The 108,928-nt window shown below is 59.5% G+C and carries 106 protein-coding genes and 3 tRNA genes; 49 read left to right on the top strand and 60 right to left on the bottom strand.

The window, feature by feature from the left end; translation table 11 throughout:
- The 3 genes from G5332_RS10285 to G5332_RS10275 all read right to left on the bottom strand — a co-directional run.
- On the bottom strand, positions 1-362 hold a 362-nt coding region (locus tag G5332_RS10285; protein ID WP_270831864.1), incomplete at its 3' end, for a GTP-binding protein.
- 168 nt (positions 363-530) lie between these two features.
- Positions 531-605: transfer RNA gene (locus G5332_RS10280), tRNA-Gly, on the bottom strand.
- A 38-nt stretch (positions 606-643) separates the two neighbouring features.
- Positions 644-728 (bottom strand) — tRNA-Tyr (locus G5332_RS10275).
- A gap of 263 nt (positions 729-991) precedes the next feature.
- Here G5332_RS10275 and coaA point away from each other — a divergent pair.
- A complete protein-coding gene (gene coaA, locus G5332_RS10270; RefSeq protein ID WP_005339877.1) occupies positions 992-1,930 on the top strand; it encodes a type I pantothenate kinase in 939 nt (312 codons plus the stop codon).
- Positions 1,931-2,011: 81 nt separating this feature from the next.
- Here coaA and birA read toward each other — a convergent pair whose 3' ends face one another.
- Positions 2,012-2,977: a bifunctional biotin--[acetyl-CoA-carboxylase] ligase/biotin operon repressor BirA gene (birA, locus tag G5332_RS10265; RefSeq protein ID WP_227341803.1), complete on the bottom strand. Its 966-nt coding sequence runs from the start codon at positions 2,975-2,977 to the stop codon at positions 2,012-2,014.
- Positions 2,974-4,011, bottom strand: coding sequence for a UDP-N-acetylmuramate dehydrogenase (murB, locus tag G5332_RS10260; RefSeq protein ID WP_159164501.1), 1,038 nt, complete (start codon positions 4,009-4,011; stop codon positions 2,974-2,976). The genes birA and murB overlap by 4 nt, the downstream gene beginning before the upstream one ends.
- 127 nt (positions 4,012-4,138) lie before the next feature.
- On the opposite strand from murB, the gene G5332_RS10255 reads away from it, so the two are divergent.
- Together G5332_RS10255 and G5332_RS10250 are read left to right on the top strand one after the other, a co-directional pair.
- The gene (locus G5332_RS10255; RefSeq protein WP_005339863.1) at positions 4,139-4,792 is read left to right on the top strand and encodes a potassium channel family protein; all 654 of its coding nucleotides are present in this window, start codon (positions 4,139-4,141) and stop codon (positions 4,790-4,792) included.
- On the top strand, positions 4,789-6,144 hold the full coding sequence (locus tag G5332_RS10250) for a TrkH family potassium uptake protein (RefSeq protein WP_005356363.1): 1,356 nt from the start codon (positions 4,789-4,791) through the stop codon (positions 6,142-6,144). The genes G5332_RS10255 and G5332_RS10250 overlap by 4 nt, the downstream gene beginning before the upstream one ends.
- Positions 6,145-6,185: 41 nt before the next feature.
- On the opposite strand, the gene G5332_RS10245 is transcribed toward G5332_RS10250, so the two are convergent.
- Complete coding sequence (locus G5332_RS10245) at positions 6,186-7,016, bottom strand: AraC family transcriptional regulator (protein WP_227341802.1); 831 nt, start codon at positions 7,014-7,016, stop codon at positions 6,186-6,188.
- A 101-nt stretch (positions 7,017-7,117) separates the two neighbouring features.
- Between G5332_RS10245 and G5332_RS10240 the strand changes: the two genes are divergently transcribed.
- Positions 7,118-7,651 (top strand): carboxymuconolactone decarboxylase family protein, encoded by a 534-nt coding sequence (locus G5332_RS10240; protein WP_139412137.1) that lies wholly within the window; start codon positions 7,118-7,120, stop codon positions 7,649-7,651.
- 13 nt (positions 7,652-7,664) lie between these two features.
- Positions 7,665-8,105 (top strand): DUF417 family protein, encoded by a 441-nt coding sequence (locus G5332_RS10235; RefSeq protein WP_005357613.1) that lies wholly within the window; start codon positions 7,665-7,667, stop codon positions 8,103-8,105.
- A 40-nt stretch (positions 8,106-8,145) separates the two neighbouring features.
- Here the strand turns inward: G5332_RS10235 and G5332_RS10230 are convergent, their stop codons facing one another.
- The 3 genes from G5332_RS10230 to G5332_RS10220 all read right to left on the bottom strand — a co-directional run bounded on the left by G5332_RS10230 (position 8,146) and on the right by G5332_RS10220 (position 12,689).
- The gene (locus G5332_RS10230; protein WP_421311244.1) at positions 8,146-10,101 is read right to left on the bottom strand and encodes a DNA topoisomerase III; all 1,956 of its coding nucleotides are present in this window, start codon (positions 10,099-10,101) and stop codon (positions 8,146-8,148) included.
- A 67-nt stretch (positions 10,102-10,168) separates the two neighbouring features.
- On the bottom strand, positions 10,169-10,666 hold the full coding sequence (locus tag G5332_RS10225; RefSeq protein WP_227341800.1) for a response regulator: 498 nt from the start codon (positions 10,664-10,666) through the stop codon (positions 10,169-10,171).
- 55 nt (positions 10,667-10,721) lie between these two features.
- Positions 10,722-12,689, bottom strand: a complete 1,968-nt coding sequence (locus G5332_RS10220) for an ATP-binding protein (RefSeq protein ID WP_421231097.1) — start codon at positions 12,687-12,689, stop codon at positions 10,722-10,724.
- Positions 12,690-12,965: 276 nt separating this feature from the next.
- Between G5332_RS10220 and G5332_RS10215 the strand changes: the two genes are divergently transcribed.
- Positions 12,966-14,096, top strand: coding sequence for a NapC/NirT family cytochrome c (locus G5332_RS10215; RefSeq protein WP_421311243.1), 1,131 nt, complete (start codon positions 12,966-12,968; stop codon positions 14,094-14,096).
- A 23-nt stretch (positions 14,097-14,119) separates the two neighbouring features.
- Positions 14,120-16,600, top strand: coding sequence for a trimethylamine-N-oxide reductase TorA (gene torA, locus G5332_RS10210; protein WP_227341798.1), 2,481 nt, complete (start codon positions 14,120-14,122; stop codon positions 16,598-16,600).
- Between the two features lie 85 nt (positions 16,601-16,685).
- Here the strand turns inward: torA and G5332_RS10205 are convergent, their stop codons facing one another.
- Genes G5332_RS10205 through G5332_RS10190 form a run of 4 tightly spaced genes read right to left on the bottom strand, consistent with a single transcriptional unit; the run spans position 16,686 to position 19,551 of the window.
- Positions 16,686-17,147 (bottom strand): hypothetical protein, encoded by a 462-nt coding sequence (locus G5332_RS10205; protein ID WP_216952238.1) that lies wholly within the window; start codon positions 17,145-17,147, stop codon positions 16,686-16,688.
- Positions 17,148-17,188: 41 nt separating this feature from the next.
- Entirely contained in the window at positions 17,189-18,538 is a 1,350-nt protein-coding gene (locus G5332_RS10200; protein WP_216952239.1) for a sensor histidine kinase, read from the bottom strand.
- Entirely contained in the window at positions 18,535-19,191 is a 657-nt protein-coding gene (locus G5332_RS10195; protein WP_005341873.1) for a response regulator transcription factor, read from the bottom strand. The genes G5332_RS10200 and G5332_RS10195 overlap by 4 nt, the downstream gene beginning before the upstream one ends.
- Positions 19,192-19,212: 21 nt before the next feature.
- On the bottom strand, positions 19,213-19,551 hold the full coding sequence (locus G5332_RS10190; protein ID WP_227341797.1) for a PepSY domain-containing protein: 339 nt from the start codon (positions 19,549-19,551) through the stop codon (positions 19,213-19,215).
- A gap of 63 nt (positions 19,552-19,614) precedes the next feature.
- Here G5332_RS10190 and G5332_RS10185 point away from each other — a divergent pair, with 63 nt between their 5' ends.
- A complete protein-coding gene (locus tag G5332_RS10185) occupies positions 19,615-19,863 on the top strand; it encodes a PepSY domain-containing protein (protein ID WP_041202391.1) in 249 nt (82 codons plus the stop codon).
- On the opposite strand, the gene msrQ is transcribed toward G5332_RS10185, so the two are convergent.
- Together msrQ and msrP are read right to left on the bottom strand one after the other, a co-directional pair.
- Complete coding sequence (gene msrQ, locus G5332_RS10180; protein WP_227341796.1) at positions 19,860-20,486, bottom strand: protein-methionine-sulfoxide reductase heme-binding subunit MsrQ; 627 nt, start codon at positions 20,484-20,486, stop codon at positions 19,860-19,862. The two genes, G5332_RS10185 and msrQ, sit on opposite strands and share 4 nt — an antisense overlap.
- A complete protein-coding gene (msrP, locus tag G5332_RS10175; RefSeq protein WP_227341795.1) occupies positions 20,477-21,478 on the bottom strand; it encodes a protein-methionine-sulfoxide reductase catalytic subunit MsrP in 1,002 nt (333 codons plus the stop codon). Before msrP ends, msrQ begins: the two co-directional genes overlap by 10 nt.
- Positions 21,479-21,846: 368 nt before the next feature.
- Between msrP and G5332_RS10170 the strand changes: the two genes are divergently transcribed.
- Positions 21,847-22,329, top strand: a complete 483-nt coding sequence (locus G5332_RS10170) for a DUF1097 domain-containing protein (protein ID WP_201937441.1) — start codon at positions 21,847-21,849, stop codon at positions 22,327-22,329.
- 1 nt (position 22,330) lies between these two features.
- Here the strand turns inward: G5332_RS10170 and G5332_RS10165 are convergent, their stop codons facing one another.
- The 4 genes from G5332_RS10165 to G5332_RS10150 all read right to left on the bottom strand — a co-directional run bounded on the left by G5332_RS10165 (position 22,331) and on the right by G5332_RS10150 (position 25,728).
- Positions 22,331-23,611 carry a sigma 54-interacting transcriptional regulator gene (locus tag G5332_RS10165; RefSeq protein WP_216952241.1) on the bottom strand — a complete coding sequence of 427 codons (1,281 nt, stop codon included), beginning with the start codon at positions 23,609-23,611 and terminating at the stop codon, positions 22,331-22,333.
- A complete protein-coding gene (locus G5332_RS10160) occupies positions 23,608-24,126 on the bottom strand; it encodes a hypothetical protein (RefSeq protein WP_227341794.1) in 519 nt (172 codons plus the stop codon). Before G5332_RS10160 ends, G5332_RS10165 begins: the two co-directional genes overlap by 4 nt.
- Positions 24,123-25,532: a sensor histidine kinase gene (locus G5332_RS10155; protein ID WP_227342967.1), complete on the bottom strand. Its 1,410-nt coding sequence runs from the start codon at positions 25,530-25,532 to the stop codon at positions 24,123-24,125. The genes G5332_RS10160 and G5332_RS10155 overlap by 4 nt, the downstream gene beginning before the upstream one ends.
- A gap of 103 nt (positions 25,533-25,635) precedes the next feature.
- Positions 25,636-25,728, bottom strand: a complete 93-nt coding sequence (locus tag G5332_RS10150; protein ID WP_216952243.1) for a YnhF family membrane protein — start codon at positions 25,726-25,728, stop codon at positions 25,636-25,638.
- Between the two features lie 124 nt (positions 25,729-25,852).
- Between G5332_RS10150 and G5332_RS10145 the strand changes: the two genes are divergently transcribed.
- Positions 25,853-26,428 carry a 2-amino-4-hydroxy-6-hydroxymethyldihydropteridine diphosphokinase gene (locus G5332_RS10145; protein WP_421249590.1) on the top strand — a complete coding sequence of 192 codons (576 nt, stop codon included), beginning with the start codon at positions 25,853-25,855 and terminating at the stop codon, positions 26,426-26,428.
- Here the strand turns inward: G5332_RS10145 and G5332_RS10140 are convergent.
- Positions 26,354-27,058 (bottom strand): SDR family oxidoreductase, encoded by a 705-nt coding sequence (locus tag G5332_RS10140; RefSeq protein ID WP_421172607.1) that lies wholly within the window; start codon positions 27,056-27,058, stop codon positions 26,354-26,356. The two genes, G5332_RS10145 and G5332_RS10140, sit on opposite strands and share 75 nt — an antisense overlap.
- 161 nt (positions 27,059-27,219) lie before the next feature.
- Here G5332_RS10140 and G5332_RS10135 point away from each other — a divergent pair, with 161 nt between their 5' ends.
- On the top strand, positions 27,220-27,624 hold the full coding sequence (locus G5332_RS10135) for a CBS domain-containing protein (protein ID WP_005356342.1): 405 nt from the start codon (positions 27,220-27,222) through the stop codon (positions 27,622-27,624).
- Here G5332_RS10135 and G5332_RS10130 read toward each other — a convergent pair.
- Positions 27,621-28,157 carry a DUF2301 domain-containing membrane protein gene (locus G5332_RS10130; protein ID WP_421172608.1) on the bottom strand — a complete coding sequence of 179 codons (537 nt, stop codon included), beginning with the start codon at positions 28,155-28,157 and terminating at the stop codon, positions 27,621-27,623. The two genes, G5332_RS10135 and G5332_RS10130, sit on opposite strands and share 4 nt — an antisense overlap.
- A gap of 87 nt (positions 28,158-28,244) precedes the next feature.
- On the opposite strand from G5332_RS10130, the gene G5332_RS10125 reads away from it, so the two are divergent.
- Complete coding sequence (locus tag G5332_RS10125; protein ID WP_236288076.1) at positions 28,245-29,009, top strand: substrate-binding periplasmic protein; 765 nt, start codon at positions 28,245-28,247, stop codon at positions 29,007-29,009.
- 63 nt (positions 29,010-29,072) lie between these two features.
- On the opposite strand, the gene asnC is transcribed toward G5332_RS10125, so the two are convergent.
- The gene (gene asnC / locus G5332_RS10120) at positions 29,073-29,534 is read right to left on the bottom strand and encodes a transcriptional regulator AsnC (RefSeq protein WP_263084925.1); all 462 of its coding nucleotides are present in this window, start codon (positions 29,532-29,534) and stop codon (positions 29,073-29,075) included.
- 154 nt (positions 29,535-29,688) lie between these two features.
- On the opposite strand from asnC, the gene asnA reads away from it, so the two are divergent.
- On the top strand, positions 29,689-30,681 hold the full coding sequence (asnA, locus tag G5332_RS10115) for an aspartate--ammonia ligase (protein ID WP_263084926.1): 993 nt from the start codon (positions 29,689-29,691) through the stop codon (positions 30,679-30,681).
- 209 nt (positions 30,682-30,890) lie between these two features.
- Here the strand turns inward: asnA and G5332_RS10110 are convergent, their stop codons facing one another.
- The 4 genes from G5332_RS10110 to rluD form a co-directional block, all read right to left on the bottom strand.
- The gene (locus tag G5332_RS10110) at positions 30,891-31,715 is read right to left on the bottom strand and encodes an MBL fold metallo-hydrolase (protein ID WP_421311242.1); all 825 of its coding nucleotides are present in this window, start codon (positions 31,713-31,715) and stop codon (positions 30,891-30,893) included.
- A gap of 60 nt (positions 31,716-31,775) precedes the next feature.
- Positions 31,776-34,349 carry an ATP-dependent chaperone ClpB gene (gene clpB / locus G5332_RS10105; protein WP_421259381.1) on the bottom strand — a complete coding sequence of 858 codons (2,574 nt, stop codon included), beginning with the start codon at positions 34,347-34,349 and terminating at the stop codon, positions 31,776-31,778.
- A 202-nt stretch (positions 34,350-34,551) separates the two neighbouring features.
- Positions 34,552-35,289: a peptidoglycan editing factor PgeF gene (gene pgeF, locus G5332_RS10100; protein ID WP_421249593.1), complete on the bottom strand. Its 738-nt coding sequence runs from the start codon at positions 35,287-35,289 to the stop codon at positions 34,552-34,554.
- A gap of 213 nt (positions 35,290-35,502) precedes the next feature.
- The gene (gene rluD, locus G5332_RS10095; RefSeq protein WP_227341786.1) at positions 35,503-36,483 is read right to left on the bottom strand and encodes a 23S rRNA pseudouridine(1911/1915/1917) synthase RluD; all 981 of its coding nucleotides are present in this window, start codon (positions 36,481-36,483) and stop codon (positions 35,503-35,505) included.
- Positions 36,484-36,600: 117 nt separating this feature from the next.
- Between rluD and G5332_RS10090 the strand changes: the two genes are divergently transcribed.
- Entirely contained in the window at positions 36,601-37,356 is a 756-nt protein-coding gene (locus G5332_RS10090) for an outer membrane protein assembly factor BamD (protein WP_005339769.1), read from the top strand.
- A gap of 290 nt (positions 37,357-37,646) precedes the next feature.
- On the opposite strand, the gene G5332_RS10085 is transcribed toward G5332_RS10090, so the two are convergent.
- Positions 37,647-39,329, bottom strand: coding sequence for an ArnT family glycosyltransferase (locus G5332_RS10085; protein WP_421231105.1), 1,683 nt, complete (start codon positions 39,327-39,329; stop codon positions 37,647-37,649).
- The gene (locus G5332_RS10080; RefSeq protein WP_227341784.1) at positions 39,316-40,683 is read right to left on the bottom strand and encodes a UDP-glucose dehydrogenase family protein; all 1,368 of its coding nucleotides are present in this window, start codon (positions 40,681-40,683) and stop codon (positions 39,316-39,318) included. Before G5332_RS10080 ends, G5332_RS10085 begins: the two co-directional genes overlap by 14 nt.
- Before the next feature lie 401 nt (positions 40,684-41,084).
- Between G5332_RS10080 and arnB the strand changes: the two genes are divergently transcribed.
- Genes arnB through arnF form a run of 7 tightly spaced genes read left to right on the top strand, consistent with a single transcriptional unit; the run spans position 41,085 to position 48,511 of the window.
- Positions 41,085-42,221: a UDP-4-amino-4-deoxy-L-arabinose aminotransferase gene (gene arnB / locus G5332_RS10075; RefSeq protein WP_227341783.1), complete on the top strand. Its 1,137-nt coding sequence runs from the start codon at positions 41,085-41,087 to the stop codon at positions 42,219-42,221.
- Positions 42,222-42,227: 6 nt separating this feature from the next.
- Positions 42,228-43,208, top strand: a complete 981-nt coding sequence (arnC, locus tag G5332_RS10070; RefSeq protein WP_227341782.1) for an undecaprenyl-phosphate 4-deoxy-4-formamido-L-arabinose transferase — start codon at positions 42,228-42,230, stop codon at positions 43,206-43,208.
- Entirely contained in the window at positions 43,205-45,196 is a 1,992-nt protein-coding gene (arnA, locus tag G5332_RS10065) for a bifunctional UDP-4-amino-4-deoxy-L-arabinose formyltransferase/UDP-glucuronic acid oxidase ArnA (RefSeq protein WP_421172617.1), read from the top strand. The genes arnC and arnA overlap by 4 nt, the downstream gene beginning before the upstream one ends.
- Positions 45,189-46,088, top strand: a complete 900-nt coding sequence (gene arnD, locus G5332_RS10060; protein ID WP_227341780.1) for a 4-deoxy-4-formamido-L-arabinose-phosphoundecaprenol deformylase — start codon at positions 45,189-45,191, stop codon at positions 46,086-46,088. The genes arnA and arnD overlap by 8 nt, the downstream gene beginning before the upstream one ends.
- A gap of 31 nt (positions 46,089-46,119) precedes the next feature.
- On the top strand, positions 46,120-47,763 hold the full coding sequence (gene arnT, locus G5332_RS10055; protein WP_421206351.1) for a lipid IV(A) 4-amino-4-deoxy-L-arabinosyltransferase: 1,644 nt from the start codon (positions 46,120-46,122) through the stop codon (positions 47,761-47,763).
- Positions 47,763-48,107, top strand: coding sequence for an EamA family transporter (locus G5332_RS10050; protein ID WP_421311241.1), 345 nt, complete (start codon positions 47,763-47,765; stop codon positions 48,105-48,107). The genes arnT and G5332_RS10050 overlap by 1 nt, the downstream gene beginning before the upstream one ends.
- Entirely contained in the window at positions 48,104-48,511 is a 408-nt protein-coding gene (gene arnF, locus G5332_RS10045; protein WP_421311240.1) for a 4-amino-4-deoxy-L-arabinose-phosphoundecaprenol flippase subunit ArnF, read from the top strand. Before G5332_RS10050 ends, arnF begins: the two co-directional genes overlap by 4 nt.
- Positions 48,512-48,583: 72 nt before the next feature.
- Here arnF and G5332_RS10040 read toward each other — a convergent pair whose 3' ends face one another.
- The 8 genes from G5332_RS10040 to yqhD form a co-directional block, all read right to left on the bottom strand.
- On the bottom strand, positions 48,584-49,912 hold the full coding sequence (locus G5332_RS10040) for a CoA-disulfide reductase (RefSeq protein WP_421311239.1): 1,329 nt from the start codon (positions 49,910-49,912) through the stop codon (positions 48,584-48,586).
- A 79-nt stretch (positions 49,913-49,991) separates the two neighbouring features.
- Positions 49,992-51,392: an L-cystine transporter gene (locus G5332_RS10035; protein ID WP_042031893.1), complete on the bottom strand. Its 1,401-nt coding sequence runs from the start codon at positions 51,390-51,392 to the stop codon at positions 49,992-49,994.
- 135 nt (positions 51,393-51,527) lie between these two features.
- Positions 51,528-52,829, bottom strand: coding sequence for a serine dehydratase subunit alpha family protein (locus G5332_RS10030; protein ID WP_421311238.1), 1,302 nt, complete (start codon positions 52,827-52,829; stop codon positions 51,528-51,530).
- A gap of 21 nt (positions 52,830-52,850) precedes the next feature.
- A complete protein-coding gene (locus G5332_RS10025) occupies positions 52,851-53,519 on the bottom strand; it encodes a helix-turn-helix transcriptional regulator (RefSeq protein ID WP_421249595.1) in 669 nt (222 codons plus the stop codon).
- Between the two features lie 147 nt (positions 53,520-53,666).
- The gene (locus G5332_RS10020) at positions 53,667-54,446 is read right to left on the bottom strand and encodes a substrate-binding periplasmic protein (protein ID WP_421249596.1); all 780 of its coding nucleotides are present in this window, start codon (positions 54,444-54,446) and stop codon (positions 53,667-53,669) included.
- Positions 54,447-54,544: 98 nt separating this feature from the next.
- On the bottom strand, positions 54,545-56,029 hold the full coding sequence (gene pntB / locus G5332_RS10015; protein ID WP_421249597.1) for a Re/Si-specific NAD(P)(+) transhydrogenase subunit beta: 1,485 nt from the start codon (positions 56,027-56,029) through the stop codon (positions 54,545-54,547).
- 11 nt (positions 56,030-56,040) lie between these two features.
- Complete coding sequence (pntA, locus tag G5332_RS10010) at positions 56,041-57,567, bottom strand: Re/Si-specific NAD(P)(+) transhydrogenase subunit alpha (RefSeq protein WP_421249598.1); 1,527 nt, start codon at positions 57,565-57,567, stop codon at positions 56,041-56,043.
- Positions 57,568-58,074: 507 nt separating this feature from the next.
- The gene (gene yqhD / locus G5332_RS10005; RefSeq protein WP_421311237.1) at positions 58,075-59,238 is read right to left on the bottom strand and encodes an alcohol dehydrogenase; all 1,164 of its coding nucleotides are present in this window, start codon (positions 59,236-59,238) and stop codon (positions 58,075-58,077) included.
- A gap of 157 nt (positions 59,239-59,395) precedes the next feature.
- Between yqhD and G5332_RS10000 the strand changes: the two genes are divergently transcribed.
- The 6 genes from G5332_RS10000 to G5332_RS09975 all read left to right on the top strand — a co-directional run bounded on the left by G5332_RS10000 (position 59,396) and on the right by G5332_RS09975 (position 64,034).
- Positions 59,396-60,298 carry an AraC family transcriptional regulator gene (locus G5332_RS10000; RefSeq protein WP_005339751.1) on the top strand — a complete coding sequence of 301 codons (903 nt, stop codon included), beginning with the start codon at positions 59,396-59,398 and terminating at the stop codon, positions 60,296-60,298.
- Between the two features lie 17 nt (positions 60,299-60,315).
- Positions 60,316-60,828, top strand: a complete 513-nt coding sequence (locus G5332_RS09995; protein WP_421249600.1) for a lipocalin family protein — start codon at positions 60,316-60,318, stop codon at positions 60,826-60,828.
- 464 nt (positions 60,829-61,292) lie between these two features.
- Positions 61,293-61,988, top strand: a complete 696-nt coding sequence (locus G5332_RS09990; RefSeq protein WP_227341773.1) for a DUF969 domain-containing protein — start codon at positions 61,293-61,295, stop codon at positions 61,986-61,988.
- On the top strand, positions 61,988-62,911 hold the full coding sequence (locus G5332_RS09985; RefSeq protein WP_421212409.1) for a DUF979 domain-containing protein: 924 nt from the start codon (positions 61,988-61,990) through the stop codon (positions 62,909-62,911). The genes G5332_RS09990 and G5332_RS09985 overlap by 1 nt, the downstream gene beginning before the upstream one ends.
- Positions 62,912-62,925: 14 nt before the next feature.
- Positions 62,926-63,573, top strand: a complete 648-nt coding sequence (gene pcp, locus G5332_RS09980) for a pyroglutamyl-peptidase I (RefSeq protein WP_421212410.1) — start codon at positions 62,926-62,928, stop codon at positions 63,571-63,573.
- Positions 63,570-64,034 carry a gamma-glutamylcyclotransferase family protein gene (locus tag G5332_RS09975; protein ID WP_421249601.1) on the top strand — a complete coding sequence of 155 codons (465 nt, stop codon included), beginning with the start codon at positions 63,570-63,572 and terminating at the stop codon, positions 64,032-64,034. Before pcp ends, G5332_RS09975 begins: the two co-directional genes overlap by 4 nt.
- 64 nt (positions 64,035-64,098) lie before the next feature.
- Here the strand turns inward: G5332_RS09975 and G5332_RS09970 are convergent, their stop codons facing one another.
- The gene (locus tag G5332_RS09970; protein ID WP_421249602.1) at positions 64,099-65,991 is read right to left on the bottom strand and encodes a methyl-accepting chemotaxis protein; all 1,893 of its coding nucleotides are present in this window, start codon (positions 65,989-65,991) and stop codon (positions 64,099-64,101) included.
- 207 nt (positions 65,992-66,198) lie between these two features.
- The gene (locus G5332_RS09965) at positions 66,199-66,696 is read right to left on the bottom strand and encodes a lactoylglutathione lyase family protein (protein WP_005339743.1); all 498 of its coding nucleotides are present in this window, start codon (positions 66,694-66,696) and stop codon (positions 66,199-66,201) included.
- A gap of 100 nt (positions 66,697-66,796) precedes the next feature.
- On the opposite strand from G5332_RS09965, the gene G5332_RS09960 reads away from it, so the two are divergent.
- Complete coding sequence (locus G5332_RS09960; protein ID WP_421249603.1) at positions 66,797-67,669, top strand: LysR family transcriptional regulator; 873 nt, start codon at positions 66,797-66,799, stop codon at positions 67,667-67,669.
- Between the two features lie 144 nt (positions 67,670-67,813).
- On the opposite strand, the gene G5332_RS09955 is transcribed toward G5332_RS09960, so the two are convergent.
- Positions 67,814-67,890: transfer RNA gene (locus G5332_RS09955), tRNA-Trp, on the bottom strand.
- A 201-nt stretch (positions 67,891-68,091) separates the two neighbouring features.
- Here G5332_RS09955 and G5332_RS09950 point away from each other — a divergent pair.
- The 5 genes from G5332_RS09950 (at position 68,092) to G5332_RS09930 (ending at position 71,001) form a co-directional block, all read left to right on the top strand.
- Positions 68,092-68,634, top strand: coding sequence for a hypothetical protein (locus G5332_RS09950; RefSeq protein WP_421249604.1), 543 nt, complete (start codon positions 68,092-68,094; stop codon positions 68,632-68,634).
- Between the two features lie 99 nt (positions 68,635-68,733).
- Complete coding sequence (locus G5332_RS09945; RefSeq protein ID WP_133249581.1) at positions 68,734-68,928, top strand: hypothetical protein; 195 nt, start codon at positions 68,734-68,736, stop codon at positions 68,926-68,928.
- Positions 68,909-69,829 (top strand): aspartate carbamoyltransferase, encoded by a 921-nt coding sequence (pyrB, locus tag G5332_RS09940; RefSeq protein WP_005339735.1) that lies wholly within the window; start codon positions 68,909-68,911, stop codon positions 69,827-69,829. The genes G5332_RS09945 and pyrB overlap by 20 nt, the downstream gene beginning before the upstream one ends.
- Positions 69,830-69,844: 15 nt before the next feature.
- Positions 69,845-70,309: an aspartate carbamoyltransferase regulatory subunit gene (gene pyrI, locus G5332_RS09935; RefSeq protein WP_005339730.1), complete on the top strand. Its 465-nt coding sequence runs from the start codon at positions 69,845-69,847 to the stop codon at positions 70,307-70,309.
- Between the two features lie 200 nt (positions 70,310-70,509).
- The gene (locus G5332_RS09930) at positions 70,510-71,001 is read left to right on the top strand and encodes an arginine repressor (protein ID WP_005339728.1); all 492 of its coding nucleotides are present in this window, start codon (positions 70,510-70,512) and stop codon (positions 70,999-71,001) included.
- A gap of 131 nt (positions 71,002-71,132) precedes the next feature.
- Here the strand turns inward: G5332_RS09930 and G5332_RS09925 are convergent, their stop codons facing one another.
- The 4 genes from G5332_RS09925 to arcA all read right to left on the bottom strand — a co-directional run bounded on the left by G5332_RS09925 (position 71,133) and on the right by arcA (position 75,956).
- Positions 71,133-72,539 carry a YfcC family protein gene (locus tag G5332_RS09925; RefSeq protein WP_005339725.1) on the bottom strand — a complete coding sequence of 469 codons (1,407 nt, stop codon included), beginning with the start codon at positions 72,537-72,539 and terminating at the stop codon, positions 71,133-71,135.
- A 123-nt stretch (positions 72,540-72,662) separates the two neighbouring features.
- Complete coding sequence (gene argF / locus G5332_RS09920) at positions 72,663-73,667, bottom strand: ornithine carbamoyltransferase (protein ID WP_021231476.1); 1,005 nt, start codon at positions 73,665-73,667, stop codon at positions 72,663-72,665.
- Between the two features lie 79 nt (positions 73,668-73,746).
- Positions 73,747-74,673: a carbamate kinase gene (arcC, locus tag G5332_RS09915; RefSeq protein ID WP_216952270.1), complete on the bottom strand. Its 927-nt coding sequence runs from the start codon at positions 74,671-74,673 to the stop codon at positions 73,747-73,749.
- Positions 74,674-74,735: 62 nt separating this feature from the next.
- Positions 74,736-75,956 carry an arginine deiminase gene (gene arcA / locus G5332_RS09910; protein WP_005339718.1) on the bottom strand — a complete coding sequence of 407 codons (1,221 nt, stop codon included), beginning with the start codon at positions 75,954-75,956 and terminating at the stop codon, positions 74,736-74,738.
- Between the two features lie 747 nt (positions 75,957-76,703).
- On the opposite strand from arcA, the gene G5332_RS09905 reads away from it, so the two are divergent.
- The 3 genes from G5332_RS09905 to G5332_RS09895 all read left to right on the top strand — a co-directional run bounded on the left by G5332_RS09905 (position 76,704) and on the right by G5332_RS09895 (position 77,995).
- Complete coding sequence (locus G5332_RS09905) at positions 76,704-76,880, top strand: hypothetical protein (protein ID WP_421172631.1); 177 nt, start codon at positions 76,704-76,706, stop codon at positions 76,878-76,880.
- A 97-nt stretch (positions 76,881-76,977) separates the two neighbouring features.
- Positions 76,978-77,625 carry an AAA family ATPase gene (locus G5332_RS09900; RefSeq protein WP_216952274.1) on the top strand — a complete coding sequence of 216 codons (648 nt, stop codon included), beginning with the start codon at positions 76,978-76,980 and terminating at the stop codon, positions 77,623-77,625.
- A 1-nt stretch (position 77,626) separates the two neighbouring features.
- A complete protein-coding gene (locus G5332_RS09895; RefSeq protein WP_216952276.1) occupies positions 77,627-77,995 on the top strand; it encodes a CopG family transcriptional regulator in 369 nt (122 codons plus the stop codon).
- A 735-nt stretch (positions 77,996-78,730) separates the two neighbouring features.
- Here the strand turns inward: G5332_RS09895 and hemN are convergent.
- The 4 genes from hemN to G5332_RS09875 form a co-directional block, all read right to left on the bottom strand.
- Positions 78,731-80,104 (bottom strand): oxygen-independent coproporphyrinogen III oxidase, encoded by a 1,374-nt coding sequence (gene hemN, locus G5332_RS09890; RefSeq protein WP_421172632.1) that lies wholly within the window; start codon positions 80,102-80,104, stop codon positions 78,731-78,733.
- Between the two features lie 31 nt (positions 80,105-80,135).
- Positions 80,136-80,576, bottom strand: a complete 441-nt coding sequence (locus G5332_RS09885) for a DUF2489 domain-containing protein (RefSeq protein ID WP_216954465.1) — start codon at positions 80,574-80,576, stop codon at positions 80,136-80,138.
- A gap of 11 nt (positions 80,577-80,587) precedes the next feature.
- Positions 80,588-81,175: a Der GTPase-activating protein YihI gene (gene yihI, locus G5332_RS09880; RefSeq protein ID WP_421206328.1), complete on the bottom strand. Its 588-nt coding sequence runs from the start codon at positions 81,173-81,175 to the stop codon at positions 80,588-80,590.
- Positions 81,176-82,011: 836 nt separating this feature from the next.
- Positions 82,012-82,629: a c-type cytochrome gene (locus G5332_RS09875; RefSeq protein WP_005339710.1), complete on the bottom strand. Its 618-nt coding sequence runs from the start codon at positions 82,627-82,629 to the stop codon at positions 82,012-82,014.
- Positions 82,630-82,771: 142 nt separating this feature from the next.
- On the opposite strand from G5332_RS09875, the gene yihA reads away from it, so the two are divergent.
- Complete coding sequence (gene yihA, locus G5332_RS09870; RefSeq protein WP_216952281.1) at positions 82,772-83,428, top strand: ribosome biogenesis GTP-binding protein YihA/YsxC; 657 nt, start codon at positions 82,772-82,774, stop codon at positions 83,426-83,428.
- A 776-nt stretch (positions 83,429-84,204) separates the two neighbouring features.
- On the opposite strand, the gene G5332_RS09865 is transcribed toward yihA, so the two are convergent.
- The 9 genes from G5332_RS09865 to G5332_RS09825 form a co-directional block, all read right to left on the bottom strand.
- A complete protein-coding gene (locus tag G5332_RS09865; RefSeq protein WP_005357522.1) occupies positions 84,205-84,465 on the bottom strand; it encodes a DUF1488 domain-containing protein in 261 nt (86 codons plus the stop codon).
- Positions 84,462-85,283, bottom strand: coding sequence for a shikimate dehydrogenase (gene aroE / locus G5332_RS09860; protein ID WP_216952282.1), 822 nt, complete (start codon positions 85,281-85,283; stop codon positions 84,462-84,464). The genes G5332_RS09865 and aroE overlap by 4 nt, the downstream gene beginning before the upstream one ends.
- 103 nt (positions 85,284-85,386) lie before the next feature.
- Positions 85,387-86,295: an oxygen-dependent coproporphyrinogen oxidase gene (gene hemF, locus G5332_RS09855; protein ID WP_043823181.1), complete on the bottom strand. Its 909-nt coding sequence runs from the start codon at positions 86,293-86,295 to the stop codon at positions 85,387-85,389.
- Between the two features lie 112 nt (positions 86,296-86,407).
- Positions 86,408-86,968, bottom strand: a complete 561-nt coding sequence (locus tag G5332_RS09850) for an L-threonylcarbamoyladenylate synthase (protein WP_227341766.1) — start codon at positions 86,966-86,968, stop codon at positions 86,408-86,410.
- A gap of 135 nt (positions 86,969-87,103) precedes the next feature.
- Positions 87,104-87,607 (bottom strand): 5-(carboxyamino)imidazole ribonucleotide mutase, encoded by a 504-nt coding sequence (purE, locus tag G5332_RS09845; protein ID WP_005341951.1) that lies wholly within the window; start codon positions 87,605-87,607, stop codon positions 87,104-87,106.
- Between the two features lie 74 nt (positions 87,608-87,681).
- Positions 87,682-88,239 carry a type I DNA topoisomerase gene (locus tag G5332_RS09840; protein WP_042054851.1) on the bottom strand — a complete coding sequence of 186 codons (558 nt, stop codon included), beginning with the start codon at positions 88,237-88,239 and terminating at the stop codon, positions 87,682-87,684.
- Positions 88,240-88,294: 55 nt separating this feature from the next.
- On the bottom strand, positions 88,295-88,768 hold the full coding sequence (locus G5332_RS09835; protein ID WP_227341765.1) for a DUF494 family protein: 474 nt from the start codon (positions 88,766-88,768) through the stop codon (positions 88,295-88,297).
- On the bottom strand, positions 88,761-89,876 hold the full coding sequence (gene dprA, locus G5332_RS09830; protein ID WP_227341764.1) for a DNA-processing protein DprA: 1,116 nt from the start codon (positions 89,874-89,876) through the stop codon (positions 88,761-88,763). Before dprA ends, G5332_RS09835 begins: the two co-directional genes overlap by 8 nt.
- A 1-nt stretch (position 89,877) precedes the next feature.
- The gene (locus G5332_RS09825; RefSeq protein WP_227341763.1) at positions 89,878-90,972 is read right to left on the bottom strand and encodes a LysM peptidoglycan-binding domain-containing protein; all 1,095 of its coding nucleotides are present in this window, start codon (positions 90,970-90,972) and stop codon (positions 89,878-89,880) included.
- A gap of 108 nt (positions 90,973-91,080) precedes the next feature.
- Between G5332_RS09825 and def the strand changes: the two genes are divergently transcribed.
- From def to G5332_RS09800, 5 genes are all read left to right on the top strand, one after another.
- Positions 91,081-91,593: a peptide deformylase gene (gene def / locus G5332_RS09820; protein ID WP_216952294.1), complete on the top strand. Its 513-nt coding sequence runs from the start codon at positions 91,081-91,083 to the stop codon at positions 91,591-91,593.
- Between the two features lie 12 nt (positions 91,594-91,605).
- Positions 91,606-92,550 (top strand): methionyl-tRNA formyltransferase, encoded by a 945-nt coding sequence (gene fmt, locus G5332_RS09815; protein ID WP_421172637.1) that lies wholly within the window; start codon positions 91,606-91,608, stop codon positions 92,548-92,550.
- Between the two features lie 60 nt (positions 92,551-92,610).
- On the top strand, positions 92,611-93,903 hold the full coding sequence (rsmB, locus tag G5332_RS09810; RefSeq protein ID WP_421249606.1) for a 16S rRNA (cytosine(967)-C(5))-methyltransferase RsmB: 1,293 nt from the start codon (positions 92,611-92,613) through the stop codon (positions 93,901-93,903).
- A gap of 87 nt (positions 93,904-93,990) precedes the next feature.
- Entirely contained in the window at positions 93,991-95,367 is a 1,377-nt protein-coding gene (trkA, locus tag G5332_RS09805; protein ID WP_005339689.1) for a Trk system potassium transporter TrkA, read from the top strand.
- Positions 95,368-95,463: 96 nt separating this feature from the next.
- The gene (locus G5332_RS09800; RefSeq protein WP_421172639.1) at positions 95,464-96,906 is read left to right on the top strand and encodes a TrkH family potassium uptake protein; all 1,443 of its coding nucleotides are present in this window, start codon (positions 95,464-95,466) and stop codon (positions 96,904-96,906) included.
- A gap of 239 nt (positions 96,907-97,145) precedes the next feature.
- Here G5332_RS09800 and typA read toward each other — a convergent pair whose 3' ends face one another.
- Positions 97,146-98,957, bottom strand: a complete 1,812-nt coding sequence (gene typA / locus G5332_RS09795) for a translational GTPase TypA (protein ID WP_106844305.1) — start codon at positions 98,955-98,957, stop codon at positions 97,146-97,148.
- A 351-nt stretch (positions 98,958-99,308) separates the two neighbouring features.
- Here typA and glnA point away from each other — a divergent pair, with 351 nt between their 5' ends.
- The 6 genes from glnA to G5332_RS09765 all read left to right on the top strand — a co-directional run bounded on the left by glnA (position 99,309) and on the right by G5332_RS09765 (position 105,945).
- Positions 99,309-100,718, top strand: a complete 1,410-nt coding sequence (glnA, locus tag G5332_RS09790) for a glutamate--ammonia ligase (RefSeq protein WP_005339672.1) — start codon at positions 99,309-99,311, stop codon at positions 100,716-100,718.
- Positions 100,719-100,833: 115 nt separating this feature from the next.
- A complete protein-coding gene (locus tag G5332_RS09785; protein WP_421252044.1) occupies positions 100,834-101,409 on the top strand; it encodes a DUF4124 domain-containing protein in 576 nt (191 codons plus the stop codon).
- Between the two features lie 86 nt (positions 101,410-101,495).
- Entirely contained in the window at positions 101,496-102,551 is a 1,056-nt protein-coding gene (gene glnL, locus G5332_RS09780; RefSeq protein ID WP_005356202.1) for a nitrogen regulation protein NR(II), read from the top strand.
- Positions 102,552-102,560: 9 nt separating this feature from the next.
- Positions 102,561-103,979, top strand: a complete 1,419-nt coding sequence (gene glnG / locus G5332_RS09775) for a nitrogen regulation protein NR(I) (RefSeq protein WP_227341761.1) — start codon at positions 102,561-102,563, stop codon at positions 103,977-103,979.
- A 141-nt stretch (positions 103,980-104,120) separates the two neighbouring features.
- On the top strand, positions 104,121-105,122 hold the full coding sequence (add, locus tag G5332_RS09770; RefSeq protein ID WP_421259366.1) for an adenosine deaminase: 1,002 nt from the start codon (positions 104,121-104,123) through the stop codon (positions 105,120-105,122).
- Between the two features lie 157 nt (positions 105,123-105,279).
- Positions 105,280-105,945, top strand: a complete 666-nt coding sequence (locus G5332_RS09765; protein ID WP_421259365.1) for a class I SAM-dependent methyltransferase — start codon at positions 105,280-105,282, stop codon at positions 105,943-105,945.
- A gap of 95 nt (positions 105,946-106,040) precedes the next feature.
- Here G5332_RS09765 and rmuC read toward each other — a convergent pair whose 3' ends face one another.
- Both rmuC and G5332_RS09755 read right to left on the bottom strand, forming a co-directional pair.
- Complete coding sequence (gene rmuC / locus G5332_RS09760) at positions 106,041-107,381, bottom strand: DNA recombination protein RmuC (RefSeq protein ID WP_236353801.1); 1,341 nt, start codon at positions 107,379-107,381, stop codon at positions 106,041-106,043.
- Positions 107,378-107,593 (bottom strand): hypothetical protein, encoded by a 216-nt coding sequence (locus G5332_RS09755; protein ID WP_160881925.1) that lies wholly within the window; start codon positions 107,591-107,593, stop codon positions 107,378-107,380. Before G5332_RS09755 ends, rmuC begins: the two co-directional genes overlap by 4 nt.
- A gap of 140 nt (positions 107,594-107,733) precedes the next feature.
- Between G5332_RS09755 and G5332_RS09750 the strand changes: the two genes are divergently transcribed.
- Positions 107,734-108,255, top strand: coding sequence for a ferredoxin-type protein NapF (locus G5332_RS09750; protein WP_216952305.1), 522 nt, complete (start codon positions 107,734-107,736; stop codon positions 108,253-108,255).
- A gap of 53 nt (positions 108,256-108,308) precedes the next feature.
- Here G5332_RS09750 and G5332_RS09745 read toward each other — a convergent pair whose 3' ends face one another.
- Positions 108,309-108,761, bottom strand: a complete 453-nt coding sequence (locus tag G5332_RS09745) for an Rrf2 family transcriptional regulator (RefSeq protein ID WP_033114760.1) — start codon at positions 108,759-108,761, stop codon at positions 108,309-108,311.
- Positions 108,762-108,928: the final 167 nt, after the last annotated feature.

Below are 108,928 nucleotides of genomic sequence, written 5' to 3'. Positions count from 1 at the left end.
AGGATGTGCTCACGAGTCTGCGGCATCGGGCCGTCAGTCGCTGCTACTACCAGGATCGCGCCGTCCATCTGGGCAGCACCGGTGATCATGTTTTTAACGTAGTCGGCGTGACCCGGGCAATCTACGTGGGCGTAGTGACGGGTAGCGGTGTCGTATTCTACGTGGGAGGTGTTGATGGTGATACCACGCTCACGCTCTTCCGGTGCCTTGTCGATCTGGTCGAAGGCGAAAGCTTTACCACCGAAGTGCTTGGCCAGCACGTTGGTGATAGCTGCAGTCAGGGTGGTTTTACCGTGGTCAACGTGGCCGATGGTACCCACGTTAACGTGCGGTTTATTACGCTCAAATTTTTCTTTAGACATGATCGTCCCTCTAAACTAACGCTGAGTACGCGGTGGCAAGCTAACCACAGAACAGTTTATATGATGGATTTGAATCTGGTGGGAAAGAGAGAGGTACTGATGGCTGGTTCGCTTGCCGAACTCACCCTAGGGTGCGGCTCTGCTAACGCCTGAGCCATATCAGCATCTTGGAGCGGGCAGCGGGAATCGAACCCGCATCATCAGCTTGGAAGGCTGAGGTAATAGCCATTATACGATGCCCGCATTTCTCTAACCCAAAGAACTCAAACCGCAGAGAAATATGGTGGAGGGAGAAGGATTCGAACCTTCGAAGGCAGAGCCGTCAGATTTACAGTCTGATCCCTTTGGCCGCTCGGGAACCCCTCCAGACGCCAGATTGTCACAACGGTAATTCTGCTTGCACCCGTTGTGTTTATCGCTTTTGCACCGCAAATAGACGACAGACAGTCAAGCGTCGCGCATTTTATTGTAAGGTTTTGGGGGATGCAACCATTGAACCCGGCAAAATATGCTTTATTGCTGGGAAGTTTGCAAAAAAGCGGGGGCAAACAAGCCAATCCTGCTGCGTCCCTTGTCGCTCCCCCACCCTTGGTGTATGGTCGCCGTGCCCAAGAAACAGTGATGACACCATGACGACAGAGCATAACCCCTATCTGCAATTCACCCGCGAACAATGGGCGTTATTGCGCGATTCGGTCCCCCTGACCCTGACCGAACACGATCTGCAGACCCTGCGCGGGATCAACGAGAAGGTGTCATTGCGGGAAGTGGAAGAGATCTATCTGCCTCTCTCCCGCCTGCTCAATCTCTATGTCAAAGCCAAACAGCGTCGCAGCCGGGTGCTGGAGCAGTTTCTCGGCCAGTCCCGCGGCAAGGGCACTTATATTATCAGCATTGCCGGCAGCGTGGCGGGGGGCAAAAGCACCACGGCCCGTATTCTGCAGGCCCTGTTGGAGCGCTGGCCGGAACATCCACGGGTGGAGCTGGTCACCACCGACGGCTTCCTCTATCCCAACAAGGTACTGGAAGAGCGCGGCCTGATGCGCCGCAAGGGGTTCCCGGAATCCTACGACATCCGCCATCTGGTGGAGTTTGTCGCCAACATCCGCGCTGGTCACGAGAAGGTCGAAGCGCCGGTTTACTCCCACCTTATCTACGACATCATTCCCGATGAGAAGAAGGTGGTGGAGCAGCCGGACATCCTGATCCTGGAAGGGCTCAATGTGCTGCAAAGCGGCATGGATTACCCTCAGGAGCCCCATCGGGTCTTCGTGTCGGACTTCGTCGACTTCTCCATCTATGTGGATGCCGATGCCGAACTGCTGCGCACCTGGTATATCGAACGCTTCCTGAAATTCCGCAGCGGCGCCTTCTCGGATCCCGACTCCTACTTCCATAACTACGCCAAGCTGGCGGAGAGTGAGGCGACCCAGATCGCCAGCAACATCTGGCAAGATATCAACTATCTGAATTTGCAAGAAAATATCTTGCCAACGCGTGAGCGAGCCAACCTGATCATGACCAAGGGCCATGAGCACGCCATCGAGCAGATCAAACTGCGCAAATGATGACGGCGGTTGCCGGATAACGAAGAGGGGGCCCGCGGGCCCCCTCTTCTTGTTTGGCATCATGAGCGGCCTTGCTGACCCTCAGTCGCCCCGGCGCAGGGAGAGCTCGCCCCCCAGATAGTATTTGATCCCTTCACCTGTCTCCAGTCGCAGGGCGCCGCGATCGTCGATGCCACGAGCGATGCCGCGGATCTCCTGATCCCCCATCAGCAGGCGCACAGGGCGACCGGCAAAGTGATCGAGCCGGTTCCACTCATCGACAAAGCTTGCCAGCCCCTGCTGCTCAAAGGTGTGCAGCGCCCGCTGCAGATGGACGATCATCCGGGCCGCCAACTGATTGCGATCCACCAGTTCCGGATTGATGTGACGCAGCTCAGCCCAGGCCTGATCAATCTTCTCACCTTCGCGGGCAGGCATCGCCAGATTGAGACCAATGCCGATCACCAGATGACAACTGGCCCCGGCGCTACCGCTCATCTCCACCAGTATTCCCGCCAGCTTGCGGCCCTGATAGTAGAGGTCGTTCGGCCACTTGAGCTCGACGCCTTGATAGCCAAGGGACTCCAGCGCTTCAACCACTGCCACGCCGACCGCCAGACTCAGCCCCATGGCCGCCGCCATGCCTTGTTCGAGTCGCCAGTACATGCTGAGGATCAGCTGGCAACCAAACGGCGAAATCCAGGGTTTGCCACGACGACCGCGCCCGGCTGTCTGACACTCGGCCAGACAGCTCTCGCCAGAGCGCAGCTCATTGACCCGATCCAGCAGGTGTTGATTGGTCGAGCCAATGACCGGAAAACAGTGCACCGGTGCCATCGGGGCCAGTGCCTGCAAGGTAGCCTGATCATAGAGCGCCATCGGCACCGCCAACCGGTAGCCCTTGCCGGTCAGGCTAAAGAGATCCAACCCCAGCTCCTTGAGCGCCGCCATGTGTTTGCTCACCGCCGCCCGGCTGATGCCGAGCTGCTCACCCAGCTGTTCGCCGGAGTGAAACTGGCCGTCGCTAAGCAGGGTGATCAGGGTCTGTCTGATGGGAGTCAACGTCATGAGAGCACCTCGTCGAGCCAGGTTTCACCATGCGCCCCCATAAAGCGCACCTCGTGCTCCAACACCACGCCAAACGTCTGCTCCACGCTGTCGCGGACATGAGCCGCCAGCGCGATCAGCTCCATGGCACTGGCGCCCCCTAGATTGACCAGTACCAGCGCCTGCTCCTGATGGACGGCGGCGCGGCCGATGGCGAAACCTTTCAGACCGCACTGATCGATGAGCCAGCCCGCAGCCAGCTTGGCCTGCCCTTCTCCGGCCGGATAGCAGGGCATCTGCGGGTAGCGCACCTTGAGCGACTCCGCCAGCGCGGCAGGCACCACCGGATTTTTGAAGAAGCTACCGGCATTGCCGAGCACGGCGGGATCCGGCAGTTTGGCCATGCGGGTGGCACAGACGGTATCGAAGATGACCTGCGCCGAAGGCGCGTCACCGAGCGCCGCCAGTGGGCCATAGCCCAGCACCGGTTGCCACCCCTTGGGCAGTTTGAGCCCGACGGCAGTGATCAGGTGGGAATCCTGATACTCGTGTTTGAAGATACTGTCGCGATAACCGAAGCGGCACTCTGCCGCCGCGATCCGTTCTATCTCGCCACTCTGCCAGTTGAACGCCTCGACATAGGCGCAGAAGTCGGCCAGCTCAACGCCATAGGCACCGATATTCTGCACCGGCGCTGCACCGACTGTGCCGGGAATGAGCGCCAGATTCTCCAGCCCGAACCAGCCCTGTTGCAAGGTATGGCGCACCAGCTGATGCCAATCTTCACCGGCCGCAACATGGAGCAACCAGTGATCGCCACCATCTTCAGCGGTAATCCCCTTGAGCCGGTTGAGCACCACCAGACCGAGAAAATCGGTGGTGAAGAGCATGTTGCTGCCGCCGCCCAGATTGAGGCGCGGCAGCTGGTTGAACTGCGGATCGGCACGCAGGGTCGCCAGATCGGCAACCTGCTCCACCTCGGCCAGCCAGAGGCAATACGCATCGAGGGCAAGGGTGTTGAGCTTCAACAAGGAGGCGTTGGCATTCAGTTTCATCGGTCTATCCCGGCTTGGTGCAAGGGCGCAGTCTACCTCAAGTTGCCCCATGACGAAAAACCCGAGCCCTTTTCGGGGGAATAGCAGTGGTTTAGAGTAGGCGACTTCAACTGCTGAGGAATAACTCATGAACAACCAGTTTGCCGTCATCGGCCTGGGCCTGTTTGGCAGCGCGCTGTGCGAAGAGCTGCAACGGCAAGATGCCGAAGTACTGGCCATCGATATCGACGAGAGCAAGACCCGGCAAATCGCCGCCCTCTGCAATCACGTTATCGTGGCCGACGCCACCGATGAGGCCACCGTGGCCGAGCTGGGACTGGCCAATTTCGATATCGTCTTCGTTGCCATCGGTGACAACCTGGAGACCAGCATCCTCACCACCCTCGTCTTGAAAGAGGCGGGCGTGAAGAAGGTGTGGGTCAAGGCGCGCGACAAGTTCCACGCCAAGATCCTGCAGAAAGTGGGCGCCGACAAGGTGATCAACCCGGAGTGGGACATGGGCCGCCGGGTCGCCCAGAGCATGCTGGACAACCGGCTGTTCGACTATCTGGAGCTGGGCCACGACATGGTGCTGACCGAGTTCGTGATTGGCCTACAACAGAACGGCCGGGAACTAGGCGACTTCCATCTGCTGCAACAGAGCGATTTCCAGCTGCTCGCCATCAAGCGTGGTGATGTGCTGCACAACGTGCTGACCGGCAAGATGGAGCTGCAACTGGGCGACATCCTGATCCTGGCGGGCAACAAGCACGCCATCGACCACTGGCTCGAAACCCTATGATCAACTGGCGCAGCAGCTACGCCTTCGCCCTCCATCGGGAGCAGGACTCTCGCTGGAGCGAAGCCCGGCTGATCCTCGGCAGCTTTCTGATCATTCTGCTGATTGGCACCATCTTTCTGGTGCAACCCTCCAGCCACAATGGCGAGGTCACCTTCGTCAACGCCCTGTTTACCGCCACCTCGGCCATCAGCGTGACAGGTCTTGGCGTGGTGGATACCGGCACCGCCTTTACCCTGCAGGGGCAGATTTTCCTGCTGATGCTGATGGAGATCGGCGGTCTGGGCCAGATGACCATGACCCTGCTGCTGATCGCCATCTTCAGCAAACGGGTCGGCCTACGCCAGCAGGTACTGGCCAAGGAGGCGCTGGGACAGGAAGGCTCGGTCAACATCATTCAGCTGGTCAAACGGATCGTGCTGTTCGCCTTTATCGCCCAATTGATCGGTACCGGCATCATGGCGATCCGCTGGGTGCCCGAGATGGGTTGGGTGCACGGCCTCTATGTCAGCTTCTTCCACGCAGTATCGGCCTTCAACAACGCCGGGTTTTCGCTGTTTGCCAACAACCTGATGGACTATAGGGACGACCCCATCATCAGCCTGACCATCGCCGGTCTGCTGATCCTGGGGGGGATCGGCTTTACCGTCATCGTCGATCTGGTGCGCAACCGCCGCTGGCGCAAGCTGAAGCTGCACAGCAAGCTGATGCTGCTGATGACCCCGGCGCTGCTGCTGGCCGGTACCCTGATGTTCTGGCTGCTGGAACACAACAACCCGGGCACCCTCGGCAAGGCCGGTATCGGTGGCCAGCTGCTGGCTGCCTTCTTCCAGTCTGCCAGCGCCCGTACCGCCGGTTTCAATACCATAGATATCGGGCTGATGACCCCGGCGGCGTTGCTGTTCCTGATGATGCTGATGTTTATCGGTGCCGGTGCCACCTCCACCGGTGGCGGTATCAAAGTCACCACCTTCGCGGTCGTGCTGCTGGCGACCAAGGCGTTTCTGACCAAGCGGCCCCATGTCACCGCTTTTGGCCGCACCCTGTCGCCCCAGATCGTGACCCGCTCGCTGGCCATCATCATCGTCAGCACCATGGTGCTGATGCTGGCGATGTTCCTGCTGATGGTGACCGAGGATCTGCCGTTCGACAAAATCATGTTCGAGACCATCTCGGCATTTGCCACCGTCGGCCTCTCCACCGGCATCACCGCCTCCCTGAGCGAGCCGGGCAAGCTGATCCTGGTGCTGGTGATGATCTGCGGCCGTCTCGGCCCCCTGACCCTGGCCTTTATGCTGGCCCGCCCGGTCGAGACCCGCATCCGTTATCCGGAAGAGAACGTCTATACCGGCTGACCAGCCATGAACACGGGGCAGCCACTGGCTGCCCCGTTTTTTTATTCGGCTTGTTGCTGCGCCTTGAGCCAGCGCCCCGGGCTCACCCCCAGCTCCCGCTCGAATGCCCGACCAAAGGCAACACTGCTGCTGTATCCCGCACCCAGCGCCACCTGCACCATGGGCTCCCCCGCCAGCAGTTGCTGGCAGGCGCACGCCATGCGCCAGCGGGTCAGATAACCAAGCGGCGCTTGACCGACCCGCTCCTGAAACCTCGCGGCAAAGCGGGCCCGCGACATGCCGGCCTCCCGCGCCAGCGTGGCCACCGTCCAGGGTTCATCCCCACGCTGATGCATCACCGAGATCGCCTTGGCCAACTGGGGATCGGAAATACCTGCCAGCATCCCCTGCTGACACACCCCTTGCTCGACCAGATGACGCAGCAGCAGGATCAACAGTACCTCCAGCAAGCGGGAGATCAGCGGATCCTGCCCGTAGCGGGGGTGAAACGCCTCGTCAAACAGCTGACTCAGCACCGGCGTCAGGACAGGCAACTCACGTAGCGGCAGCACCAGCGAGCCCGGTAATGCCAGTTGCAACGGCGATGATCCCCCCTTGCCGAATACGACATTGGCGCACACCAAATCACAACCCCCCAGAGTTCTGGGTTCAAGCTTGTGAGGACGTCCCCGAGGGAACAGGATCAGAGTCGGCTCCTCGAGCAGCAAGCTGGCTCCCCCCTCTTCACGCAGCATGACGGCACCGCTGCGCAGCAGATGAAGATGTCCGCCACTCGGGTAATCATCACTGGAGGAGTTCTGGCACAGGTTGCCGGCGAAGAAGATCTTGGCTTCGGGGGAGGCATGAACCAACAGGGCAGAGAGCGGATCCATATTTGAGACTAATAGTATTTATTTGCAGACGATGAGTGATAAACCGTATCACGAATGACGGCACACTGTCTCCCGTACCTTCACTACCACAGGAGAAGATCATGAGCCGTATCCAACCCGTATCCCAACCGCAACCCGCAGCTGCCCAGACCCTGGCCACCCTGCAACGCAATCTGGGTATGGTGCCCAACCTCTACGCTACCCTGGCCCACTCGCCAGCCCTGCTCAATGGCTTCCTGGCCTTTGCCGAGGCGCTTGGCAAGGGGCGTCTCACTGCCCCACAACGGGAGTTGCTGGCACTGGCCATAGGTCAAGCCAACGCCTGCCAATACTGTTTGTCTGCCCACACACTGCTCGCGGGCAAGGCCGGATTCTCGGCCCAGGAGATCCGGGCTGCCCGGCTCGGCCAGGCCTCGGCTCCCCTTGATCACGCCCTGCTGCAACTGGCAACAGCGCTGGTCAGTCAGCGCGGGGTGATCAGTGACGAGCAGCTTGCTAGCGCCCGTGCCGCAGGCGTAGATGACGAGCTGCTGCTGGAGGTGCTCGGCCAGGTGGTGGTCAATACCCTGACCAACTATGGCAACCACCTGGCGGCGACCGAGATCGACTTCCCGCCCGTCACTCTGACCCCTTAAACAAGGAGCCCCCATGCAGCAACATGACAAAGGCTTTCTGGTCGCTCTGGCGGGCGTGGTATTGACCCTGCTCTGGATCGGCGTCTTCAAGTTTACCCCGACAGAGGCAGCCGCCATCAAACCACTGGTAGCCAGCCACCCCTTGATGAGCTGGCTCTATGGCCCCCTGTCGGAACAGAGCGTATCGAACCTGATCGGGGTGGTCGAGATAGTGATCGCCATCGGGCTGGTCGTGGGTCTGTGGCAACCTCGCATCGGTTACTGGTGCAGCATGGGGGCTATCGTCACCTTCCTGGCGACGCTGAGCTTCCTGCTGACTCTGACAGGTGTCTGGAAGATGGTTGACGGCGTGCCAGTCACCGAGTTCTTCCTGTTCAAGGACCTGGTGTTTCTCGGTGTGGTTCTGCACTACCAGCACAGGATCCGTGCCAGCTTGTCCACTCAGGCAGCCTGACAACAATGCCTTTGGCGCCCAGGATGGGCGCCTTTTTTCGTTATGCAGCACTGGTCTGGCGCTTGCTGGTCGTCTTGCGCGGTCGGGGCCCGCCAGTCTTGCGCTTGGTAAAACGCCGCTTGCCGGCCCTCGGTGCCTCCTTGGGCAGGGCGCTGAAGCTGGCGCCGGAGTCCTGCCGCGCCCCCTCGATCAGACCGTTGAGCTGCTCGGTGAGCGGCCCCATAAACTGCTGATAGCTGCCGTGGCGCTCGGCGATCTGGCCGAGGCTCTGCTCCCACAGCGCCGTCATATCCGGCGTGGTGGCCGTCGCAGGCAGCGCCTGTACCAGCGCCCGCCCGGTCGGGGTCGCCTTGATGCTCTTGCCCTGACGCACCAGAAAGCGACGCTTGAACAGCAGGTCGATGATACCCGCCCGGGTCGCTTCTGTGCCGAGGCCATCGGTGTCGCGCAGGGTCTTGCGGATCTCGGGATCCTGCACATAGCGGGCGATGCCGGTCATGGCCGCCAGCAGGGTGGCATCGGTGAACGACTTGGGCGGCTGGGTCATCTTCTCCTGCAGTTCGCCCCGCTCGCAGAACAGTTGTTCGCCCTCCTTCAGCGCGGGTAGCGTGCCCGCCTTCTCTTCGTCGTCATCCTCCTCCACCCCGAGCAGCGCCTTCCAGCCCGCCTTGAGGATTCGCCGCGCCTTGGCCTGAAACAGGCCACCGGCGATGCGCAGCAGCACCTTGCTGTCGTTGTATTCGAACGGGGGATAGAACTGTAGCAGATACTGGCGGGCAATCAGGCCATAGAGCTTCGCCTCGTCGGCCCCCAGTGTGGCGGGGTTGCCCTGCTTCTCGGTGGGGATGATGGCGTGGTGGGCATCCACCTTGCTATCGTTCCACGCCTTACTGCGGATCTTGCCATCAGCCTCGCTCACCGCCTTGGCCAGTGCAGGCGCTGTAGCGGCGATGGCACCGCGCACCTGCTCGGCCCGCTTGAAGTGGTCGGTCGGCAGATAGCGGCTGTCGGAACGCGGATAGGTGATGAGCTTGTGACGCTCGTAGAGGCTCTGGCAGATATCGAGCACCCGCTTGGCATCCATACCGAACCGTTTGGCGGCATCGATCTGCAGGCTGGAGAGGTTGTAGGGCAGCGGCGCCGCCTGCTTGCGGGCATGCTCCTCCACCGATTCGACCTGTGCCGGTTGGCCGTTAATCCGACTCACCACCTTGTCGGCCAGCGCCCGGTTGAGCACCCGCCCCTCCTCATCTTGCCACGGCAGGCAGGCTTCCGATGGCAGCCACTTGGCGGTGAAGCGCTCGTTGCTATCGGTCAGCAGATGGGCCAGCACCTCGTAGAAGGGTTTGGGGACGAAGGCCTCGATCTCGAGATCCCGCCGCACCACCAGCCCCAGCAGCGGGGTCTGCACCCGACCGACCGAGAGCAGCTCGCTACAACCGGCCTTGCGGCCGAGCAGGGTATAGGCGCGGGTCATGTTGATGCCGTAGAGCCAGTCGGCCCGACTGCGGGCCAGCGCCGAGACCGCCAGCGGTACGAATTCCTTGTTGTCCCTCAGCTTCTCGAGAGCGCGGCGCACCGCTGGCGGGTTGAGATCGCTGATGAGGCAACGCTGCACCGGCTTGGTTTTCGGGTAGCCGAGAAAGTCGATCACCTCGTCCACCAGCAACTGCCCTTCCCGGTCCGGGTCACCGGCATTAACCACGCAGTCCGCCTGCTTGATCAGTCGCTTGATGACGGTGAGCTGGGCTTTGGTCTTGGGCTTGGCCACCAGCTGCCACTGGGCGGGGATGATGGGGAGATGCTCCATCCGCCACTGCTTGAAGGCGGCGTCATAGGCATCGGGCTCGGCCTGCTCCAGCAGATGGCCGATACACCAGGTGACCACATCACCCTGGGCGGTTTCGATAAAACCGTCGCCCTTCTTGTGGGGCTTGGGCAGGGCATCGGCAATGGCACGGCCCAGCGTGGGCTTCTCGGCGATAAAGAGTCGCATCGGTGGCTACCTGCAATACTGTATATGCAGACAGTATACAACTGCCACCGCGAAAGCCCAACTGCCCCTACTCGTCGAACGGGTGATCGTGGATGGCGGCAAACAGCCGCGCCTGATTGAGCAGCGGCGCATAGTGGAAGGCATTTTCGCCATCTTCCGCCAGCAGGTAGTCGGTCAGCTGTTCGCGCACCGCCTCTTGCAGGGTCTCCAGCTTCCACGGTTTGGCAAGGTAGTAGTGCAAACCGCCGCGGTTGACCGCATCGACGGTGGCCTCCAGCCCCGCTTGTCCGGTCAGCAGCAATTTGCGGCTGGCCCGGGTGGAGGCTCGCCGGTTCAGCTCCACCAGAAAATCGACTCCCAGGGTTCCCGGCATGATGTGGTCACAGAGGATCAGCGCCAGCTTGTTGCCGTCGTGCTCCCACTCCTCCACCACCGCTCGCGCCTCATCGACGCTCTCGGCGGCTTCCAGTTCGAAGTGGGAGCGGAACGGGGCGAGATCGTGGATCACCGCATCCAGCACCTCCCGCTCATCGTCCACACACAGGATCAGATAGTGTTTGTTCATTGCTCCTCCTTGGCGACATGGTTTGGCACGCCGCGCGATTGATGCTGGCGACGGCTCAGGCCGCATGCTCCTTGTTGTGATGAGGTTCGCCCCCGTAACCGGCCTGCCCCATGCCGTCCAGCGGTAGACAGACCCGCATCCGGGTGTAACGGCCCGGTTCGGAGGCCACCTCGATCCGGCCGTGGTGCTGCTGAACTATCTGCAACGAGACACTCAGACCAATCCCGAGGCCGAAATGGCCCTCCCGCTTGGTGGTGAAGTTGAGATCGAAGATCCGCTGCCACAGCTCGGGCTCGATGCCGCAACCACTATCCTCTATCTCCACCATGACCCACTCGGGATCCAGCAACCCGGTGCGAATGGTGAGTCGCCCCGGGCCGCTCATGGCATCCAGACTGTTGGCGATCAGGTTGGTCCACACCTGCTGCAGGGCGATGGGGTGACAGCGCACCAGCGGCAGCGGCTGGTACTCCTTGCAGAGATCATGATGCTTGAGGCGGTTTTCGAAAATCATCAAGGTATCTTCCAGCCCCTCGTGCAGGTCCACCAGCGAGGGTTCATCCCTGTCCTGCCGGGCATACTGCTTGAGGCTCTTGACCAGATCGCCGATGCGACGGGCGCACACCTCGATATTGCGCAGGAAGCTGCCGGTCTGCTGGAACAGCTCCAGCCGGGAGAGCAGCGCCTCCCGCTCGTCGGCAGTGCGGCTGGCAAACCAGCGTTGCCAGTTCAGCTCGTCATCCAGATTCATCTGCACCGCCAGCCGCGCCTGCTGGCGATCGCCAAAGCGCCCTTCAGCCTGCCGGGTCTTGTCACGGATCTCGCTGGTCGAGACCGGCTGGGAAGAGAGCGCCTGACAGAGGGTCTGGTTGCCCAGCCCCTTGATGGGTGCTGGCAGCTCGAGATTGACCAGATCGGGGATGGCGGCCCGCAGAGTCTCGCTGCCACGAATAATGGCCGCCACCGGGTTGTTCAGCTCGTGGGCAACACCAGCCACCAGCTGGCCTAGCATCGCCATCTTTTCGCTCTCCACCAGCTGGGCGTAGGCGGCATCGAGGGAGTTGAGGGTCTGTTGCAACCGCATCTCGGTACGGATGCTGTTTTGCAGACGGCGGTTGAAGTGGCGCAGCAGCAGGTTGGTAAAGGAGGGGAGCAGTTCGCTGCGCGCCTGCATCACCCGGGAGAATTGCAGCTTGTCGAGCTTGATCACCTCGGCACCGGTCAGGGTCACGCCGGTGGTGAAGGCGGGTTCGCCGGTGACGAAGGACATGCCCCCCACCAGCGAGCCGGTACGGTAGTGCACCACCTCCTGATCGATCCCCTGCTCGTCCCGCTTGCGCAGCACCACCTCCCCCTTGGCGATAAACCAGAGGAAGCTGTTGGGCTCCCCCTCGCGGGTCAGCACATGGCCCGGGCTGTAGTGGCGGCAGACCCGCTCCTCGTCATTGCCCTCGAAAAACTGGTAGAGGCCGTCGATCACCACCCGGGAGAGTTCTTCATCGCTGCAGTGGGTGTAATCCATAAAGCCCTGCCGATAGGCTGCCAACTGGCGATCGACGTGGGCTCGCAGCAGCTTCTGGTTGTCGAGCACGGCGGCATAGCTCAGCAGATCCGCCTCAGGACGCTGCAATACAAAGTGGCTCGCCTGCTCGATCACCGCCCGGCGCAGGCTGCCATCGCGCCAGGGGCGTTGCAGGTAGTAGTCGAGACGACCGAGGTTCACCGCCTCGATGATCGATTTCATCTCGGGCTGGCTGCCCAGCAGGATCTTGCGGCACGCCTCATGACGGCTGCCGAGGCGGATCAGAAAATCGGCCCCTCGCCCATCCCCCAGCTCGCTGTCACACACCACTACGGCGGGTGGCTGCCCCTTGCGATCCAGCTCGTCCAAGGCCAGCTCAGCCGACCCCTGACCGACTACCACCACCAGCGCGAAATGGCCGAGCAGCGGAGCCAACTCCTGTTCGAATTCGGCCAGCAGTTGCACGTTGGCGGCGACACACAGCAGTGAGAAAGGGCTCATCAGCGACACTCCGTTGAGGCTCACTGCTCACTATATCAGCGAATCTTGTGGGGTTTTGCGAGGGGGCTAACAGCTGTCGCGGAAAGTGCACAAATAGATAAAACAGAAAACAACTGAATTTAATTCGATAAATGTGTCAATGGCGAAATAAAAGGCAAAATGTGACAACAATCAAAAATATAAACCATGATGAAGGTCAACGCCTTATCCCTATCATTACTACTACTATTGGACTAGTACTATGTAGGTAATTATTGACCGTAGGAAAACGCCGCCATGATTGGAAAACTGATAAGAAAAACCTGGTTCTGGCTCCTGCTGCTCGGGGCCCTGCTGGGTGTCGCGGCACTGGGTGTCACCGTGACCGTGCTGCACAAGACCAGCTCCACCGAATTCTGCGTCTCCTGCCACTCCATGCAGACTCCGCTCGCCGAGTATCAGGGCAGTGTCCACTTCCAGAACACCAAGGGGATCCGCGCCGAGTGCGCCGACTGCCACATCCCGGGCGACCCCACCTCCTACCTGTGGACCAAGATCCGCGCCGTGAAGGATATCTATCACGAGGCGATCGGCACGCTGGATACCCCGGAAAAGTATGAAGCCCACAAGCTGCGGATGGCCCAATCCGTCTGGGACGAGCTGAAAGCCAACGACTCCGCCACCTGCCGCAGCTGCCACAGCTACGAGGCGATGGACATTCTGGCCCAGCGCCCCAATGCCCGTGCCGAGCACCCGGTCGCCATCAAGGAGGGTCAGACCTGTATCGACTGCCACCGCGGTGTCGCCCACATCATGCCTGACATGAGCGGCCTGGCTGCCGCCGGTGCCAGCAAGCTGGCGCAGGCTGCGGCCCAGACCCCAGCCAACGTCACCACCCGTTACGCCATCGCCACCACCCCGCTGTTCCTTGATGCTGCAGCCAAGACCGACGAAGGTACCCTGATGCCCTCCACCAAGGTGGAAGTGCTGGCCAACGAAAACGGCCGCGCCAAGGTGCAGATCGAAGGCTGGCAACAGGATGGTGTGAGCGAAGTGTTCTACGCCGCACCGGGCAAGCGGATCCTCAGCGTACTGGTCGGCGATGCCGCCAAGAAAGCGCTGGTCACCGGCCAGAGTGAAACCGACAGCGCCACCAACCTCACCTGGCATCAGGTCAAGCTGACCGCCTGGGTCGACCAGAGTCAGCTTATCGGCGATCAGGGTAAGCTGTGGCAATACGCCTCCACCCTGATGTCCAACAACTGTACCGGCTGCCACGGCCTCACCGCGCTGGATCACTTCAATGCCAACCAGTGGATCGGCGTCATCAAGGGGATGGAATCTCGCACCTCCCTGACCCCGGAACAGGCTCGCATGTTGACCCAGTATGTCCAGAAACACGCCAGTGACATGAGCGCGGCCCACTAAGGCTGGCACAGAGGAAAACCGTTATGACTTTTTTCAATGACAAGAAGACCAATCTGTCCCGCCGCAACCTGCTCAAGGGGCTCGGCGCCTGCGCAGCCCTGCCCCTGCTCGGCGGCATTTTTCCCAAGAGTGCGCTGGCGCAAGCCATCAGCACCGCATTGAGTCAGTTCCCGACCCTGGTGCCCGCCCAGAAGGGCATTCTAACCGGCGCCCACTGGGGTGCCTTCGAGGCGATAGTCGAGGATGGCCGCATGGTGCGCGTCCAGCCGGTGGCCGATGATCCGGCGCCGAACGACCTTATCGACATGGCGCCGTTCCAGGTGCACGCCAAGAACCGCATCAAATACCCCATGGTGCGCAAAAGCTGGCTGGAGCATGGCCCGGGCGCCAAACCCGAGCTGCGCGGTGCCGACGAATGGGTACGAGTGAGCTGGGACAAGGCGATCGAACTGGTGGCCGGCGAGATCCAGCGGGTTCAGAGTGACTTCGGCCCGCAGGCGATCCACGCCGGTTCCTACGGCTGGAAGAGTGTCGGCATGTTCCACAACAGCCGCACCCTGCTGCACCGCCTGATGAACCTCTCCGGCGGCTTCACCGGTTATGCCGGTGACTACTCCACCGGCGCGGCTCAGGTGATCATGTCCCACGTGATGGGCTCCATCGAGGTGTACGAACAGCAGACCGCCTGGCCCAACGTGGTGGAGAACGCCGAACTGGTGGTGCTGTGGGGGGTCAATGCTCAGGTCACCCTGAAGAACAGCTGGAACATGCCGGATCATGAAGGTCAGGCCGGCTTCAAGGCGCTGAAAGAGAAAGGCACCCGCGTCATCAGCATCGATCCGGTCTACAACGAGACCGCCAAGCTGGTCGGCGCCGAGTGGATTGCCCCGAACGCCTACACCGATGTGGCCATGATGCTGGGGGTGGCTCACACCCTCTATAGCGAGAAGAAGCACGATCAGGCCTTCCTCGATCGCTACACCGTCGGCTTCGACAAGTTCCTGAACTACCTGCTCGGCAAGGATGACGGTCAGCCGAAGAGCGCCGAGTGGGCGAGCACTGTCTGCGGCGTCGATGCCAAGGTGATCCGCCAGCTGGCCCTCGATATGGCCGCCAAGCGCACCATGATCATGGCCGGTTGGGGTATGCAGCGTCAGCAGCACGGTGAACAGCCGAACTGGATGCTGGTCACTCTGGCCTCCATGTTGGGCCAGATCGGCCTGCCGGGCGGCGGCTACGGCTTCAGCTACCACTACTCCTCCGGTGGCAGCCCCACCGCCAAGGGTGGCATTCTGGCGGGGATCTCCGCCGGCAACGCACCGAAGAACAGCCCGGCCCCGATCCCGGTGGCCCGCATCGCCGACTGCCTCGCCAATCCGAGCAAGACCATCGACTTCAACGGCCGCAAGGTGACCTATCCGGACATCAAGCTGGTCTACGTGGCGGGCGGCAACCCCTTCCACCACCATCAGGACACCAACAACCTGCTGCAGGCGTGGCGCAAGCCGCAGACCGTGATCGTCCACGAGCCCTACTGGACGGCGACTGCCAAGCACGCCGATATCGTGCTGCCGGTCACCACCAGCTACGAGCGCAACGATCTGGAGATGGGTGGCGACTACTCCCAGCGCTATGTGTTCCCGATGCACCAGTGCGTGCCGCCCCAGCACGAGTCCCGCAACGACTTCGATATCTTCAGCGCCATCGCCGCCAAGCTGGGCGTGCAGGAGCAGTACACCGAAGGGAAGGACGAGATGCTGTGGCTCAAGCAGATGTACGACGGCATGGCGGCGCAGGCCCGCGGTGCCCGCGTGGCGCTGCCGCCGTTCAACATGTTCTGGGAGTCCAACAACTACATCCGCTTCCCGATCCCCGAGGCCAACCGCCAGTGGATCCGTCACGCCGATTTTCGCGAGAATCCGCTGCTCAACCCGCTCGGCACCCCGTCCGGCAAGATCGAGATCTTCTCCAACACGGTGGCGGGGATGGGTTACGCCGACTGCGCCGGCCATCCCAAGTGGTATGAGCCCAAGGAGTGGGTGAAGAGCGAGGTGGCGGCGCGCTATCCGCTGTCGCTCAACACCTCCCACCCGACCCAGCGGCTGCACTCCCAGCTCGACAACACTCCGCTGCGGGACAAGTTCGCCATCGCAGACCGCGAAGCGATCATGATCCATCCCGCCGACGCCAAGGTTCGTGGTATCGCCCAGGGGGATCTGGTGCGCGCCTTCAACGAGCGCGGCCAGATCCTGGTGGGCGCCCTGCTCTCCGAAGATGTGCGCCAAGGGGTGGTGCGGATCTGTGAAGGGGCCTGGTACGACCCGGCCAAGCCGGGCGAAGCGGGTAGCATCTGCAAGAACGGCAACGTCAACTGCCTCACCTTTGACGAAGGCTCGTCCAGTCTGGCGCAGGGCAACTGCGGCCACATGGCCCAGCTGCAGATCGAGAAGTACACAGGCCCGGTACTGGCCAACACCGCCCACGCGGTACCGGCCAACGGCTAAGGCGATTGCCACCCAATAAAAACGGCGCCATCAAGGCGCCGTTTCTTTATCTGTCTGCCAAAGAGCACACATAGTCCGGACGGATTTAAAAATCCCCCTCTTCCATATACTCCTGCGCGCACTCCACCAGCTGCGGCCACAGCTCTTCCGGCACCCAGGCGTCCGGGTCATCTTCATCCCCGTCGTACTGGCTCCAGAAATAGCGGCGCAGGCCGGAGGCAAACTCGTCGCTGATCTCGGCCAGCTCCGAGAGCGGCCCCAACCAGGCGATGCGGCGCAGCCCAGAGGCGAGATCGTTGATGGCATCCATCAGGGTGCGATCGTCGAAGCTCTGCTCCACCAGCAGGGTGAAGCGCTCGCGCGCCTGCTCGGTCTGCTCCTCGTCCAGTTCGCCCACATCGGCCAGCAGGTCGACAAAATCTTCCAGCAGATAGGCAATCAGGCCATCCCGATCTTCAAACCACTGGATCTGGGCGCCCTTGACCCCCAGTACAGAGGCATCGAATGAATCGTCAAGATGGCACAGGGCCCACGGATCGTCGGTCATGGTTCTCTTCCTCAGGCTAAAACAAATGCCATATCTTATGCCTAGCTCTCGACCCTTGCCACCTTGGGCAACGAGAGGGAGGCGGCCAGCCCGCCCAGTTCGGCGCGGCCCATAATAAAGCTGCCGCGATAGGCTTCCGCCAGATCGGAGACGATGTTGAGACCGAGACCGGAACCCGGCACCTTCTCGTCGAGCCGCACCCCGCGCAGCACCGCCTTGGCGATCTGATCCTCGCTCATGCCGGGGCCGTCATCCTCGATACGCAGGGTGATCCAGCCCCCCAGCTCGGCGCTGGAGATACGCAGCTCGCTGGCGGACCATTTGAAGGCGTTCTCCAGCAAATTGCCCACCATCTCGTCGAAGTCCTGCTCCTCCACCCCGACCGCCAGATTGGCGGGCACTTGCAGATCCACCGTCTTGCCCGGATAGAGGCGGGAGAAGGCGCGGCAGATATACTCCACCCGCGCCCGCACCGGGGTCGACACCCCGAGGATCTTGGCGGCGCCGGTCACCCGCGCCTTACCGAGGTGATAGTCGATATGGCGCTGGATCTGGTCGAGCTGCTCGCCGATGGCGGCCTGATCCTCCGGCGGCAACTGGGCAACCTGATTGCGCATGATGCTGAGCGGCGTCTTGAGGGCGTGAGCCAGATTGCCGGTGTGGGCACGGGCACGCTGCAGCAGCTCGCCGTAGTGGTGCAGCAGCCGGTTGATATCCTCAACCAGCGGCTGGATCTCCAGCGGATAGCGCAGCCGGAATCCCTCCTGATGACCCTCGTGAACCCGCCCCAGTTCACGGCGCAGCAGATGCAGCGGCCGCAAACCATAGACGATCTGGAACATGAAGCCGAGCACCAGACCGGCGGCGGCAAAGCCGAGACCGAGGAACAGGCTGATGCGAGTTTTCTTCAGGGTCTGGATCAGGGTGCTGCTGTCCTTGGCCATCACCAGGGTAAAGACCCGATCCGAACCGGGCAACAGCACGGTGCGGGTCATGATCAGCAGCGGCTCCTTGTTGGGGCCCTTGCCAAAAAAGAGGTCAGGATCGCCAAAGGCAGACTTGAGGCCACGGCTCACCAGATGGGTGTCCCACAGGGATCGGGAGCGGCCCACCACATTTTCCCCCAGTTCCAACTGCCAGTAGTAGCCGGAGTAAGGTTGGCTGAAACGGGGATCGGCCATCGGTTCGATCACCACAGGCAGACCACTCTTCTCCACCTCCAGCCGGGAGAGCAGATCGTAGAGTTGCAGGCGCAAGCCGTCAGCCTCTGCCTCCTGCCAGTAGTTGCGCATCATGGTCTGCAGGCTGAAGCCGGTGGCGAACAGGAACAGCCCGCACCACACCAGCGCAATGGCAAGCAGCCGCCCCCGCAGGGTTCGGACCAGCCTCATTCGTTGATCCGGTATCCGAGACCACGCACTGTCTCAATCAAGTCGGGATGGGTCTTCTTGCGGATCCGGCCGATGAACACCTCTACTGTGTTGGAGTCACGGTCGAAATCCTGAGCGTAGATGTGATCGATCAGCTCGCTGCGCGACACCACCTTGCCCCGATGCTGCATCAGGTAACCCAGCACCCGGAACTCGTGGGCGGTCAGCTTGATGGGGGTCCCTTCGTACCACACCTGGGAAGCCGCCATATCGAGCCGTACCCCGCCAATCTCCAGAACGGAGCTGGCGTTGCCTGCCGCCCGGCGCACCAGCGCATGCACCCGCGCCACCAGCTCGGCCACCTGGAACGGCTTGGTGAGGTAGTCATCGGCACCGGCATTGAGCCCCTCGATCTTCTCGTGCAGTTGGCCACGGGCGGTCAGTACCAGCACCGGGGTATCGATTCCCTTGCTGCGCCACTCCTTCAACACGCTCAGGCCATCGCGCCCAGGCAAGCCGAGGTCGAGAATGATGGCATCGTAAGGTTCGGTCTCTCCGAGAAAACCGGCCTCGTTGCCATCATGGCAGAGGTCGGTGACAAAGCCGGAGAGGCGCAGCTGTTCAGCCAGCTGGCCAGCCAGAATTTTTTCGTCTTCAACAATCAGAATTCGCATGAACAGGCTTCCACACAGGGGTTATTCATCATCCTCGACCGGGGGCTTTGGCGGCTCGAACAGCCGCTCCAGATGGTGGCCCTTGGCCCACACCAGCTCAAGGTTGTCGGCCCGATAGGCTACCTTGATCACGCTGTTTTCCCGATCGATGACTCGCAGTTCATAGAGCCAGATACCATCCTCTTCCCCCAGATCCACCCGCAACACCCGCACCGGCAATCTGGCCGCCACCTCCATCATTTCATGGAAGGGCCGAACCCGTCCCTCATGGACAGCTTGCTGCAGCTGGGCTTCATCAGGCATGACCGCCTGTGCCAGCACCGGCAGCAATAACCCGAGCAGAGGGAGCGCTCTATTCATGGATGATTCATCTCCAAAAACCTAACATAATGGCGTTTATAGTCTGCCAGCCATGAATCCGGAATGAATATGATCCCGCGCAGTTTCCTGCTTATCCTTTGCCTGTTGAGTGCCACAAGCTGGGCGGCCCAGAGCCGTCTCGACATGGCCGGTCTGGTCAAACTGTTGCTGGCGCAAGGGTATCACGACATTCGGGAAGTGGAGCTGGAAGGGGACAAATTCGAGGTCAAAACCCTCAATCGCCAGGATCAGAAGGTGCATCTCATCGTCGATGCCTACACCGGCGAGATCAAACAACGAGAGGCCGATTAGGCCTCTTTTGCATTCCAGCGTCCCCGCATGGGGCGCAGCAGCTTCTCCCGTCTCGGCCAGAGCAGGGCGCAGGCCAGCAGCAGGTAGATGAGAGGCTCCCCCCAACCGCTCTTGAGCGACCACCAGTAGTGCACCGGCACCAGCAGGGCGATGGCATAGACCCAGTTGTGCAGCTTCTGCCATGCAGCGCCCATGCTGCGCTGCAATGCGGGCAGCGAAGTGATGCTGAGGGCGGCCAGCAGCAGCAGGGCCACCATCCCCACCACTATGTAGCTGCGCTTGACCAGCTCGCCGCCAATCAGCCCCCAGTCAAACTGCAGATCCAGCCCCAGCCACGCCATGAAGTGGAGCAGCGCCCAGGCAAAACACCAGAGCCCGAGGGGGCGGCGCAGCTTGATGAGCTGCCCCTGCCGCCAGCGCTTGGCCAGCGGCGACACCAGCAGGGTGAGCAGCAGCAGGTTGAGCGCCCCCTTGCCGAGGTAGTGGATAAGCTCTGGCACCGGATCGCCCCCCAGCAGACCTGCCGGAATGGCAAACCACAGCCAGAGCAGGAAGCCGAGAGCGCCCAGATGCACCAGTGCCCGCAAGCCGTTGATATGGGCCGGTTTCAATCTCAGTACCATTGGCGCAGATCCATCCCCTGATAGAGCGAGGCGACTTCGTCACCATAGCCGTTGAACATCAGGGTCGGCTGACGCTTGGCGCCAAACACCCCGCCCTCGCCGACAAAGCGCTCGCTGGCCTGACTCCAGCGCGGATGATCCACCTGCGGATTGACGTTGGCGTAGAAGCCATATTCGTTGGGAGCCAGCAGATTCCAGGTGGTCGGCGGCATCTCCTCCACCAGCCGGATCGAGACGATGCTCTTGATGCTCTTGAAGCCGTACTTCCACGGCACTACCAAGCGGATCGGCGCGCCATTCTGGGCGGGCAGGGTCTTGCCGTAGAGCCCCATCGCAAGGAAAGAGAGAGGGTGCATCGCCTCGTCGATACGCAGCCCTTCGACGTAGGGATACTCGATGCCGCCCCCCAACCTGGAGGCCTGCCCCGGCAGCTGTTTCGGATCAAACAGGGTTTCGAAGGCAACAAACTTGGCGCGACTGGTGGGCTCGGCACGGCGGATAATCTCCGCCAGCGAGATGCCGTTCCAGGGCAGTACCATGGACCAGGCTTCGACACAGCGCAGTCGGTAGATCCGCTCCTCCAACTCGCTCTTGTTGATGAGGTCCCACACATCGAGGGTAAAGGGCTTGGCCACCTCCCCCTCCACCTTGAGGGTCCAGGGTTCGGGCTTGAGGTAATGGCCGTTGCGAGCCGGGTCGGACTTGTCGGTGCCGAGCTCATAGAAGTTGTTGTAACTGGTGGCCTTCTCTTCCGGTGTCAGCACCATATTGGCCGGGCGCTCGGCAGGCTTGCTGTTGAGCGGCCTGGTGGCTAACAGGGGAGCATCCTCTTTGCCGCGCAGCAGGTCGAGCACTCCGGCCTGAGTGGGAAACGCCAGGGTGGCCGCGCCCAGACCCAGCCCCTTGAGAATAAGGCGGCGGTCCTGATAAACAGCTTCCGGGGTGACATCCTGTTCGGTGAGGGGGTGGGCGGTACGACGCTTGATCAACATGAAAAACTCCCGGGGCTGAGTGAGGCACTACGGATAAGACCCGCCCCGGCAGATTTTTATTTCACACAAATTTACATCATGTGGTGCAGGGGCAGTGCCTTGGCCATGGTGCCGACCAGAAACAGGACTACGAACACCAGCAGGGGAACGATCACATTTGGCGCCATCAGACTCACTCCATGAGCAGGACAGGGCCTCTAACTATGGCCGACTGTCAGGCCGGTCACCAATGAATTTTTTTCGCGAGCGCAAGCGTATTCCTGAGTTGAAAAGGGTGATGAAGATCACACACAATTCTGCCCCCGCTTGCCGCCCCAATTGCCGGGGGTAGGCTGCCCATTTTGCGAAGCCAACTGAAGAGTCGCCCCATGAGCCCACTGATCGCCATCGCCATCACTACTGGAATTCTCTCCGCCGTCTGGGGCTGGGTTGCCGTCGCGTTCGGCCTTATCTCCTGGGTCGGCTTTCTCGGCTGCACCAGCTATTTCGCGTCAAGCGGCGGCTACAAGGCGCTGCTGCAGACCATCTTCTGCAACACCAGCGGCATGCTGTGGGCACTGCTGCTGATCCATGGCGACAGTCTGTGGGGAGCGGGTGTGGCGGGTTATGTGATGACGGGGGTGGTCGCCACCCTGATGTGCGTACAGGCCAAGCAGCAGTGGCTCGGCTACATTCCCGGCACCTTTGCCGGTTGCTGTGCCACCTTCGGGGCGGCTGGCGAGTGGCGGCTGATCCTGCCCTCCCTCATCATTGGCGCCTTGTTCGGTTACCTGATGAAGGCGAGCGGCCTCTGGCTCTCCCATAAAACTCAAAAAGCCGATGCCGCTCCGGCGGTGGTTGATCCCGCCTGATTTATCCCTTCGATTTGAAGTTTGCTGCTTCGATACCGTGCCGATTCAATAACTTGTAAAAATCGGTGCGGTTTCTACCCGCCAGGTTGGCCGCCAGAGTCACGTTGCCCTCGGTAGTGCGCAGCAAACGGATCAGATATTCCTTCTCGAATTCGGCACGAGCCTCATTGAAGGAAGGGATGCCACCACCGCCGCCGCTCAGGGCGGACTCCACCATGGAGACCCCGATCACCGGGCTGCAACAGAGGCTGGCGAGTTGCTCCACCAGATTGCAGAGCTGACGCACGTTACCGGGCCAGGCAGCTGCGGCCAACATCGCCAGCGCCTCCGGCGAGAAGCCCATCGCGGCGCAGTCGCTGTGGCGGCAGCGATAATCATCCAGCGCCTGTCTGGCCAGCAGCGGAATGTCTTCACTGCGGGCACTGAGAGACGGTAAGGTGATATTGGCGACGTTGAGACGATAGAAGAGATCTTCCCGAAAGCGTCCCTCCTCCATCGCCTTGACCAGATCCTGATGGCTGGAGCTGAGCACACGCACCTCCGGCGTGCCCTGGCCATACTCCTCCATCACCTGCAGCAGCTTGGCCTGCAAGGATTCCGACAGGCTGCCAATTTCGTCGAGAAACAGGGTCGCCCCCTTGGCCTGCTCGAACAGCCCGGACTGACCATCTTCACCAAACAGTTGCAGATCGAGGGAAGCCCAGGGAATGGCGGCGCAGTTGATGGTATGGAGCGGCTTGTCGCGGCGCTGGCTGGCCTGGTGCAGCGCCTGCGCCATCGCCCCCTTGCCGGAGCCTGACGGCCCCATGATCAGTACCGGCACCTCCATGGTGGCGATGCTGTGAGCCTGGATCAGTAACTGTTCCAACTGGGGATTGCGGGTCAGGATCAGTGACTGCCACTCCTGCTGCTGTTTCGGCCGGGTCAGGCTGAGAGCATGCTCTATGGTGGCCAGCAGCTCATCCTTGTCAATGGGCTTGGTCAAAAAGCTGAAGACGCCGGAGCGGGTCGCCTGAATGGCATCCGGGATGGTGCCGTGGGCGGTCATGATGATCACCGGCAGCCCCAGCCACTGGGCCTGGATCCGCTCGAACAGCGCCAGACCGTCCATGCCCCCCATCCGCAGATCGCTCAGCACCAGATCGGCCCGCTGCTGGCGCAGCCGGTCGAGGGCTCCCTCCGCACTGTCGGCAGTATCCACCTCATAACCCTGACTGCGCAGCCGCATGCTCATCAGTTTGAGCAGGCTGACGTCATCATCCACCAGCAAGATCCGGCTCATGGTATTACCTCACGATGCTCGTTGAGCTTGCGCTGGTTGAGCTGGTCATCGATGGCGGTCAGCTGTTCGATCTGGCGACGCAACCGCTGGATCTCCTGACTCTGATCATCGCGTCGGCTGTCGCGAGCCAGCAGCTGTTCGCCGAGGGCAATCCAGCTGCGCAAAAATGCCTGCGCATCGAGACCCAGCTCGGGCAGCATCTGCTTCAGGCGCGCCAGCCCGGCGGTACGATTGGCCACCGATTCGGCCGGGTGGGAATCCACCATCGCCAGACTGACCCGGCTCTCCAGATCATCCGCCCCTTTCAGGCGTTGACGCTCCTGCATCCGCTGCTGGGGGTGACTGGCCAGCAACCAGTCGGAGTATTGCAGACGTACCTGCATCTCCTTGTTGGCAAACTCCATCCGCTTGGCAAAAGCGATATCGGTGGAGTTCTGCTGTTCGTGCTGTGGCAGCAGGGCGCAACCCGCGAGCAACCCCATCATCAGGGCTGGAAATACGCGCTGTATCTTCATAGTTCTCTTTTCAACGTCAACCTGAAGCAGACATCCGCCTGTTCATCTCTTACCAGAACCAACTCACCTCCGAGACTATGGGCAGACTCCCGTGCGATAGAGAGGCCCATACCAGAGCCTTTCAATACACCTTGTCGCACTGTACTGCCTTGTTCGAAGGGTTCAAAAATACGTTGCTGATCGGCAGCGGGGATCTCTGGCCCCTCGTTGGCTACCTCCAGCCAGCTTGTCTGTTCATCCTGCCCTGCCCTGATCCAGATATTGCCCCCGCTGGCGCCGTAACTGACAGCGTTGGAGAAGAGGTTATCGAGGATCAGTCTCAACCGGTAGGGCTCCGCCCACAGGGTAACCGGCCCGGTCGGCAAGTGTACACGGATCTGCTTGGACTCCAATGCCAACCGGTACTCGATGGTGAGTTCTGACAGCATGGGCAGCAGGGGGACAGATTCCAGCTCAAATGCCTCCTGCTGGGTGAGTCGATTGAAGTCGAGCAACCGCTCGATCAGGGTTTGCAAACGGCGACTGCTCTCGTCCAGCATCTGGCAGATCTCCAGCTGATCCGGCGTCAACGGCCCGACCAGCTGCTCGCAGAGCAGATCCGACCCCTCCCGCAGCACCGCTAGCGGGGTCTTGAGCTCGTGGGAAACATGACGCAGAAACTGGTACTTTTGCTGCTCCAGCTCCTTGAGCTTGTCGTAAAGCCAGAGGATCCGCTCCCCCAGCAACACCAGCTCGGCGGGGCCATCTACCGGCCTTGGATCCGGCTCGACCCCCGCCCCCAGGCTCAAGATGCGCGACTCAATCTGTCGTACCGGATGGATGATCAGGTAGGTGAAGATAAAGACCATCAGCAGGCTGAGCGCCGCTACAGCGCCGCTCACCCACCAGAGCTCCCTGGTCAGTCCGGCGATGGTGAGTCGCACCCGATCCATGTGTTCGTCAACCCGGCTGCGGGTGACCATCTCAAGCTGCTTGTTGGCATCGTTAAACAGCTCTAGCTTGTCCCCCGCCACCGCAGCCTGGGCCAGCGCGGCATCCTGCAAGCTGTCGAGCCAAGCCAGCCCCTGATCGAGCCCCCTGTAGAGCTGACCGTCGGAGATAGAGCTGCGATGTTCTGCCAGCAACACCCGATACCCGTCGAGTTGCTGCTGGTAGCTGGTGAGGCTGCGGCGATCACCCAGCACCGCGAAGCGGCGCAAGGTGCGTTCGATATCGATGGCCTGCGCCGTCAGTAGGGTGGCGCGGCGGGTATCCTTGACCGCCCGCTCCATCTCGTCGCTGGTGAGTTGGCTGAGGTGGGCAAGGGAGGTGCTGTTGTGCCAGATCATGCCGCCCAGCGGCATCAATACCAGCACGAATCCCATCAATACCACCTGCAGCAGGGAGCGTGGGCGAACCTTGGTCATCATCTCTTCTCTTGCGTTCTCACCGGTGCGCCAGCATAGCTGCACCGCCCAGAAAAACAAAACCGGCCAACAGGCCGGTTTGGATTATCTGGATTGTGGTGATTCACGCCAACGCGACAGAGGCCAGACAGATAATCATGATCAGCGCCAGCGCACCCGAAGCGGTCAACAGCGCCCATTTCAGCTCCACACTCATGCAAACCTCCTTTCTGCCAATCAGTGCCGGATCACAATAGATAAGACAATGTTAAGCCATAGTTAATCCGATAACCGTGAGCTGCGTATACATTTCAGATGAGCCCAACCCCGGGAAGGTCAGCATGTTCTATCTGTGTAGCATTGGTTCCAATATTGACCCGCATATCCATGTCAGCCGCGCGCTGGCCGAGCTGTTTGAGAACGTCGGTCCCCTTCGGCTGAGTTCGGTGATCCGCACCAAGCCGGTGGGAATGCACTCCTGCCACGACTTTCTCAACTGCCTGCTGGTGGTGGAGAGCCCGCTCGATGCCGCCAGCCTCAAGCAGTACTTTGTCTCCCTTGAGGTAGCTCACGGCCGGGATCGCAGCGATCCACTCTGCAAGGTGCACGATCGGCCGCTCGACATCGATATTCTGGCCAGCAACAGGAGCGGTGACTTTGCCTCGGCAGAGGTCGATTCCTATCTGGCCGAGCTGCTGGCCGAGCTCTATGGCCATGGCGAGGTGCATGACCCCAAGGTGGCGCTGCAAGTGACGCTCCCTGCCCCGTCGGGCAAGCTCAAACCCGGCAAGGGCTTGCTGACCCGGCAGGTCGGGCTGGAGCCGCTGGTGCTCGGCAACCCCTCAGAGGTTAGCCAGCGCACGCCCGCCATCTACCTTGATGCTGGCACCCGTCATATAACTGTTCCCCACCAGTAGCTGCACCGCCTGCCAGATGGGCTCAAGTCCCCCCTCCCGCGCCAGCGGTGTTTTCGCCAACACCTGCTGGCGCCATGCCTCGTCATGCTCGTCGAGAAACAGGATTGGCCCCGGCTCTATGGTGTTGACCCGCACCGCAGGCGCCAGCTCCCGGGCAAAGCTCATGGCCAGCGAATGGGCTCCCGCCTTGGTGGCCACATAGCTGACAAAACGGGGGGCCGGGGCATGGATATAGATATCGGTGATGTGAATGATGCTGGCGTTGGGGTTGCTGGCAAGCTGAGGGGCCAGCGCCCGGTTAAGCTGGAAGGGGGCCGCCATGTGTACCCGGTAGAACTGCTCGAACTGGGCCAGTTGCGCCGCCGGATCAGTTGCCTGAGGTTCGAAAGCAGAGGCGTTGTGGATCACCAGCGCCAGATCCTGATGGGCAGCCAGCACATCGATCAGCTTGCCAACGTCCTCTTCCCGGCCAAAATCCGCCTGCACCAGTTCGACCCCCAATGCAGCCAGCGTGGCCAGCTCCGGCCGCTCGCTGCGATAGCTGCCCGTCACCTGCCAACCCGCTGCCACCAGCTGTTCACAGAGATAAAATCCGAGTCGACGGCCACAGCCCGTTACCAATGCACGCATATGATCTCCTTTCCCTTTCATGGTCTTGCATGAACGAAGCCCGCCTGCCAGCGGATCACCGCCGATGGCCGGTGCCTATCAATCTCTGCGGCACAAGCCATTGGTCACGGGCCACTCGCCCGCGTCATAGTGGCGACTTCCCCTCTTGCTGAGTCACCACCATGCTGAAAGTACACCACCACATGGGTCGCCTGACCCACTCCCTCACTGCTGGACTCGGCCTGGCAGAAGCGCTGGATCGCCTGCATCAATCGGGTCTTGGCGGCCTGCCGGTGCTGGATGAGCAGAAACGGCTGATCGGCTTTCTTTCCGAACAAGATTGCATCCCCAGCCTGCTCACCGGCAGCTACCACTGCGATACCCGCACCCGGGTGGAGGATCTGATGAACCGTTCGCCCCTCTCGGTCGGGCCGGATGAGAGCATTCTGGATCTGGCTCGCCAGATGGCTGACGCCAAGCCCAAGATCTACCCGGTGCTGCAACAGGGCAAGGTGATCGGCATCATCAGCCGCCGTCAGGTGATGCAAGCCCTCAACCAGCAGATGAAGGTGTGCCAGCAGACCTAGATCTGGTAACGCCCCTTGTCACCGATATCGAAGTGCAGGGGCATCCACCACTTGGCCAGCGCCAACAAGGTCAACAGGGCCCCGCAGACCAGCGCCACCAGTGCGGCGGCCCACTCCACCCGCAACCACTCCAGCAGCCATAACGCCGGCAGCAATACGGGCACCAGCTTGATGCCGGGAATGGCGAAGCAAAACTGCTCCTTGAACGCCAGCCCGGAGAGGGTCGCCAACGCCGCCCCCAGCACTAGCGCATCCGGTGCCCCCACCGCTGCCAGGGCCAGTGCGCCCCACCCAAATCCCTGCAGAATCAGGCGAATCCGCTTGTCGTAGATATGCAGCGAGAAGCCGCAGATTGCGCTTGCCACTGCCAGCGACATCAACCATTGTGCCGACGGGAGCAGTGCCATCCCGCTCAGCAGCGCCGCACCGCGGCAAAGCAGCAACAAGGCTGCCGCACTCAAGCCAAAGCGGTAGAGCGAGACGATCAACTTGTCGATCCCGTCCAGCGGGCTCTCGATTTCAGGATTTGCCATAAACAGTCGCCTCTAACGGATCAGGTGCCATCCAATATACTGGAATCAGGTCTTGGAATATCTTCAAACGGGCTCAGGAGACGTAGTTTGCGTGTGATCCCCCTGTTTTGGTTGCTGTTTCCACTCGGATTGCCCGCCAAAGAGCTGGTGATCTGCGGCACCATGGAGCCCCCGCTCAAGTATCTCGATGCCGATCAGAAACCCCGCGGACTCGATATCGACATAGTCACCGCCATCTTCGACAAGCTGGAGACGCCCTTTCGGATCGAGCTGGCCGATTCCGGTGCCCGCCTCACCCGCAATGCTGAAACCGGCGCCTGCGATCTGGTGATGACCCACTCCTACAAGGCAGAGCGGGAGAGTTATCTCATCTATCCCCAACAGGCCCATCTTCGCCACAGCTGGCACTTCTTCGTGCGCAAGGCGGACCTGATGAAGATCCGCTACGAAACGCTGGCCGATCTCAAACCCTGGCGCATCGGGGTGACCAAGGATTTCTCCTATACCCCTGAACTGGCAGCGGCCATGACCGACCCGGCCTATCAGTTTCAGGAGATCACCATGAACCAGCTGCAACTGCGCAAACTGCTGGCCGGACGGATCGATACCGTGCCCATGCCGCTGGTCACCGCCTTCACCCAGATCAAGGAAGAGGGGCTGACTGGAAAGATCGATTACCTGCCCAAACCGCTCAAGAGCAGCCCCTACTTCAACACCTGGGCCCGCGCACGGGCGGATGCACAGACCCCCGCCCTGATGGCGGCCTACGATGCCGAACTGCTGCGCATGAAGCGCAACGGCAGCCTCAAGGCCCTCTACGACAAGTACGCCATCCCCTATATCGAACCCTGATCAAGGGGTCAGGGTTTCGCACGGGAGATAGATCTCTACGCCCTCCCCCTTATGCACTTCGACTCAAGGCTTCACGTCCCGCAGGATCGGATTCTGCAGCGAGATCAGGGTTTCAGTGGACTGGATCTCGTCGATGGTCTGGATCTTGTTGATCAGCGCTATCTGCAGCTCGTCGATGGAGCGGGTCATCACCTTCATGAAGATGCTGTAGTGGCCCGTGGTGTAGTAGGCCTCCACCACTTCGTCCAGCGCCTGCAGCTTGGCCAGTGCCGAGGGGTAATCCTTGGCACTCTTCAGATTGATCCCGATAAAGCAGCAGACGTCGTAACCCAGCTTCTTGGGGTTAACCTGCACCCGTGTCCCCTCGATGATCCCCGCCTGTTTCATCTTCTCCACCCGCACATGGATGGTGCCCGGGCTGACCGCCAGTTGTTTCGCAAGTTCGGCGTAAGGGATCCGCGCATTCTCCATCAGAGCGGTGAGGATGGCCTGATCGAGATTATCGATCCGGTAATTTTCCGGCATTTTTTTGCACTCCCATTGACGATACCTCATTAAAAAACGGCCTATTTTGAAGAAAAAAATACACAAAGCCTATTTTTATTGTCGAATATTGAATTTAGCTGGCATTCCGTTGAAGAATCACCACATCCAACGGGGTTTGAAACAGGAATTCAGCATGAAACAGCACTACATTCGCAGCCAACAGCAGATCAGCTTCGTCAAAGAGATGTTCTCCCGCCAACTCGCCCAGCAACTGGGTCTGATGGAGGTGCAAGCCCCCATTCTGAGCCGGGTCGGTGATGGCACTCAGGACAACCTCTCTGGCCATGAGAATGCAGTGCAGGTCAAAGTGAAGACCCTGCCGGAGCACAGCTACGAAGTGGTTCACTCACTCGCCAAATGGAAGCGTCAGACTCTCGGTCGCTTCGGCTTCGGCCCGGGCGAAGGGATCTACACCCACATGAAGGCACTGCGTCCGGATGAAGACAAGCTCACCCCCATCCACTCCGTCTACGTGGATCAGTGGGACTGGGAGAAGGTGATGCCGAGCGAGCGCCGCGATCTTGCCTATCTGCAGGAAACCGTGCGCGGCATCTGGGCCGCCATCAAGGCCACCGAGCGCGCGGTCTGTGCCGAGCATGAGTTGACCCCCTTCCTGCCGACCGAGATCCAGTTCCTGCACAGCGAAGAGCTGCTGGCCCGCTACCCGGATCTCGATGCCAAGGGGCGTGAGCGTGCCATTGCCAAGGAGCTGGGTGCCGTATTCCTGATCGGCATCGGTGGTGCCCTCTCCCACGGTGAGCGCCACGATGTGCGCGCCCCGGACTATGACGACTGGAGCAGCCACAGCGAGCTGGGTCTTGCAGGTCTGAACGGCGACATTCTGGTGTGGAACCCGGTACTGCAAGACAGCTTCGAGATCTCCTCCATGGGGATCCGGGTCGATGCCGAGGCACTGCGCCGCCAACTGGCCATCACAGGCGACGAGGATCGCCTGCAGTACGACTGGCATCAGGATCTGCTGGCAGCACGGATGCCGCAAACCATCGGCGGCGGCATCGGCCAATCCCGTCTGGCCATGCTGCTGCTGCAAAAAGAGCATATCGGTCAGGTGCAGGTCGGTGTCTGGCCGGCCGAGATGAAAGCCGCCGTGCAAGGCATGCTGTAACGAATGAAGGCCATGCCGGCGTCATCGCGCGGGCATGGCAACAGGCAGGTGGCCGTCGGGGTTGAGCGAGCGCATCCCCAGCAGGCTGTAAGAGGCGAGGCCAGCAGTGGCCGCGCTTCGCAATCGGGGGCTTGCCCCTGCGACCCGCTCAACCCACGCCAGGTCGCGTCACTACATTCCTCCCGGCAATCTTCGGATTGCCGTTTTTTTTACGCCGAAAAACTGTGCTCAAAACCCGCCCCGATCTGGCGCTGGCGCGGCAACCCCGCCTTTCTGCTGCCAGTGCAGTGGCAGGCAAACAACAGCTCTACCGCCTCTGCCTGCAGATAGGTACCGAGCGCCACCGCCCGCTGTGGGCCGGAAAACTTCAGGTGCAGGCCGCCGATGACGGCGTGGATCCGCTCGTCACCACACACCTCCTTGGCCCACTCGACGATGTTCTCGACCCCGGCGTGACCGCAGCCGATAAAGACGATAAGGCCCTTGGAGCTCTTAAAAGCCAGTGCCGAGTCGTCGCTGATGAGGTCTTTCTCCACCCGCCCACCCCGCACTATGTAGCCGAGCAGCGAAGGCGCAGCCCGGTCGCGCCGCACAATGCTGCCGAGGAACACCAGACGATCCGAGAGCCACACCGGCTCGGCTGAGCAGTGGGGAAGCAAGCCTCTGGCCGGCAGCGACTCCCGAGCCAGCGCCCCCGACAGGCGATAGAGGTTGCGTCGCCAGAAGGGCAGCGACAGGAAGTAGCCCCGCTCGCAAAACACGTCCGGACAGGCGATGAGCGGGATGGGTCTTGGATAGACGCGCAGCGAGCCGACCCCGCCCACATGGTCATAATGACCGTGGGAGAGCACCACATGGGTGAGCGAGGCGAGATCGATCCCCATCACGGCGGCGTTGTTGCACAGCGCCCGGCCACGGCCGCTATCAAACAGCACCCTGAGGCCGTCACACTCCAGCAGCAGCGCCAACCCTCGCTCGGGCAGACAGCCTGGCAGATGAACGTCGTCATCCACCAGCACGGAAAACTTCAGCATCTCGCTTCCCCTGAAAACAAAACGCAGGCACAAGGCCTGCGTTTTTCATCGACAATCCCATTACTGGGTCATGGTCAGGCCGTTGCTGTCGGCCCCCAGCACCAGTTTTTTGCCCGGAACGATGCGACCGGAGAGCAGCGCCTGCGCCAGCGGGTTCTCCACCTTCTGCTGGATCGCCCGTTTGAGAGGCCGCGCCCCGTAGACGGGGTCGAACCCGGCATGCACCAGCTTCTCGAGCAGCGCTTCGCTCACCTCCACCTCGTAACCCTGAGCCTCCAGTCGCCCCATCAGGCTCTTGAGCTGGATGCGGGCGATGGACTTGATGTGTTCCTCGCCAAGCGGATGGAACACCACCGTCTCGTCGATCCGGTTGATAAACTCCGGCCGGAAACTGCGGGTCAGCACATCCATCAGCATAGCCTTCATCTCGTCGTAATCCTTCTCGGAGTGGTGCTCCTGAATCAGATCCGACCCGAGGTTGGAGGTCATGATCACCACCGAGTTGCGGAAATCGACGGTCCGACCCTGACCATCGGTCAGGCGGCCATCATCCAGCACCTGCAACAGGATGTTGAACACATCCGGATGCGCCTTCTCCACCTCGTCCAGCAGGATCACCGAGTAGGGACGACGGCGCACCGCCTCGGTCAGATAACCACCCTCTTCATAACCCACGTATCCGGGAGGCGCCCCCACCAGACGGGCCACGCTGTGTTTCTCCATGAACTCCGACATATCGATCCGCACCATGGCATCCTGGGTATCGAACAGGAACTCCGCCAGCGCCTTGCATAGCTCGGTCTTGCCCACCCCGGTGGGCCCCAGGAACAGGAAGGAGCCGATGGGGCGATTCGGATCGGAGAGACCGGCACGGGAGCGGCGAATGGCGTTGGAGACCGCATCAACCGCCTCCTCCTGACCAATCACCCGGCTGTGCAGCTGCTCTTCCATCCGCAGCAGCTTGTCGCGCTCCCCTTCCAGCATGCGGGCGACCGGAATACCGGTCCAGCGGGCCAGGACATCTGCAATCTCCACGTCAGTGACCCGGTTGCGCAGCAAACTGGTCTCCTGCATCTCGGCCTGAGTGGCGAGATCCAGCTGTTTCTCCAGCTCCGGAATGCGGCCGTACTGCAGCTCGGACATCCGACCCAGGTCGCCTGCGCGGCGCGCCACGTCGAGATCCTGACGGGCCTGCTCCAGCGCAGCCTTGATATGCTGGGTACCGGCGAGGGCGGCTTTCTCGGCCTTCCACACTTCGTCCAGCTCGTTGTATTCCCGATCTTTTTCGCCAATCTCCTGATTGATCAGCTCCAGACGCTTGCGGCTGGCGTCGTCGTCCTCCTTCATCAGCGCCTGCTGCTCCAGCTTGAGCTGGATGATGCGCCGCTCGAGGCGATCGAGCGCCTCCGGCTTGGAGTCGATCTGCAACCGGATGCTGGCTGCCGCCTCGTCGATAAGGTCGATGGCCTTGTCCGGCAACTGACGATCCGCAATGTAGCGGTGCGACAACTGGGCCGCCGCCACGATGGCGGGGTCGGTGATCTGCACATGGTGGTGCAGCTCGTAACGCTCTTTCAGGCCGCGCAGGATGGCGATGGTATCTTCGACTGTCGGCTCTTCCACCAGCACCTTCTGGAAACGGCGCTCCAGCGCGGCATCCTTCTCGATAAACTGGCGATACTCGTCCAGGGTGGTGGCACCGACGCAGTGCAGCTCGCCCCGTGCCAGCGCAGGCTTGAGCATGTTGCCTGCATCCATGGCCCCTTCGCCCTTGCCGGCGCCGACCATGGTGTGCAGCTCGTCGATGAAGAGGATGACGTTGCCCTCCTCCTTGGCGAGATCGCTCAGCACGGCCTTGAGCCGCTCCTCGAACTCGCCGCGATATTTGGCACCGGCCACCAGCGCCCCCATGTCCAGCGACAGCACCCGCTTGTTCTTGAGCCCCTCCGGCACCTCGCCGTTGATGATGCGCTGGGCCAGACCTTCGACGATGGCGGTTTTACCGACACCGGGTGCCCCGATCAGCACGGGGTTGTTCTTGGTACGGCGTTGCAGCACCTGAATGGTGCGGCGGATCTCGTCATCCCGGCCGATCACCGGGTCGAGCTTGCCGAGTTCGGCCCGCTCGGTCAGATCGATGGTGTATTTCTCCAGCGCCTGGCGGTTCTCCTCGGCGTTGGCATCCTCCACCTTCTTGCCACCACGCACCTTGTCGATGGCCGCTTCGAGTTTCTCTTTGGTCAGCCCCTGAGCGCGCAGCAGCTCGCCCAGCGTACCCTTGTCGTCGAGGGCCGCCAGCACGAACAGTTCGGATGAGATGAACTGATCCTTGCGCTGCTGGGCCAGCTTGTCGCAGACGTTGAGCAGACGGCCGAGGCCGTTGGAAAGCTGTACATCCCCTTCCACACCGCTGACGCGCGGCAGGCGATCCAGCTCCTCGCCGAGGCGGGAGCGCAGGGCATTGATATCCATCCCGGTCAGGGTGAGCAACGGACGGATAGAGCCGCCATCCTGATTGACCAGTGCGGTCATCAGGTGAACGGGTTCGATGAATTGGTGGTCACGACCCAGTGCCAAAGACTGGGCATCGGAAATAGCAATCTGGAATTTGCTGGTAAGGCGATCGAGGCGCATTGCACTCCCCCTTCAAACAGGCAGACGCCGCTTGCGCGGCAAACAACATAACTTTCTGAGATGAAAGATGAGGCCCGTACGGGCTATTTCAAGGGCTGTGACTGGTTATTTTTTCTGCAAAGCGGGGAGGGGACAGGATCCCCGCCTCTCTCATACGGATCTGTTCTTGAAAGAGACGGGCTATTACTTGGCGGGTGATTGCTTAGCGGGCCAACCAGATGAGGGAGGCCATCCGGCCGGTCTGGCCATCGCGACGATAAGAGTAGAACTGCTCGCTGTCGCTGAAGGTGCAGTATTCGCCGCCATAGATGGCGGTAACGCCAGCGCGGGCGAGGCGCAGCCTAGCCAGTTGGTAGATATCCGCCAGCCATTTGCCGTCGTTGGTGGAAGGCACGAAAGCCGCGACCGCTTCAGCCTGCTCAGCCATAAAGGCTTCGCGCACCTCTCCCCCCACTTCAAATGCAGTGGGGCCAATGGCCGGGCCCATCCAGGCCAGGATCTCGCCCGGCTCGCAGCCCATGGCGGCGATACTCGCCTCCAGCACGCCCTCTTTCAGTCCACGCCAGCCAGCATGGGCGGCGGCCACCACTGTGCCTGCCCGATCGCAGAACAGCACCGGCAGACAGTCGGCGGTCATCACGATGCAGGCCTGATCCGCCTCATGGGCGCAGGCGGCATCGGCATCCGGCGCCTGCTCATAATGGCTGCTGACTGGATGAACCACGGTGCCGTGCACCTGATTGAGCCAGTTAAGGGGCCCCGGGATGGCGGCCGCCTGCTGCAGCCGGGCCCGATTGGCCTCGACTCGCACCGGTTCATCCCCCACATGGGCGCCCAGATTGAGACCGGCAAAGACCCCTTCGCTGACGCCACCGTCACGGGTGGTCGAAAGCGCCCGGACGCGCGCTGGCGCAGGCCAGTCGGGTTCAATCCATTTCATTGCTCACTCCTTCACGCTCTATCGTTCAAATGGAAACGGGGCTCTTGGCTGCAACCAGTCAAGACGCCCCGTTTCAAGGTTCTGTGTGCTACGCGCTGTATCGGCGGGTTACGGCAGAAGTTGTCGCAATACCGCCAGATTCATCACCCTTTCCAGACCAGCTCGTCCAGGTTGGCGAGGGCTATTCAGGAGTGCAGTGCCTCAATCAAGCCACTATTTCCAGACCAATTCATCCGGATTGGCGAGGGTGTCGGCACGCAGCACCTCCATCAGCGCCACCATGTCTTGCGGCGTGGGGGAGTGCCACTGCATCACTTCACCCGTGATGGGATGAGCCAGCTGCAGCATGGTGGCGTGCAGCGCCTGACGATGGAAGTTGCGCAGCGCCTCGGTCAGCTCGGGGGTCGCGTTGCGCAGCGGGCGCAGACGGCCACCGTAGGCGGGATCCCCCACCAGCGGGTGTTTGATGTGCGCCATGTGGACACGGATCTGGTGGGTACGGCCGGTTTCCAGACGCAGACGCAGACGGGTGTGGCCACGGAACTTCTCGTGCACCCGGTAGTGGGTCACAGAGGGGCGGCCATTGGGCACCACGGCCATATGGGTACGCTGGGTCGGGTGACGGCCTATGGGCGCATCAACCGTACCACCTGCGGTCATGTGACCGATGGCGATCGCTTCGTACTCACGGGTGATCTGGCGCGCCTGCAACGCTTCCACCAGATGGGTCTGGGCGGGTACGGTTTTGGCAACCACCATCAAACCAGTGGTGTCTTTATCCAGACGGTGCACGATACCGGCGCGGGGCACCTCGGCAATGCCGGGGTAGCGGTGCAGCAGGGCGTTGAGGATGGTGCCATCCGGCGTACCTGCGCCCGGGTGAACCACCAGACCGGCCGGTTTGTCGATCACCAGAATGTGTTCATCTTCATAAACAATGTTGAGCTCGATATCCTGGGCATCCCAGCGAGTATCATCTTCCAGCTCGACATTCACATGCACCTGCTGCCCGGCCAGAATCTTCTCGCGCGGGGTGTTGGCAACCTGACCGTCCAGGGTCACTCTGTCCTGTAAAATCCACTCCTTGATGCGGGTGCGGGAGTAGTCTGGAAACAATTCGGCCAGGGCCTGGTCGAGTCGCTGCCCGAATTGGTGATCCTGGAATTCGCCTGTCAGTTCAATATGCTGGCTCATGTATGGTCTCTTGAGCGGGGGGTATCAATTCGAAATAATCCGGGTATTCTAGCTTTTCTTTTAGCCAAGCATAACGGATACTTTGCCAATTTCGTGGAAATGGACCGGATGTTGTTGATGGGAAAGAAGTCTCACCTGCTGATGTCGCTCGCCTTGGTCGCTACCTTGATCACAGGCTGTTCCAGCACCAAACCCAAGGTACCCGACGAACCGCCGGAGACCCTGTACCAGAAAGCACGCCTCAAACTGGACGTTGGCAATTACGTGCAAGCCACTGAATTGCTGGAGGCTTTGGACTCTCGCTATCCGTTCGGTGCCTACTCCAACCAGGTGCAGCTTGACCTCATCTATGCCTACTACAAGCAGGATGATACCGCTCAGGCGATCGCCAATATCGACCGTTTTATCCGCCTCAATCCGGCGCATAAAAATATCGATTACGTCTTCTATATGCGCGGCCTGACCAACATGGCGGCGGATTACAACTTCTTCCAGAGCCTGTTCGGTATCGGTCGGGACGACAAAGACCCTGCTTATGCCCGTCAGGCATTCCAGGACTTCAAGACCCTGCTGCAGAACTACCCCAACAGTGTCTATGCCGCCGATGCCCGCGCCCGCATGATTGGCCTGAAGAATCGTCTGGCCCGATATGACCTGAGCGTGGCCGAGTATTACGTGAAGCGTGATGCACTGGTCGCAGCCGCCAACCGGGCCAAGCTGATTGTCGAAACCTACCCCGACACAGCCGAAACCGAGAAGGCACTGGAGATCATGGTCGAGTCTTACGACGCCCTGAAGATGCCGCAGCTGGCCAAGCATGCCCGCGAAGTGCTGGCCAAGAACTACCCGGAGAACCGCCTCGGCCGTGGCTGAGTGATACGGATAAACCGGTAATAAAAAAACCGATGCCAAGGCATCGGTTTTTTTATCTTTGCAATCCACCAATCCGGCTGGGTGAAGTTCCTGCAACCCATAGCGGTCGCGGCCCCTCACACCCCATCTATCCCATTCATTAGCCACCTGCGAGATGGCCGCATCGTGAAGTTCGCTTATCACCAAGGGTTGCAAACCCGCTGTCAGCCCGACGCCAGGCCGGGAAGAGCGGAACCGTCACCACACGGCCATATTGCCTCATACAGTGCCCCTGAATGGGAATAGATGGCTTAATGGCACTGTAATCCTGTCACCAGAGTCAGTAGTTGCCCTTTGTCCGAGCGCAGAGCGGTCTGGGCCAGCAACTGATAGGGAATCCCCTCCAGCAGCTTGACCCTCTCCCCGGCCGTACCATTGACCAACACGGCATCAAACCGGGCATCACGACAGGCAACCACATCCCTCACTTTCTCCCTGTCCAGATTCATTACCCGCATCTCTTCATAGGCAGATAGCAGACCAAGCTCCGTCTCCCCCAATTGCCAGCCGGCGATGCGATCCCGCTTCTCGAGCGGTATTCCCTCAAGCAACCGGGCCATCTTTCCCGATACTCCCTTGGCGGCATCGATCAAGGGGTAAACCAGTGTAAAGGTGAGCAGAAACATGATGGCCACCGAGCTGGCAACATGAGTAGCGCCATGCACCTCCTTGCGCCGCAACAACAGCGCCAGCGCAATCACGAAGAGCATACTGGCGGGGATATAACGCCACCCCAGCTTGCTGGCGACCTGTAGCACGTCTGCCGGAACATGACTGGCCACCGGTAGTGAAGGGCCCAGCAGAGGTAGCCCTATGACCACGACACAGAACAGCAGCATGAAACAGAGCCATCCCCGACCATAGCGAGCCGTCCATCCCGGCCAGTTCAGGCTGACCTGACCCAGCATGATGGCAAATACCGGCAACAACGGAAAAAGATAGAGGGTGCGCTTGGTGGATGAGAGGGTTAACAGCAAAAGGGTGCCCACTGCCCAGCACAACAGAAATAACCTCTCACGACTCCAGCGTCGCTGTTTGATGGTTTGCCAACCCCAATAGAAAATGAATGGCAACCAGGGGATGGTATATTCAGCCATCCCCAATAAATAATAGAGATAGGCCCCTTTCTTGATATGGCCGAGTTCGGTCGAGGTGCCTGTCAGGCGGCCTACCTGATTCTGCCAGAACCACTCATTCCATAAAGCATCGCCATCGAGATGATTAATTAATTCACGAATCCACGCTGCCACTGGCAATATAAAACAGAGCAGCATCAGCAGATGCTGCCAGATAAATCCTGGCAGTTTTTTGTCGATGGCGGCACATCTTGCAGCGAAGAAGAATAGCGGGAACCAGCCAAAAAAAACTGTCAGTGGCCCAATAGGACCTTTTGCCATAAAACAGCCCGCCAACCCTATTCCGGCCAGTATCGCCATCCACCGACGGCTTACAAGGTAATATTCTGAAAATGCCCAAAGGGTAAATATGACAAAGAAGGCAAGCGCACTGTCCGTTCTGATCCAGTGCGTGTTGATGATAAATCCTTCCATGGTGCCCAGTGCGATCACCGACCAGATCGCGGCCGATCTATTGCCAAGCAGGCGATAGGCCAGCAGGCCGGTAAAGAGCAGCATACCCGCCGCCCAGACCACGCCCGCCAACCGCAGGCTATTGGTCACCCCCAGCCAGGATTCAAACCCATCAAGAAACGGCAGAGCGGCCATATAGAAGAGCGGCGGCTTCTCGATAAAGCTGTGCCCGCCAAGGGTCGGTACCACCCAATCGCCATTGCGGTACATCTCGAGTGCAATAGCCGCTTCGCGAGGTTCATCAGGCGTCCAGAGCTGATGGTCAAACTGGCCAAACAGCAGCACCAGCGTAACCAGCAGCAACATCCAGCAGAGCGTGCGCTCCGAAATATCAGCACTCTGCATGGCTCATACCTTCTGTAATGGTCTCCCCACGCCCGATGGCATAGTAGGAAAAGCCCAGCCCCTTCATCTTGAGCGGATCGTAGAGATTGCGACCATCGACGATGAGGGGGTGCGCCAGCATCTTCCTGATCTGGGCAAAATCGGGCGCCTTGAACTCGTTCCACTCGGTACAGATGACCAACGCATCCGCCCCCGCCAGCGCTGCCTCCCTGGTCCCCATCAGCGACAGCTCGGGCTGGCAACCATAGATACGCTGTGCCTCCTTCATCGCCACCGGATCGAAGGCCTGCACCCGGGCCCCCTCCTGCCAGAGCGCCTCCATCAACACCCGGCTCGGCGCTTCGCGCATGTCATCCGTATTGGGCTTGAAGGCGAGTCCCCAGATGGCGATGGTCTTGCCCGCCAGCGACTCGCCTCGCTCGTGAAAGTGGCAGGCCAGGGTGTCGAAGAGCTTGAACTTCTGCCGCTCGTTGACCCGCTCCACCGCACGAATAAGCGGCGTGTCGTAGTCGAGGGCCGCTGCAGTCGCCAGAAATGCCCTCACATCCTTGGGGAAACAGGATCCGCCATAACCACAACCGGGATAGATAAACTGGTAGCCGATGCGCTGGTCGGCACCAATCCCCTGCCGCACCAGCTCGATATCGGCACCGACCCGCTCGGCCAGCCCGGCCATCTCGTTGATAAAGCTGATCTTGGTGGCCAGCATGCAGTTGGCGGCGTACTTGGTCAGCTCGGCACTGCGAACATCCATAAACAGAATGCGGTCGTGATTGCGATTAAATGGCTCATACAACTCGCGCATCACGGCTCTGGAACGCTCCTTGCTGGTGCCGATAACAATGCGATCCGGGCGCTGGCAATCCCTGACGGCCGCCCCCTCTTTCAGAAATTCCGGATTGGAGACCACATCGAATTCAAACTGCTTGCCAAGTTCGGCCTGCTGCTCCCTGACCCAGTAAAACACCTTGTCTGCCGTACCAACCGGCACGGTGGATTTGTTGACGATGATCACCTCATCTGCGCGATGCTGGGCAATCGATCTCGCCACCGCCCTGACGGCGCTCAGATCGGCCGAACCATCCTCATCAGGGGGCGTACCGACGGCGATGAATTGCACGTCACCATGGGTAACCGCCATGGGAATATCCGTGGTGAATGTCAGCGAGCCATTTTGCAATGTCTGGTGTAATAACACATCCAGTCCCGGCTCATATATTGGTAATTCGCCATGGGATAATTTATTTATTTTATCTGCATCGAGATCGATACAAACAACCTGGTGCCCTACATCTGCCAATACAATTGCCTGTACCAGTCCGACATAGCCACTGCCAAACACTGTGATATTCATAACGATTTTTCCATAATGCGTAATGATGGAAACTTTACATCCTTTACTCAATTGCACTACGGGCAATTTGTAACAAGCAATGTCAATTCTGAATGACACCCAACCTGTTGAGCAATAGCAGATGATTTAGGTGGCGACAGTCAAAAAAGTGGCTAAACACCAACCTAAAATAAAGCCAAGCGATTTTTTGTTACGAGATATTTCCATATTAAGCCACGCCATCAAAACGGCAGCAATTGTTACCAAGTGTTGCTGTGCGCTTGAATAAAAACTCGTTATTCAGCTACTTTCAAAATATATCGAGCAATCTCGACACTTTCCCCAAGCATATTTCCAGTGAAAATCAGCAATGCAGATTTTCATCGTCATTTTATTTTTTGCGACATTAAGACCGGAGTCGTATGAAAGACTTTCTGCCATTCTCAAAGCCTGCCATGGGCGAGGCCGAGATCCTTGCCGTCAGCGAGGTGTTGCAATCGGGATGGATCACCACGGGCCCGAAAAATCATGAGCTGGAGCAGCGTTTCTGCGAGACCTTTGGCTGCCAGCATGCGGTCGCGCTTTGCTCCGCGACCGCGGGCATGCATGTCACCCTGATGGCGCTGGGGATTGGCCCGGGTGACCAGGTGATCACGCCCTCCCAGACCTGGGTCTCCACCATCAACATCATCACCCTGCTGGGGGCCACCCCGGTCTTTGTCGATGTGGACAAGGATACTCTGATGGTCAGCGCCGACCAGATAGCGCCGCTCATCACCCCCAACACCCGGGCCATCATCCCGGTCCACTACGCAGGGGCACCGGTCGACCTCGACCCCATCCTCGCCCTGGGTCGCCAGCACGATATTCCAGTCATCGAAGATGCCGCCCATGCAGTCGGCACCCGCTATCGCGCGCGCTGGGTCGGGGAAACCGGCACCGCCATCTTCTCTTTCCACGCCATCAAAAATCTTACCTGTGCCGAGGGAGGAATGCTGGTGACCGATGACCAGGCGCTGGCCGACAAGGCTCGCATGCTGAAATTTCACGGCCTGGGAGTCGATGCCTTCGACCGCATGACGCAGGGACGCAAGCCGCAGGCGGAGGTGATCATGCCGGGCTTCAAATACAACCTGGCCGACATCAACGCCGCCATCGCCCTGGTGCAGCTGGCCCGCCTGCCCGAGCTCAATGCCAAGCGGGTCGAACTGGTGTCTCGCTACCATGAACGTCTGGCCAACCTGCCGCTGGCACCGCTGGCCATCCCCACCTACCCCCATCTGCATGCCTGGCACCTCTTCATGGTGCGGGTCGACCCCGAGCAGTGCGGCCTCGATCGCGATCAGCTGATGCAGGCGCTGCAGGAGCGAGGCATCGGCAGTGGCCTGCATTTTCGCGCCGCCCACACCCAGAAGTACTACCGGGAGCGCTATCCGGATCTTTCGCTACCCAACACAGAGTGGAACTCGTCACGGCTCTGCACCCTGCCCCTCTTCCCCGACATGACGCTCTCCGACGTGGATCGGGTTGTGGCAGCCCTGACCGACATACTGGAGTAACAATACGTGAACCATAACGACATCAAACGGGTCTCAGTCATCATCCCCGTCTACAACGAGGAGGCGAGCCTGCCGGAACTGCTGCAACGGGTGACCGACACCTGCGAGCAGCTGAGCCAGGATTACGAAGTGATCCTGATCGACGACGGCAGCAACGACCGATCCGCCACCATCATCAGCGAAGCCGCCAATCGCGAAGGGAGCAAGCTGGTCGCCGTGCTGCTCAACCGCAACTATGGCCAGCATGCCGCCATCATGGCCGGCTTCGAGACGGCAACAGGGGATCTGGTGATCACCCTGGATGCCGATCTGCAGAACCCGCCGGAAGAGATCCCGCGGCTGGTCGCCACCGCTATGGAAGGGTATGACGTGGTCGGCACCATCCGCCGCAACCGGCAGGATTCATGGTTTCGCAAGACAGCCTCACGCTTTATCAACAAGTCGGTACAGCGGGCCACCGGCGTCCAGATGAGCGACTACGGCTGCATGCTGCGTGCCTATCGCCGCCACATCATCGACGCCATGCTCTGCTGTCAGGAGCGCAGCACCTTCATCCCCATCCTGGCCAACAGCTTTGCCCGCCGCACCACCGAGCTGGAGGTGGGCCACGCCGAGCGGGCCCACGGCGAATCCAAATATGGCCTGATGCACCTTATCAACCTGATGTTCGACCTGGTCACCTGCATGACCACGGCCCCGCTGCGCCTGCTCAGCATCGTTGGCAGCCTGGTGGCGGGGATCGGCTTCACCTTCTCGATCCTGCTGCTGCTGCTGCGTCTGTTACTGGGCGCCGACTGGGCAGCAGATGGCGTCTTCACCCTGTTTGCCATTCTCTTCACCTTTGTCGGCGTACAGCTGATCGGGATGGGGCTGCTGGGTGAGTACATAGGCCGCATGTATACCGATGTGCGCGCCCGCCCCCGCTACTTCATTCACCAAATCGTTCGCTCCACACCAGATGCTTCGCAACAGGAAACTCAATCATGAACGTTGTCGTCTTTGCCTATCACGATATCGGCTGCACCGGTATCGAGTCACTGCTTCAGGCCGGTTATCAGATCCAGGCGGTCTTCACCCACGCCGATGATCCGGGCGAGAACCGCTTCTTCGGTTCGGTGGCCCAGCTCTGCGCCGAACATGACCTGCCGGTCTACTCTCCCGAAGACGTGAACCACCCGCTCTGGGTCGAGCGTATCCGCGAACTGGCGCCCGAGGCCATCTTCTCCTTCTACTACCGCAACCTGCTCAAGCAGGAACTCCTCGATATCCCGACCGTCGGGGCCTTCAATCTGCATGGATCCCTGCTGCCTGCCTATCGTGGCCGGGCGCCCATCAACTGGTGTCTGGTCAACGGCGAACGCGAAACCGGCATGACCCTGCACCGGATGACAGCCCGTGCCGATGCCGGCGATATCCTTGCCCAACAGGCAGTAACCATTGCCCACGATGACACCGCGCTGACCCTGCATGGCAAGATGCGCCAGGCAGCCCGCGCCCTGCTGGAAGGGGAGCTGGTCAAACTCAAGCGCGGTGACGCCACCTTCACCCCGCAGGACGAGAGCAAGGCAAGCTACTATGGTCGCCGCACCCCGGCCGATGGCGAACTGCACTGGGATAAGCCCGCCAGGGATCTCTATAACCTGGTACGTGCCGTTACCCAGCCCTACCCGGGAGCCTTCAGCTTCGCCGGTGATCGCAAGCTGACGGTCTGGCAGGCAAAGCCGCTGGCGATCCAGAGCGACCAGCAGCCGGGCACCATTCTCTCCCACGACCCGCTGCGGGTGGCCTGTGGTGAAGGGGTGCTGGAGATCCTGGCCGGTCAGGTCGAAGGGGGGCTCTATGTACGCGGCGCCCAACTTGCCCGCGAGCTGGGGCTGATGGAAGGGATGAAGATCGGCGACAAGGCGAGCAAGGCCATGCGCAAGGCACGGCTGACCCGGGTGTTGATCCTCGGCGTCAACGGCTTTATCGGCAACCACCTCACCGAGCGCCTGCTCAAGGATGGCGGCTACGAGGTCTATGGCCTCGACATCGGCTCCAGCGCAGTGGAACGCTTCATCGGCCACCCCCACTTCCACTTCGTGGAGGGGGACATCAGCATCCACACCGAGTGGATCGAGTACCACATCAAGAAGTGCGACGTGATCCTGCCGCTGGTGGCCATCGCCACCCCCATCGAGTACACCCGCAACCCGCTGCGGGTGTTCGAACTCGACTTTGAAGAGAACCTCAAGATCGTCCGCTACTGCGTCAAGTACCACAAGCGCATCATCTTCCCCTCCACCTCCGAGGTGTACGGGATGTGCGACGACCACAGCTTCGACGAAGATGAATCCCGCCTCATCGTCGGCCCCATCAACAAACAGCGCTGGATCTACTCGGTCTCCAAGCAGCTGCTGGATAGGGTGATCTGGGCCTACGGCAAAAAAGAGGGGCTCAACTTCACACTGTTCCGTCCCTTCAACTGGATGGGCCCACGCCTCGACAGCCTGGACTCTGCCCGCATCGGCAGTTCCCGCGCCATCACCCAACTGATCCTCAATCTGGTGGACGGCACCCCGATCCAGCTGGTGGATGGCGGCGCCCAGAAACGCTGCTTCACCGATATCGAGGATGGCATTGAAGCCCTGTTCCGCATCGTCGAAAACAGTGGCAATCGCTGCAACGGCCAGATCATCAACATCGGCAACCCGGATAACGAGGCGAGCATTCGCGAGATGGCCGAGGTGCTGCTCGCCAAGTTCGAGGCCCACCCGTTGCGCCACCACTTCCCGCCATTTGCCGGCTTCAATCTGGTGGAGAGCAAGTCCTTCTACGGCGACGGCTATCAGGATGTCTCCCACCGCCGCCCGAGCATCCGTAATGCCCGCAAGCTGATCGACTGGGAACCGACCATCGAGATGGAAGAGACCATCGGCAAGACGCTGGACTTCTTCCTGCAGGGGGCGGTCACGACGGGAGTCGAGCATGACTGAAGTGGGTCTGCGGATCGACGTCGATACCTTCAGGGGAACCCGTGACGGGGTTCCCCGCCTGCTGCAACTGCTCGACAAGCATCAGGTGAAGGGGAGTTTCTTCTTCTCGGTCGGTCCGGACAACATGGGGCGCCACCTGTGGCGCCTGCTAAAACCCCGCTTCCTGCTCAAGATGCTGCGTTCCAACGCCGCATCCCTCTATGGGCTCGATATCCTGCTGGCTGGCACCGCCTGGCCCGGCAAGTCCATCGGCAGAGAGCTGGGTTCCCTGATGCGCGACACCGATAAGGCGCACCATGAGGTGGGGCTGCATGCCTGGGATCACCACGGCTGGCAGGCCAATATCGGTCGCTGGGACGAAGCCGAACTGATCCGCCAGACCCGGCTCGGAGTCGATGCCCTGAGCGAGATCCTGGGGCGCGAAGTGGATTGCTCCGCCGCCGCCGGCTGGCGAGCCGATCCCCTCACCACCCAGGCCAAGGAGCAGTTCGGCTTTCGCTACAACAGTGACTGCCGCGGCTGCGGCCTGTTCCGTCCCATTCTGGAGGATGGTCGGCCCGGCACCCCGCAGATCCCGGTCAACCTGCCCACCTTTGACGAGGTGATTGGCAGCCAGGTGACGGCCGAGCGCTTCAACCACTTCCTGCTGGAGCAGCTGACTGCGGCACCGCAACCGGGCCCCCATGTCTACACCATCCACGCCGAGGTGGAGGGGATCGTCATGGCCGAGCAGTTCGATCTCCTGCTCGATGAAGCCAGGTCGCGCGGCATCCACTTCATCCCCCTTGGCAACCTGCTTCCCCCCGACCCAGCCCTCTTGCCGACCAGCCATCTGCTGCGCGGCTCCCTGCCAGGACGCGAAGGGTGGCTCGGTTGCAAGATGACGCCATGAACCCGCTCGCCAGATTGCAACAGAGAATCTCATGAAGATGACCCGATGGGCCCTGCCCCTTTTCTTCCTCGCCTTTTACCTGCTGCCACTCAACCAGCGGATGCTGTGGAGCCCGGACGAAAACCGTTACGCCGAGATCAGCCGGGAGATGATCACCACGGGTGACTGGGTGGTGCCCCACTTCCTTGGCCTGCGCTACTTCGAGAAACCCATCGCCGGTTACTGGTTCAACAGCCTCAGCCAGCTGCTGTTTGGCGAGAGCAACTTTGCGGTCCGCTTCGCCTCGGCCGCAGCCACCGGCCTGAGCGCCCTGCTGATCTTCTGGTTCGCTCTGCAGCTGTGGCAGTGCCGGCGTACAGCGTGGTTCGCCAGCCTGATCTATCTCTCGACCCTGATCGTCTACGGCATCGGCACCTACAGCGTGCTGGATGCCATGGTCACCCTCTGGCTCAATGCCGCCATGGTGAGCTTCTACCTCATCCGGCAAGAAGGGCCGCCCGGTCGCAGAGTGGCAGGCTATCTGCTGTTCGGCCTCGCCTGCGGCATGGGCTTTCTCACCAAAGGCTTTATCGCACTGGCGGTACCCGTGGTAGCCATCATGCCCTACGCCATCTATCAGCGCCGCCTGCGCGAGCTGGTATGTTTCGGGCCGCTGGCCATCCTTAGCGCGGCTCTGCTGGTCGCCCCCTGGGCCATCGCCGTACACCTGCGCGAGCCGGACTACTGGCACTACTTCTTCTGGATTGAGCACATCCAGCGCTTCGCCTCGGAAGATGCGCAGCACAAGGCGCCATTCTGGTACTACCTGCCGATGGGGCTGCTCGGCACCCTGCCCTGGCTCGGCCTGCTGCCGGGGGCACTGAAGCAAGGATGGCAAGCGCGCAAGAACAGCCCGGAAACCCTCTATCTGTTGGCCTGGGTGGTGTTGCCGCTGCTCTTCTTCAGCATTGCCAAAGGCAAGCTGCTCACCTATATCCTGCCCTGTTTCGCCCCGCTGGCCATGCTGATGGCCACCAGCGCCGTGGACAAAATCAAGGAAGGTAAAGAGCGGGCCTTCAAACTCAACGCCTGGCTGAACGGCCTGTTCGGCCTCATCGGACTGGTAGTGCTGACCGTGCTGGCTTTATCCCGCGACCAAGCCATCTACGGTGAAGAGGATCACGGGGCACTGTCGGTGGCCATGGCCATCTTTATCGGCTGGTCCCTGCTCGGACTCATCCAGTTGCAGGCGGTCAGTCGCCGCTGGGTCCTGAGCGCGCTCTGCCCCATGATACTGGCCATCGGCCTGCCCTGGGCGCTGCCGCAATCACTGATCGACTCAAAGCTGCCAGAGCGTTTCATCGAGACCAATCAGGCCGTGCTGCAGGGTTCAGAGACTCTGCTGGCCAGCGATCCGGGACTGGCATCCGCTCTCGCCCGGAGCACACGGCGCGGCGAGATCATGCTGTTCGACGACAAAGGAGAGCTAGCTTACGGCCTGGGCTATCCGGATGCCAAGGGCCGCTATGTTGCCCGTGCAGAGTTCCCGAGATGGTTGGCACAAGCGCGCGAGAAGGGGCAAGTTGCCCTGCTGATGAAGACCGATCACGACGGAGAGACCGGCCCTCTGCCCCCTGCCGACGAGACCCTCGTCAGCCACCGGCTGACCCTGCTCATCTACCATGGAGTACGCTGATGGATATAGTGCTGCTATTACTGGTGTGCCTGCTGACCAGCAGCGGCCAGATGCTGCAAAAGCAGGCCGTTATCTGCTGGCAGCGTAACCCCTGTAACCACCTGCAAAAGCTGCGTTCCCCCTGGCTTGTTGCCAGCGTGGCAGCACTTGGCAGTGGCATGCTGCTCTGGATTTATCTGTTGCAACGACTGCCGCTGAGCATGGCCTACCCCATGCTCAGCATTAATCTGGTGCTGGTGCTGCTCGGCTCACGCCTCTTTTTCCACGAGCCGGTGAGCAGCCACAACTGGCTGGGGGCTGCCACCATCATCGTCGGCGCCCTGCTGCTGGGAGGTCTGTTATGAAGGGTTATCTCTACGTGTTGGGCAGCATAGTGCTGGTGACAGTGGCGCAGCTCTGCATGAAGTGGGGGGCAATCAGCCTCCCTGAGTGGCAGGCCGATCCCGCTGTGATGCTGGCTCACCCCCTGCCGCTCCTCACCATCGCCATCGGCATTCTCTGCTACGGGCTGTCGCTGCTCTGCTGGCTGGCGGCGCTGCACTCGACACCGCTCAATATCGCCTACCCGCTGCTCAGCACCAGTTACGGGCTGGTCTATCTGCTGGCGGTGAGCATGCCGGCCTTTGCCGAACCGCTGGTGGCGAGCAAGGCGGCAGGCGTTGCGCTGATCTTTCTGGGCGCCGTATTGGTCGGCAGCAAACCGGCGACAGGCAAGCCGGAGCGGCAAGATCCCCCTGCCAATCCCTGAGGCAGTTTTAAGCAAAAAGAAGAGGCGGCACCCTGTGCCGCCTCTTCTCATTTTCCGCCTGACCAGCGCCTGTTACTTCGCGACGTTGCCCGCCACGTTCAGGGCATCCCAGGTGCGGGAGAAGGGCGGCGCGTAGGCAAAGTCCAGCATGCCGAGCTGCTCGGTGGTCACCCCCATGGTGATGGCAACCGCCAGCGCGTCGATGCGGTGTACCGCCCCCTTGCGACCGAGGATCTGGCCGCCCAGCAGCCGCTTGCGGCCTGCCTCATAGACCAGCTTGACGTGAATGTCGGACTGACCCGGGCAGTAGTTGGTGTGGCACTTGTCCTTGATCACCACGGTGCGATAGTCGATCCCCATCGCCTTGGCTTCCTGCTCGGAGATGCCGGTACGGCCCGCCTCCAGCCCCAGCACCTTGAGTGCCGCAGAGCCGAGGGTTCCCGGGAATTCCTGCTCGGCACCCGCCAGATTCTCGCCCACCATGCGCCCCAGCTTGTTGGCGATGGTGGCGAGCGGCACATAGACCTGCTGCTGCTTCACGGCGTGCCAGACGCTGGCACAGTCACCGGCCGACCAGACGTTGGCCAGCGAGCTGCGCCCCTGACGATCCACCTTGATGGCGCCGTTGCCGAGCCGCTCGATGCCAGTATCGGCCAGAAACTCGGTGTTGGGCTTGACCCCGGTACAGACCACCACGATATCGGCTTCGTACTCGCCCTGGCTGGTACGCACGCCGGTCACCCGGCCATCCCCCAGCAGCGCTTCAACCCGCTCACCCAGATGGAGGGAGACTCCCTGCTCGCGCAGCTCGGTTTCGATGTGCTGGGTGATCTCGCCATCAAACGCATCGGGAATAACCCGATCCGCCAGCTCGATGAGACGCACCTCCTTGCCCTGATGTACCAGCGCCTCGACCACTTCCAACCCGATAAAGCCGGAACCGATCACCACGGCGCGGCGATTGTTCTTGTCTTGTACCGCCGCCTTCAGCGCCAGTCCGTCGGCCATCCGGCGCAGACCGAATACCCCTTGCTGCTGCAAGCCGGGGATGGGTGGCATCATTTCGCGGGCGCCGGTGGCGATCATCAGCCGATCGTAGCGATCGGTGAAGGTGTCGCCGTTGTGCTCGACCGTCAGCGTCTGCGCGGCAGCATCCAGACTCAGCACCCGGTGGCCAATCTTGACCTCGATCCCCTTGGCGGCGAACTGCTCCGGGGTGAACTCGGCCATGTAGCCGGGCTCCTGAAACTCGTCGCCGACGAAGTAGGGCAGGCCACAGGCACCGAAGGAGATCACCTCGGATGCCTCATACACCACTATTTCGGCATCGATGGCCAACCGGCGCGCCTTGGCGGCCGCACTCATACCGGCGGCTTCGCCACCGATGATCACGATTCTCATAGTTGCTCCTGTCAATGACGCAGGGAGGGCATGCCCTCCCTGTGGTTGATGGCGGGAAGGTTGCCCCTCCCGCAGCGGATCAGATGGTGGACTCTTCGCCGTCCAGACTCACTTCGTGATCGCTGTTGAATACATTCATGTCGGTCTCCCCCAGCAGGCGGCTGGTAACCGTGCCCGCGGTGATGGAGCCGGAGACGTTGAGCGCGGTACGGCCCATGTCGATCAGCGGCTCGATGGAGATGAGCAGACCGGCCAGCGCCACCGGGAAGTCCAGCGCGGAGAGCACGATCAGCGCGGCAAAGGTGGCGCCGCCGCCAATCCCGGCCACTCCGAAGGAGCTGACGGTGATGATGGCGATCAGAGTCATGATGAAGCTCGGGTCCATCGGGTTGACCCCGACAGTCGGTGCAATCATCACAGCCAGCATCGCCGGATAGATACCGGCACAGCCGTTCTGGCCGATGGTGGAACCGAAGGAGGCGGCGAAGTTGGCGATCCCCTCCGGAATACCCAGTGACTTGGTCTGGGTCTGCACGTTCATCGGGATGGAGCCCGCACTGGTACGGGAGGTGAAGGCAAAGGCCAGCACCGGCGTGATCTTCTTGAGGAAGCGAGCCGGGTTGATGCCGACCATGCCGACCAGCAGCAGGTGCACGGCGAACATGATGGCAATCGCGCCGTAAGAGGCCATCACGAAGCTGAGCAGATTGATGATGTCAGCGTAGTTGGAACCGGATACCACCTTAGTCATCAGGGCCAGCACACCGAACGGGGTCAGGCGCAGCACCAGGGTCACCATCCGCATCACGATGGCGTGGGCCACGGCGATGAAGTGGCTGAAGCTGGCGAAGATCTCCGGCTTCTTGCGGGCAATGCCGGTAGCCGACAGACCGATGAAGATGGAGAAGATCACCACGGCGATGGTGGAGGTCTTGCGACCGCCGGTCATGTCGAGGAAGGGGTTGGCCGGAATGAACTCCAGCACCATCTTGGCAAAGGACATGCTCTCGACGCTGCCGAGGGTGCTCTGCAGCGCAGCACCACGAGCGCTTTCTGCAGCACCGGCAGTGAGCCCTTCCGCAGTCAGACCGAACAGGTTGGACATCAGGATGCCAGCCCCCGCCGCGATGGCGGTGGTGAAGATCAGCACGCCGATAGTCATGGCGCTGATCTTGCCAAGGGCGGTACCGCCGTTGAGCTTGAGGATGGCGCTGATGATGGAGACCATGATGAGCGGGATGATGATCATCTGCAGCAGCTTCACATAGCCGCTACCGACGATATCGAGATAGTCGATGGTCTGGCCAATCACCGCAGAACCCGCTCCGTAGAGCAGCTGCAGGGCGGCCCCGAACAGGATACCCAGCCCCAGACCGGCAAACACCCGGCGGGTGAAGCTCACATGTTTTTGCTGCAACCGATAGAGGAAGAACAGCAAGAAGGCCGCAATGGCCAGATTACCGATAACGCTAAGTGTCATGAGATGACCCCCCAAAAAGCGGGCAATGCCCGGGAAACAAGAGCAAGCACGACGCATGCCCTGGCAACCGTGTCGGACGACCTGACCCGTCACGACATAAACAAGGGGGTCTGAGCCCCCTTTGTTTCTACAAACTTATGGCTTCTGCTGTTTCGCTCGCATGATGTTGATGATCTCGATATCCGTATCCAGCATCCCCTCTTTGGAGAGGCGGCCCAGATTGGCGATGGTCTGGTCAACATCGTCGGAGACGATCCCCTCGCTCTGGGGCACATGCAGGTTGTTGATGGCCATCAGGGAGGATTTCACCGCAGCCGAGGTCGAGGTCGAAACCTTCATGGAGCAGGCGCTGCCAGCGCCGTCACAGATGATGCCGGAGACATCGCCAATCATGTTGTTGATGCAGTGGCTGATCTGCTCGAACTGGCCGCCCAGCAGCCAGGTGATGGCCGCGCCGGAGCCCATGGCGGCGGTGCTGGCGGCACAGAGGGCCGACAGCTTGTTCTGATAAGTCTTGATGTAGATGGCCACCAGATGGCTCATCACCAGCGCCCGGGTCAGCTGCTCGTCGCTCGCCTTGAGGAAGCGAGCTGCTGCTACTACCGGCATGGTGGCGGCAATACCCTGATTGCCGGAGCCGGAGTTGGACATGGCGGGCAGCATGGCGCCATCCATCCGCGCATCGGAAGCAGCGGAGGAGAGGCGCATCGCCAGGGTCATCAGGTCGTCGGAGAGCAGCTTGCGCTCCACCTGCTCGGTGAGGATCTTGCCGATGCGCAGGCCATAGCCCTGCAACCCCTCGTCCGCCAGCGCCTGATTCATGGTGGCGGCCTCGCGGATGAAGTCGATCTCCGCCAGCGGCACTTCCAATGCAAAATCGACGATCTCGCGCAGGGTCATGGTCGGTTTGGCGGATTTGGCTGGCTGGATCTGCACACCGGGAGCGTTGTCCTGCTGCATCAGCACCTCGCCATCCTTCTCCATCAGGATGATGCGGGTGTGGTCGGTACAGATCACCACCCGGGCGCTGTGACCATCCACCTCGGCCAGCACCTCGGCGTAGAGCACGTCCGGCACATCCTTCACGTCCACCTTGATGGCGGGCAGCAGCGCCTTGGCTGCTTCCACCTGCTCTGAAGTGAGAGTCTTGAGCACCTCCAGCCCGGCATCGGGATTGCCCCCTGTGATGCCGACCGCAGCGGCCACCGGCAGACCGATCATGCCGGTGCCCGGCACCCCGACCCCCATGCCGTTCTTGAACAGGTTGCCGCTGACCCAGACGCTGATACGGGTCGGATCCTGCCCCAGCAGTTTGCGGCAGTTGGCCGCAGCCAGGGCGACCGACATCGGCTCGGTACAGCCCAGGGCCGGCACCACTTCACGCTTGAGCAGGGTAATAAAGTCGGTCCATTGTGCTTTCATCGCAGTGTTTCTCATGTTCAGGGTGCCCGCAGGCAGTTATTGCTTGTTCAGATCCGCCTTGTGGTTGCGGATATGCAGATAAACAGTATGACGGGAGATGCCGAGCATCCGGGCAACCAGCTGGGCCGCCTCCTTGATCTCGAAGATCCCCATGTCGAAGAGCCGGGTCACTATCTCCTTGTTGCGCACCGTGCAGGAGAGCGAATCGTCCCGATCCACCTTCTCAATCACCTGGGTCACCAGATCGTCCACCGAGCTGGCAAAGGTCTCGTTGTTGAGCGGCGCCGGTGCCGCTGGCAGCGCAAAGGTATCGAGCAGGCAGCCAAGGGAGGTATCCAGACTGAAGTTCACGCAGAGCATGCCGATGGGCTTGCCCTGCCGGTTGCTGATAGTGATGGAGGAGGACTTCATCAGCGTCCCGTCGCGGGTACGGCTGAAGTAGCTGCTCCACTGGCTGCCCGCCTCCCCCTGCAAGCGGTTGAGGGCAAAGTCGGTGACCGGCGCCCCCTCCCGACGACCGGTGACATGGCCATTGGCAATCTTGATGACCGATGCATCCAGCATATCGAACGCATGCAACACCACCTCGCACCCTGCGCCAAACAGCGCGGCCAGCGCCTCGACCGCGGGCTCGAAACTGGCGATCAGATGACGTTCTTCATCCGTTAACGAATTGATCTGGTCAGTGATGGCTGCTGTGGACATATATGAGTAACTTTGAGTAAACCGCAGTTGATTCTACTATCAACAAGATCAACTAATGTTGAGCGGCATCCCCTTTTTGTTCGCCATTATGCCCACCTTTTAACAAAGTGCGACAAATTGTGAAGCGGCGCACAGCAGGGCGGCAACTCAGAGGTGATAGCGGGCCAGCAGCTGCTTGTAGGCGGGAGTCTGTTTGAACGCCTTGAGGGCAGAGGAGAAGCGGATAGCCAGCTGGTCGTGGCCGGGCTTGTGGGTAAACGCGAGGAAGTTGCGGTTGTCGTCGGTCAGCAGGCGCGAGCCATGGCTCACCTGATCCTGCAGCCCCTGGGTATGCAGCAAGTAGCGACCGACCCGCTCGTTGAGCACCACCCCGTCCAGCCGACCGGCCATCATCAGATGCAGCTGTTTGATGGCATTCCCCTCCCCCGTCATCGGCATCCGGATCACCCCGGGATCGGTCAGAAAATCGGGGCTGTAGGCATAATCTTCCTGAATACCTATCCGCAGCCCCTTGAGGTCGGAGAGCTGCCTGAAATCCACCGGACGAGCCGATGGATAGAAGAGCACTTCACCGCTGTAAGAGAGCGGCTCTTCGGGGTAGTGGAGCCAGTGCTGGCGGGAAGGTTCAAAGAAGACGTCGACTACCGCATCCCCCTGCTTGAGACGGGCCTGCTGCAGAACCCGCTTCCAGGGCAGCACCCTGATTTCAGTGCGATAACCCATCTGGCGCAACACGGTACAGGCCAGATCGAGATCGGCGCCAGCCAGCTCGCCATTGTCACCACGCATCACATAAGGGGGCCACAGCTCGGTCAGCAGCGTCAGAGTCGGCGGCTCGTTCGTCGCCACGGCCGAACCAGTACCAAACAGGGAGGCCAGCAGCCAGCCGTACCACCCGATCCTTCGCCAACCCTGACACCACATCATGGAGATCCCTCATGGTCCGTATGGATTGAGGATATACAAGGGATGGGCAATAAAAAAGGAGGCCGAAGCCTCCTTGATATCCACTCTCTGAATGGCACTTACAGTGCTTTCAGGATTGCCTCGACGCTGGCCTTGGCATCGCCAAACAGCATCTGGGTATTTTCCTTGAAGAACAGCGGGTTCTGGACACCGGCGTAGCCAGTGTTCATGGAGCGCTTGAAGCCGATGACATTCTGCGCTTTCCACACTTCCAGCACCGGCATACCGGCGATCGGGCTGCCCGGATCTTCCATCGCGGCCGGGTTGACGGTGTCGTTGGCACCGATCACCAGCACGGTGTCGGTATCGGCGAAGTCCTCGTTGATCTCGTCCATTTCCAGCACGATGTCATACGGGACTTTCGCTTCCGCCAGCAGCACGTTCATGTGGCCAGGCAGACGACCGGCAACCGGGTGGATACCGAAGCGCACCTTGACGCCGCGGTCACGCAGCTTCTGGGTGATCTCGGCAACCGGATACTGAGCCTGTGCCACCGCCATACCGTAGCCCGGGGTGATGATGACGGAGCTGGAGTTCTTCAGCAGGTCAGCCACTTCCTCGGCGCTGGTTTCGCGGTATTCGCCCATCTCCTGATCAGCCGTGGAGGCCACGCCATCGGAGCCGAAGCCACCGGCGATCACGGAGGTGAAGGAGCGGTTCATCGCCTTACACATGATGTAAGAGAGGATCGCACCGGAGGAACCCACCAGGGCACCGGTGACGATCAGCAGGTCATTGGAGAGCATGAAGCCCGCCGCCGCCGCCGCCCAACCGGAGTAGGAGTTCAGCATGGAGACCACCACCGGCATGTCTGCGCCACCGATGGAGGCAACCAGATGCCAGCCGAAGGCGAAGGCGATCAAGGTCATCACCAGCAGGGCGAAGGTAGAGCCGCCCGCGTTGACGAAGTAGACCATCAGCGCCAGAGAAGCGACCACGGCCAGCAGGTTCAGCTTGTGGCGGTGCGGCAGCATCAGCGGCTTGGAGGAGATCAGACCGCGCAGTTTGCCGAAGGCAACCACGGAACCGGTGAAGGTCACTGCACCGATGAAGACGCCCAGGAAGATCTCGACCAAATGGATGTTCAGCATGGCGCCGGTCAGGTGCTCGACCTGAGCAACGCTGTTGGCCTGCTCGAACGCCGCACGGGCGGCTGCCAGGGTGGCATCCAGATTGGAACCGACGGAGACGACCACCTCAGCAGGTGCAGAGGGGTGCAGATCGATGAAGCTGTTGAAGCCCACCAGCACTGCCGCCATACCCACGAAGCTGTGCAGCACGGCCACCAGCTCGGGCATCTCGGTCATCTCGACCTTGAGTGCCAGACGCACGCCGATGGCACCGCCAATCACCATGGCCAGGATGATCCAGTGAACACCACTGGTCTCCGGGTTGAATACGGTGGCGAGCAGGGCGATAGCCATACCCGCGATACCGAACAGGTTGCCATGCTTGGCCGTTTCTTGCTTCGACAGTCCCGCGAGACTGAGGATGAAGAGCACGGCGGCAACGATATAGGATGCTGTTACCAGTCCTTGAGACACGTTAAACCCCCTTAATCCTTACGGAACATCTTCAGCATGCGCTGAGTGACGGTGAAGCCGCCGAAGATGTTGATACTGGCAATCAGCACGGCGACGAACGCCAGCGCGGTGACCAAGGTCGACCCTTGCCCGATCTGCAGCAGGGCACCGACCACGATAATGCCGGAGATGGCATTGGTGACCGACATCAGCGGCGTATGCAGGGCGTGCGAGACGTTCCACACCACGTAGTAACCGACCACACAGGCCAGGATGAATACGGTGAAGTGGGAGAGGAAGGCTGCCGGGGCAACGGACGCAATCCAGCCGAAGGCGGCGATGCCGAGAGCACCGAACACGAACTTCTTGTTGGAAGGCTTGGCCTCTTCCTTCTTGGCGGCCGGTTTGGCGGCGGCCGGTTTCTGCGGGGCAGCAGAGACAGAGATGGCGGGCGGCGGGAAGGTCACTTCACCGGCCTGGATCACCGTCATGTTGCGCTGAACCACATCTTCGAAGTTGATGGCAACGTTGCCGTCCTTCTCCTTGCACATCAGCTTCATCAGGTTGACCAGGTTGGTACCGTAGAGCTGGGAGGATTGGGCAGGCAGGCGACCCGGCAGATCGGTGTAACCAATCACCTTGACGCCGTTGTCGGTGACATGCAGTTCACCCGGCACTGTGTATTCGCAGTTACCGCCAGCCTGAGCGGCCATGTCCACGATGACGGAGCCCGGCTTCATGCTGTCGACCATCTCTTTGGTGATCAGCTTGGGAGCCGGCTTGCCCGGGATCAGGGCGGTGGTGATGATGATGTCCACCTCTTTGGCCTGCTGGGCGAACAGCTCCATCTCGGCCTTGATGAACTCATCGGACATGACTTTGGCGTAACCATCGCTGGATGCACCGTCTTCGCCACCGAAGTCCAGCTTGAGGAATTCCCCACCCATGGATTCGATCTGCTCGGCCACTTCCAGACGGGTATCGAACGCACGCACGATGGCACCGAGGGAACCGGCAGTACCGATGGCAGCCAGACCGGCCACACCGGCACCGATCACCAGTACCTTGGCAGGCGGCACTTTACCGGCTGCGGTGATTTGACCGGTGAAGAAGCGACCGAACTGGTGCGCAGCTTCAACCACGGCGCGATAGCCACCGATGTTGGCCATGGAGGAGAGGGCATCGAGGGACTGGGCACGGGAGATCCGCGGCACCATATCCATCGCCATCACATTGATGTTGCGCTCGGACAGCTTCTTGACCAGCTCAGGGTTCTGGGCAGGCCAGATGAAGCTCACCAGAGTGGCGCCATCTTTAATTTGTGCGATCTCGGCATCGGTCGGCGCATTGACCTTGAAGATAAGGTCGGCTTGCCAGACATTCGGCACCACGCTGGCACCGGCAGCCTCGAAGGCGGCATCATCGAAGCTGGCCGACAGGCCTGCGCCGGTCTCGATGGCGACCTCGAAGCCGAGCTTTTTCAGCTGCTCGACGGTAGCCGGGGTCGCTGCGACCCGGGTCTCACCGGCGAGACTCTCTCTCGGTATTCCAATCTGCATGACTATTCCCTGATGGTTAATAAACAATCGCTGCCCAGTGTCTCACTTCTGACGAAACAAGACATGACCAAAGTGCAGGTCCAGGGCTCTTTGTTATGAAAATCAGTAGGCTTTACCTCAACCTCCTGTCATGGTCAGGCCCCCGCTTTTCAGGCGCGAAGGTGATTAGTATCAAATTTTGGAGTTTTATTACAACCGCAGTCCCGACGGCACTCGTACAGAATTCAGCCCATCCCTGGCTACGATTAAAAAAAACAAACCAAATTAGAGGCTTATACCAGTAAAAACGGCTGAAAAAAGTGATCCAACCAGTCAAAAAAAATGTTTTACCGGCCCTCTATCTTAGCGTTTTTTGTTCTTACGAAATCCGCTTTCGTCTCACTTCTCGCAGCGAAATGCCGAAAAGTAACATTTTCCCAACAAAAGCGGGGCCACTCAGCCGCCAGAAGGCGGGAGAGGGCCCCGACAATTCAATCGTTTCGCCCGTTTGGCGCCGATTGGCGGCCCTTACCAGGCCGCTTCATAAATATGCTGGCTCTGCACCAGATCGATGTCGCCGTGCTCGCCGATGGCAGTCATACCGTGCTCCCCCAGCTTGCCGATCAGGGTGTCGATACCCAGATCTTTGAGACCGTAGTCGCGCAGTCGGGTCTTGACCCCCATCCGCTCGAAGAAGTCGCGGGTCGCGGCGATGGCATCGTCGATGCGCTCCGCTTCGCTGCCGCTGTGCAGACCCCACACCCGCTCGGCGTATTGCAGCAGCTTGGCATGTTTCTGTTTGCGCTTGGCCTGCAGCAGGGCGGGCAGCACCACCGCCAGAGTCTGGGCGTGGTCGAGGCCGTGCAGGGCAGTCAGCTCGTGACCCAGCATATGGGTGGCCCAGTCCTGCGGCACACCGGCACCGATCAGGCCGTTCAACGCCATGGTGGCGCTCCACATGATGTTGGCGCGTACCTCGTAGTTGTGCGGCTCGGCCAGCGCCTTGGGACCCTCTTCGATCAGGGTCAGCAGCAAACCTTCAGCGAAGCGATCCTGCACCTTGGCATTGACCGGATAGGTGAGGTACTGCTCCACGATGTGAACAAACGCATCCACTACCCCGTTCGCCACCTGACGCTCGGGCAGGGTGTAGGTGAGCCCCGGATCCAGCACGGCGAAACGCGGCATCACGAACGGCGAGAAGAAGTGCACCTTGTCGCCACTGCTGCGACGGGTGATGACGGCGCCCATGTTCATTTCGGAACCGGTCGCCGGCAGGGTCAGCACGGAACCGAGCGGGATGGCGGAGCGCACTTTGCTGCCGACGGTCTCGAGAATGTGCCAGGGATCCTTGGCCAGATCGTAGTGCGCAGCAGCGGCGATAAACTTGGTGCCATCGAGCACTGAGCCACCGCCAACGGCGAGCAGGAAATCGACCCGCTCGGCACGGGCCAGCTCCACAGCGCCCATCAGAGTCTCGTAGGCCGGGTTCGGCTCGATGCCGCCAAATTCAAACAGGGTCATGCCGGCCAGCTCGTTGCGGATCTGCTCCAGCAGGCCGCTGCGTACCACGCTGCCGCCACCGTAGGTGATCATGACGCGGGCGTCGCTCGGAAGCTGCTCGCGCAGCTGAGCGATCTGCCCTTGGCCGAACAGGATTTTGGTCGGGGTATGGAGAGTAAAGTTGTTCATCGACATTGCCTTCTTCTGATAGTCAGGGCGGCCAGGCCGCGAAATCGTGATTGCATTTTTCTCCAGGACAACCCTATCATCAAGACAACATCCTGCTTGATTCTTGCCTATTTCTACAAAGCAGCAAAAACAGGAACTGTCGAATCAAAGAGCGCCCATGCAAAACCGTTACAGCGACCTCGCAACCAGATTGACCCGCCACGTCACCGCCCCCGGCATCACCCCATCACCGGTGAAACAGGTCAACCTCATCTATACCACCGAGCACCATGGCCGCACCCCGGTGCTCTACCAACCGCGGATGATCGTTATCCTGCAGGGACACAAGGTGGGTTATCTGGCGGATCAGGTGTTTCGCTACGACCCCAACCACTATCTGCTGATGACCCTGCCGCTCCCCTGCGAGTGCGAGTGCTTCGCCTCCCCCGAGCAGCCGCTTATCGGTTTTACCATCGAGATCGATCTGGTCACCCTGCAAGAGCTGTTGCTGGAGCTGGGCGATGCCCTGCCCGCCCCCGCGCCACAAAAGAGCGGTGTCCACTCGGTCCCCCTGTCGGAAACCATGTTTTGCGCCGCCGAGCGACTGATCGAGCTGATGGATAACCCGTTGCACGCCAGGGTGCTGGGGCCGCAGACGGTGCGGGAGATGCTGTTCCACGCTCTCACCGAGGGGGGCGGCCCGGCGCTGCAGGCGCTCGCCAATCGCCACAACCATGTGGGCCAAATCGCCCGGGTGCTGCGTATGATAGAGTCCCGTTATGCCGACAACCTCACCATGGAGGAGCTGGCGCGGGAGGTGAACATGAGCGTCTCCGCCTTTCACCACCACTTCAAGGCGGTCACCGCTACCTCGCCGCTGCAATACATCAAGTCGTTTCGCCTGCACAAGGCGCGAATGATGATGCTGCACGACGGCATCAAGGCGGGTACCGCGGCGGCCAGAGTCGGTTACGAGAGCAACTCCCAGTTCAGTCGGGAGTACAAGCGCTTCTTCGGCAGCACGCCGACGGATCAGGCCTCCCGCTTCCGGGATGGCCAGCTGCGCATCATCGAGGGATAACGAGAGAGGGATTACCTATGCGTTCACTGCTTTGTCTGTTTACCGTCTGGCTGCTGACGGCCTGCACCGGGATTGCCGATGGCATCCGCCCCGTTACCGGCTTCCAGCTCGATCGTTATCTCGGTACCTGGTACGAAATCGCCCGCCTCGACCACAGCTTCGAGCGGGGGCTGGAGCAGGTGAGCGCCACCTACAGCCTGCGGGACGATGGCGGCGTCAAGGTGCTCAACCGCGGCAAGCAGAGCGATGGCAGCTGGCGCGAAGCCGAGGGCAAGGCCTACTTCGTCGGCAACCCTGACGAGGCGCGGCTCAAGGTGAGTTTCTTCGGCCCCTTCTACGGCGGCTACAACGTCATCGACCTCGACCCCGATTACCAGCTCTCGCTGGTGACCAGCTACAACCACGACTACCTCTGGATCCTCTCCCGCTCACCCAACCCGCCCAAGACGAAGGTGGATGCGCTGGTCGCCAAGGCGAAGTCGCTGGGCTTTGCCACCGACCAGCTGATTTGGGTCAAGCAGACCCCCTGAGACAGCACCGGTGGCGATGCCATCGCCACCGGTTCTCTCCGCCTTTCCCTCTCGAGTTCCTCAACCCTGCTCCGCACAACCACCGCCATACCCAGCCATTCGCTGACGGTTGCCAGATAGACATTGCGCAACAATCCCCATCACCCATCACCCATCACCCATCACCCATCACCCATCACCCATCACCCATCAATGGAAGAGAATAGCGATCATATTGTCAGCCCAATATTTATTGTCGCCAGGCTCCCCAAAATAATCTGAATGAATGATTAGGGGGCAACAAAATAGCCTGGACGGTGCAGGACTCACCATTTACCAACGAACGATAAACCGACAAAAAGCCCCAACAAGAAACCAATCGAATCCCTTTTTGGGGATTTTTTGTTGCCATCGCAGTAACCAGATGATAAACAGCTCGGCCACCCCAAAATGCATATAAATATTCACTTTAACGAGGTGATTAATTGGAATTTATTAAATTAAGCGGAATTCTTATTATTTTATTGGGATTTTATTTCAAACTCGACACTCTGGCCGTCGTACTGGTGGCCGCCGTCACCACGGCGCTGGTCTCCGGCCTATCCATGACCGATTGCCTCTCCCTGCTGGGTGAAGCCTTCGTCTCCAACCGCATGGTGACGCTGTTTCTGCTGACCCTGCCGATGATCGGCATCTGTGAACGCTACGGCCTCAAACAGCAGGCAGTCACCCTGATCGAGCGGATCAAGAAACTCACCCCGGGCAAGTTCATGACCCTCTATATGTTTATCCGCGAACTGGCCGGCCTCTTCTCGGTGCGGGTTCAGGGTCACACCCAGTTTATTCGTCCGCTGGTCAACCCTATGACTCAGGCTGCAGCTACCAAGGTGCACGGCAAATTAAGCGAAGAGGATGAGGAATATGTCAAGGCGCGGGTTTCCGCCACCGAAAACTACGGCAACTTCTTTGCCCAGAATACCTTCGTCGCCTCAGCCGGGGTATTGCTGATCGTCGGTACATTTGAATCTCTTGGATATAGCGTCTCTGCCGTCGATATTGCCAAGGCATCCATGCCAATAGCCATTATTGCCCTGCTGATGGTGGCTATTTCCAATATGTGGTTTGACCGCCAGATGGCCAAGACATATACCGTGAGCAGCGACAAGGAGGGGCAACAATAATGGCGACTCTCATCCCCAACATGCTCGAATTCTTTTATGTGCTGATAGGCGTCATCCTGTTCAGCAGCGCCTGGCGCGTCCTGCGTGACCCCAGCCACCCGGCCAAGATCGGCACCGCCCTGTTCTGGACCATCCTGGGTGTGCTGTTCGCCTTCGGCAGCTATATCCCCAATGTCATCAATGGCGTGCTGATCCTCGCCATGGGGGCCATCACCCTGCTCAAGCAGGTGAAGATCGGCAAGCTGGAGCAGGCGAGCGAGGAGGAGTCCCAGCGCCACGCCAACCGCATCGGCAACCGGATCTTCCTCCCCTGCATCCTGCTGGCCGTGCTGGCGGTGGTGATCGCCCAGTTCACCCCCCTTGGCGGTCAGGTCGGTATCGGTCTGGCGGCGGTCATCGCCTTCGTCATCACGGTACTGCTGACCCGGGCCACCCCCTCCACCGTAGTGGGTGACTCCGACCGGATGATCCAGCAGGTCGGCATCACCGGCATTCTGCCGCAACTGCTGGCTGCGCTCGGGGTGATCTTCAACACATCCGGCGTCGGCGATGTCATCTCCCACGGGATCTCAACCGTAGTGCCGGTCGGCAGCCCCTTCGTCGGGGTGGTGGCCTACTGCCTCGGCATGATGGTCTTCACCATGATCATGGGCAACGCCTATGCCGCCTTCACCGTCATCACCGCCGGCATCGGCATCCCCTTCGTCATCGCCCAAGGCGGTGACCCGGTGGTAGCCGGTGCGCTGGCGATGACCGCCGGCTTCTGCGGCACCCTGATGACCCCCATGGCCGCCAACTTCAACGCCCTGCCCGCCGCCCTGCTGGAGATGAAGGATCTCAACAAGGTGATCAAGGTGCAGGTGCCGATGGCGCTGACGCTGGTGCTGATCCATATCGCCCTCATGTATTTCTGGGCATTCTGACCATTCGGGAGAAGATGATGAAAGTACTGATTACCGGTTTTGACCCCTTCGGCGGCGAGCCCATCAACCCGGCATGGGAGGCGGTCAAACGCCTGCCGGAAACCATTCTGGACGCCACAGTGATCAAGGCGCAGATCCCCACCGTCTTTGGCAAGTCAGCCACCCTGCTGGCAGAGCTGATGCGCCAGTACCAGCCCAACGTGGTGATCAACGTCGGTCAGGCGGGCGGCCGCTTCGCCATTACCCCGGAGCGGGTCGCCATCAACATCGACGATGCCCGCATCCCCGACAACGAGCAGCAGCAGCCCATCGACGAAGTGATTCAGGCCGATGGCGCACCGGCCTACTTCTCCCGTCTGCCCCTCAAGGGAATGGTGCAGCGCATCAAGGAGAACGGCATTCCGGCGGCGGTCTCCAACACTGCCGGCACCTTCGTCTGCAACCACATCATGTACCAGCTGCACTACCTGATCGAGAAAGAGTTCCCGGCGGTGCGCGGCGGCTTTATCCACGTTCCCTACATCACCGAGCAGGTAGCGGACAAGGTGAACCAGCCCTGCCTCGCCATGAGCGAGATTACCCGCGCGCTGGCGCTGGCCATCGAGGCGGTGGTGCTGCAGCAGGATGGCGATATCAAGGTCGTGGGCGGCGAGATCTCATGAGCCTTTGCCAGCCACACCCGCTGTTCGTCTATGGCAGCCTGATGGACGGGCTGTTCAACTACCGCCGCTATCTGGCTCACCACGTGAGCCAGACGCCCCGGCGCGCCCGGGTGCGCGGCGCTCTCTATCACCTGCAGCACAAGGGCTACCCCGCCCTGTTGCAGGGGGATGACTGGGTCTATGGCGAGCTGTTTGTGCTGGACGACTTCCCTGCCGCCATCGCGGCGCTCGACGAGATGGAGAACTTCCACGGCGAGGATGATCCCCAGAGCGAATATCTGCGCCAGCTCATCGAGGTGGAGATCTTCGACCCGGTGCAGGGGCGTTATGTCGGCCAGCAGCAGGCCTACCACTACCGCTACGTGGTGCAGCACGATCCCAAATGGCAGCAGGGCAAGCACTACCTGCCCGACGGCAACTGGCGTGCCTTCCATCTGGCGCAGCTGGAGAGCGCCGCCTGACGGTCAGCGACAATAACAAAGGGCAGCCCGCGGGCTGCCCTTTTCATGGAAGATGGCCTGAGGATCATAGCCGGAAACGGCCGATCTCCTGTTCCAGCCGCTCGGTCAGCGCCTTCAGCTCTGCCGCCTGCGCCGCCTCCTGATTGGCCTGCTCGGCCAGCTCCTGCGAGACGTGGCGGATATTCTCGGTATTGCGGCTGATCTCGCTGGTCACCGAGGTCTGCTCTTCGGCCGCCGCCGCGATCTGGGTCGCCATGTCGCTGATGGAGCCGATCGCCTCGTTGATCCGCGCCAGACTCTGGTTGGCGGACTCCGCATCCTCGACGCTGGTGCCCGCCAGCTGGCGGCTGGTCTCCATACCACCCACGGCGCGGCGGGTGGTCTGCTGCAGGGTCTCGATCATCTGCTGGATCTCGTCGGTGGAGTCATGGGTGCGGCGCGACAGCACCCGCACCTCGTCCGCCACCACCGCGAAGCCACGGCCCTGCTCACCGGCCCGCGCCGCCTCGATGGCGGCGTTGAGCGCCAGCAGGTTGGTCTGCTCGGCAATGCCGCTGATGGTGGCCAGAATGCCGCTGATCTTCTGGGCATGGGCATCCAGCTCGTTGATGATCTGGCTGGCATCAGCCACCTCATCCGCGAGCCCGGTAATGCTGCGCTGGCTCTGACCGACCTGCGACTGACCCGCGACCGCCAGCTTGACCGCCTCGCCGGAGGTGGTAGCGGCAAACTCGGCGTTGCCGGCGATCTCCTGCGTAGCGGAGGCCATCTCGGTCACCGCGGTCGCCACCATCACGATCTCGTCCTGCTGCTGACGCACCCGCTGGCTGCGGGAGTGGGCGCCGGCCGCCTGAGCACGGGACTGGGCCGCCAGCTCGACGGTGACATCGCGCAACCGGCTGACAATCCCGTGCAACCGGGCCACGAACTGGTTGAAGTTGCGTGCCAGCTGACCCACCTCATCCTGACTGCGGGTGTCGATATGGACGGTGAGATCCCCCTCGCCGTGAGCGATGTCGTGCAGCGCACCGGCCACCCGGCCCAGATCGGCAAACAGATACTTGAACATGGCGGTGAGCAGGGCGCTGAACACCAGCATCAGCAGCAGCGTCAGCCCCACCAGCTGCCACAGCAGGGAGGCGAGCGGCGCCTCCAGCACGTCGCGGTACATCACCATGGCCAGCAGCCAGTCGGTGCCCGGCACCGGCTGTACCGCCAGCAGCACGTCGCGCCCGTCGAGGGTAGCTGCGTGCAGTTCGTTGTTCTCGCGGCCCCACTGCTGGAAGGTGGCCGCCGACAGATCGGGGGAGAGCTCGCCAATCTGCTTGAGCGCCAGCTCCTTGTTGGGGTGACCGACGATGAGGCCGCTGCTGTCGAGCAGCATGGCGTAGCCCTCACCCTGCACCTTCATCGCCAGTACTTCATCGATCAGCTTGTCGAGCGCCAGGTTGGCCCCCACGGCGCCGACCAGCTCACCCTGATGGCGCACCGGCTCGGAGAGAGTAACCACCAGCTTCTGCATGGTGACGCTGACATAGGGGGCAGTGACGATCAGCTGCCCCGCCTTCACCGCATCCTGATACCAGGGGCGCTCGCGCGGGTCATAGTTGCCGGTGTTGAGGGAGGGATCCTGCCGGGTCATCACCCCCTGCGCGGAGCCAAAATAGGTGAGGCCGAAGCCGCCGGAGGTGTAGGCCTGCTTCAGGTGCGGCACCAGCTCGGCTTGGGGGTTATCGCTGATCAGGTTGACCAGCGCATGGACGGTGTTCTTGCGATCCGTCATCCATTCGCCGATGGCGACCGAGTAGGCGTGGCCATAGTTGACCGCCTCGCTCTGGATGGCGCTCATGGTGCGGGATTTTAGGGTGTGAAAGGCAACGATGCCGAGCAGTGATGCCATCAGCAGCACTACGCCAAGACTGGTGGCCAGCAGCTTGCCGCGCAGAGAGAGGGTCATGACGACGAATCCTTGTTGTTGTGTCAGGCAGGGAAAACCCTGATGTATCAAAGGCTATCGGCCGCAATATGAACAGACTTTAGTGAATCTGTATATTTTCCCATCTATCAACAACAGAACGCGCTATTCGTGTGAACCAGATCGCTATTCCATGCTACTGACTCTTGTAACAACAAAGCAGCAGGCCGCCCTAAGGCGGCCTGTTACTTACCCCTGATATGCACCGGCGGAGTAGGTCAGCTCATAGCTGTGGCTGTAGATCTCGACGATATTGCCGAAGGGATCTTCCATGTAGACCATGCGGTAGGGCTTCTCGCCCGGGTAGTACTCGCGCACCGGCATCCGCTGCTTGCCGCCCGCCGCGACGATGCGCGCCGCCAGCCCCTCGACATCCGGATCCTGCACGCTGAAGTGGAACACTCCGGTCTTCCAGAATTCGAAGTTGTTCTCACGGCGCTCGCTGTTGGGAAACTCGAACAGCTCGATGCCGATCTTGTCGCCGGTGGAGAGGTGGGCGATGCGGAAGGAGCCCCAACCCGGGCCAAACACGTCGTTGCACATCACGCCGATGGCGGAGTCATCCTCGGTGATGGTGGTCGCCGGCATGATGAGATACCAGCCCATCACCTTGGTATAGAACTCGACCGCTTTGTCGAGGTCAGTCACCGTGATGCCGATGTGGGAGAAGTTGCGTGGGTAAGTCATAAGTCACCTTGAAATTGTGTGTGGGAAACAGGTGACATGATAGGAAGGAGAGCCATAATGAAAAATAAGGTCAAACTAATGGAAGGCATAAATTAAATTTATGGTTAATCCACTCTGGCTCCACACCCTGGTGGTGGTGCATGAAACCGGCAGTTTTACCCGTGCCGCCGATCGGCTGGATCTCACTCAGGCCGCCGTCAGTCAGCATATCTCGCGCCTCGAGGCCGAATTTGGCCCCCTGCTGCTGCGCAAGCCCCGTCAGCTGGAGCTCACCCCGCGCGGGCTGGTGCTGCTCGACTTCGCCCGCCAGCAGGAGCAGGCCGCCGAACAGCTGCGGGCACGCCTCTCGGACGACGACCCTCACCACGGCGCCATCACCCTGTCCACCCCGGGTAGCATTGGTCTGCTGCTCTATCCCCTGCTGCTCGACCAGCAACAAGAGCACCCCGGACTCACCATCCAGCACCGCTTTGCCCCCACCCCCGACATAGTGCAGGCGGTACTGGCGGGGCGCAGCGATCTGGGACTGGTGGATCAGCCGCCTGAACACCTCAGCATCGCCGCCGAGCCCTTCGCCCGCGAACCCCTCTGTCTGGTGGTGCCCAACGATGGCAAGGAGCCGAGCTGGCAGTACCTCTGTCAGCTCGGCTTTATCGACCACCCGGATGGCCGCAGCATGGCACAACGCCTGTTGGGACGACGCTACCCCGGCCAGCGCGTTGACGAGATCCCGCAGCGCGGCTTTACCAACCAGATCGGCCTGATCCTGGAGCCGGTCGCCCGCGGCCTCGGCTTTACCGTGCTGCCCCGCTTCGCCGTCACCGCCTTTGCCCAACAGGAGAAAATCCGGGTGATCCAGAGCAGTATTGAGGTGATCGACACCCTCTGGCTGATCTACCGCGCCGAGTGGCCGCTCCCCGCCCGCCACCAGCGGCTGGTCACCGTCCTGAAACAGCGGGTTGCTGCACATTGAACGCTCTTGCGGCAGACATAGAGATCAATGTGGCCACAGTCACCGAGAGCTAGCGGCAAGAAGGAGAAGAGAAAGGAGAGAGGGATAAATTGGCGAACGCCGGAAATGCGAAAGGCCAGCTCAATGAGCTGGCCTTTCTGAAAATGGCAGGGGCGGCAGGACTCGAACCCGCAACCATCGGTTTTGGAGACCGCTGTTCTACCAATTGGAACTACGCCCCTGCAACAAACGAGGCGTAGTATACAAAGCGGGTTTCAAAGGTAAAGGCTTTTTTCACACTTTTAATGCGATTGCACAAATCCCGAACAAGTCGCGCTTGTTTGTGCAGCAAAGCGGGATAACTTGCTGTATTTGCAGCCCTGCCGGGGTAGGAATGGGACATAAATGGGGGTAGGGTGAAATCAAGTACCGGGAGGCCACTTATGCTCAATTACCGATTGCTCCAACAACTGGCGCCCCTCAACTTCAGGGATGAACGCAAGACAGAGTCCCTGCCCGCCTATCTTGAACGGGTCGCGCCGCTGGTGCCCTTTATTCCTGAAAATGTGCTCTCCCAGTGGATTTACCGCCATTGGCGCGGTTTTGAGTCCAACTGGAGCTTTATCGATCTCGCCAGCCATCAGTTCACCTGTGAAAGCTGGCCCACCGCGCAGCTGGTGGATCAGGTGGACTCCCGCCATATGGAGGTGATCGAGCGCTGGGGGGAGATGCTGCGCAGCAACCGCTATGTACGTCGCTCCTGGCTCGGCGAGAAGATGCTGAGCGAAGGCACCTGGCCGGAACCTGTCATCGTGCTGGTGCCGGAAGAGGGAGCCAGCTACCCGAACGGTCATCCCCTACCCCGCCCCTACTGCCTGCTGGAAGGACACCACAGACTCGGTTATTTGCGCGCCATGGCCCGCGATGGGGAATCGCTGCAAGAGACGCACAAGGTGTGGATTTGTCGTCATGTTTCCGCCACTTAAACGTTTTTCATGCTGAAATTGGCATCGTAAATAAAATTTTGACAATTAAAAAACCGGCCCTATAATCTGTCCGGTTTTGAAAAAGGTCGGGACGAAACGATGCAGTTTTTGATTCAGAAAACAGCCTTGCAGACGGGTGGTGCGCACCAGAGCGGCCCCGTTGTTTCCGGTTCCCACCCCAAAGATCCCCAGTTATTTTTAAAAAAAGCCCCTGTTTCAGGGGCTTTTTTTTGTGCCCGAAAAACCTCCAATGATGTCAAAGGGAATGCAGACGATGACCAATCCACTCTATAAGAAACATGTCATCTCCATTTCGGACCTGACCCGGTCAGAAATGGAACTGGTAGTCTCAACCGCACAACGGTTGAAGGCTGAACCTGACACCAGCCTGTTGAAAGACAAGCTGGTTGCCAGCTGCTTCTTCGAAGCCTCCACCCGCACCCGCCTCTCGTTCGAGACCGCGGTACAGCGCCTTGGCGGCAACATCATCGGCTTCGCCGACGGTGGCAACACCAGCGCCAAGAAGGGCGAGACGCTGGCTGACTCCATCAAGATCATCGGTTCCTACTCGGATGCGGTGGTGATGCGCCACCCGAAAGAGGGCGCGGCCCGTCTGGCCTCCGAGTTCTCCCGCGTGCCGGTCATCAACGGCGGCGACGGCTCCAACCAGCATCCGAGCCAGACCCTGCTCGACCTGTTCACCATCCATGAGACCCAGGGCCGTCTGGACAACCTCAACGTTGCCTTCGTCGGTGACCTGAAATATGGCCGCACCGTGCACTCGCTGGCCCAGGCCCTCAGTCTGTTCAACTGCCGCTTCTTCTTCATCTCCCCGGAAGCGCTGGCGATGCCGGACTACATCTGCGAAGAGCTGGAAGAGAAGGGCATCCAGTTCAGCGTCCACCAGACCATGGAAGAGGTGATGCCGGAGCTGGACATCCTCTACATGACCCGCGTCCAGAAAGAGCGCTTCGACGAGACTGAATACAAGCACATGGCTGCCAAGTTCATTCTGGAGCTGGCGACTCTGGAAGGGGCCAAGCCCACCATGAAGATCCTGCATCCCCTGCCCCGCGTCGACGAGATCGATGTGGCGGTCGACAAGACTCCCCACGCTTGCTACTTCCAGCAGGCGGAGAACGGGGTCTATGCACGCCAGGCGCTGCTGGCACTGGTACTGAACGAAACTGTCTGAGCTTAGGGGAATATCATGTCTGACAAGAACCAACTGCAAGTCGAAGCCATCCGTCACGGCTCCGTCATCGATCACATCCCCGCTGGCCAGGGCATCAAGATCCTCAAGCTGTTCCAGCTGGTCGAAACCCAGGAGCGGATCACCGTCGGCTTCAACCTGAAATCCGGTGCGCTGGGCAAGAAGGATCTCATCAAGATCGAGAACACCCGCCTGACCGAACAGCAGGCCAACCAGCTTGCGCTGTTCGCCCCGAAAGCGACCGTCAACATCATCGAAGACTTCAATGTGGTGAAGAAGCACCAGCTGGAGCTGCCTGAGTTCATCGCCGGCGTGTTCCACTGCCCCAACTCCAACTGCATCTCCCACAACGAACCGGTAGACAGCTACTTCCGGGTGCGCGAAGTGAAAGGCGTGGTACGGATGAAGTGCAAATATTGCGAGAAGTCCTTCACTCAGGACATCGTCAGCGAGCGTTACTGATATCTGATTGGGCCCCACGGGGCCCATTTTTGAACCCTGTCACATCACCGAATTTCCAGTCAGCTATAATTTGCCATCGCAAGATGGTAATGCCCGCTCATTCCCTGCATATAGGCTGATTATCAGTGTTTTTACCTGATAACTGACTGCTATGGCAGATATCGCGCGTTTACCTCCGGTCATCATCAAAGGAATTCGCCGTGGTCAAAACCCTCAGTCGTCCCGTTGCCCAAGAGCCCGATCTGGCCCAGCTGGATGCCTGTCGCCAGATCATCGGTCAGCACTGCTACAGCACCCAGGAAGAGATCCGCCGCGAGCTGTCGGAGCGCGGCTTTGCCGACATCAGCCAGTCCACCATCTCCCGCCTGCTGCGCCGCCTCGGCGTGGCCAAGGCCCAAAATGCCAACGGCAAGAAGGTCTACACCCTGGTCGACGAGCAGCTGGAACCCGCCGGCAGCACCCGCTCGATCCACGACATGGTGCGCGAAGTGGTACACAACCAGCAGATGGTGCTGATCCACACCACTCCGGGAGCCGCCACCGTGGTGGCTCGCCTGCTGGATCGCAACGCCAATCCCGAGATCATGGGCGCCGTCGCGGGCAATGACGTTGTGCTGGTCGCGCCGCGCCATATCAGCCGCACCCGTCAGGCCCACGCCGCCGTGGTGCGCACCCTGGCGCAGGCCCGCTAACCCCTTCCATCGAATGCATCGAGGCGACCTGCGGGTCGCCTTTTTGTTGCCTGCGACTTTGTGTCCATCACTTCTTGCGCCCATAAAAAACGGGAGCCCGCAGGCTCCCGCTTCATCTTGCATGTCATCCCTCAGGAGAGCACGGCACCCAGGCTCAGGCAGACCACGATCAGCACGGTCAGGATACCGAGCAGCGGAGCCACCCATTTCAGCCAGCGCACATAAGGCACCTTGGCGATGGCCAGACCACCCATGACCACGGCGGAGGTCGGGGTCACCAGGTTCACCAGACCGGAGGCAGACTGGTAAGCAGTCACCACCAGATCGCGGCCCACGTTGGCGAAGTCGGCCAGCGGCGCCATGATCGGCATGGTCAGTACAGCCAGACCGGAGGAGGACGGCACCAGGAAGGAGAGCACCACTTCCAGCACGAACATCACGTTGATAAAGACGATAGTGGAGAGGCCGGTCACGATCCCTTCTGCACTGTGCAAAATGGTGTGAGTGATCATGCCGTTATCCATTACCACCACGATACCGCGGGCGATACCGATGATCAGCGCCACACCCAGCAGGTCGCGGGCACCATCGATAAAGTTGGAGGTCAGCTCCTCTTCGCTCATGCGGGAGATAAGACCAACGATGATGGCGGCAGCCAGGAACACGCCGGAGATCTGCGCCATCCACCAGCCCAGCACGGCCACACCGTAGATCATCACGGCAAAGGCGGCGACGAAGATACCCAGCACGATTTTACGGGTCAGGGTGAACTCCAGCATCTGGTCGCTCTTGTTGCCAAGGAAGTGGGCACGGTTCTCTTCCCACTTGTCAGCTACCAGGGATTTGCTCGGATCGCTGCGCACCATCTTGGCGTAACGCATGACGTAGGCAACGCAGAGCAGCCAACCGGCGACCAGCATGGCGACGCGCAGCCAGATACCGTCGGTGAAGGAGATACCGGCCGCATTGGCGGCAATCACGGTCGCAAACGGGTTGATGGTGGAACCCAGAGTACCGATACCGGCCCCCAGCAATACGGTTGCAGCCGCCACCACAGGGTCAAAACGGGCGGCCATCATCACCGGCACCAGCAGGGTGTAGAAAGGCAGCGACTCTTCGGCCATCCCGTAGATGGTGCCACCTGCGGCAAACAGCGCCATCAGGATCGGGATCATCCACTCTTCACGGCCGCGCAGGCGGTCGGTCACACGTTCAATACCGGCATCAATGGCACCTGTCTTGGTCACAATGCCAAGAAAACCACCGATGATCAGGATAAAGAGGGAGACGTCGATGGCGCCTGCCTCATAGGTGTCGTGGTTGTAGAGACCATCGATCGGTGCCAGCAGCACGTCGACGATCCCCTGGGGATTTCCCTCCACCAGTTTGTAGGTACCCGCCACCGGCACTTCTTTGCCGAGGGCTTCGTTCATGGTCATCTCATATTTGCCGGCCGGCACTATCCAGCTCAGGGCGGCCACCAGGGCGATCAGCACAAACAGTATCGTGTAGGCTGACGGGAACTTGAATTTGGTCATGGTCCAGCTTCCTTCTGTGGGTGTGGTATCCATGCAGGCTGCGGGTTGTAGGGTTAGAGGTATTATGCCGCTGTCACATGGTCGAAAAGCCGGGGGTCGCCCCCCGGCACCACTACTGCGACCTTAGTCGCCCAGCGTAGCAACCATCACTGCCTTGATGGTGTGCATCCGGTTTTCGGCCTCGTCGAACACGATGCTGTGCTCGGATTCGAACACGTCCTCGGTCACTTCCAGGCCTTTCATGCCATATTTGTCAGCCACTTCCTTGCCCATGGTGGTCTCGTCGTTGTGGAACGCCGGCAGGCAGTGCATGAACTTCACATCCGGGTTCTTGGTGGCGTTGATGACATCCATGTTGACCTGATAAGGGGTCATCAGTTTGACGCGCTGATCCCAGGCTTCTTTCGCTTCACCCATGGATACCCAGACGTCGGTGTAGAGGAAGTCAGCACCCAGCACACCCTCTTTCACATCTTCGGTCAGGGTGATGCGTGCGCCGGTCTCTTCGGCGATCTGGCGGCACTTGGCAACCAGCTCCTCTTCCGGCCAGAAGGCTTTCGGTGCGACCAGACGGATGTCCATGCCCATTTTGGCGGCGCCGACCATCAGGGAGTTACCCATGTTGTTGCGGGCATCACCCAGGTAGGCGAACTTGATTTGATCCAGACGTTTGCCCTTGCCGTGCTCCAGCATGGTCATGAAGTCGGCCAGGATCTGGGTCGGGTGGAATTCGTTGGTCAGGCCGTTCCAGACCGGGACACCGGCGTAGGCGCCCAGCTCTTCCACGATCTCCTGACCGTAGCCGCGGTATTCGATACCGTCATACATGCGACCCAGTACACGGGCGGTGTCCTTCATGGACTCCTTGTGACCGATTTGGGAACCGCTTGGGCCAAGGTAGGAGACTTGCGCGCCCTGGTCGAAGGCCGCCACTTCAAATGCACAACGGGTACGGGTGGAGGTCTTCTCGAAAATCAGGGCGATGTTTTTACCGACCAGATGCTTGCGCTCGTAGCCACCGTATTTGGCTTTCTTCAGGTCGATGGCCAGATCGATCATGTATTGGATTTCGCGCGGGGTGAAGTCCAGCAGTTTCAGGAAGTTACGGTTACGCAGATTAAAAGCCATGATGAGTTCTCTCTATATATGTTTCAGACCAGTTCGGGCAGTAGTGTTGACTACGCATTCTCAGTACAGATATCGGTAATTACGCATGTACGGTGCGGGTGGCGACGATATTGGTGCCGGCTTCACCCTTGAGGATGGCGAGGCCATCTTCCAGCGAGCCGATGCCGACCATGCCGCCGGTCGCTTTGACAAATTCACAAGAGGCTTCGACTTTCGGCCCCATGGAACCTGCATCGAACTTGACCCCGGCCAGCTCGTCCGGGCTGGTGACGCGCAGCGGACGCTGGGTCGGTTTGCCCCAATCCAGATAGACGGCATCGGCATCGGTCAGGATCAGCAGGGCGTCGGCCTTGATCTGCTTGGCCAGATAGGCGGCAGACATGTCCTTGTCGATGACGGCTTCAATACCGGTCAGGCTCTCGCCATCCCAGGTCACCGGGATGCCGCCACCACCGGTACAGATGATGAGATGGCCCTGGGCAATCAGAGTCTCGATAGCGTCGCCTTCGACGATGCGCTGGGGCAGCGGGGACGGCACTACGCGGCGGAAGAACTTGCCGTCAGCCTTGACCACCCAGTGCTTCTCTTCTGCCAGGGTGCGGGCTTCAGCCTCTTCGTAGACGGGGCCGATAAATTTGGTCGGGTTGGCGAATGCCGGATCCTTGGGATCGACCTGCACCTGAGTCAGCAGCGCGGTGACGTTGCGGCTCGGCATCAGGTTTTTCAGCTCCTGGATCAGCATGTAGCCGATCATGCCCTGAGACTCGGCACCCAGCACATCCAGCGGATAGGGGGATACCTTGGTGTAGGCGCTGTTCTGCAGGGCCAGCAGGCCGACTTGCGGGCCGTTGCCATGCACCAGCACCACGTTGTACTCCTGAGCGATGAGGGCGATGGTCTTGGCGGCAGTTGCAATGTTCTTGCGCTGGATATCCGCTTCCAGTGGCTCACCACGACGGAGCAGTGCATTGCCACCCAGAGCGACGACGACAGTTGGTTTTTTCATAGTGGTTAATCTCGAGTTTGGTTCTGTGTGGCGCCAGCTTCTGCCGGCGCCACGCCGTCTCATCAGATGCTGTCACGTTCCATCGGGCAGCTCATGCAGCGGGCGCCGCCGCGGCCACGGCCCAGTTCATCACCCGGGATGGAGAGAACTGTGATGCCGGCCTTGTCATACTTCTCGTTGGTGTAGGTATTGCGCTCGTAACCCACCACCACGCCGGGACGTACGGTCAGTACGTTGTTGGCGTCGTTCCACTGCTCGCGTTCGGCTTCGAAGCTGTCACCGCCAGTGGTGATGATCTTCAGCTGATCCACGCCCAGTGCTTTCTCGATGGCGGTGACGAAGTAACCCTCTTCCTTGATGTTCATGCCGGTGGCGCCGCCCGGAGTCAGGCTCCAGCACTGCACATCCTTGCGGATCACTTCCGGATAGACGGAGAAGGTGTCGATGTCCATGTGAGTCATGACGGTATCCAGGTGCATGCAGCTGCGATGTTTCGGCAGCTCCATGGCGATGACCTGCTTGGCCTGACCATGTTTGAACAGGCTGCGAGCCAGGTGCTCGACACCTTGCGGGGTAGTGCGCTCGGACATGCCGATCAGCACGGCGCCGCGGCCGATAACCAGTACGTCGCCACCCTCGATGGTGGAGTTGTCGTAGTCACGCTCCTCGTCACCGAAGTACTTGATGAAGTCCTGGCCGGCAAACATCGGGTGCCAGCGGTAGATGGCCTTCACATGGTTGGTCTCGCGGCGACGAGCCGGCTTGGCCATCGGGTTGATGGAGACGCCGCCATAAACCCAGCAGGAGGTGTCACGGGTAAAGAGGTGGTTGGGCAGCGGCTCGATGATGAAATCGGTCGGAGCGTGCATGCCCACTACCATGTTGACGCCGCTGTAGGGCATCTCGGAGTAAGTCAGGCCGCCGGAGAGAATGCGGGCCAGTTCGCGGTGCGGCATGTCAGCCAGGAAGCAGCGCACGTCGTTGGCAAAAGAAGAGCCGAGGCGATAGTCGGAGACCTGATGTTGCAGCAGCCAGGTTTTGGCTTCCGGCACATCCAGGGTTTCCGCCAGCAGATTGGTCAGCAGGAAAACTTCGACATTCTGATCGCGCAGTACCTGAGCGAATTTGTCGTGCTCCTGACCGGCACGTTCAACAGACAGGACGTCATCGAACAGCAGATCCTGGCAGTTGGAAGGAGTCAGACGCTTCAGACTGAGGTTGGGGCGGTGCAACATGACACGGCGCAATTGGCCAACTTCAGAACCTACATAAAATTTGCTCATGATTATATTCCGTCTAGCAGTGGTCCCTGCGAGTGATTGAATAGATTCCTTCTATTCATGCTCGTGGCTAAGGCGGGATATTCTTTATGTAGGGTAATCGGCTTATGTTCTATCCTGCCCTTGCCTTTCGAAGCCGAGGTTAGACCTGCCAATAGCAATAAACTTAGACATTGATCACATTCACTTTGAACTGAATATATTCACCTTTCAATCTATGACTCCAGTAGCAATTTACGCATTTTCCTCTCAGCAAACCCTGAATCTTCATGCAAAACCACCCCGATATATTTCAGGTTGATTCAACTTTTATTCATGCCAACTCACTGGAAAGATTAAAAGAAAAAACAAAAACCCATTAAAAAACAATGAAATGGGTGGCAACTAAAATAATATCTGAATATTACTACCTGTGTATTGAATACATCGCCGTAACGAGAGGAACGCGGGAGAAATAAATACTCACATCGACCACATTCACTGCATAAATCTTTTCTTGTTCCAGATCATGGCATTGACGCCAACCCCATCAGGCCCAGCCTCATAAGTCACCGCCTCTTTTTGCGGTTCAACTTAATATGCACAAAGTCCGCATCAAGGTGGGCAGCCATCCTCGTCGGTCACCACAACGCCTTTTGATACTTTTTTCATTAATTGAATTTATTCACCTCACCTTGCGCTGGCGCCAACCTCGACTTAACTCAGAAAGTGATCCGGATCACACAGGAATGACACTACCAAGGAGTTGTTATGAAGATGAAACCCATGCTGTTGCTCGCGACTTTGCTGCTCTCTGCGCTCCCCACCCTCAGTCAGGCTGAAGGAGCCCCTGCCATACCCATGGTGGTCTGCCATGTCGACAAGGCTCCCCAGATGCTGGTGCCCGACTATGTCTGCCGCTGGCATGGCGGCAGTGTTCACTATTAACCTGCAGAACGAGAGGAGCATCACTCCTCTCGCCTTGTGATGAGCCAACCCCCTCCTATACTGAAATCAGCGGTTTTCTCATGGATAGGGGAACGTCATGATCTTGTTGGTCGGTGGGGAGAAGGGTGGCAGTGGCAAGAGCTGCCTGGCGCAAAATCTGGCGGTCTACCTCAGATCCCAATTTCAGGGAGAGGTGTTACTGGTCGACTGCGACCCGCAACGCACTACCTCGGACTGGATTCAGGAACGCAACGACAACCCGGATCTGCCACAAATCAACTGCGTTCAGCTCTATGGCAATATTCGCAACGATCTGCTTAGCCTGAAAAATCGCTATGACTACGTCATCGTCGATTGCGGCGGGCAAGACAACCGGGCACTGCGCTCCACCATGGCTGTCGCCACCCACGCCCTGATCCCCTTGCGCCCGAAACGCCGCGACCTCAAGACCCTGCCCCATATGGAAGATCTGATCACCACCTGCAAGATGGTCAATCCGACACTCAATGCAGCCGTTGTGTTGACCCAATGTCCATCTTTGCCCAATCAGGTAAAGCGGATTCTCGAGGCCAAAGAGGTATGTGCCTCGTTCGGAGTCGATGTACTGAATTCCATCACCTATGGCCGCAACGTCTACGACGATAGTGAGGAAAAGGGATTATCGGTGATGGAGATAGAACCGGATGGCAAATCTGCCGAAGAGATCCGGGCCATCGCCAAAGAGTTCCTGAAAGTGGGGGTATGAGATGGGCTTGGCGGATCTGAAGAAAAAGCATCAGCTGCATCACCAGAAGAAGTTCACTGTCGATGAATTTATCGAAGATGCTGAGTTCTACGCCAAGGGTAAACCCAAGGTTGTCAGCCTTGAGTTGAGTCTGCATAGGGATGAAGCCTTGTCGGCACTGGCCTTTATCGAGAGTGGTGAGCATCTGAAGCCCAGTTTTAAAAAAGCGACCTTCTCCATGAGTACAGTGGCCATCGATGAGCTGGGTAATCTGACCCAACAAGACGGCATGAACAAGTCCCTGCTACTGCGCCTCTTTACCCACTACTTCTCTTCGCTCACCCCTGAAGAGCGCCAAACCATCTATGAGCGCCTCAACCAGCACCTATAAATACCCCATTCACTGCTCTTTTCCTGCCGTCACACCCACATTGGGTGATCACCATCAGAGCACAGAATCTGTTTCCAAAGCAACCAAAATCCCGTGTAAGAGATCTGCCATTCCACATGTAAGTAAACAGCCTAAAAGATCCTCGAGATAATCGGAAGATAGGATCTTAAAACGTGAAGGCGATTAACTTAAGTATCTGTTTATAAATGAATAAATCGAAACACACCACTTTCGAAACAGCTAATAGAAAAAACGTTTTCCATTCTGACGTTGTAGCCGGTTAGAAAATCCTTATAGTTACTCATGCACGGACGCAATGAAGTCGGTCAGGAAGACTGGCTGCCAGGGTTGGGCAAATGGACTCACCACAGGATGTGGTAAAGGACACCTCCCGGGACGGAGAAAGTGCGACGGGACAGGATGACTCGTCAGGCCAAGATGGCTAAAGGACACCCCAAAGGATTGGGAAGGGGAAACCTAAAGGAAGAGGTAAACAGTCAGGGATTGCAGGGAGCAACTTCGTTCAAGGATCTGAGCGATACGACTACCGGGGGCGACGCAAGTCGCCCCCATCTTTTTATCTGCATTTCACCGTCCCCTTGCTTGGCTCTCAATTGCTTGCCTCAGCGCAGAGACTTCTTACCAGAACCTTTCCGACCCGCTGCTTAAGCAAAAATACATATGAAAAGGGCGCCACGATGGCGCCCTTTTCTGTTTTCTAATCGGCAAACAAGCTTATATCACGCGAGAGAACTGTTGCTGGCGCGCCTTGTTGCGCAAGTACACGTCGAAACACATGCAGATATTGCGGATCAGCAGCTGCCCCGTGGAGGAGACCTCCAGACCATCCTCCGTCATACGCACCAATCCATCGTTGATGAAGGTCTGCAGCAGCTTGAGATCGTCGGCAAAATACTCTCTGAAATTGAGACCGTGCGCCTGCTCGACAGACGCAAAGTTCAGACGGAAATCACAGATAAGCCGCTTGATCACCTCACGGCGGATCAGGTCATCCTGATTGAGCGAGCAGCCTTTCCACTGGGCATGACCCAGCTCTGCAACCTGTGCGTAATAAGCCTTGAGCTCTTTCTGGTTCTGGGAATAGGCATCACCGATCATGCTGATGGAGGAGACCCCCAGCCCCAGCAGATCACAATCTCCCTGGGTGGTATAGCCCTGGAAGTTGCGGTGCAGCTTGCCCTCGCGCTGCGCCACTGCCAACTCGTCATCGGGTTTGGCAAAATGGTCCATACCGATGAACTGGTAACCCTGACCGGTCAGGAAGGCGATGGTGTCCTGCAGCATGGCCAGTTTCTCCTGCGGCGCAGGCATATCCACCTCTTTCAACTTGCGCTGGGCGGCAAAGCGGCTCGGCAGATGGGCATAGTTGAAGATGGAGAGGCGCGCCGGATCCGTCTTGAGCACCTCTTCCAGCGTATGGTGGAAGCTGGCACGATCCTGATGCGGCAGGCCATAGATAAGGTCGAGGTTGGTCGAGCGGAAGCCAAGTTCACGGGCCCGTTCCAGCATCGCTTTAATAAAGTCGTTGTCCTGCTCGCGGTTGACTGCGACCTGCACATCCTTGTTGAAGTCCTGCACCCCGAGGCTGATGCGGTTGAAGCCGACATCTCGCAGCACATCCAGCATGGTAATAGCAATCTCGCGCGGATCGACCTCGATGCTGAACTCCCCCTCTTCGGCGAAATGGAAGTGCTCACGCAGCATGGCCATCAGACGGCGCGTTTGCGCTTCATCCAGATAGGTGGGTGTACCGCCACCCCAGTGCAGCTGGGTGACCAGACGATGCTTGAAGAACGGGGCTTGCGCCTTGATCTCCTGCTCCAGGTAGTCGAGGTACTCGTCAGCCTTGTGCTGATGACGGGTAATGACCTTGTTGCAGCCGCAGTAGTAGCAGAGCTTGTGACAGAAAGGGATATGCACGTAGAGCGACAGATTGCGCTCGGGATACTGGCCAGCAGCGTGGACAAAATCCGGATAGCCGAAGCTCTCGTTGAACTCCAGCGCAGTGGGATAAGAGGTGTATCGCGGGCCACTGTAGTTATATTTTTCGATCAGGGCCTGATCCCACACAATCTGTTCTGCTTGCACGCTCGCTTCCTCTCTTGTTGTTATTGTTGGCTCACCGACCTAACTGAAAATCCTTCAGCTGGGCCACATCCTTGAGGATCTGAGCCTCCAGCTCGGCCTCGTAGCCGCTGCGTTCGAGATCCATCTTCATCACTTCATTGCGCTTGAGGGCACGTCTGGCCTCATGAGTCGGCATATCTTTCACCTTCTCATACAGCCCGTACAGACCCGGGAACTCGGCAACAAACGCCCGTCCCCCCTTGATCTGCAACGCATCCAGCAGATTGGTCAGCCGAATGGCGCCTTCGGAGTAATCACACTGCCCCTCCCGCACCGCATGGGCAATGACCCGCACGCTCTCCAGAATTCGTTCATTGCGAGCGGTAATCGCCTGCCACTGCATCGCTTGCTGTCGTCTCAGCCTGGCCAGCAGCATGCCTGCATAGATGGCCAACCCTGACAAAATCAGGCCGCCCAACAGGGCGGCCAGCATCCATCCACTCATCACTTTTTCTTCGGCTCAGGCTTGGGTTCCGGCTTGAAATCGACCTGGTTGAAACGGTCCCACAACTCCTCTTCGGAGGCTGGTTTCTGCTCGTCGAACTCGGCGTCATCGCCATCATCAAACGGCAGATCATCATCTTCATCATCGTCGTTGTCGATGATGCCCAGCTCATCCATCAGCTCCTGATAACGGTCGACGCGCTGATCAACCCAGGCCTGCTCGGCCGCTTCCAGGGTTTCACCGGCATCCAGACGATCCAGCAGATCATTCAAGCGGTCATCGTTTTCGATGGACGCCAGCTCCTGCTCGGGCGTCATCACCAGCTTCTTCTCTTTCACCGCCTTGGGGGCTGTCGGCTTCTTCTGTTTGTCATCCACCACCAGTACCACCGGCTTGCGGGAACCGATACGCGGATCTTTGGACTGGCTGTTGCCAGACTTGCTCTTCGGCTGTTCAACTTGCTGACGAGAACCAGCCTTCAGGCCTTTGCGCTTGGCAGCCCGTTTACGCTCACGGCCTTCTTGAGCACTGACATCAGATTCTTTGCGCTTGCCAGTAGGCTTGCGAGTGGGTTGTTTGGCAGACATGAATGGCTAACTCCGAAAATAACTGGTTTGACCCGTACCCGGGATGATTTCACCCGGTGGGATACGATGCGAGGAACAGTAAGGCTGGAACAAGAGCAGGATCCCGCACCAATCAGGCCCAATCAGGCCACTGAACACCGCAGGATCGGTATCCTCTGGGCATGTTGCTGGTATTTTGACACAGAATGGCTAATCGGGTTAATGACCCAAAAGAAAAAAGGCAGCCGAAGCTGCCTTGATATGTTCATGCGTGCGCCATCCTGAATGGCAAAACAGTCTGTTTCGTCCTCTCCATGACAACTTGTCGCCGCATCATATCGTTGTGTGGTCATCCTGACCTTATATTGGTCGTTCCTGAATGTGCGTGTGCCTGTTTGACCCGTCTCGACCGCATCCTGCCATCGTGCCGGGGAGTCTGCATCCCGTAACCCCATCCCGCTCCGGAGATGGTCACCATCCTGATCCTTCAATCCTTTGCCAGCTCATCCGAGCCCATGGCATCCCGCCACGCCAGCCATCCTCTGCTCACAACACCCTGTCGTGAAACCGTCACCCAATCCGTGGGTGAATCCATTAAGCCTACTGTACCAACTCTATAAAGCGGCTCAATCCACTCAAAACATTCTCAACATGTCGAAAAATGTCAATATTTATATAATTCACTGATAAATAATGATTATTTAATATTTTATGCAATTTTATGAGCCTTGGCCTGCCTTGAGAATGGGAGATCTCTTACAGAACGGGGGGATTAAACCGAGAATTATCTGAAAGCCATAAAAACAACAGGGAGCCCAGGCTCCCCGTTTCAACTCAAATCGACCGTATCGACTATATCAGTGCAGACCCGCCACATATTTGGAGAGGGCTTCGATATCCTGATCAGTCAGTTTCTTGGCAACATCCCGCATCATGCCATTCGGATCGTTGTCACGCGTCCCGGCACGGAATGCGGTGAGCTGAGCCTTGATATAGGCAGGATGCTGGCCGGACAGGTTGGGATACTTCGCCTGTTCGACACCCGAGCCACGAGGACCATGGCAAGCCGTACAAGCTGCCAGACCGCGACTCATGTCACCACCCATATAGAGAGCCTTGCCCGCTTCGACCACGTCGTCAGGGACAGCGATAGGGGTAACCTTCAGGCTGGAGAAATAAGCCGCCAGGTCATCCATGTCCTGTTCCGACAAAGGTAACGCCATCGGCCCCATCACTGGCGCAACCCGGCCAATTTGACCAGAAGCGGCAGCCTTCAGTTCAACTAACTGCTTTTTGATATATGATGCGTGCTGACCAGCAATTTTGGGGTACATATCAACCAGGCTGTTTCCGTCCGGTCCATGACAAGCCGCACAAACGGCAGCCTTGGTCTGTCCCGCAGCGGCATCGCCCTTGGCTTGTGCCATCCCCGTTACGCCAACCATCAGAGCAAGAGTAATGACTAGGTTCTTCATGGCGTTCCAACTTTTCGTTATTAGGCTTCCAGATCCCATGCCGCTGAAGGCATGTTAAAATAAACGCGTTTAAGCGACGCTATTTTACACCATTTTACAAAAAAGTAACTCTATAACCCTCTATCTCCATGGGGAATTTACGTTGGAAACACAAACTCTGAATTTCAATAAGGTGCATTTTGTGACCAGCGCACCCGACATCCGTCACCTGCCAAATGATGGGGGTGTCGAGATCGCGTTTGCCGGCCGTTCCAACGCCGGTAAGTCATCTGCATTGAACACCTTAACCAAACACAAGAACTTGGCGCGCACCAGTAAGACACCCGGTCGTACCCAGCTGATCAACCTGTTTGAGCTGGAACCGGGCAAGCGTCTAGTCGACTTGCCGGGTTATGGTTATGCGCAAGTTCCGCTGGAAATGAAGCTCAAGTGGCAAAAGTCACTGGCAGAGTATCTGCAGCGCCGTGAGTCATTGAAAGGTCTGGTGATCCTGATGGACATCCGCCATCCGCTCAAAGATACCGACATGAACATGCTGGAGTGGAGCTCGCACCGTCAGCTGCCCGTCATGCTACTGCTGACCAAGGCTGACAAACTGAGCCCCGGCCCGCGCAACAACCAGGTGATCAAGGTGCGCCAGGCCGTTGCCAACCTCGGTTCCCAGATCCAGGTCGAAGCGTTCTCCTCCCTCACCAATATCGGTGTGGAGAAGCTGGCGCAAACCCTGACCGAATGGTACGTCAGTGGTGACGATACCGACCTGCTGAACGCTGACGAACAGCAACCTGCCGAGGAGTAATCTACTCCTCGCTCTCCTTGCAATTGGCGGAGCACTCCTCCGCTGATTGAAAGGGTTTCAGATTGTCGCTTTCACCTGCCTCACGACAAACACCCCGTATTCGCCTCCCCGGCTATATCCATTACCGCTTACAGTTCATATAGATAGGCAGTTAATTCACTTAAATAATTAACTTAAGTAGGCGTTGATAGCGTTTTCAAATTCGTTCTTTCAAAACGAACAATAATTACAAAAAGAGACAAAAATGAAATTTAATTACAAAACCTAACCGAAAGGGATAAAAATGAGGCCGGACGACAGTGATGCCATCCAGCCTGAAATAATAAGTTCAAAAAATTGGGAAGAAGCTGAATCTTGAGTACCAGACGACAGGTATTCCTCAAGAAGCAGCCTCATTCTATCAAATGTATCGCCAATTTAAAGCATTTACTCTAAATGATGCGCATAAAAAAACACCCCGACGAGAACCTCATCGGGGCAGCTATTCAGCCACATTCAATTACGTGAAATAAAAGGTCTGAAAGATAGAACATCTTACCTCTGTACCCTACGCAGACAACTGTACAGCAAAGCAGCAGAAAGTGAAAGTAATTTATGTAATTTAGTTTCACAACTTACAGATTAAGAAAAAATCTTTTATTTTCATATAGATAAAAAAATCCCCAGTACGAATACCGGGGAGTTATAAAGGTGACTAGCTAGCACTTCCTCAACTATCTAGTTAGTCAGCGCCATTTCAAAGTAGTTCCGCTACAAAACAAAAAAACTTTAAAAAATCAGAGGTAGATAGCGCCATCCTCAGCAAACTCTTGTTCTTCAATGAGTTTTTCAGCCATGTCTTCAATATCAAAACGTACACTTTCGAAGGCTCTGACGATGTCATCCTCTCTCGTCAGCGCCAGACCTGTCATTCTCTCCAGTCGCCGATGGCTGATGTAACAATCTATCAGCGCCCCCATCTGCTGGGCAGGAAAACGCACCCGCTGTTCGTCAGCCTGCCACTCCATCAGGTCGGGAAACAGAATACCCTGGTTCATATCACCCCCAAGTTACGCTTCAACTCTCTCAATACCTGTTTAGTCCCGGGACGAATTCCGCGCCACACGGTAAACGCTTCGGCGGCCTGTTCCACCAGCATGCCGAGTCCATCCATGGTTTGACGAGCCCCATGCTGTTTGGCCCAACTGATAAAAGCCGTATCCGAGGCGCCATACATCATGTCGTAGATGGCAATATCAGTGTGGATCAGGGCTGGGGCCAACGGCGGCAGCTCTCCTTGCAGGCTGGCGGAGGTAGAGTTGATGACGAGATCGAATGGCCCTGCCAACTGCTCATAGGTCTGAGCAGTCACAGGCCCCAGATCGTGGAATTCGGCAGCCAACTGTTGCGCTTTTGTGTGGGTACGGTTGGCGATCACCAGCTCGCTCGGCAACTCAGCCAGCAGCGGCGCCAATGCACCGCGAGCAGCGCCACCGGCACCCAGCAGCAGGATCCGGCTATCCGCCAGCGTCACACCATGGGACTTGAGATCGGCGACCAATCCGGCGCCATCGGTATTATCCCCCAGCAACACGCCATCATTGGTCAGCTTGATGGTATTGACCGCGCCCGCCCGCTTGGCCCTTGGGCTCAACCGATCAACCAGCGCGAATGCCTGCTCCTTGAACGGCACTGTGACGTTGCAGCCCTTGCCCCCTTGGTCAAAGAAGGTGCACAGGGCTTGGGCAAACTCGTCGACGGCGGGTTCAGCCAGCCCATACTCCAGCTCTTGCTGGGTTTGTCTGGCAAACAGGGTGTGAATGAAGGGGGACTTGCTGTGGCGCACCGGGTGGCCAAAAACCAGATAACGATCCATCAAAGAGTTCCATCAGAGGGCAATATTCCGATTTAACGGGTTTTCACTCTCGGGAACAAGCCGAATAACGGCCAGTAAAAAGGGACCATCATGGTCCCTCGGGTCACAGCCATTCTCGCGGCGTGAGGTAATCGGTGTAGAGCAAGGCTTCAGGAGTGCCCGCCTCCGGCTGCCAGTCATACTCCCAACGTGCCAGCGGTGGCATCGACATCAGGATCGACTCGGTACGTCCGCCGGTCTGCAACCCGAACAGGGTGCCTCGGTCATACACCAGATTGAACTCCACATAACGGCCGCGACGATAGAGCTGGAACTCCCGCTCCCGCTCGCCATAGGGCAGCGCCTTGCGTCGTTCAATGATCGGCAGGTAAGCATCGAGATATCCCCGACCTACCGCCTGCATAAAGGCAAAGCAGTCGGCAAAGGGCCAGCGATTCAGATCGTCGAAGAAGAGGCCGCCCACCCCTCGCGTCTCGTTGCGGTGTTTGAGGAAGAAGTAGCGATCGCACCAGGATTTGAACTCGGGGTAGATCTCATCACCAAATGGCTGGCAGAGATCACGGGAGACCTGATGCCAATGCTGCACATCCTCGGCAAACGGGTAGAAAGGCGTCAAATCGAAGCCACCGCCAAACCACCAAATGGGCTCTTCACCCTCTTTCTCGGCAATGAAGAAACGGACGTTGGCGTGGCTGGTCGGCACATAGGGGTTGTGCGGATGGATCACCAGCGACACGCCCATAGCCTCGAACTTGCGACCGGCCAACTCTGGCCGATGGGCTGTAGCAGAGGCAGGCATGGCATCGCCATAGACATGGGAGAAGTTGACGCCCCCCTGCTCGATCACCGCGCCGTGGCGCAGCACACGGGTGCGACCACCGCCACCGCCTTCACGGCTCCAGGCATCTTCCACAAAGTGTCCGGCACCGTCGGCCATTTCCAGACCACGGCAGATCTCGTCCTGCAACTGCAACAGGAAGGCCTTGACCTGGGCCACATCCGGTTTGCTCATCTTGTCTCCAGTCAGGCAGGATCGTGAACGCCCTGTCCATTTTTATAGTTAAATCAATCCGATGAGCTCACCGCTCAGCGGATTGATAGCAAATCATGACGTATCCGCCTGTTCAGGAGGGGCGAATAATGGCGCCGGTTCGGGCGTCCTTGATCTCGGATGGGTTAGCTTGACCACCCACTTCCCCGGGCAGGATATAGGCTAACTTGCTTGCCAGCCGCTCACCAATATCGGCCACGCGGCGAGCCGGCTCCTCACCGGTCAGGTTGGCGCTGGTAGAGACCAGCGGCTTGCCAAAGGCACGGCACAACGCCTGTACCTGAGGATGAGCCGTCACGCGTACCGCGAGGGTCTCGAACTGCCCGGTCAGCCAGGCTGGCGTCGTCGCACGGGCAGGCATGATCCAGGTAAAAGGACCGGGCCAGCTGGCTTCAACCAGAGCCAGTTGCTCACCGCTAAGCTGACTCAGATCGATGTAATCCTGCAATTGCGCCACGTCGGCAGCAATCAGGATCAACCCTTTCTCTACCGGACGCTGTTTGATGGCCAGCAGTCGCTGCACCGCCACTTCGGAGTCGGGATCACAACCCAGACCAAACACAGCCTCGGTCGCATAGGCAATCACCCCTTCCTGCTGGAGGGCGGCAACCGCCTGTTCAAATTCATTTGGCATAGGAAAAATGCGGCAGCCAGGCTGCCGCCTCGTCACTTAGTAGCAAGTTGAATCCATACGGCGGCGACCACAACAAAGTGACGTTTTGCTGTAGCACAGGAAAAATACGACACATCCGGATCGCCACCCGTTCACTTACTTGAGTTGAGCCTGCAGGGCGGCATCCTTGGCCATCACCTCTTCGGCATTCTTCTGGCGTTCGGCCCGAACCTTGGCTGCCAGTTCATCATCGGCTACTGCCAGCATCTGGGCTGCCAGATAACCTGCGTTCTTGGCACCGGCTTTGCCGATCGCCACAGTCGCCACCGGTACACCACCCGGCATCTGCACGGTGGAGAGCAGCGCATCCAGCCCCTTGAGCGGGCCACCATCGATGGGCACCCCGATCACAGGACGAGTCGTGATGCCGGCTACGGCACCCGCTAGGTGCGCAGCCAGACCGGCAGCACAGATAAAGACCTTGCAGCCACGGGCCTCGGCATCGGTCACATACTGATGGGTCGCAGCCGGCGTGCGGTGCGCGGAGGTGACTTTGACTTCCACTGCGATATCAAATGACTTGAGCACCTCGAGGGTGCTCTGCATCACGGGGAAATCAGAATCAGAGCCCATCAATACGGCAACAAAGGGTTTATTCATGGTGGGAATTTCCTTACTCCAAGTGGGAGGTTGAAGTTCACCGAAAACGTTTCAATCCGGTTGCGGCGGCGGGATTATACCTGCTCACTTTGGTGGCCGCATTTCTTTTGCGGACAGACCCAACGCAGCGTTCCCCTCACTTTTTTCTCGACCATGATGCCCCAACCACACGCGGGACAAGGCATGGGGATCGGCTTGTCGTTCACCACATATTTGCAATGGGGATAGCCATCACAGGAGTAAAATTGCTTGCCATAGCGGGAGGTCCGGCTCACCAGATGACCCTTGCCGCACTCGGGGCAGAGGATCTGGGTATCATCGCTCTCCTGCAGGGATTCGATGTGCTGACAGGCCGGATACTGAGTGCAGCCGACAAACAGACCGTAACGCCCCTTCTTGATCGCCAGCGGCTGTCCGCAATCGGGACAGGCAGAGCCTTCGAGCACCTTTTCGATGTCGCGGCCGGATGGCGTCAGGGAGCGAATGTAATCACAGGCAGGATAGGCAGAACAGCCGAGAAAGGGGCCATGTTTGCCCTGGCGGATCACCAGCTCGGCCCCGCACTGCGGGCACGGCTCGCGCTCGAAGGCATGTTCGTGGGCTGAAAAGAGGTGATGATCGATTTTTGACATGGGCCGCGCCTTGAAATCCAGATGGCCTGAATTCTACCAGCGCGGCACCGGACTGTCAGTGAATGACGCCGTCTGACTCATCAAACACCAGCTCTTCCATCTGCTGGTAGGCATTTTCACTGCCCGGTACGTTGAACAGCACCATCATGACGACCCACTTCAGGTCATCCAGCTCGATATCCGGTTTGTCCAACTCGAGCAGACGCTCGATACAGATCTCGCGGGTTTCGGCATTCAGTACCTGGGCCTGTTCCAGAAATAGCAGGAAGCCGCGGCACTCGGTGCTGAGGCGTGCCAGCTCTTGCGGGGCATAGATACGCATCGAGCCTTGCGCGCTGGCGGCCACATAGACCTCCCGCTCGCTATCATGCAGATTGGCCAGTCGCTCCAACCAGTCGAGCGCCTTGTCGATCTCTTCCTTGTCAAAACCGGCTCGGCTCAACTCGTCGGTGAGTTCATTCTGCTCGACCATCACATCTGCATCGCTGTGGATGTAGGTCTCGAAAAGGTACATCAATACATCAAACATGATTCGCCCTCCTCGCTCTGACGTATCCACCGGCTACCGCCATCACTGCACCGACCAACTCCAGCTCTACCAACCTGCCCAATACCACTTCGACAGGAAGCTGGGTCCGCTCGGCAACGGTATCCACGCTCGTGGTCTCGTAATCTACGTTATCCAACAAATCAGCATAAGGCAATTCGCTATTATGCTGTTGCTCAGATGGTATGGCCGACGGATCTGGCCGTGCGAACCACTCTGGCAACTCTTCCACTATATCGGCCGCACTCAGCACAAGTTTGGCCCCCTGCTGAATTAATCTGTTGCACCCTATCGCCTGGGCGTTTTGCGGGGCGCCGGGTACCGCAAACACTTCGCGCCCCTGCTCCAGTGCATAGCGAGCGGTGATCAGCGAACCACTCTGCTCGGTCGCCTCCACCACCAGAGTTCCCAACGACAGACCACTGATAATACGGTTGCGACGAGGAAAATGTTCAGCCAGCGGCCCTTTATCCGGCGCCAGCTCGGAGATAAGCAAACCACCTTTCTCCAGAATCTGACCTGCCAGTCCCTGATGGCGTTTGGGGTAGAGGCAATCCAGCCCGGAGCCCAACACGGCAAGGGTGATACCACCACAAGCCAGCGCCTGCTGATGGCAAACACCATCGATACCGAGCGCAAGGCCCGAGGTGATGGCGAACCCGCATCTAACCAGTTCGCTACAGAGACGGGACGCGTTATCTTTGCCTGCATAGGTGGGATGACGTGTCCCCACCATCGCCAGCTGGGGTAGCGACAGCGCTTCAAGATCGCCACGGCAGTAGAGCAACAGGGGGGCCGCGGGAATTTCACGCAACAAGGGCGGATAAACAGGGTGATCTTGCGGAATAAGGAGATTGCCAGGTAACGCGGCCCAAGCCAGACTCTGCTCAACAACCGGCGAGGGCCAGCGCAGTTGTTTGATCTGCTCTGACGACAGCCCCATACCGTGCAGCTGTGTTTCATCGCTCTGAAACAGGGCATCAATCGAACCGCCGATCTGCTCCAGCAGCCGAACTGCGGTTACAGGGCCGATTCCGGTAACCGCATTGAGGGTTAACCAGAGCGCCAAGCGCTCATCGGGGTAATTCACGTCAGAAGTGAGTGACCTGATAACCCGAGCTCACCATGTCCTTGCTCTGCATGATGAGGCCATAACTCAGCTTGTCATACACCTTGAACAACATGACGCGGGCAATCGCTTCAGAGGGCAGTGGTGCCTTCTGGTTGCCACTACTGTAGAACACCTTGTCGTAGACAGAGGAGAACTCCTTGTATTTCACTGCACCATTCTTGGTGACCAGCGCAGCCCCCGGACGCCGAACATCGAGCACATCGCCCGCGGAGAGTTGATCCCGAGCGCCTTTGTTAATCAAGACCACATCAAACTTGCCCCCTCCCCTGGCTTTGCTCGGCAAGTCGATGATGTAGCCAGGGGCAATCGCCGGGGCAGCCTTGGGCATGAAAACCGCAGGCATGTTCTCCTGAGGGGGCAGCTCCATAATCTTGTCACCCTGCAATACTTCACGCTGGTTGTGGGTGAGAGTAACTTCGGTCCGATCACCATCCAGCAGCGCTACCGCACGCACCACGCCTGCAAAGATGGCCTCCTGACCCAAAAGCTCACCTGTCTCGCGATCCTTGTAGACCACCCCGGGATGATAGATGCCATACATCTTGCCCGGTATCAGAGCTCCCTGCACATAGAGGGTGTCCCCCTCAAGCATTCCAAGGTGCTTTTCGTCTGAACCCAGCAAATAGGGCAGCATTTTCTGCTGCTGACTGTCGGCCAAAATATGGTCCGTCTGCAAAAAGGGACCTATCTCGCTGAAGGGCAGAGTAGGGATAGGATTTGCCTTGCTCTCATAACGGGTTTTCGGGCCGAGACGGATGACCTGTTTGTCCCCCTGCATCGCTTTGCCCAGCCGGGGCTCACCATTGACCCAGCTCAGGTGCAGCACGTCCCCTGGGTAGATCCAGTGCGGATTGGCAATCTGTGGATTGATGTTCCAGAGCCGGGGCCACAGCCATGGCTCAGAGAGATATTTGCCGGAGATATCCCACAGGGTATCGCCTTTTTGCACTACATAGCTTTCGGGATAACCCGCTTTCAACCTCAGCTGATCGGCCAGAGCAGCTTGGCTCATGGTCACCAGCAGGCAGGTGAGGATGGTTTGCTTCAGATACATAACACTCCCTGTTACCTCTGCGCGCAAAGTGTTGCTGTTTTTTGTCGGCGTAAATGACTAGAATTACGCCAATATTGACTGCATTTATACGAAACTAAAGAAAAAACTATGGCCATTCTAGATGTATTGCGTTTTCCCGATGAGCGTCTGCGTACTATCGCAGCCCCTGTCGAGACCTTTACACCCGAGTTACAACAAATTGTAGATGATATGTTCGAAACCATGTATGCGGAGGAAGGCATTGGCCTAGCCGCAACGCAGGTGGATATTCATCAACGCATCATAGTGATCGATGTCTCTGAAAACCGTGAAGATCCTCTGGTATTGATCAATCCGGAAGTGATCTCCCAGTGTGGCAGCACCGGCATTGAAGAGGGTTGTCTCTCCGTGCCTGGCAGCCGCGCTCTGGTGCCTCGCGCTGAGCAGATCAAGATCCGCGCCCTGGATCGCCACGGCAAACCGTTCGAGCTGGAAGCGGACGACCTGCTCGCCATCTGTATCCAGCACGAGATGGACCACCTGATGGGCAAGTTGTTCGTGGATTACCTGTCCCCGCTCAAGCGCCAGCGCATTCGCCAGAAGCTGGAAAAGATGGCCCGTGAAGATCGCAAAGTCCTCTGAGGATCTGCCCCATTGAATAAGCTGAAACTGATTTTTGCCGGTACTCCCGACTTCGCCGCCCGTCACCTGGCGGCGTTGTTGTCTTCCGACCACGAGGTCGTTGCCGTTTATACCCAGCCCGACAAGCCCGCCGGCCGTGGCCAGAAGCTCACCGCCAGCCCGGTCAAAGAGCTGGCACTGGCCCACAACCTGCCGGTTTACCAGCCCGCTACCCTGCGCAAGGAAGAGGCGCAAGCCGAACTGGCCGCCCTTGGCGCAGACCTGATGGTCGTGGTGGCCTATGGCCTGATCCTGCCCAAGGCGGTACTCGATACCCCGCGTCTGGGCTGCATCAACGTCCATGGCTCCCTGCTGCCCCGCTGGCGTGGCGCGGCACCGATCCAGCGCTCAATCTGGGCGGGCGATAGCGAAACCGGCGTCACCATCATGCAGATGGATGTGGGGCTGGATACCGGCGCAATGATCCGCAAGGTAAGCTGCCCCATCGCCGCCGACGAGACCTCTGCCAGCCTCTATGACAAGCTGGCAGAGCTGGGTCCGCAGGCGCTGGTCGACACCATCGATGCCATGGCTGCCGGTGAAACCGCTGCCGAGGCGCAAGATGATGCGCTGGCCAACTACGCCGAAAAGCTCTCCAAGGAAGAGGCCCGCATCGACTGGTCGATGGAGGCTGTTGCCATCGAACGCTGCATCCGCTCGTTCAACCCCTGGCCCATCAGCTGGTTTGAAGTAGCTGACCAGACCATCAAGGTATGGCAAGCCGCCGTCATCGACATCGACCACGGCCAACCCGCCGGCACCCTGCTCAAGGCCGACAAGCAGGGGATCGATATCGCGACCGGCAAAGGGGTACTGCGCCTGCTGACCCTGCAACCGCCCGGCAAGAAGGCGATGTCCGTTTCGGATCTGCTCAACTCTCGCCGCGACTGGTTTGAACCCGGCACGCAATTGAATTGAACTGGATTGAATTGACACAAGCGGGGCCCAGGCCCCGACTTGCGCATCTAAGGTAACTCTATGAAAACACGTGCACAGGCCGCTCTCGTTATTCAACAGGTGCTGGATCAGGGTCAATCCCTTTCCGCTGTTCTGCCTGCTGCCCAGGAGAAGGTTGCACCTCGCGATCGCGCTCTCCTGCAAGAACTCTGCTACGGCACCCTGCGCTGGCTACCCCGCCTCGATGCGGCAGTCAACGAGATGATGGACAAGCCGCTCAAGAACAAGAGCCGCATTTTCCACTACCTCATCCTGGTCGGTCTCTATCAGCTCATCTACACCCGCATTCCGGCTCACGCCGCGGTGGCCGAGACCGTCAACGCCGTTAAACTGCTCAAGGGCACCTCACTGCGTGGCCTCATCAACGGCGTGTTGCGCAACTTCCAGCGCAGCGCCGAAGTCATTCTGCTGCGTATCGACCGCGTGCCGAGCGTGCGCCTGGGTCATCCTGAGTGGCTCACCAAGCGCCTGCGTCAGGCCTATCACGATGAGTGGGAATTCATCATGGAGGCGAACAACCAGCGCCCTCCCATGTGGATCCGCAACAACAGCCAGCGCCAGAGCCGTGATACCATGCTGGCTCGCATGGCTGAAGTCGGCATCAATGCCGTGGCCGGTGAAGAGGGCGAGGATTGCATCCTGCTGGAGCGTCCCTGCGATGTGACCAAGCTGCCCGGCTTCGAAGTCGGTGACTGCTCGGTACAGGATGGCGCAGCACAACAGGCGGCCGCCCTGATCGACCCGCAACCGGGTGAGTGGGTGCTGGATGCCTGCGCCGCTCCTGGCGGCAAGACTGCCCACCTGCTCGAGCGTCAGCCCAAGCTGGCTGGCGTGGTTGCCGTTGATGCCGACGAGAACCGCCTCAAGCGGGTGCAGGAGAACCTGGATCGCATCGGCCTGACCGCCAAAGTGATCCACGGCGATGCCGCGGCACCGGAACAGTGGTGGCCGGAGGGGCAGTTCGACCGCATCCTGCTGGATGCCCCCTGCTCCGCCACCGGCGTTATCCGTCGCCACCCCGACATCAAGTGGTTGCGCCGTGATCAGGACATCCGCGAGCTGACCGAGCTGCAGCGCCGCATTCTCAATGCCCTCTGGGGCAAGCTGAAGAGCGGTGGCACCCTGCTCTACGCTACCTGCTCCGTCCTGCCGGAAGAGAACCGCGACCAGATCCGCACCTTCCTTGCCGCGACCAAAGATGCCAAATTGGTACCGTTGCACGAACAGGACACTCCGGATTGCCCTGGTCGCCAGTTCCTGCCAGGTGAAGCCGAGATGGATGGCTTCTACTACGCCAAACTGGTCAAGCTCTGAGCCGGGCATGACAAACCTCATTCGGGAGAGCCGCCAGCTCCGTTCTGGCGCTCCCCTTTACAGCCTCAACGTGAGTAGACGTTCCCTATGAAAATCATCATTTTGGGAGCCGGCCAGGTCGGCGGCACTCTGGCCGAGAACCTGGCCGGAGAGAACAACGACATCACCATCGTCGATACCGACAGCGAGCGCCTGCGCGAACTGCAGGACAAGTTTGACCTGCGGGTGGTCAACGGCCATGGCGCTCACCCCAAGGTGCTGCGCGAAGCGGGGGCTCAGGATGCCGACATGCTGGTCGCCGTCACCAACAGTGACGAGACCAACATGATCGCCTGTCAGGTCGCCTACTCCCTGTTCAACACCCCGAACAAGGTGGCGCGGATCCGTTCGCCCGCCTATCTGACAGAGCGGGATCGCCTGTTTCTGCCGGAATCGGTGCCGGTGGATCACCTGATCGCGCCGGAGCAGTTGGTGACCGACTATGTGCGTCGCCTGATCGAATATCCGGGGGCCCTGCAAGTGGTTGATTTTGCCGGTGGCCGCGTCGGTCTGGTGGCAGTCAAGGCCTACTACGGTGGCCCGCTGGTGGGCAACGCCCTCTCCACCCTGCGCGAGCACATGCCCAATATCGAAACTCGCGTAGCGGCCATCTTCCGTCAGGGCCGCCCGATCCGCCCGCAAGGCACCACCATCATCGAAGCGGATGACGAGGTCTTCTTCGTCGCCGCCGCGGGCCATATCCGTGCCGTGATGTCGGAGCTGCAGCGCCTCGAGAGCCCCTACCGCCGCATCATGATCGTCGGTGGTGGCAACATCGGCGCCGGCCTCGCCCGCCAGCTGGAGAAGCGCTACAGCGTCAAGCTTATCGAGCGCAATCAGAAACGGGCGGAGCAGCTCTCCGAACTGCTGGAAAACACCATCGTCTTCTGCGGCGATGCGGCGGATCAGGAGCTGCTGGCCGAGGAGCACATCGACCAGATCGACGTCTTCATCGCCGTCACCAATGAGGATGAGGCCAACATCATGTCAGCGCTGCTCGCCAAGAAGATGGGCGCCAAGAAGACTATGGTGCTGATCCAGCGCGGCGCCTACGTCGATCTGGTGCAGGGTGGCTCTATCGATATCGCCATCTCGCCCCAGCAGGCCACCATCTCGGCCCTGCTGACACACGTGCGTCGGGCCGATATCGCCAACGTCTACAGCCTGCGCCGCGGCGCTGCCGAGGCGATCGAGGCGATTGCCCATGGTGACGAGAACACCTCCAAGGTGGTCGGCAAGACGGTGGGCGAGCTCAAGCTGCCGCCGGGTACCACTATCGGTGCCGTAGTGCGCGGGGATGAGGTACTGATCGCCCACGATCGCACCAAAATCCAGCAGGATGACCACGTGGTCATGTTTCTGGTGGACAAGAAGTACATCCCGGAAGTGGAGCGGCTATTCCAGCCAAGCCCCTTCTTCCTGTAACGTCTTCATGCGCACAGGCTGTCAAACCAGACCCGGCTCAGCTCCCCCAAGGGGATGGTCCGGGTCTTTTGTTAATCAACGACCAGGTTATCGAACATGATCAAGCTGCGTCCCATTATCTTCACCCTCGGGCTGGTGCTCTCCAAGCTGGCGCTCTTCATGTGGCTGCCCACCTTGCTGGCACTGCTCACCGGGTCAGAGGGATTTGTCGAGTTTCTCAAGTCCGTGCTGATCACCCACGGCGCCGCCCTGCTCTGCCTCCACTATGGTCGCAAGGCGGAGTTTCATCTGGGGGTGCGGGAGATGTTCCTGCTCACCACCTCGGTCTGGGTGGTAGCCTGCGCCTTCGGCGCCCTGCCTTTTGTTTTCATCACCCACATCAACTTCACCGACGCCTACTTCGAGACCATGTCGGGGGTGACCACCACGGGCTCTACCGTGCTCTCCGGCCTCGACAACATGGCTCACAGCATCCTGTTGTGGCGTTCCATCCTGCAGTGGCTGGGCGGGGTTGGCTTTATCGTGATGGCGGTTGCCGTGCTGCCCTACCTCAACGTCGGCGGCATGAAGCTGTTCCAGACCGAGAGCTCGGACTGGTCGGACAAAAGCGCCCCGCGTGCCAAGACAGTCGCCAACAACATCGTCGTGGTCTATCTGGTGCTCTCCATGCTCTGCTTCATGGCCTACTGGGCCAGCGGCATGAACATGTTCGAGGCGATCAACCACGCCATGACCACTCTCAGTACTGGTGGCTACTCCACCTCCGATCAATCCATGTCCCACTTCTCCAACTCGGCCCACTGGATTGGCACCCTGTTCATGTTCCTCGGCGGCCTGCCCTTCCTGCTCTATGTGCAGAGCCTCAACCACAGGGATTACAGTCTGTTCAAGGATGCCCAGGTGCGAGGCTTCTTCTGGCTGGTGGTCTGGGTCACCGTCATCATGACCTTCTATCTGTGGGAGAGAGACCTGTTCGGCTTCTGGGATGCCCTGCGTATCAGCTGCTTCAACATCGTCTCGGTGCTCACCACCACCGGCTACGGCCTTGGTGACTTCGGCACCTGGGGGCCGCTCGCCAGCATCGTCTTCATCGTGCTGCTGGCTCTTGGGGCCTGCTCCGGCTCCACTGCGGGCGGCCTCAAGATCTTCCGGGTACAGGTGGCCTTTGCCCTGTTCAAGAAGCAGATGCGCCAACTGATGCACCCTTCCGGCGTATTTCCCCAGAAGTACAACGGCCGGACAGTCAATGACGCCATCATCCGCTCAATGATCTCCTTCGTGCTGGCCTACTTCGCCATCATTCTGATGATAGCCGCACTGCTGGGCGCCATCGGGCTTGACCCCCTGACAGCCATATCCAGCTCCATCACCGCCGTTGCCAACGTCGGCCCGGGCATGGGCCCGGTGGTCGGCCCCAGCACCAACTTTGCCAGCCTGCCGGAATCGGCCAAATGGCTGCTGTCATTCGGCATGCTGCTGGGACGACTGGAGATCCTGACGGTCGCCGTGCTCTTCTTCCCCTCCTTCTGGCGCCAGTAACGCTCACCGTAAGCAAGCAAAAAGCCGCAGCGTTCACCCGCTGCGGCTTTTTTATCTCGTCCATCCCCACGACTTTCCCTCAACGCTCATCAACCCCATTACCGGTGGCCTGAACGACCTCATCGGCATGGCCAGAGCGGATCACAAGCATAAAAAAACGGACCCAAACCAGAGGTTTGGGTCCGTTTATCAGTGAGCCGTCAGTGGCCGCGAGGGCTGCCGAGACTCAGCACATGGCATTAACCACGGCCAGAGCGCTTACGATCCAGCTCGGTCAGCAATTTCTTGCGGATACGGATGTTCTTCGGAGTCACTTCTACCAGTTCATCGTTATCGATGAACTCGAGAGCCTGTTCCAGAGTCATGCGGATCGGCGGAGTCAGAACCTGAGCTTCGTCGGTACCGGAGGCACGCATGTTGGTCAGCTGTTTGCCTTTCAGGCAGTTAACAGTCAGGTCGTTGGAACGGGAGTGGATACCTATCACCTGACCTTCGTACACTTCGGTCGCGTGACCGATGAACAGACGACCGCGGTCTTGCAGACCGAACAGGGCGTAGGTCAGGGCCTTACCGGTTGCGTTGGAGATCAGCACGCCGTTCTGACGCTCGCCGATGCTGCCACCCTTGTGCGGACCGTAATGGTCGAAGGTGTGGTAGAGCAAACCGGTACCGGAGGTCATGGTCATGAACTCGGTCTGGAAGCCGATCAGGCCACGGCTCGGGATCATGAAGTCCAGGCGGACACGACCCTTGCCATCCGGGGTCATGTTGGTCATTTCGCCTTTACGCAGACCCAGCTGCTCCATCACGGAACCCTGGTGCGCTTCTTCAACGTCCACAGTTACAGTTTCGAACGGTTCTTGCAGTTCGCCGTCAACGGTACGCAGGATTACTTCCGGACGGGATACCGCCAGCTCGTAACCTTCGCGACGCATGTTTTCGATCAGGATGGAGAGGTGCAGTTCACCACGACCGGATACACGGAACTTGTCCGGATCATCAGTCTCTTCCACGCGCAGGGCCACGTTGTGGACCAGCTCCTGGTTCAGACGCTCCAGAATGTTGCGGGAGGTCACGAACTTGCCCTCTTTACCGGCGAACGGTGAAGTGTTGACCTGGAAGGTCATGTTCACGGTCGGCTCGTCAACGGAGAGCGGCGGCAGGGCCTCAACGGCACCGTTGTCACAGATGGTGTCGGAGATTTTCAGCTCGCCCAGACCGGTGATAGCGATGATGTCACCCGCTTGCGCGTCGGCAACTTCAGTACGGGACAGACCCAGGTAACCCAGCACCTGACCGACTTTACCATTACGGGTCTTGCCGTCAGCACCAACGATGGTGACTTGCTGGTTGGTCTTGACGCGACCACGAGTGATGCGGCCGATACCGATAACGCCCACGTAGGAGTTGTAGTCCAGCTGGGAGATCTGCATCTGGAAACCACCTTCGGCATCAGCCTTCGGCGCTTCAACGTTGTCAACGATGGCCTGGAACAGCGGCTCCATGTTTTCGGACTCGACGTCCTGATCCATGGTGGCCCAACCGTTCAGTGCAGAGGCGTAAACAACTTTGAAATCCAGCTGTTCGTCAGTCGCGCCCAGGTTGTCGAACAGGTCGAATACCTGATCCATTACCCAGTCAGGACGAGCACCCGGACGGTCAACCTTGTTGATGACCACGATCGGCTTCAGACCCTGAGCGAACGCTTTCTGGGTCACGAAACGGGTTTGCGGCATCGGGCCGTCTACGGCGTCAACCAGCAGCAGCACGGAGTCAACCATGGACAGTACGCGCTCTACTTCACCACCGAAGTCGGCGTGACCCGGGGTATCAACGATGTTGATGCGGTAGTCATTCCAGCGGATCGCAGTGTTCTTGGCGAGAATGGTGATGCCACGTTCCCGTTCCAGATCATTGGAGTCCATGATCCGTTCCTGGCCTTCCGTGGAGCGGTCCAGGGTGCCGGACTGCTGCAGCAGCTTATCAACCAGAGTCGTTTTGCCGTGGTCAACGTGCGCAATAATCGCAATATTGCGTAAATTCTCTAACATTCTCGCCTCAATCACCGGGTAAAATTGGGCGCTAATTGTACTCTTGCCTTTGTGATCTGCCTAGCAGAATTGCAGTACATTCGCGCATAACAACAGATCTGGATCATAGACCTCTCTGACAAACCCTGCTTAGATGGGCGGTGACCGTATTTCGCGCACCATTACAGTGCACCAAAACGATCCACCATCGCACTAAATTGATGCAACGCGAGTCGAGATCGCCTGATTTTGGGGAGCCTCTTCAGTGAGATTGCCCTGAAATCAAGCTGTCACAAACTTGGCACGATACTGGCTTATGTGAATACGACGACGCATTCACCCAGAGAGTTTTAACACCGGAGGTTACTTAGCATGTCAGCCCAGAACGTTTTGGCCCTGATCCAGGAACACGAAGTCAAGTTTGTTGATCTGCGCTTTACCGACACCAAGGGTAAAGAGCAGCATGTATCCATCCCTGCTCACCAGGTTGATGAAGATTTCTTCGAAGACGGCAAGATGTTCGATGGTTCCTCCATCGGCGGCTGGAAGGGCATCAACGAATCCGACATGGTACTGATGCCGGACGCAGCCTCCGCCAAGCTGGACCCGTTCACCGAAGAGACCACCCTGAACATCGTTTGTGACGTACTGGAGCCTGCCACCATGCAGGGCTACGACCGCGATCCACGCTCCATCGCCAAGCGTGCAGAAGATTTCCTGAAGTCCAGCGGCATCGCTGACACCGTGCTGTTCGGGCCGGAGCCGGAATTCTTCATGTTCGACAACATCACCTTCTCCAACACCATGGGCCACAGCTTCGTGAAAATCGAATCTGAAGAAGCCGCATGGAACTCCGGCACTGCCTATGAGCATGGCAACAAGGGTCACCGTCCGTTCGTGAAAGGCGGTTACTTCCCGGTTGCACCGGTCGACTCCTCCCAGGATATCCGTGCCGCCATGTGTCTGGTGCTGGAAGAGATGGGCCAGGTCGTTGAAGCTCACCACCACGAAGTGGCCACTGCCGGTCAGAACGAAATCGCTACCCGCTTCAACACTCTTACGCTGAAAGCAGATGAAGTACAGGTACTGAAGTACGTGATCCACAACGTGGCCCACGCCTACAACAAGACCGTCACCTTCATGCCGAAACCCATGTTCGGTGACAACGGCTCCGGCATGCACTGCCACCAGTCTCTGGCCAAGAACGGCGTCAACCTGTTCGCCGGGGACCTGTATGGCGGTCTGTCCGAGATGGCGCTGCACTACATTGGCGGTATCATCAAGCACGCCAAGGCCATCAACGCCTTCGCCAACCCGACCACCAACTCCTACAAGCGTCTGGTTCCGGGTTATGAAGCCCCTGTCATGCTGGCCTACTCTGCCCGCAACCGTTCTGCCTCCATCCGTATCCCGGTGGTACCGAGCCCGAAAGCTCGTCGTATCGAAGTGCGCTTCCCGGATCCGGCTGCCAACCCGTACCTGGCCTTCGCTGCCCAGCTGATGGCCGGTCTGGACGGTATCATCAACAAGATCCATCCGGGCGATGCCATGGACAAGAACTTGTACGACCTGCCGCCGGAAGAGGCTGCAGAAGTACCGACCGTTGCCGGCTCTCTGGACGAAGCACTGGCTGCTCTGGATGCTGACCGCGAGTTCCTGACCCGTGGCGGCGTGTTCAGCGATGACTTCATCAACTCCTATCTGGAACTGAAACAGCAGGATGTTGACCGTGTGCGCATGACTCCGCACCCGCTGGAGTTCGAACTGTACTACTCCGTCTAAGTCGCAGCAGACAGCCCATTTAGATTGGGGCAGCTTGCCGAATCGTGACAAAACCCGCCAGATGGCGGGTTTTTTCTCTGATAGGATTAAGCAAGATACCGTCAAGGAGAGATGGATGAACAAGATACATGGCATAGGAGCAATTACCCTCCTGTTACTGACCTCATTCAGTACTCATGCGGCCAAGGTCTACTCTTGGGTCGATGGCAATGGCATTACCCACTACACGGATGCCCCTCCTCCCGGCAAAAACGTAAAGGAGGTGGATCTGCGGGCTGCTCCCCTGCTGGGTAGCGCCCCCAGCTCGGTACAGGTAGACAACTTCAACAGCCTGACTGGCGCCGATGCCAAGAAGGAGCAGGAGGCGGCCAAACTGGTGATCGAGCTGCTCTCCCCTGAACAGGGCAGCACCCTGCGCGACAACACAGGCAATATCGTCTTTCAGGGTCAAATCAGCCCCAAACCGCCAACCCAGTATGATGTGCGCCTGACCCTAGATGGCAAGGCTGCCCCCATCGTCAGCAACAGCCTCTCTATCCGGGTCGAAAATGTCGATCGCGGTGCCCACGAAGCTCAGCTAGAACTGCTCGCCAAAGACGGTACGATCCTTGCTAAATCTACACCAGTCACCTTTTACCTGCATAGAGCGACCGTGACTCCGGCTCCCAAACCCACCCCCAAAGCCGACTAGGGGTGATATAGCGCACCGATGCGGGTAAACTCTATGCACCATATCGGTGCATAACAGGTGTGTAGCACCGTTTTAGGGAGAAACCTGTGCCAACCCGCTCGGACAACGCCAAAACACTCTTGGATAATTTGCTGACCGCCGTGATCCTGATGGATGAGCGGCTCTGCATCCAGTTCGTCAACCCGGCGGCTGAACAGCTGCTCTCCCTCAGTGAACGCAGGCTGATCGGCATCGAACTGCCCCATCTGCTGGAACATATCTCCCTCGATTTGCAGCGACTCAAGCAGTGCCTCGTGTCAGGGCAAGGCTTTACCGACAGCGAAGTGACTCTGGTGGTAGAGGGAGAACCGCGACTGGTGGAGCTGAGCGCCACCCCGATGGCCGACCACGAACAGCGTCTGCTGGTAGTGGAGCTGCGCAAGATCGACCAGCAGAAGAAGATCAGTCAGGAGCAGCAGCAACATGCCCAGCAGCTGGCGGCCAAGGAGCTGGTGCGCGGCCTGGCACACGAAATCAAGAATCCCCTCGGCGGCCTGCGTGGCGCGGCCCAGCTGCTGCAAAAAGAGCTGCCGGATCCGGCCCTGCGCGAATATACCGGCATCATCATCGAACAGGCTGACAGGCTGCGGGTACTGGTCGATCGGCTGCTCGGCCCCCAGCGCCCCGGCCGTCACCAGATGCACAATGTCCATTCGGTGCTGGAGCAGGTACGCCGACTGGTGGAGCTCGAACTCCCTCCCTCTGTTCGCATCGAGCGGGATTACGATCCCAGCATCCCCGAATTCGAGATGGAGCCGGATCAGCTGCAGCAGGCGTTTCTCAACATAGTGCGCAACGCCGCCGAAGCACTGGGGGATCAGACCGGGCTTATCCGCATCAAGACCCGCACCGCGTTCCAGATCACCATCCACGGCCAGCGTTACCGGCTGGCGGCGGAGATCAAGATCATCGACAACGGCCCCGGCATTCCCGATGCCATTCGCGACACCCTGTTCTACCCGATGATCACCGGCAAGGAGGGGGGAACCGGGCTCGGCCTCTCCATCGCCCAGAACCTGATCGACCAGCACAAGGGGCGGATCGACTGCATCAGCTGGCCGGGTCACACCGAATTCACCATTTTTCTACCGCTTCGCAAGTAAGGGAACCCCATGACCGCCAAAGTGTGGATCGTCGATGACGACAGTTCTATCCGCTGGGTGCTGGAGCGCACTCTCGGCAGCGAAGGCTTCAACTGCGAGAGCTTTGCCGATGGCGAAGCCCTGCTGCACGCCCTTGAGCTGCGCTCGCCCGATGTGATCCTCTCCGATATCCGGATGCCGGGCATCGACGGCCTGAGCCTGCTTGAGCAGATCCACCGCCGTCAGGCCGATCTGCCCATCATCATCATGACCGCCCACTCGGATCTCGACAGCGCGGTCAACGCCTACCAGCGAGGCGCCTTCGAGTACCTGCCCAAGCCGTTCGACATCGACGAAGCCGTGACCCTGGTGCGGCGCGCCGAGAATCACCTCAAGGAGCAGCGCACCAAGCGCAAGTCTCGCCAGCAAGAAGCCACCGCCACTCCCGAAATCATCGGTGAGGCACCGGCGATGCAGGAGGTGTTCCGCGCAATCGGCCGCCTGTCTCGCTCCAGCATCTCGGTGCTGATCAACGGCCAAAGCGGTACCGGCAAGGAGCTGGTCGCCCATGCGCTGCACAAGCACAGCCCGCGCGCCCACAAGAACTTCATCGCCCTCAACATGGCTGCCATTCCGAAAGACCTCATCGAATCGGAACTGTTCGGTCACGAGAAGGGGGCCTTTACCGGCGCCAACAACATCCGCCACGGCCGCTTTGAGCAGGCCGACGGCGGCACCCTGTTTCTCGACGAGATCGGCGACATGCCGATGGATGTGCAGACCCGGCTGCTGCGGGTATTGGCCGACGGCCAGTTCTACCGGGTCGGTGGCCACCAGCCGGTGCAGGTGGATGTACGGATCATCGCCGCCACCCACCAAAATCTGGAGAAGCGGGTCGCCGATGGCGAGTTTCGCGAGGATCTGTTCCACCGCCTCAACGTCATCCGCATCCACATCCCCGCCCTCAAGGAGCGCCGTGAGGATATCCCCCAGCTGGCCCGCCACTTCCTGCTGCGCGCCGCCAAGGAGCTGAACGTCGAGGCCAAGAGCCTGCACCCCGATACCCAGGCCTATATCAGCCGCCTGCCCTGGCCGGGCAACGTGCGCCAGCTGGAGAACGTCTGCCGCTGGCTTACCGTGATGGCCTCGGGGCAAGAAGTGCTGGTCGGCGACCTGCCTGCCGAGCTGCTTACCCCCATCACCCACAACGCCGAGCCCGGCCAACCGGCGTTGCCCGGTTGCTGGCAGCAACAGTTGCAGGAGTGGGTGGCCAGCAAGCTGGCGCTGGGAGAGACCGACATCCTGGCCGATGCCATGCCGCAGTTCGAGCGGATCATGCTGGAGACGGCGCTGGAGCACACCCACGGCCACAAGCAGGAGGCGGCGCGCCTGCTTGGCTGGGGTCGCAACACCCTGACCCGCAAGCTGAAGGAACTCGATCTCTCCTGAGTCCCGGGGAAAAACGATTCCCATCACGCCCTGACAAATCACCGCCCGCCAGAACCCCGTTTAACCATAAACGGGGTATCTTTTTTGAAAGCCCCGCCTAGAATGGCAGGCTTTCAAACCTGACTCGACGAGGGCGCCCCCATGATTGACAGATCTCTCCCCCTGACCGACCTGCACCGCCATCTGGACGGCAACATCCGCCCGCAAACCATCCTCGAGCTGGGCCGCCAACACAACATTCAGTTGCCCGCCTTCGAGCTGGAGGCGCTGCGCCCCCACGTACAGATTGTCGAGAACGAGCCGAGCCTGGTCGCCTTCCTGAAGAAGCTGGACTGGGGTGTTGCCGTGCTGGCCGACTATGATGCCTGCCGCCGGGTCGCCTACGAGAACGTGGAAGATCTGCTGCGCGCCGGTATCGACTATGCCGAACTGCGTTTCAGTCCGGCCTATATGGCGATGGCCCACAAGCTGCACCCGCAGGGCGTGGTAGAAGCCATCATCGACGGCGTGGCCGCGGGCAGCCGCGATTTCGGTATCAAGACCAACCTGATCGGCATCATGAGCCGCACCTTCGGCACCGAGCAGTGCAATCGGGAGCTGGCCGCCTGTCTGGCCCACCGCGACAAGCTGGTCGCCATCGATCTGGCCGGTGACGAGCTGGGCTTCCCGGGGGAACTCTTTGTCGATCACTTCCGTCAGGTGCGCGATGCAGGCATGCGCGTCACCGTACACGCAGGTGAAGCCGCTGGCCCCGAGAGCATGTGGCAAGCCATTCGCGAGCTGGGCGCCGAGCGTATCGGCCACGGCGTCAAAGCGATTCAGGATCCGGCCCTGATGGCCTATCTGGCCGAGCACCGCATCGGCATCGAATCCTGCCTCACCTCCAACGTCCAGACTACCACGGTAGCGAGCCTGACCGAGCACCCGATCCGCCAGTTCCTGGCTGCCGGTGTGCTGGCATGCCTCAACACCGACGATCCGGCGGTGGAAGGGATCGACCTGCCCCACGAATATGAGGTGGCCGCTCCGGCCGCGGGCATGACCGCCAGCGAGATCCGCACCGCCCAGCAGAACGGCCTGACCCTAGCCTTCCTGAGCGATAGCGATAAAGCCGAACTGAGCGCCCGCGCAGCCAGCCGCTGATTAACACCGGCAGTGCAAATAACAACGGCCCACTTCGGTGGGCCGTTTTTATTTGTGGCGGAGATCCCGCAACTTCAAGCCCGCGGTTCGATTAACAGATGTCATATCGTATACATGAAAATATTCCTGCCGATTACAGCATTATGGGGAGCTGGTCATGTTGAAAAGTCTGGATCTATTTGGCAAGGCGCTGAAAGAGCACTATCAGAACAGGGGTGATGAAACCTTGCAGATCAATATCAGCGGGCAAGAACCATATTGTCTCCCGCTCGCTATCTTTTTTCGACCAGCCGACTACTACCAGATTGATCGCCGGGCGTTATCTTTGTGCAGGGGAAAGACGCTGGATATAGGAGCTGGAACGGGTGAACACTCGCTCTTTTTGCAACAGCAGCTTTTTGATGTGACCGCCCTCGATATCTCGCCATTGGCCTGTGAGGTGATGCAAGCCAGAGGCGTCAGCAGAGTCATCCATGCCGATATCTTTTCGGCTAGTTTTGACGCCCCGTTTGATACCTGGTTGCTACTCGGTCGCAGTATCGGAGCCGTGGGCAACATTGAAATGTTGGGGAAATTTTTCGAACTTGCTCATCAATATATTTCGCCGAAAGGTCAAATCATTTTGAACTCAACGAACGGGAGTACTAACCAGACCGTTATACGAGAGCTCTCTTTTACCTATAAAGGAGAAACCGAGGCGCCCATCAGTTGGCTGGATATCGCTCAGGATCAGCTGAGCAGGGAGGCGGCTAAATATGATTTTTCTACTGAAATAATCGATATAGAAACTGATGGGAATTATCTGGCGGTGTTAAAGAAATAGTCCTACTTATCGTTCTCTTCTTAAAAAAAGAGCCCAAATCAGCAAAAGGCCCAAACCGGGTTTGGGCCTTTTGCTGATAGCTGTAAGGGGAAAAACTACTCCCGCTCCTTGTCACGCTCCAGCGCCCGCTCAACCAGCGGCTCGGGCAGGCTCTTGGTCACCTCAACCCCCAGCTCGCGGAAACGCTCGACCTGCGCAATCAGGTTGCCACGGCCGTTGACCAGCCGTCCCATCGCCTTGTCGTAGCTCTCCTGCGCCTTGTGCAGGCTGCCACCCATCTGCTGCATCTCCTCGACGAACAGCCGCAGCTTTTCGTAGAGGCGACCGGCCCGCTCGGCGATCTGGCGGGCATTCTGGTTCTGCCGTTCGTAGCGCCACAGGTTCTCGATGGTGCGCAGCGCCACCATCAGATTGGTGGGGCTCACCAGCAGGATGTTGTTGTCGAGGCCGTAACGCACCAGCGAGGGATCGGCCTCCATCGCGGTGAGGAAGGCGGGCTCTACCGCTACGAACATCAGCACATAGTCGAGGGTACGCACCCCGGGCAGCTGCTGGTAATCCTTGCGACCCAGCTCGCGGATATGATTGCGCACCGAGGCGACGTGCTCCTTGAGCGCCACCGCCTTCTCCAGCTCGTCATCGGCGTTATACCAGCGCTCGTAGGCGGTCAGCGACACCTTGGCGTCGATGATGATGTCTTTTTCCTGCGGCAGGTGGACGATCACGTCGGGCTGGTAGCGCTTGCCCTTCTCCACCTCGATATTGACCTGGGTGTGGTACTCGTGGCCCTCGCGCAGACCGCACTCGCTGAGGATCCGCGCCAGCACCACTTCACCCCAATTGCCCTGCTGCTTGCTGTCGCCCTTGAGGGCGCGGGTCAGCGCCGCCGCCTCTTCGGTCATGCGGGCATTGAGCTCGGCAAGGCGCTCCAGCTCGAACTTGAGGCTGTGGCGCTGGGCCGTCTCTTGGGCGTGGGTCTCCCCCACCTGACGACGAAAGCCCTCGAGCTGCTCTTTGAGCGGGGTGAGCAGCAGATCGAGGCTATTCTGGTTCAATTCGCGGAAGTTGCCGGAGTTTTGCTCGAAGATCCGGTTGGCGAGATTCTCGAACTGCTGGCTGAGGCGCTGCTCCGCCTCCTGTTGCAGTTGCAGCTTCTCGGCGGCGGCCAGCCGTTCGCTGCGCAGGGTCGCTTCCGCATCCTTGAGGCGGGCGGTGAGCTTGATCAGCAGGGTCTGCTGCTGATCCAGCTTCTGCTGCCCCTGCATCCGCTCATCCTGCAACTCGTCGAAGCGATCCTGGAGCGCCTGATAACGCTCCTGCGCCAGCAGCAGCTCCTGAGCTTGCGCCGTGGCAGCCCGCCGCCCGATCAACCAGCCAAGCCCGAGAGCCAGTGCGGCGGCAGGCAGCAAGATCCCCCAGAGCCCGGGGTCGATCATTTGCGGCTCCGCTGACGCAGGAAGAGTTCGAGATAGCGGTTAACCAGGATCCAGAGCACCACGTAGATAAGGTAGGCGGCCAGCACCACCCACTTGTGGCTGTTGACGCCGGTATCGAGCTCGGCGAACTCGATATCCTTGATGCGGCAGTAGGCCCACATCAGCAGGGGAAAGACATAGAGCAGGGACGCACGCCAGAGAAATAGCCACATATGTTTTCATTCAACCACGTAAAAAGACCCGCCTAGCTTACACAAGGGCAACTGCGCTTGCGATCCTGACGGCCGCTATTCTCTGGCCTGCTTCCCGAAACTTCGATAAAATTAACCCCTAATAGGTATCAGGGGCGAGCATGACTCACTATTTCCTCCGTTGGCTGACACAAGGTTGGCAAGCTTCCCGCAAGCCCGCAGTGGTTTGCCATGAAGCGCGCCCGCCATGGGCCATCGAGGAGTCCCAGTACCTCTCCCTCTGCAGCCGCTGTGGCGAGTGTTTCAAGGCCTGCCCGCGCGGTCTGCTCAAACCGGCCACCCAGGAGGAGTACGAGGGGAGCCCCATCGCCGGTACGCCGGTACTCGATCTCGCCTGTGGCCAGTGCAGCTACTGCGGCAGCTGCGCCAGAGCCTGTCCCACCGGCGCCCTCGACCTGCAGCTGGGTCGTCAGGTGCAGACCCGGGTGCAGATTGAAGAGAGCTGTCAGGCACGGCAGGGCTTCTACTGCCTGCTCTGTGAAGATGCCTGTCCCCAGCAGGCAATCAAGGCCACAGCCGATGGCATCAACGTCAACATGGATGCCTGCAATGGCTGCGGCGCCTGCGGCCTCGCCTGTCTGCACGGCGCCATCACCCTGATCCGCCAGCCGGGCAATCGCTGACAAACAAAAGGGGCCATCAGGCCCCTTCTATATCTGTTCTTGCTTCCTGCCCATCAGGCCATCGCCAGAATTGACTCCTGCTCGATGCCCAGCAGATGGCAGAGACGGTTCGGATCGCGCACCGCATCGGCCAGGGTGTACTCACCCAGCACTTCGAGGAAGGCGTTCATGGCGCGGCGCAAAATGCCCTGAATGCGGCAGCCACCGGAGAGACGGCAGTTCTCGCGCTTGCAGTCGACCGGACAGAGCACGTGCTCCATATCCATCACCACATCGCGCAGGTTGATGGAGACCGCGGAGCGACCGAGGCGGATACCGCCATGCTTGCCACGTACCGTCTCGATGTACCCCTTGATGCCGAGCTGGTGCACTATCTTGACCACGTGGTTGCGAGAGATGCCGAAGGTATCGGCCACTTCGGTAATGGTCGACAGGCGATCGCCCGGCTGCACCGCCAGGAAGGTCAGGGTACGCAGGGCGTAGTCGGTAAATCGTGTCAGTTGCATGGTCGCACTTGCCTCTTACTACAAGCCAGGAATCAGGACGACAACATTGAGCTAAGAGGCAGGAGACAACCGGTTTGCCTCTGTTCGCCATTGGTTCGCCAGAGGAGGGGCCTGTCTCTTAATCTGAGTTGCGGAGTGACAAGGTTAAGAGCAGCACAACCGGGTGT

Origin of the sequence: Aeromonas sp. 603757 (assembly GCF_049171255.1) — a bacterium.
Lineage (GTDB): Bacteria > Pseudomonadota > Gammaproteobacteria > Enterobacterales > Aeromonadaceae > Aeromonas > Aeromonas veronii_A.
Note: the sequence above shows the minus strand (reverse complement) of the source record. Positions and strands in the feature narration are given on the sequence as shown.

Excerpts from the sequence above, each read along its gene's own strand:
- G5332_RS10090 (WP_005339769.1), top strand. The coding sequence starts at position 36,601 with ATGGGAAAGAAGTCTCACCTGCTGATGTCGCTCGCCTTGGTCGCTACC.
- G5332_RS10135 (WP_005356342.1), top strand. The coding sequence starts at position 27,220 with ATGCTGAAAGTACACCACCACATGGGTCGCCTGACCCACTCCCTCACT.
- G5332_RS09995 (WP_421249600.1), top strand. The coding sequence starts at position 60,316 with ATGCGTTCACTGCTTTGTCTGTTTACCGTCTGGCTGCTGACGGCCTGC.
- G5332_RS10030 (WP_421311238.1), bottom strand. The coding sequence starts at position 52,829 with ATGAGAAACACTGCGATGAAAGCACAATGGACCGACTTTATTACCCTG.
- glnG (WP_227341761.1), top strand. The coding sequence starts at position 102,561 with ATGACCGCCAAAGTGTGGATCGTCGATGACGACAGTTCTATCCGCTGG.
- arnT (WP_421206351.1), top strand. The coding sequence starts at position 46,120 with ATGAAGATGACCCGATGGGCCCTGCCCCTTTTCTTCCTCGCCTTTTAC.
- G5332_RS10140 (WP_421172607.1), bottom strand. The coding sequence starts at position 27,058 with ATGCGTGCATTGGTAACGGGCTGTGGCCGTCGACTCGGATTTTATCTC.
- yqhD (WP_421311237.1), bottom strand. The coding sequence starts at position 59,238 with ATGAACAACTTTACTCTCCATACCCCGACCAAAATCCTGTTCGGCCAA.
- G5332_RS09765 (WP_421259365.1), top strand. The coding sequence starts at position 105,280 with ATGTTGAAAAGTCTGGATCTATTTGGCAAGGCGCTGAAAGAGCACTAT.
- G5332_RS10130 (WP_421172608.1), bottom strand. The coding sequence starts at position 28,157 with ATGGCAAATCCTGAAATCGAGAGCCCGCTGGACGGGATCGACAAGTTG.
- trkA (WP_005339689.1), top strand. The coding sequence starts at position 93,991 with ATGAAAATCATCATTTTGGGAGCCGGCCAGGTCGGCGGCACTCTGGCC.
- coaA (WP_005339877.1), top strand. The coding sequence starts at position 992 with ATGACGACAGAGCATAACCCCTATCTGCAATTCACCCGCGAACAATGG.
- G5332_RS10165 (WP_216952241.1), bottom strand. The coding sequence starts at position 23,611 with ATGAGCCGGATCTTGCTGGTGGATGATGACGTCAGCCTGCTCAAACTG.
- G5332_RS09900 (WP_216952274.1), top strand. The coding sequence starts at position 76,978 with ATGATCTTGTTGGTCGGTGGGGAGAAGGGTGGCAGTGGCAAGAGCTGC.
- G5332_RS10150 (WP_216952243.1), bottom strand. The coding sequence starts at position 25,728 with ATGAGTGTGGAGCTGAAATGGGCGCTGTTGACCGCTTCGGGTGCGCTG.
- G5332_RS10185 (WP_041202391.1), top strand. The coding sequence starts at position 19,615 with ATGAATATGATCCCGCGCAGTTTCCTGCTTATCCTTTGCCTGTTGAGT.
- G5332_RS09960 (WP_421249603.1), top strand. The coding sequence starts at position 66,797 with ATGGTTAATCCACTCTGGCTCCACACCCTGGTGGTGGTGCATGAAACC.
- G5332_RS10220 (WP_421231097.1), bottom strand. The coding sequence starts at position 12,689 with ATGAGCCCTTTCTCACTGCTGTGTGTCGCCGCCAACGTGCAACTGCTG.
- G5332_RS09785 (WP_421252044.1), top strand. The coding sequence starts at position 100,834 with ATGAACAAGATACATGGCATAGGAGCAATTACCCTCCTGTTACTGACC.
- typA (WP_106844305.1), bottom strand. The coding sequence starts at position 98,957 with ATGTTAGAGAATTTACGCAATATTGCGATTATTGCGCACGTTGACCAC.
- G5332_RS09800 (WP_421172639.1), top strand. The coding sequence starts at position 95,464 with ATGATCAAGCTGCGTCCCATTATCTTCACCCTCGGGCTGGTGCTCTCC.
- arnB (WP_227341783.1), top strand. The coding sequence starts at position 41,085 with ATGAAAGACTTTCTGCCATTCTCAAAGCCTGCCATGGGCGAGGCCGAG.
- G5332_RS09965 (WP_005339743.1), bottom strand. The coding sequence starts at position 66,696 with ATGACTTACCCACGCAACTTCTCCCACATCGGCATCACGGTGACTGAC.
- G5332_RS10190 (WP_227341797.1), bottom strand. The coding sequence starts at position 19,551 with ATGAATAGAGCGCTCCCTCTGCTCGGGTTATTGCTGCCGGTGCTGGCA.
- asnA (WP_263084926.1), top strand. The coding sequence starts at position 29,689 with ATGAAACAGCACTACATTCGCAGCCAACAGCAGATCAGCTTCGTCAAA.
- G5332_RS10200 (WP_216952239.1), bottom strand. The coding sequence starts at position 18,538 with ATGAGGCTGGTCCGAACCCTGCGGGGGCGGCTGCTTGCCATTGCGCTG.
- hemF (WP_043823181.1), bottom strand. The coding sequence starts at position 86,295 with ATGAGCAAACCGGATGTGGCCCAGGTCAAGGCCTTCCTGTTGCAGTTG.
- G5332_RS09925 (WP_005339725.1), bottom strand. The coding sequence starts at position 72,539 with ATGACCAAATTCAAGTTCCCGTCAGCCTACACGATACTGTTTGTGCTG.
- G5332_RS09950 (WP_421249604.1), top strand. The coding sequence starts at position 68,092 with ATGCTCAATTACCGATTGCTCCAACAACTGGCGCCCCTCAACTTCAGG.
- G5332_RS10245 (WP_227341802.1), bottom strand. The coding sequence starts at position 7,016 with ATGGATCCGCTCTCTGCCCTGTTGGTTCATGCCTCCCCCGAAGCCAAG.
- G5332_RS09945 (WP_133249581.1), top strand. The coding sequence starts at position 68,734 with ATGCAGTTTTTGATTCAGAAAACAGCCTTGCAGACGGGTGGTGCGCAC.
- asnC (WP_263084925.1), bottom strand. The coding sequence starts at position 29,534 with ATGCCGGAAAATTACCGGATCGATAATCTCGATCAGGCCATCCTCACC.
- rsmB (WP_421249606.1), top strand. The coding sequence starts at position 92,611 with ATGAAAACACGTGCACAGGCCGCTCTCGTTATTCAACAGGTGCTGGAT.
- G5332_RS10255 (WP_005339863.1), top strand. The coding sequence starts at position 4,139 with ATGAACAACCAGTTTGCCGTCATCGGCCTGGGCCTGTTTGGCAGCGCG.
- G5332_RS09975 (WP_421249601.1), top strand. The coding sequence starts at position 63,570 with ATGAGCCTTTGCCAGCCACACCCGCTGTTCGTCTATGGCAGCCTGATG.
- pyrI (WP_005339730.1), top strand. The coding sequence starts at position 69,845 with ATGTCTGACAAGAACCAACTGCAAGTCGAAGCCATCCGTCACGGCTCC.
- G5332_RS09970 (WP_421249602.1), bottom strand. The coding sequence starts at position 65,991 with ATGACCCTCTCTCTGCGCGGCAAGCTGCTGGCCACCAGTCTTGGCGTA.
- birA (WP_227341803.1), bottom strand. The coding sequence starts at position 2,977 with ATGACGTTGACTCCCATCAGACAGACCCTGATCACCCTGCTTAGCGAC.
- msrQ (WP_227341796.1), bottom strand. The coding sequence starts at position 20,486 with ATGGTACTGAGATTGAAACCGGCCCATATCAACGGCTTGCGGGCACTG.
- arnF (WP_421311240.1), top strand. The coding sequence starts at position 48,104 with ATGAAGGGTTATCTCTACGTGTTGGGCAGCATAGTGCTGGTGACAGTG.
- G5332_RS10050 (WP_421311241.1), top strand. The coding sequence starts at position 47,763 with ATGGATATAGTGCTGCTATTACTGGTGTGCCTGCTGACCAGCAGCGGC.
- G5332_RS10195 (WP_005341873.1), bottom strand. The coding sequence starts at position 19,191 with ATGCGAATTCTGATTGTTGAAGACGAAAAAATTCTGGCTGGCCAGCTG.
- G5332_RS09905 (WP_421172631.1), top strand. The coding sequence starts at position 76,704 with ATGAAGATGAAACCCATGCTGTTGCTCGCGACTTTGCTGCTCTCTGCG.
- rmuC (WP_236353801.1), bottom strand. The coding sequence starts at position 107,381 with ATGATCGACCCCGGGCTCTGGGGGATCTTGCTGCCTGCCGCCGCACTG.
- rluD (WP_227341786.1), bottom strand. The coding sequence starts at position 36,483 with ATGAGCCAGCATATTGAACTGACAGGCGAATTCCAGGATCACCAATTC.
- arcA (WP_005339718.1), bottom strand. The coding sequence starts at position 75,956 with ATGAGCAAATTTTATGTAGGTTCTGAAGTTGGCCAATTGCGCCGTGTC.
- G5332_RS10235 (WP_005357613.1), top strand. The coding sequence starts at position 7,665 with ATGCAGCAACATGACAAAGGCTTTCTGGTCGCTCTGGCGGGCGTGGTA.
- G5332_RS10035 (WP_042031893.1), bottom strand. The coding sequence starts at position 51,392 with ATGACACTTAGCGTTATCGGTAATCTGGCCATTGCGGCCTTCTTGCTG.
- G5332_RS09825 (WP_227341763.1), bottom strand. The coding sequence starts at position 90,972 with ATGTATCTGAAGCAAACCATCCTCACCTGCCTGCTGGTGACCATGAGC.
- G5332_RS09885 (WP_216954465.1), bottom strand. The coding sequence starts at position 80,576 with ATGCTGGCCGCCCTGTTGGGCGGCCTGATTTTGTCAGGGTTGGCCATC.
- G5332_RS09750 (WP_216952305.1), top strand. The coding sequence starts at position 107,734 with ATGACTCACTATTTCCTCCGTTGGCTGACACAAGGTTGGCAAGCTTCC.
- murB (WP_159164501.1), bottom strand. The coding sequence starts at position 4,011 with ATGAAACTGAATGCCAACGCCTCCTTGTTGAAGCTCAACACCCTTGCC.
- purE (WP_005341951.1), bottom strand. The coding sequence starts at position 87,607 with ATGAATAAACCCTTTGTTGCCGTATTGATGGGCTCTGATTCTGATTTC.
- G5332_RS09840 (WP_042054851.1), bottom strand. The coding sequence starts at position 88,239 with ATGTCAAAAATCGATCATCACCTCTTTTCAGCCCACGAACATGCCTTC.
- G5332_RS10020 (WP_421249596.1), bottom strand. The coding sequence starts at position 54,446 with ATGATGTGGTGTCAGGGTTGGCGAAGGATCGGGTGGTACGGCTGGCTG.
- G5332_RS10205 (WP_216952238.1), bottom strand. The coding sequence starts at position 17,147 with ATGACCGACGATCCGTGGGCCCTGTGCCATCTTGACGATTCATTCGAT.
- arnA (WP_421172617.1), top strand. The coding sequence starts at position 43,205 with ATGAACGTTGTCGTCTTTGCCTATCACGATATCGGCTGCACCGGTATC.
- torA (WP_227341798.1), top strand. The coding sequence starts at position 14,120 with ATGACTTTTTTCAATGACAAGAAGACCAATCTGTCCCGCCGCAACCTG.
- G5332_RS10170 (WP_201937441.1), top strand. The coding sequence starts at position 21,847 with ATGAGCCCACTGATCGCCATCGCCATCACTACTGGAATTCTCTCCGCC.
- add (WP_421259366.1), top strand. The coding sequence starts at position 104,121 with ATGATTGACAGATCTCTCCCCCTGACCGACCTGCACCGCCATCTGGAC.
- G5332_RS10240 (WP_139412137.1), top strand. The coding sequence starts at position 7,118 with ATGAGCCGTATCCAACCCGTATCCCAACCGCAACCCGCAGCTGCCCAG.
- aroE (WP_216952282.1), bottom strand. The coding sequence starts at position 85,283 with ATGGATCGTTATCTGGTTTTTGGCCACCCGGTGCGCCACAGCAAGTCC.
- argF (WP_021231476.1), bottom strand. The coding sequence starts at position 73,667 with ATGGCTTTTAATCTGCGTAACCGTAACTTCCTGAAACTGCTGGACTTC.
- G5332_RS10080 (WP_227341784.1), bottom strand. The coding sequence starts at position 40,683 with ATGAATATCACAGTGTTTGGCAGTGGCTATGTCGGACTGGTACAGGCA.
- pyrB (WP_005339735.1), top strand. The coding sequence starts at position 68,909 with ATGACCAATCCACTCTATAAGAAACATGTCATCTCCATTTCGGACCTG.
- G5332_RS09875 (WP_005339710.1), bottom strand. The coding sequence starts at position 82,629 with ATGAAGAACCTAGTCATTACTCTTGCTCTGATGGTTGGCGTAACGGGG.
- arnD (WP_227341780.1), top strand. The coding sequence starts at position 45,189 with ATGACTGAAGTGGGTCTGCGGATCGACGTCGATACCTTCAGGGGAACC.
- G5332_RS10250 (WP_005356363.1), top strand. The coding sequence starts at position 4,789 with ATGATCAACTGGCGCAGCAGCTACGCCTTCGCCCTCCATCGGGAGCAG.
- pntA (WP_421249598.1), bottom strand. The coding sequence starts at position 57,567 with ATGCAGATTGGAATACCGAGAGAGAGTCTCGCCGGTGAGACCCGGGTC.
- G5332_RS10155 (WP_227342967.1), bottom strand. The coding sequence starts at position 25,532 with ATGACCAAGGTTCGCCCACGCTCCCTGCTGCAGGTGGTATTGATGGGA.
- arcC (WP_216952270.1), bottom strand. The coding sequence starts at position 74,673 with ATGAAAAAACCAACTGTCGTCGTCGCTCTGGGTGGCAATGCACTGCTC.
- G5332_RS09745 (WP_033114760.1), bottom strand. The coding sequence starts at position 108,761 with ATGCAACTGACACGATTTACCGACTACGCCCTGCGTACCCTGACCTTC.
- pgeF (WP_421249593.1), bottom strand. The coding sequence starts at position 35,289 with ATGAAATGGATTGAACCCGACTGGCCTGCGCCAGCGCGCGTCCGGGCG.
- G5332_RS09985 (WP_421212409.1), top strand. The coding sequence starts at position 61,988 with ATGGCGACTCTCATCCCCAACATGCTCGAATTCTTTTATGTGCTGATA.
- G5332_RS10215 (WP_421311243.1), top strand. The coding sequence starts at position 12,966 with ATGATTGGAAAACTGATAAGAAAAACCTGGTTCTGGCTCCTGCTGCTC.
- G5332_RS10160 (WP_227341794.1), bottom strand. The coding sequence starts at position 24,126 with ATGAAGATACAGCGCGTATTTCCAGCCCTGATGATGGGGTTGCTCGCG.
- G5332_RS10145 (WP_421249590.1), top strand. The coding sequence starts at position 25,853 with ATGTTCTATCTGTGTAGCATTGGTTCCAATATTGACCCGCATATCCAT.
- G5332_RS09755 (WP_160881925.1), bottom strand. The coding sequence starts at position 107,593 with ATGTGGCTATTTCTCTGGCGTGCGTCCCTGCTCTATGTCTTTCCCCTG.
- msrP (WP_227341795.1), bottom strand. The coding sequence starts at position 21,478 with ATGTTGATCAAGCGTCGTACCGCCCACCCCCTCACCGAACAGGATGTC.
- G5332_RS10025 (WP_421249595.1), bottom strand. The coding sequence starts at position 53,519 with ATGTCCACAGCAGCCATCACTGACCAGATCAATTCGTTAACGGATGAA.
- G5332_RS09850 (WP_227341766.1), bottom strand. The coding sequence starts at position 86,968 with ATGCCAAATGAATTTGAACAGGCGGTTGCCGCCCTCCAGCAGGAAGGG.
- glnA (WP_005339672.1), top strand. The coding sequence starts at position 99,309 with ATGTCAGCCCAGAACGTTTTGGCCCTGATCCAGGAACACGAAGTCAAG.
- G5332_RS09865 (WP_005357522.1), bottom strand. The coding sequence starts at position 84,465 with ATGAACCAGGGTATTCTGTTTCCCGACCTGATGGAGTGGCAGGCTGAC.
- clpB (WP_421259381.1), bottom strand. The coding sequence starts at position 34,349 with ATGCGCCTCGATCGCCTTACCAGCAAATTCCAGATTGCTATTTCCGAT.
- G5332_RS09835 (WP_227341765.1), bottom strand. The coding sequence starts at position 88,768 with ATGTTTGATGTATTGATGTACCTTTTCGAGACCTACATCCACAGCGAT.
- yihI (WP_421206328.1), bottom strand. The coding sequence starts at position 81,175 with ATGTCTGCCAAACAACCCACTCGCAAGCCTACTGGCAAGCGCAAAGAA.
- G5332_RS10230 (WP_421311244.1), bottom strand. The coding sequence starts at position 10,101 with ATGCGACTCTTTATCGCCGAGAAGCCCACGCTGGGCCGTGCCATTGCC.
- G5332_RS10000 (WP_005339751.1), top strand. The coding sequence starts at position 59,396 with ATGCAAAACCGTTACAGCGACCTCGCAACCAGATTGACCCGCCACGTC.
- G5332_RS09895 (WP_216952276.1), top strand. The coding sequence starts at position 77,627 with ATGGGCTTGGCGGATCTGAAGAAAAAGCATCAGCTGCATCACCAGAAG.
- def (WP_216952294.1), top strand. The coding sequence starts at position 91,081 with ATGGCCATTCTAGATGTATTGCGTTTTCCCGATGAGCGTCTGCGTACT.
- G5332_RS10040 (WP_421311239.1), bottom strand. The coding sequence starts at position 49,912 with ATGAGAATCGTGATCATCGGTGGCGAAGCCGCCGGTATGAGTGCGGCC.
- G5332_RS10225 (WP_227341800.1), bottom strand. The coding sequence starts at position 10,666 with ATGAACAAACACTATCTGATCCTGTGTGTGGACGATGAGCGGGAGGTG.
- G5332_RS10085 (WP_421231105.1), bottom strand. The coding sequence starts at position 39,329 with ATGCAGAGTGCTGATATTTCGGAGCGCACGCTCTGCTGGATGTTGCTG.
- G5332_RS10110 (WP_421311242.1), bottom strand. The coding sequence starts at position 31,715 with ATGCTGAAGTTTTCCGTGCTGGTGGATGACGACGTTCATCTGCCAGGC.
- pcp (WP_421212410.1), top strand. The coding sequence starts at position 62,926 with ATGATGAAAGTACTGATTACCGGTTTTGACCCCTTCGGCGGCGAGCCC.